The organism is Blautia sp. LMAG:36 (genome assembly GCF_008680535.1).
Lineage (GTDB): Bacteria > Bacillota > Clostridia > Lachnospirales > Lachnospiraceae > Blautia_A > Blautia_A fusiformis.
Genome location: NZ_NALB01000010.1, coordinates 115,344 through 230,686 on the forward strand (window position 1 = coordinate 115,344; position 115,343 = coordinate 230,686).

112 protein-coding genes and 2 pseudogenes (2 of these 114 cut by a window edge) are annotated in these 115,343 nt (G+C 45.2%); 103 read left to right on the top strand and 11 right to left on the bottom strand.

All coding sequences use genetic code 11. The features are described from left to right. Nucleotides 1-215, bottom strand: the 5' portion of a protein-coding gene (locus tag CCC17_RS15120) for a DUF6783 domain-containing protein (RefSeq protein WP_334296242.1). It extends 55 nt beyond the left edge of the window; 215 of the gene's 270 nt are visible here — the first part of the coding sequence; the start codon lies at nt 213-215; its stop codon lies off the left edge, out of view. Here CCC17_RS15120 and CCC17_RS15125 point away from each other — a divergent pair. Continuing rightward, nucleotides 114-383 carry a DUF6783 domain-containing protein gene (locus CCC17_RS15125; RefSeq protein ID WP_334296241.1) on the top strand — a complete coding sequence of 90 codons (270 nt, stop codon included), beginning with the start codon at nt 114-116 and terminating at the stop codon, nt 381-383. The two genes, CCC17_RS15120 and CCC17_RS15125, sit on opposite strands and share 102 nt — an antisense overlap. A 76-nt stretch (nt 384-459) precedes the next feature. On the opposite strand, the gene CCC17_RS12985 is transcribed toward CCC17_RS15125, so the two are convergent. Beyond that, nucleotides 460-750 (bottom strand): BMC domain-containing protein, encoded by a 291-nt coding sequence (locus CCC17_RS12985; RefSeq protein WP_015524765.1) that lies wholly within the window; start codon nt 748-750, stop codon nt 460-462. A 16-nt stretch (nt 751-766) separates the two neighbouring features. Further along, the gene (locus CCC17_RS12990; protein WP_138277430.1) at nt 767-1,066 is read right to left on the bottom strand and encodes a BMC domain-containing protein; all 300 of its coding nucleotides are present in this window, start codon (nt 1,064-1,066) and stop codon (nt 767-769) included. A 253-nt stretch (nt 1,067-1,319) separates the two neighbouring features. On the opposite strand from CCC17_RS12990, the gene CCC17_RS12995 reads away from it, so the two are divergent. From CCC17_RS12995 to CCC17_RS13035, 9 genes are all read left to right on the top strand, one after another. Beyond that, nucleotides 1,320-2,681, top strand: coding sequence for an MATE family efflux transporter (locus CCC17_RS12995; RefSeq protein WP_287083233.1), 1,362 nt, complete (start codon nt 1,320-1,322; stop codon nt 2,679-2,681). Nucleotides 2,682-2,811: 130 nt separating this feature from the next. Further along, nucleotides 2,812-4,059 (top strand): DUF1015 domain-containing protein, encoded by a 1,248-nt coding sequence (locus tag CCC17_RS13000; protein WP_287083234.1) that lies wholly within the window; start codon nt 2,812-2,814, stop codon nt 4,057-4,059. Nucleotides 4,060-4,182: 123 nt separating this feature from the next. Next, nucleotides 4,183-4,827, top strand: coding sequence for a GTP pyrophosphokinase (locus CCC17_RS13005; protein WP_118368364.1), 645 nt, complete (start codon nt 4,183-4,185; stop codon nt 4,825-4,827). 2 nt (nt 4,828-4,829) lie between these two features. After that, nucleotides 4,830-5,021 (top strand): hypothetical protein, encoded by a 192-nt coding sequence (locus tag CCC17_RS13010; RefSeq protein ID WP_118368363.1) that lies wholly within the window; start codon nt 4,830-4,832, stop codon nt 5,019-5,021. A 100-nt stretch (nt 5,022-5,121) separates the two neighbouring features. Further along, nucleotides 5,122-5,733, top strand: coding sequence for a sulfurtransferase-like selenium metabolism protein YedF (gene yedF, locus CCC17_RS13015; RefSeq protein WP_118368362.1), 612 nt, complete (start codon nt 5,122-5,124; stop codon nt 5,731-5,733). A 143-nt stretch (nt 5,734-5,876) separates the two neighbouring features. Then, entirely contained in the window at nt 5,877-6,509 is a 633-nt protein-coding gene (locus tag CCC17_RS13020; RefSeq protein WP_118368361.1) for a GyrI-like domain-containing protein, read from the top strand. A gap of 93 nt (nt 6,510-6,602) precedes the next feature. Next, nucleotides 6,603-7,040 carry a radical SAM mobile pair system MarR family transcriptional regulator gene (locus CCC17_RS13025; RefSeq protein ID WP_117613248.1) on the top strand — a complete coding sequence of 146 codons (438 nt, stop codon included), beginning with the start codon at nt 6,603-6,605 and terminating at the stop codon, nt 7,038-7,040. Continuing rightward, complete coding sequence (locus tag CCC17_RS13030) at nt 7,037-7,726, top strand: radical SAM mobile pair protein A (RefSeq protein ID WP_287083235.1); 690 nt, start codon at nt 7,037-7,039, stop codon at nt 7,724-7,726. The genes CCC17_RS13025 and CCC17_RS13030 overlap by 4 nt, the downstream gene beginning before the upstream one ends. After that, nucleotides 7,714-8,622 carry a radical SAM mobile pair protein B gene (locus CCC17_RS13035; protein WP_287083236.1) on the top strand — a complete coding sequence of 303 codons (909 nt, stop codon included), beginning with the start codon at nt 7,714-7,716 and terminating at the stop codon, nt 8,620-8,622. Before CCC17_RS13030 ends, CCC17_RS13035 begins: the two co-directional genes overlap by 13 nt. Nucleotides 8,623-8,788: 166 nt before the next feature. On the opposite strand, the gene CCC17_RS13040 is transcribed toward CCC17_RS13035, so the two are convergent. Further along, a complete protein-coding gene (locus CCC17_RS13040; protein WP_117495883.1) occupies nt 8,789-9,142 on the bottom strand; it encodes a cupin domain-containing protein in 354 nt (117 codons plus the stop codon). A gap of 142 nt (nt 9,143-9,284) precedes the next feature. Here CCC17_RS13040 and CCC17_RS13045 point away from each other — a divergent pair, with 142 nt between their 5' ends. From CCC17_RS13045 to CCC17_RS13060, 5 genes and pseudogenes are all read left to right on the top strand, one after another. Further along, nucleotides 9,285-9,617, top strand: coding sequence for a winged helix-turn-helix transcriptional regulator (locus CCC17_RS13045; RefSeq protein ID WP_117497750.1), 333 nt, complete (start codon nt 9,285-9,287; stop codon nt 9,615-9,617). 47 nt (nt 9,618-9,664) lie between these two features. Further along, entirely contained in the window at nt 9,665-10,069 is a 405-nt protein-coding gene (locus CCC17_RS13050; protein ID WP_207724845.1) for a hypothetical protein, read from the top strand. A gap of 493 nt (nt 10,070-10,562) precedes the next feature. Further along, the gene (gene ltrA, locus CCC17_RS13055; protein ID WP_155177828.1) at nt 10,563-11,858 is read left to right on the top strand and encodes a group II intron reverse transcriptase/maturase; all 1,296 of its coding nucleotides are present in this window, start codon (nt 10,563-10,565) and stop codon (nt 11,856-11,858) included. Between the two features lie 121 nt (nt 11,859-11,979). Beyond that, a pseudogene (locus tag CCC17_RS15250) lies at nt 11,980-12,075 on the top strand (DUF3791 domain-containing protein); the annotation flags it as partial. 20 nt (nt 12,076-12,095) lie between these two features. Further along, complete coding sequence (locus tag CCC17_RS13060) at nt 12,096-12,368, top strand: hypothetical protein (protein WP_243164975.1); 273 nt, start codon at nt 12,096-12,098, stop codon at nt 12,366-12,368. Nucleotides 12,369-12,564: 196 nt separating this feature from the next. Here the strand turns inward: CCC17_RS13060 and CCC17_RS13065 are convergent, their stop codons facing one another. Next, nucleotides 12,565-13,785 carry a dicarboxylate/amino acid:cation symporter gene (locus CCC17_RS13065; protein ID WP_287083237.1) on the bottom strand — a complete coding sequence of 407 codons (1,221 nt, stop codon included), beginning with the start codon at nt 13,783-13,785 and terminating at the stop codon, nt 12,565-12,567. Between the two features lie 80 nt (nt 13,786-13,865). Between CCC17_RS13065 and CCC17_RS13070 the strand changes: the two genes are divergently transcribed. The 3 genes from CCC17_RS13070 (at nt 13,866) to CCC17_RS13080 (ending at nt 16,680) form a co-directional block, all read left to right on the top strand. Beyond that, nucleotides 13,866-15,011, top strand: coding sequence for an aminotransferase class V-fold PLP-dependent enzyme (locus tag CCC17_RS13070; protein WP_287083238.1), 1,146 nt, complete (start codon nt 13,866-13,868; stop codon nt 15,009-15,011). A gap of 32 nt (nt 15,012-15,043) precedes the next feature. Then, nucleotides 15,044-16,048, top strand: a complete 1,005-nt coding sequence (locus tag CCC17_RS13075) for an XdhC family protein (protein ID WP_270485469.1) — start codon at nt 15,044-15,046, stop codon at nt 16,046-16,048. 89 nt (nt 16,049-16,137) lie between these two features. Beyond that, a complete protein-coding gene (locus tag CCC17_RS13080) occupies nt 16,138-16,680 on the top strand; it encodes an SH3 domain-containing protein (RefSeq protein WP_195655978.1) in 543 nt (180 codons plus the stop codon). 198 nt (nt 16,681-16,878) lie between these two features. On the opposite strand, the gene CCC17_RS13085 is transcribed toward CCC17_RS13080, so the two are convergent. Then, complete coding sequence (locus tag CCC17_RS13085) at nt 16,879-17,358, bottom strand: S-ribosylhomocysteine lyase (RefSeq protein WP_015524777.1); 480 nt, start codon at nt 17,356-17,358, stop codon at nt 16,879-16,881. Nucleotides 17,359-17,994: 636 nt separating this feature from the next. Between CCC17_RS13085 and CCC17_RS15255 the strand changes: the two are divergent. From CCC17_RS15255 to CCC17_RS13105, 4 genes and pseudogenes are all read left to right on the top strand, one after another. After that, a pseudogene (locus CCC17_RS15255) lies at nt 17,995-18,498 on the top strand (peptidylprolyl isomerase); the annotation flags it as partial. A gap of 14 nt (nt 18,499-18,512) precedes the next feature. Next, nucleotides 18,513-19,718, top strand: coding sequence for a bifunctional phosphopantothenoylcysteine decarboxylase/phosphopantothenate--cysteine ligase CoaBC (gene coaBC / locus CCC17_RS13095; RefSeq protein ID WP_287083239.1), 1,206 nt, complete (start codon nt 18,513-18,515; stop codon nt 19,716-19,718). A gap of 154 nt (nt 19,719-19,872) precedes the next feature. Next, on the top strand, nt 19,873-20,511 hold the full coding sequence (locus CCC17_RS13100) for an ECF transporter S component (RefSeq protein WP_059085617.1): 639 nt from the start codon (nt 19,873-19,875) through the stop codon (nt 20,509-20,511). Nucleotides 20,512-20,530: 19 nt separating this feature from the next. Beyond that, the gene (locus CCC17_RS13105; RefSeq protein WP_021651710.1) at nt 20,531-21,295 is read left to right on the top strand and encodes a type III pantothenate kinase; all 765 of its coding nucleotides are present in this window, start codon (nt 20,531-20,533) and stop codon (nt 21,293-21,295) included. Nucleotides 21,296-21,349: 54 nt separating this feature from the next. On the opposite strand, the gene CCC17_RS13110 is transcribed toward CCC17_RS13105, so the two are convergent. After that, nucleotides 21,350-22,246: an RluA family pseudouridine synthase gene (locus CCC17_RS13110; RefSeq protein ID WP_287083240.1), complete on the bottom strand. Its 897-nt coding sequence runs from the start codon at nt 22,244-22,246 to the stop codon at nt 21,350-21,352. 603 nt (nt 22,247-22,849) lie between these two features. Here CCC17_RS13110 and CCC17_RS13115 point away from each other — a divergent pair. The 31 genes from CCC17_RS13115 (at nt 22,850) to CCC17_RS13265 (ending at nt 57,983) form a co-directional block, all read left to right on the top strand. After that, nucleotides 22,850-23,971: a transposase gene (locus tag CCC17_RS13115; protein ID WP_287083241.1), complete on the top strand. Its 1,122-nt coding sequence runs from the start codon at nt 22,850-22,852 to the stop codon at nt 23,969-23,971. A 356-nt stretch (nt 23,972-24,327) separates the two neighbouring features. Then, a complete protein-coding gene (gene pssD, locus CCC17_RS13120) occupies nt 24,328-24,777 on the top strand; it encodes a PssD/Cps14F family polysaccharide biosynthesis glycosyltransferase (protein WP_118753112.1) in 450 nt (149 codons plus the stop codon). A gap of 16 nt (nt 24,778-24,793) precedes the next feature. Next, nucleotides 24,794-25,294, top strand: coding sequence for a glycosyltransferase (locus CCC17_RS13125; RefSeq protein WP_227573980.1), 501 nt, complete (start codon nt 24,794-24,796; stop codon nt 25,292-25,294). Next, the gene (locus CCC17_RS13130; protein WP_227573981.1) at nt 25,284-26,198 is read left to right on the top strand and encodes a glycosyltransferase; all 915 of its coding nucleotides are present in this window, start codon (nt 25,284-25,286) and stop codon (nt 26,196-26,198) included. The genes CCC17_RS13125 and CCC17_RS13130 overlap by 11 nt, the downstream gene beginning before the upstream one ends. Nucleotides 26,199-26,206: 8 nt before the next feature. After that, the gene (locus CCC17_RS13135) at nt 26,207-27,232 is read left to right on the top strand and encodes a glycosyltransferase family 2 protein (protein WP_227573982.1); all 1,026 of its coding nucleotides are present in this window, start codon (nt 26,207-26,209) and stop codon (nt 27,230-27,232) included. Between the two features lie 19 nt (nt 27,233-27,251). Next, nucleotides 27,252-28,256, top strand: a complete 1,005-nt coding sequence (locus tag CCC17_RS13140) for a glycosyltransferase (RefSeq protein WP_227573983.1) — start codon at nt 27,252-27,254, stop codon at nt 28,254-28,256. Nucleotides 28,257-28,309: 53 nt separating this feature from the next. Continuing rightward, nucleotides 28,310-29,506 (top strand): hypothetical protein, encoded by a 1,197-nt coding sequence (locus CCC17_RS13145; RefSeq protein ID WP_227573984.1) that lies wholly within the window; start codon nt 28,310-28,312, stop codon nt 29,504-29,506. 99 nt (nt 29,507-29,605) lie between these two features. Then, nucleotides 29,606-31,060, top strand: a complete 1,455-nt coding sequence (locus tag CCC17_RS13150; protein ID WP_227573985.1) for a flippase — start codon at nt 29,606-29,608, stop codon at nt 31,058-31,060. Nucleotides 31,061-31,121: 61 nt separating this feature from the next. Further along, nucleotides 31,122-32,039 (top strand): LicD family protein, encoded by a 918-nt coding sequence (locus CCC17_RS13155; protein WP_227573986.1) that lies wholly within the window; start codon nt 31,122-31,124, stop codon nt 32,037-32,039. A 19-nt stretch (nt 32,040-32,058) separates the two neighbouring features. Further along, nucleotides 32,059-32,946 carry a sugar phosphate nucleotidyltransferase gene (locus CCC17_RS13160; RefSeq protein ID WP_227573987.1) on the top strand — a complete coding sequence of 296 codons (888 nt, stop codon included), beginning with the start codon at nt 32,059-32,061 and terminating at the stop codon, nt 32,944-32,946. A gap of 11 nt (nt 32,947-32,957) precedes the next feature. Further along, the gene (locus tag CCC17_RS13165) at nt 32,958-34,034 is read left to right on the top strand and encodes an NAD/NADP-dependent octopine/nopaline dehydrogenase family protein (protein WP_227573988.1); all 1,077 of its coding nucleotides are present in this window, start codon (nt 32,958-32,960) and stop codon (nt 34,032-34,034) included. A 293-nt stretch (nt 34,035-34,327) separates the two neighbouring features. After that, nucleotides 34,328-36,097, top strand: coding sequence for a phosphotransferase (locus tag CCC17_RS13170; protein ID WP_227573989.1), 1,770 nt, complete (start codon nt 34,328-34,330; stop codon nt 36,095-36,097). A 3-nt stretch (nt 36,098-36,100) separates the two neighbouring features. Beyond that, a complete protein-coding gene (locus CCC17_RS13175; RefSeq protein ID WP_227573990.1) occupies nt 36,101-37,573 on the top strand; it encodes an APC family permease in 1,473 nt (490 codons plus the stop codon). A gap of 175 nt (nt 37,574-37,748) precedes the next feature. Beyond that, nucleotides 37,749-38,864: a UDP-galactopyranose mutase gene (glf, locus tag CCC17_RS13180; protein ID WP_330577343.1), complete on the top strand. Its 1,116-nt coding sequence runs from the start codon at nt 37,749-37,751 to the stop codon at nt 38,862-38,864. Nucleotides 38,865-38,996: 132 nt separating this feature from the next. After that, nucleotides 38,997-40,865: a glutamine--fructose-6-phosphate transaminase (isomerizing) gene (gene glmS / locus CCC17_RS13185; protein WP_227573992.1), complete on the top strand. Its 1,869-nt coding sequence runs from the start codon at nt 38,997-38,999 to the stop codon at nt 40,863-40,865. A gap of 190 nt (nt 40,866-41,055) precedes the next feature. Then, a complete protein-coding gene (gene gloA2 / locus CCC17_RS13190) occupies nt 41,056-41,439 on the top strand; it encodes an SMU1112c/YaeR family gloxylase I-like metalloprotein (protein ID WP_227573993.1) in 384 nt (127 codons plus the stop codon). A 15-nt stretch (nt 41,440-41,454) separates the two neighbouring features. After that, nucleotides 41,455-41,970 carry a GNAT family N-acetyltransferase gene (locus tag CCC17_RS13195; RefSeq protein ID WP_227573994.1) on the top strand — a complete coding sequence of 172 codons (516 nt, stop codon included), beginning with the start codon at nt 41,455-41,457 and terminating at the stop codon, nt 41,968-41,970. A 3-nt stretch (nt 41,971-41,973) separates the two neighbouring features. Further along, nucleotides 41,974-42,471, top strand: coding sequence for a hypothetical protein (locus CCC17_RS13200; protein WP_227573995.1), 498 nt, complete (start codon nt 41,974-41,976; stop codon nt 42,469-42,471). A 177-nt stretch (nt 42,472-42,648) separates the two neighbouring features. After that, on the top strand, nt 42,649-44,238 hold the full coding sequence (locus tag CCC17_RS13205; RefSeq protein ID WP_287083242.1) for an AAA family ATPase: 1,590 nt from the start codon (nt 42,649-42,651) through the stop codon (nt 44,236-44,238). A gap of 216 nt (nt 44,239-44,454) precedes the next feature. Next, on the top strand, nt 44,455-45,795 hold the full coding sequence (locus tag CCC17_RS13210; RefSeq protein ID WP_287083243.1) for an MATE family efflux transporter: 1,341 nt from the start codon (nt 44,455-44,457) through the stop codon (nt 45,793-45,795). A 19-nt stretch (nt 45,796-45,814) separates the two neighbouring features. Beyond that, nucleotides 45,815-47,032 carry a cobalt-precorrin-5B (C(1))-methyltransferase CbiD gene (gene cbiD / locus CCC17_RS13215; protein WP_287083244.1) on the top strand — a complete coding sequence of 406 codons (1,218 nt, stop codon included), beginning with the start codon at nt 45,815-45,817 and terminating at the stop codon, nt 47,030-47,032. Between the two features lie 108 nt (nt 47,033-47,140). Further along, the gene (cobI, locus tag CCC17_RS13220) at nt 47,141-47,842 is read left to right on the top strand and encodes a precorrin-2 C(20)-methyltransferase (protein ID WP_092069119.1); all 702 of its coding nucleotides are present in this window, start codon (nt 47,141-47,143) and stop codon (nt 47,840-47,842) included. Between the two features lie 3 nt (nt 47,843-47,845). Beyond that, complete coding sequence (gene cobM / locus CCC17_RS13225; RefSeq protein WP_015524810.1) at nt 47,846-48,604, top strand: precorrin-4 C(11)-methyltransferase; 759 nt, start codon at nt 47,846-47,848, stop codon at nt 48,602-48,604. Between the two features lie 3 nt (nt 48,605-48,607). After that, nucleotides 48,608-49,696, top strand: coding sequence for a cobalt-precorrin 5A hydrolase (locus tag CCC17_RS13230; protein WP_287083245.1), 1,089 nt, complete (start codon nt 48,608-48,610; stop codon nt 49,694-49,696). Next, nucleotides 49,689-50,420: a precorrin-3B C(17)-methyltransferase gene (gene cobJ / locus CCC17_RS13235; protein ID WP_021650567.1), complete on the top strand. Its 732-nt coding sequence runs from the start codon at nt 49,689-49,691 to the stop codon at nt 50,418-50,420. Before CCC17_RS13230 ends, cobJ begins: the two co-directional genes overlap by 8 nt. Then, a complete protein-coding gene (gene cobK / locus CCC17_RS13240; RefSeq protein ID WP_287083246.1) occupies nt 50,413-52,386 on the top strand; it encodes a precorrin-6A reductase in 1,974 nt (657 codons plus the stop codon). Before cobJ ends, cobK begins: the two co-directional genes overlap by 8 nt. Continuing rightward, nucleotides 52,387-53,790 (top strand): cobyrinate a,c-diamide synthase, encoded by a 1,404-nt coding sequence (locus CCC17_RS13245; RefSeq protein WP_287083247.1) that lies wholly within the window; start codon nt 52,387-52,389, stop codon nt 53,788-53,790. After that, entirely contained in the window at nt 53,777-54,754 is a 978-nt protein-coding gene (gene cbiB / locus CCC17_RS13250) for an adenosylcobinamide-phosphate synthase CbiB (RefSeq protein WP_287083248.1), read from the top strand. Before CCC17_RS13245 ends, cbiB begins: the two co-directional genes overlap by 14 nt. A gap of 27 nt (nt 54,755-54,781) precedes the next feature. Continuing rightward, nucleotides 54,782-55,834, top strand: coding sequence for a threonine-phosphate decarboxylase CobD (cobD, locus tag CCC17_RS13255; RefSeq protein ID WP_118623876.1), 1,053 nt, complete (start codon nt 54,782-54,784; stop codon nt 55,832-55,834). After that, on the top strand, nt 55,819-57,339 hold the full coding sequence (locus CCC17_RS13260) for a cobyric acid synthase (RefSeq protein ID WP_021650563.1): 1,521 nt from the start codon (nt 55,819-55,821) through the stop codon (nt 57,337-57,339). The genes cobD and CCC17_RS13260 overlap by 16 nt, the downstream gene beginning before the upstream one ends. A gap of 2 nt (nt 57,340-57,341) precedes the next feature. Continuing rightward, entirely contained in the window at nt 57,342-57,983 is a 642-nt protein-coding gene (locus tag CCC17_RS13265) for a precorrin-8X methylmutase (protein ID WP_015524817.1), read from the top strand. On the opposite strand, the gene pdxR is transcribed toward CCC17_RS13265, so the two are convergent. Next, nucleotides 57,980-59,296, bottom strand: coding sequence for a MocR-like pyridoxine biosynthesis transcription factor PdxR (gene pdxR, locus CCC17_RS13270; protein WP_173739636.1), 1,317 nt, complete (start codon nt 59,294-59,296; stop codon nt 57,980-57,982). The genes CCC17_RS13265 and pdxR overlap by 4 nt on opposite strands. Nucleotides 59,297-59,388: 92 nt before the next feature. Here pdxR and CCC17_RS13275 point away from each other — a divergent pair, with 92 nt between their 5' ends. Next, nucleotides 59,389-60,255 carry a pyridoxamine kinase gene (locus CCC17_RS13275; protein ID WP_021650560.1) on the top strand — a complete coding sequence of 289 codons (867 nt, stop codon included), beginning with the start codon at nt 59,389-59,391 and terminating at the stop codon, nt 60,253-60,255. A gap of 30 nt (nt 60,256-60,285) precedes the next feature. Here CCC17_RS13275 and CCC17_RS13280 read toward each other — a convergent pair whose 3' ends face one another. Beyond that, complete coding sequence (locus tag CCC17_RS13280; protein ID WP_092069135.1) at nt 60,286-62,202, bottom strand: ABC-F family ATP-binding cassette domain-containing protein; 1,917 nt, start codon at nt 62,200-62,202, stop codon at nt 60,286-60,288. A gap of 214 nt (nt 62,203-62,416) precedes the next feature. On the opposite strand from CCC17_RS13280, the gene CCC17_RS13285 reads away from it, so the two are divergent. The 33 genes from CCC17_RS13285 to CCC17_RS13440 all read left to right on the top strand — a co-directional run bounded on the left by CCC17_RS13285 (nt 62,417) and on the right by CCC17_RS13440 (nt 95,469). Continuing rightward, nucleotides 62,417-63,064: a redox-sensing transcriptional repressor Rex gene (locus CCC17_RS13285; RefSeq protein ID WP_021650558.1), complete on the top strand. Its 648-nt coding sequence runs from the start codon at nt 62,417-62,419 to the stop codon at nt 63,062-63,064. 61 nt (nt 63,065-63,125) lie between these two features. Beyond that, entirely contained in the window at nt 63,126-64,643 is a 1,518-nt protein-coding gene (locus CCC17_RS13290; protein ID WP_114002417.1) for an NAD(P)H-hydrate dehydratase, read from the top strand. Continuing rightward, nucleotides 64,640-65,809: an alanine racemase gene (gene alr / locus CCC17_RS13295; protein ID WP_015524822.1), complete on the top strand. Its 1,170-nt coding sequence runs from the start codon at nt 64,640-64,642 to the stop codon at nt 65,807-65,809. Before CCC17_RS13290 ends, alr begins: the two co-directional genes overlap by 4 nt. Nucleotides 65,810-65,965: 156 nt before the next feature. Then, on the top strand, nt 65,966-66,313 hold the full coding sequence (locus CCC17_RS13300) for a type II toxin-antitoxin system PemK/MazF family toxin (RefSeq protein WP_021650556.1): 348 nt from the start codon (nt 65,966-65,968) through the stop codon (nt 66,311-66,313). 153 nt (nt 66,314-66,466) lie between these two features. Beyond that, nucleotides 66,467-67,210 carry a YebC/PmpR family DNA-binding transcriptional regulator gene (locus tag CCC17_RS13305; protein ID WP_015524823.1) on the top strand — a complete coding sequence of 248 codons (744 nt, stop codon included), beginning with the start codon at nt 66,467-66,469 and terminating at the stop codon, nt 67,208-67,210. Between the two features lie 68 nt (nt 67,211-67,278). After that, nucleotides 67,279-67,992 carry a ClpP family protease gene (locus tag CCC17_RS13310; protein WP_015524824.1) on the top strand — a complete coding sequence of 238 codons (714 nt, stop codon included), beginning with the start codon at nt 67,279-67,281 and terminating at the stop codon, nt 67,990-67,992. Between the two features lie 165 nt (nt 67,993-68,157). Then, nucleotides 68,158-69,045: a sulfide/dihydroorotate dehydrogenase-like FAD/NAD-binding protein gene (locus CCC17_RS13315; protein WP_015524825.1), complete on the top strand. Its 888-nt coding sequence runs from the start codon at nt 68,158-68,160 to the stop codon at nt 69,043-69,045. Beyond that, on the top strand, nt 69,045-70,439 hold the full coding sequence (gene gltA, locus CCC17_RS13320) for an NADPH-dependent glutamate synthase (protein ID WP_021650554.1): 1,395 nt from the start codon (nt 69,045-69,047) through the stop codon (nt 70,437-70,439). Before CCC17_RS13315 ends, gltA begins: the two co-directional genes overlap by 1 nt. 180 nt (nt 70,440-70,619) lie before the next feature. Next, on the top strand, nt 70,620-71,495 hold the full coding sequence (locus CCC17_RS13325; RefSeq protein WP_015524826.1) for an undecaprenyl-diphosphate phosphatase: 876 nt from the start codon (nt 70,620-70,622) through the stop codon (nt 71,493-71,495). A 23-nt stretch (nt 71,496-71,518) separates the two neighbouring features. Continuing rightward, nucleotides 71,519-74,266, top strand: a complete 2,748-nt coding sequence (locus CCC17_RS13330) for an FtsK/SpoIIIE family DNA translocase (RefSeq protein ID WP_287083249.1) — start codon at nt 71,519-71,521, stop codon at nt 74,264-74,266. Then, nucleotides 74,263-74,742 (top strand): 23S rRNA (pseudouridine(1915)-N(3))-methyltransferase RlmH, encoded by a 480-nt coding sequence (gene rlmH / locus CCC17_RS13335; protein ID WP_021650552.1) that lies wholly within the window; start codon nt 74,263-74,265, stop codon nt 74,740-74,742. Before CCC17_RS13330 ends, rlmH begins: the two co-directional genes overlap by 4 nt. A gap of 115 nt (nt 74,743-74,857) precedes the next feature. Beyond that, on the top strand, nt 74,858-75,145 hold the full coding sequence (gene groES, locus CCC17_RS13340) for a co-chaperone GroES (RefSeq protein ID WP_015524829.1): 288 nt from the start codon (nt 74,858-74,860) through the stop codon (nt 75,143-75,145). Beyond that, nucleotides 75,145-75,639: an MATE family efflux transporter gene (locus CCC17_RS13345; RefSeq protein WP_015524830.1), complete on the top strand. Its 495-nt coding sequence runs from the start codon at nt 75,145-75,147 to the stop codon at nt 75,637-75,639. The genes groES and CCC17_RS13345 overlap by 1 nt, the downstream gene beginning before the upstream one ends. A 29-nt stretch (nt 75,640-75,668) precedes the next feature. Continuing rightward, the gene (locus CCC17_RS14925; protein WP_015524831.1) at nt 75,669-75,902 is read left to right on the top strand and encodes a hypothetical protein; all 234 of its coding nucleotides are present in this window, start codon (nt 75,669-75,671) and stop codon (nt 75,900-75,902) included. A gap of 222 nt (nt 75,903-76,124) precedes the next feature. Further along, nucleotides 76,125-77,696, top strand: a complete 1,572-nt coding sequence (locus tag CCC17_RS13350; RefSeq protein ID WP_015524832.1) for an ABC transporter substrate-binding protein — start codon at nt 76,125-76,127, stop codon at nt 77,694-77,696. A gap of 98 nt (nt 77,697-77,794) precedes the next feature. Beyond that, nucleotides 77,795-78,745 carry an ABC transporter permease gene (locus CCC17_RS13355; protein ID WP_021650547.1) on the top strand — a complete coding sequence of 317 codons (951 nt, stop codon included), beginning with the start codon at nt 77,795-77,797 and terminating at the stop codon, nt 78,743-78,745. Between the two features lie 13 nt (nt 78,746-78,758). Then, on the top strand, nt 78,759-79,592 hold the full coding sequence (locus CCC17_RS13360; protein WP_021650546.1) for an ABC transporter permease: 834 nt from the start codon (nt 78,759-78,761) through the stop codon (nt 79,590-79,592). A gap of 15 nt (nt 79,593-79,607) precedes the next feature. Next, entirely contained in the window at nt 79,608-80,567 is a 960-nt protein-coding gene (locus CCC17_RS13365) for an ABC transporter ATP-binding protein (protein WP_287083250.1), read from the top strand. Next, a complete protein-coding gene (locus tag CCC17_RS13370; RefSeq protein WP_287083251.1) occupies nt 80,564-81,541 on the top strand; it encodes an ABC transporter ATP-binding protein in 978 nt (325 codons plus the stop codon). Before CCC17_RS13365 ends, CCC17_RS13370 begins: the two co-directional genes overlap by 4 nt. Before the next feature lie 77 nt (nt 81,542-81,618). Then, entirely contained in the window at nt 81,619-82,839 is a 1,221-nt protein-coding gene (locus CCC17_RS13375; RefSeq protein WP_138277745.1) for an L-cysteine desulfidase family protein, read from the top strand. Nucleotides 82,840-82,883: 44 nt separating this feature from the next. Then, on the top strand, nt 82,884-83,675 hold the full coding sequence (locus tag CCC17_RS13380) for an NYN domain-containing protein (protein ID WP_022426781.1): 792 nt from the start codon (nt 82,884-82,886) through the stop codon (nt 83,673-83,675). Further along, nucleotides 83,672-84,634, top strand: coding sequence for a tRNA dihydrouridine synthase (locus CCC17_RS13385; protein WP_287083252.1), 963 nt, complete (start codon nt 83,672-83,674; stop codon nt 84,632-84,634). The genes CCC17_RS13380 and CCC17_RS13385 overlap by 4 nt, the downstream gene beginning before the upstream one ends. After that, nucleotides 84,631-85,176, top strand: a complete 546-nt coding sequence (locus CCC17_RS13390) for a DUF2284 domain-containing protein (protein WP_287083253.1) — start codon at nt 84,631-84,633, stop codon at nt 85,174-85,176. Before CCC17_RS13385 ends, CCC17_RS13390 begins: the two co-directional genes overlap by 4 nt. 84 nt (nt 85,177-85,260) lie before the next feature. Then, nucleotides 85,261-85,524 carry a YabP/YqfC family sporulation protein gene (locus tag CCC17_RS13395; RefSeq protein ID WP_021650540.1) on the top strand — a complete coding sequence of 88 codons (264 nt, stop codon included), beginning with the start codon at nt 85,261-85,263 and terminating at the stop codon, nt 85,522-85,524. Continuing rightward, nucleotides 85,524-86,729 (top strand): sporulation protein YqfD, encoded by a 1,206-nt coding sequence (locus CCC17_RS13400; RefSeq protein ID WP_287083254.1) that lies wholly within the window; start codon nt 85,524-85,526, stop codon nt 86,727-86,729. Before CCC17_RS13395 ends, CCC17_RS13400 begins: the two co-directional genes overlap by 1 nt. Further along, on the top strand, nt 86,722-87,747 hold the full coding sequence (locus CCC17_RS13405) for a PhoH family protein (RefSeq protein ID WP_022426778.1): 1,026 nt from the start codon (nt 86,722-86,724) through the stop codon (nt 87,745-87,747). The genes CCC17_RS13400 and CCC17_RS13405 overlap by 8 nt, the downstream gene beginning before the upstream one ends. Then, entirely contained in the window at nt 87,744-88,238 is a 495-nt protein-coding gene (ybeY, locus tag CCC17_RS13410; protein ID WP_186582480.1) for an rRNA maturation RNase YbeY, read from the top strand. Before CCC17_RS13405 ends, ybeY begins: the two co-directional genes overlap by 4 nt. 63 nt (nt 88,239-88,301) lie before the next feature. Further along, a complete protein-coding gene (locus tag CCC17_RS13415) occupies nt 88,302-89,351 on the top strand; it encodes a DUF3048 domain-containing protein (protein ID WP_021650536.1) in 1,050 nt (349 codons plus the stop codon). A 34-nt stretch (nt 89,352-89,385) separates the two neighbouring features. Next, complete coding sequence (gene proB / locus CCC17_RS13420) at nt 89,386-90,249, top strand: glutamate 5-kinase (protein ID WP_044960851.1); 864 nt, start codon at nt 89,386-89,388, stop codon at nt 90,247-90,249. Nucleotides 90,250-90,265: 16 nt separating this feature from the next. Beyond that, nucleotides 90,266-90,487: a DUF896 domain-containing protein gene (locus tag CCC17_RS13425; RefSeq protein WP_044960849.1), complete on the top strand. Its 222-nt coding sequence runs from the start codon at nt 90,266-90,268 to the stop codon at nt 90,485-90,487. Next, nucleotides 90,465-91,025 (top strand): 5-formyltetrahydrofolate cyclo-ligase, encoded by a 561-nt coding sequence (locus CCC17_RS13430; RefSeq protein ID WP_287083255.1) that lies wholly within the window; start codon nt 90,465-90,467, stop codon nt 91,023-91,025. Before CCC17_RS13425 ends, CCC17_RS13430 begins: the two co-directional genes overlap by 23 nt. 43 nt (nt 91,026-91,068) lie before the next feature. Beyond that, nucleotides 91,069-92,319, top strand: a complete 1,251-nt coding sequence (locus tag CCC17_RS13435) for a glutamate-5-semialdehyde dehydrogenase (RefSeq protein ID WP_287083256.1) — start codon at nt 91,069-91,071, stop codon at nt 92,317-92,319. A 111-nt stretch (nt 92,320-92,430) separates the two neighbouring features. Next, nucleotides 92,431-95,469 (top strand): hypothetical protein, encoded by a 3,039-nt coding sequence (locus CCC17_RS13440; protein ID WP_287083257.1) that lies wholly within the window; start codon nt 92,431-92,433, stop codon nt 95,467-95,469. A gap of 90 nt (nt 95,470-95,559) precedes the next feature. Here the strand turns inward: CCC17_RS13440 and CCC17_RS13445 are convergent, their stop codons facing one another. Together CCC17_RS13445 and CCC17_RS13450 are read right to left on the bottom strand one after the other, a co-directional pair. Beyond that, nucleotides 95,560-96,291 carry an ABC transporter permease gene (locus tag CCC17_RS13445; RefSeq protein WP_021650531.1) on the bottom strand — a complete coding sequence of 244 codons (732 nt, stop codon included), beginning with the start codon at nt 96,289-96,291 and terminating at the stop codon, nt 95,560-95,562. Between the two features lie 54 nt (nt 96,292-96,345). Next, nucleotides 96,346-97,188, bottom strand: a complete 843-nt coding sequence (locus CCC17_RS13450) for an ABC transporter ATP-binding protein (RefSeq protein WP_021650530.1) — start codon at nt 97,186-97,188, stop codon at nt 96,346-96,348. 149 nt (nt 97,189-97,337) lie between these two features. Here CCC17_RS13450 and CCC17_RS13455 point away from each other — a divergent pair, with 149 nt between their 5' ends. From CCC17_RS13455 to CCC17_RS13530, 16 genes are all read left to right on the top strand, one after another. Then, nucleotides 97,338-97,871 (top strand): hypothetical protein, encoded by a 534-nt coding sequence (locus CCC17_RS13455; RefSeq protein WP_235812344.1) that lies wholly within the window; start codon nt 97,338-97,340, stop codon nt 97,869-97,871. A 77-nt stretch (nt 97,872-97,948) separates the two neighbouring features. Beyond that, the gene (locus tag CCC17_RS13460) at nt 97,949-98,842 is read left to right on the top strand and encodes a M14 family zinc carboxypeptidase (protein ID WP_015524854.1); all 894 of its coding nucleotides are present in this window, start codon (nt 97,949-97,951) and stop codon (nt 98,840-98,842) included. Between the two features lie 481 nt (nt 98,843-99,323). Next, complete coding sequence (locus tag CCC17_RS13465; RefSeq protein WP_021650528.1) at nt 99,324-99,803, top strand: signal peptidase I; 480 nt, start codon at nt 99,324-99,326, stop codon at nt 99,801-99,803. Between the two features lie 2 nt (nt 99,804-99,805). After that, entirely contained in the window at nt 99,806-100,453 is a 648-nt protein-coding gene (locus CCC17_RS13470) for a TasA family protein (RefSeq protein WP_015524856.1), read from the top strand. Next, nucleotides 100,450-101,034 (top strand): hypothetical protein, encoded by a 585-nt coding sequence (locus CCC17_RS13475; RefSeq protein ID WP_287083258.1) that lies wholly within the window; start codon nt 100,450-100,452, stop codon nt 101,032-101,034. Before CCC17_RS13470 ends, CCC17_RS13475 begins: the two co-directional genes overlap by 4 nt. After that, on the top strand, nt 101,031-102,254 hold the full coding sequence (locus CCC17_RS13480) for a hypothetical protein (RefSeq protein WP_287083259.1): 1,224 nt from the start codon (nt 101,031-101,033) through the stop codon (nt 102,252-102,254). Before CCC17_RS13475 ends, CCC17_RS13480 begins: the two co-directional genes overlap by 4 nt. Continuing rightward, nucleotides 102,251-105,523 carry a SpaA isopeptide-forming pilin-related protein gene (locus CCC17_RS13485; RefSeq protein WP_287083260.1) on the top strand — a complete coding sequence of 1,091 codons (3,273 nt, stop codon included), beginning with the start codon at nt 102,251-102,253 and terminating at the stop codon, nt 105,521-105,523. The genes CCC17_RS13480 and CCC17_RS13485 overlap by 4 nt, the downstream gene beginning before the upstream one ends. A gap of 160 nt (nt 105,524-105,683) precedes the next feature. After that, the gene (locus tag CCC17_RS13490; RefSeq protein WP_287083261.1) at nt 105,684-107,705 is read left to right on the top strand and encodes a GGDEF domain-containing protein; all 2,022 of its coding nucleotides are present in this window, start codon (nt 105,684-105,686) and stop codon (nt 107,703-107,705) included. A gap of 108 nt (nt 107,706-107,813) precedes the next feature. Continuing rightward, entirely contained in the window at nt 107,814-109,001 is a 1,188-nt protein-coding gene (locus tag CCC17_RS13495; RefSeq protein ID WP_270390705.1) for a D-alanyl-D-alanine carboxypeptidase family protein, read from the top strand. A gap of 87 nt (nt 109,002-109,088) precedes the next feature. After that, nucleotides 109,089-110,123 carry a molybdopterin-binding protein gene (locus tag CCC17_RS13500; protein WP_110102308.1) on the top strand — a complete coding sequence of 345 codons (1,035 nt, stop codon included), beginning with the start codon at nt 109,089-109,091 and terminating at the stop codon, nt 110,121-110,123. Nucleotide 110,124: 1 nt separating this feature from the next. Then, nucleotides 110,125-110,931 (top strand): metallophosphoesterase, encoded by an 807-nt coding sequence (locus CCC17_RS13505; protein WP_186582489.1) that lies wholly within the window; start codon nt 110,125-110,127, stop codon nt 110,929-110,931. A gap of 9 nt (nt 110,932-110,940) precedes the next feature. Then, on the top strand, nt 110,941-111,726 hold the full coding sequence (locus CCC17_RS13510) for a segregation and condensation protein A (RefSeq protein WP_287083262.1): 786 nt from the start codon (nt 110,941-110,943) through the stop codon (nt 111,724-111,726). A gap of 23 nt (nt 111,727-111,749) precedes the next feature. Next, nucleotides 111,750-112,319, top strand: coding sequence for an SMC-Scp complex subunit ScpB (gene scpB, locus CCC17_RS13515; RefSeq protein ID WP_022426764.1), 570 nt, complete (start codon nt 111,750-111,752; stop codon nt 112,317-112,319). A gap of 72 nt (nt 112,320-112,391) precedes the next feature. Continuing rightward, a complete protein-coding gene (locus CCC17_RS13520) occupies nt 112,392-113,189 on the top strand; it encodes a zinc dependent phospholipase C family protein (protein WP_059085668.1) in 798 nt (265 codons plus the stop codon). Between the two features lie 112 nt (nt 113,190-113,301). Continuing rightward, the gene (locus CCC17_RS13525) at nt 113,302-114,525 is read left to right on the top strand and encodes a D-alanyl-D-alanine carboxypeptidase family protein (RefSeq protein ID WP_287083263.1); all 1,224 of its coding nucleotides are present in this window, start codon (nt 113,302-113,304) and stop codon (nt 114,523-114,525) included. A 141-nt stretch (nt 114,526-114,666) separates the two neighbouring features. Then, nucleotides 114,667-115,343: the beginning of an acyl-CoA carboxylase subunit beta gene (locus tag CCC17_RS13530; RefSeq protein ID WP_022426761.1), read on the top strand. It continues 760 nt past the right edge of the window; 677 of the gene's 1,437 nt are visible here — the first part of the coding sequence; the start codon lies at nt 114,667-114,669; the stop codon falls past the right edge of the window.

Consider the following 115,343-nt stretch of genomic DNA (forward strand, 5'->3'; position numbering starts at 1 on the left):
CAGAGGGAATGTGCTGGAGTGAAGGTGTGAGGTTGAAGAAGATGACAAAAAGAGCTGTTGACGTGTGGCATAGAGAGTGAGCTAGAGCGTGTCTGAAAAATGCTTTTCGCAAGATGGGCGTCACAATTTGTGGGAGATTTTGTCCGGACGAGGGTGTCGTAGCGGGCTACGGCAACCGAATTCGGGCAAAATTTCCCGCAAAGTGGGGCGTGCAGATTGTGAGAATGATTTTTCAAACACGCTCTAGGGTGAAAGCACCGTGTCTGAGGCAATTTTCACGCATACAAAAGCCAGCAGGGAACCGCCCTGGCGTGGCGGGATGTTCTGCAGGAGTCCTGCTGATTCTTAGGTGGTGTGGCAGCACCTTAGAAGTCAGCGGATGACGAAGCCCTTCCCGCTACGCCAGGGCGGTTCCCTGCGTACGTTCGTTATAATTTATAATTATAAGGTAGACAAATCTCAAATAAAATGATTCTTAGCCGCTTCTTCCTCAGCCAGACGAACCGTCTCACCGGAAGGATTGGAGATCACTGCTGAAGCTACGATCTCACAAGGCGGGTTCCCTTTTACACTGTCAACGGCAGCCGTAACAGCAGAAACATCACCAGTCAGAAAAACAGTGGCATGACCACCACACTTCGTCTGCCAGGTAAGAAAAGAAACATCAGAAGTCTTCAGCATCTGGTCGATCACCAGAATCGCATTACTGCTGCCAACAACCTCAACTAAACCAAAAGCACCATAATTCATAAATCCATCGCCCCCTTTATTTATTGATCGTCATCTTCAGTGCGATCTCAGTATCCTCAGAAGGAGAAGCGATCACAGTATGAGAAACAACCTTACCAAGAGGTTTGGCTGCCTCCAGCGCAACCTCCATAGCTGCATTAACGTCAGAAACAGAACCACGCATCTTGACACAGGCGCCACTCTTCAGACGGTTACGTTCAACACTCTGGATCTTGACATTGGCTGCTTTGGAAGCAGCATCAAGAGCAACAAAACAGGCAACCAGGTTATCCAGCTCAAAAACACCTACAGCCATGCCCTTATAATTATTATCCATAAAAATACCTCCATGCGGAACAGATTCCAGTAATGTGGTTTCTTGACCGGTTTTACGTGGAATCATTACCGTTTTTATGGATTTATTATAACTTTTTTAGACAAAAATAGCAAGAAATAAATACACAGATAACAAAGTATTACTGAGAACGGAGTGAACAGTAGTTCATGAAGAGAACAGCAACGCAAAGTTTACTTTGGACGCCGGATATAGTATATTAATTAAATAAGAAATAGCAGGAAGGTGTAAAGAAATGCAGATACATCAGACAGACTTTTCAACAGGAAATGTCTATCGTAACATTATGGAAGTGGCTGTGCCGATGATCATTGCACAGATCCTGAACCTCCTTTACAACATTGTAGACCGGATCTATATCGGAAGGATTCCTGAGATCGGAGCCACTGCACTGACAGGAGTGGGACTGTGTTTTCCTATTATCACCCTGATCACCGCATTTACCTATCTTTTTGGAAATGGAGGAGCACCGCTTTGCTCCATGGAACGGGGAAGAGGAAACCGGGAAGAAGCAGAAATGCTCATGGGAAACACCTTTGTGATGCTGATCGGCACAGGAGCGATCCTGACAGCCATTGGCCTTATCTTTTACAGACCGATCCTCTATGCCTTTGGCGCCAGTGATGTAACCTTTTCCTATGCGGCAGATTACATAAGGATCTATCTTCTGGGAACCCTGTTTGTGATGATCACTCTGGGAATGAACCCGTTTATCAACAGCCAGGGATTTGGAAACACAGGGATGCTCACGATACTGATCGGTGCTGTACTGAACATTCTTCTGGATCCCCTGTTTATCTTTGGGACGCACATGGGAGTCCGGGGAGCGGCTTTGGCGACTATCATTTCCCAGTTCTGTTCCGCCATCTGGGTCTTACGCTTCCTTACAGGAAAAAAGGCGATCCTGAACCTGAAAAAAAGCGCTATGAGGATCTCCTGGAAAAGAGTGGGCAGTATCGTAAGCCTGGGTATGTCTGGTTTTTTTATGGCATTTACAAACAGTCTTGTGCAGGTGGTATGCAATGCCACACTCCAGACCTGGGGTGGTGATATCTACGTTGGTGTCATGACAGTTTTAAATTCTGTCCGTGATATTTTCACTATGCCGGTCCATGGGCTTACCACAGGTGCCTCCCCGGTCATGAGCTTCAATTATGGAGAAAAAGCATACGACAGAGTCAAAAAAGCAATTAAATTTATTACAGTTGTCTGTGTGATCTATACCCTGGCAGGCTGGGGAATCCTGAAGCTGCTTCCGGAATTTTTTATCCGGATCTTTAACAGCGATTCCGGGCTTCTGGAAAAGGGAGTTCCCGCCCTTCATATTTACTTTTTTGGCTTCTGCTTTATGGCATTGCAGTTTACCGGACAAAGCGTGTTCGTAGCACTTGGAAAGGCAAAAAAGGCCACCTTTTTTTCTCTGTTCCGAAAGGTAGTGATCGTGGTACCGCTGACGCTTCTGCTACCTCATGTGAATGGTCTGGGAACAGATGGCGTGTTCTGGGCGGAACCGGTTTCCAACCTTGTAGGCGGCTGTGCATGCTTTTTTACCATGCTGGCGACAGTACTGCCGGAGCTGAATAAACGTAAGGCATAAGACGGGCCGGATAAAGGTTTGCGGGAAATTTTGATATGTGTTAGAATGGACGAGATGATTTTTTTGCAAACTAAGCAGAAATCTTAAGAAGGGCCGGCGTATAGCCGGACAGGAATGAGAGGAAAACATAATGGCTTTATTTCAGGCATTTCGGGCAGTAAGACCTGCTTCGGAAAAAGCAGAAAAGGTGGCTGCACTTCCCTATGACGTAGTCAGCAGAGAGGAAGCGCGAGAGATCGGGGAAAAAAATCCGGAATCTTTTCTCCATATAGATCGTGCAGAGATGGATCTGGATCCGGAAACTGATCTTTATGATCCGATGGTTTATCAGAAGGCAAGGGAAAATCTGGATCGTTTCCAGAAAGAAGGGATCCTGATCCAGGATGAGAAACCGAACTATTATCTGTATGAACTGATCCGTAAGGGAAGATCCCAGACCGGGATCGTAGGTGTCAGCTCCATTGATGATTACATGAATGGTGTGATCAAAAAGCATGAGCTTACAAGAGAGGATAAGGAGCAGGACCGCATCCGTCATGTGGATGTCTGTGATGCCAACACAGGCCCTATTTTTCTGGCGTGCAGATATCCGGCAGAGCTTCTTACTCTTATGGAAGAATGGAAAAATGCACATGCTCCTGTGTATGATTTTACTTTCGATGATGAGATCACACATCGTGTATGGGTCGTAGATGAGGAAGAAAAGATCCGGACTATACATAGTCTTTTTGGCGGGATTTCCTCTATCTATATTGCAGATGGCCACCACAGAGCAGCCTCCGCAGTAAAGGTTGGACAGAAGAGAAGAGCGGAGCATCCGGACTACACAGGAAAAGAAGAATTTAACTTTTTCCTGTCGGTGGTATTTCCGTATGACCAGCTGACCATCCTTCCGTATCACAGGATCGTAAAGGATATCAAGGGTATGGAACCCAAAGCCTTTATCGGAAGCATGAAGTTTAATTTTGAGCTGATGGCAATGCCGGGATTTCCATGTAAACCGGTGGAGAAACACTGCTTCGGGCTGTATGTAGACGGAGAATGGTTCCATCTGAAGGCATATCCGGATATCTATGCGGGAAAAGACAGCGTAGGTCAGCTGGATGTGTCTATTCTTCAGGATAAGGTCCTGGGTCCGGTTCTGGGGATCAGTGACCCGCGTACCGATGAAAGGATCCGCTTTATGGGAGGAAACCACCGGCTGAAGGATCTGGCAGCAGCTGCAGATGAGACAGGAGGAGCTGCCTTTGCCATGTATCCTACATCCATGGAGGAGCTGATGACGATCGCAGACGAGGGGAAGCTTATGCCGCCAAAGAGCACCTGGTTTGAGCCGAAGCTCCGCAGTGGCCTTTTTATCCATAAGCTTTCAGACTGATGCCGGAGACTTTATAGAATTTTAATAAAATCGTCAGGAAAATCTTAGGAAATTAATACAGATCGCTCACATTTGTCAGGTAATATACAGTATATGCTGAGCAAATGAGAAAGAGAGGTTTTCATGACAAACGAACAGTATTACGATTGCATCCAGCCATACCAGAATGCATGCCAGATCATGCGCGCCAAGCTTGAAGTGCTCAACGGAAGTCTGTATCAGAAGTCTGCCGTATCTCCGATTCACAATATCCAGGAACGGATCAAATCCAAGAGGAGCATCGAAAAAAAGCTGGAGAAGCTGGGACATTCGGACAGTGTGCAGAACGCCAAGGATCATCTCCGGGATATCGCCGGAATCCGTGTGATCTGCTACTTTATTGATGATATATATAATCTTGTAAATGCGCTGAAACGGCAGAGTGAGCTGATCTTTATCAGGGAGAAGGATTACATACAGAATCCAAAGCCCAACGGATACCGCAGCCTTCATGTGATCATCGCAGTTCCGGTATACTATCTGGATACCATGGAGTATTTTCCGGTGGAGATCCAGCTGAGGACGATGACTATGGATCTCTGGGCAAGCATGGAGCACCGTGTCTGCTACAAGAAGCTTCCGGAACACAGGGATGAGCTGGCAGAGGCTTTCTGTCAGTACGCAGATATCCTCGGAAAGATCGAGGAACAGTTTGAAGCCTACAATGAAACAGGAATGCTGGAGGAGATCACACCAGCCCAGATTGCTGAGAATCCGTCGGAGGGATAAAAATGGAGATTGAAGAGGAATTTGTATCCGGTTTCTGCCGTACCATGAACGGGGGCGAAACCGTCTGCTGTGAGTATACACGGCAGGAGGACGGCAGCAGGAAGCTGACTTTTATGGACTGCGCGCATGAGAGATGTGTAAATACAGGCGCCTGTGAGATCTTCAAACAGGCTCATGAACTGGAGCAGAAATAAAAGATCAAAGAAAAGAAAACGGCGAAAATGCATAATGATCAAAAATAATAATGATAAAAAAACAATTATAAAAAAATCACAGAAAACAGGAGGAGTAGGTATGAAGCACACAGTAGATGCGATGGGAAAGCAGTGTCCGATCCCGGTGGTGATGACCAAGAAGATTCTTGACAAGGCAGAGCAGGGAGACGAGATCTTAATACTGGTAGACAACGAAACGGCGGTAAACAACTTAAGCAGACTTGCCGGAAGTACCGGATGCAGCTTCGTATCCAGAAAAACAGAAGGTGGTTATGAGATCAATATGACAGTAAAATCAGATTCTGCTGCAAGAAGTCAGGCAGAGCCTGAGATCGTCTGCACACCGGCTGTTCCTAAGGGAGATTATACAGTTGCCATCACTTCTGATAAGATGGGAGACGGAGATCCGGAGCTTGGTGCGATCCTGATCAAGGGATTTGTGTATGCGCTGACACAGCTGGAGACACCGCCGTCAGTTATGCTGTTTTATAATGGCGGAGCCAGACTTACTGCACAGGATTCACCATGTATCGAAGACCTTAAGACCTTACAGGAACAGGGAACAGAGATCCTGACTTGCGGAACCTGTGTGAACTTCTATGGACTGAAGGAACCGGCAGTGGGAACCGTAACAAATATGTATACCATAGCGGAAAAGCTCACAAAAGCAGGAAAAGTGATCCGCCCGTAAACAGAGAAACATATAGAAACAACAAAAGTATATAGAAACTTACAGAAGCAGACAAAAACATATAGATTTTGGGAAATACAATATGTAGAAGGTGACAAATTTCGACTTGTGGACTTTAACAACTCGGTATTTTGGAGGTTATTATGGCTTTTGATTTTAAGAAAGAATTTAAAGAATTTTATATGCCTAAGAATAAACCAGAGATTGTAAATGTACCTAAGGCAAATTATATTGCAGTTAGAGGAAAAGGCAATCCAAATGAAGAAGGCGGGGCATATCAACAAGCAATCAGTATTCTATATGCTGTTGCATACACATTAAAAATGAGTTACAAGACCGATTATAAAATTAAAGGCTTTTTTGAATATGTTGTTCCGCCATTGGAAGGCTTTTGGTGGCAGGATGATGTTGTGGGTGTAGATTATACAAATAAATCTGCTTTTAACTGGATTTCTGTTATTCGTTTGCCTGATTTCATATCTAAAGCTGATTTTGACTGGGCGATAGAAACAGCAACGAAAAAGAAGAAAATTGATTGTTCGTCAGCAGAATATCTTACGATTGATGAAGGATTATGCGTTCAAATTATGCACATAGGTTCTTTTGATAACGAGCCAGCAACCGTTGCTCTTATGGATACTTATATAGAACAAAATGGGTATCTCAATGATATTAACAAAGATAGATTGCACCACGAGATTTATATGTCTGATGCAAGAAAGGTTGCTCCAGATAAATGGAAAACTGTAATTAGACATCCGATTAAGAAAGCGTAAAATCGGGATTTACTTCTACTTAGACATACAAACTGTTGACAGTAAAACTCCTATATAGTATTATTTGATAAAATACTATATAGGAGTTTTTGTATGAAAATGAATGGCGGATTTCTTGTTACCAAAATAAAACAACTTGGAGATCGAATCTTTGAGAAGATTCTCAGCGAAAAGAATATTGATGCGTTTAACGGAGCCCAGGGGCGTATTCTTTATGTACTGTGGCAGGAAGATGGAATCTCAATCAGGTCACTCTCGATTAAATGTGGATTAGCGATAACTTCTCTTACTACGATGCTGGAAAGAATGGAAAATCAAGGGCTGATAAGACGCGTTCAGTCTGAAACGGACAAAAGGAAAACACTCCTGTTTCTGACTGAAAAAGCACATGCCTTAAAGGACGAATACGATTCTGTATCTGATAAAATGGGCAGTATTTACTACAAAGGTTTTTCGGAGGAAGAAATTACCCAGTTTGAGGAATACCTCGACCGTATCAGAAAGAATCTTGAGGAGTGGCAGAAATCATGAGTATTTGTATCAAAGATCAGATTCAAAACATGAATATCGTCATTGGCTGCACAGTGGGGTGTACATATTGCTATGCCCGCAACAACGTGAAACGCTGGCATATGATTGATGACTTCGCTGACCCTGAATTCTTTCCGGGTAAGCTCAAGATGATGGAAAAGAAACGTCCGCAGAACTTTCTTCTTACCGGGATGAGCGATCTCTCCGGATGGAAGCCGGAATGGAGAGACGAGGTATTTGCAAAGATCCGTGAAAATCCACAGCATCAGTTCCTGTTCCTTACCAAGCGACCTGATTTGCTGGATTTTGATACCGATCTGGAAAACGCATGGTTTGGTGTTACGGTGACGAGAAAAGCAGAACTATGGCGTATTGACGCACTACGGGAAAATGTCAGAGCAAAACACTATCATGTTACCTTTGAGCCGCTATTCGACAATCCAGGTTCAGTTGATCTTTCCGGAATCAATTGGATCGTTGTCGGCACCATGACCGGAGCTCAGAGCAGGAAGATTCATACGGAGCCGGAATGGGCATGGTCTCTGGCGGACCAGGCACATAAGCTCGGCATTCCGGTGTTTATGAAGGAAGACCTTGTCCCTATCATAGGGGATGAAAATATGATTCAGGAAATGCCGGAAGAATTTAATAAAGTGTTAGAGGTACAGAAATCATGGAAGAAGTAATAAATGGAATCCTCATTCGTGAGGTGGAAACAAAGAACATCATGACTAAGTCTAGTCTGCCGGTAGGCGGTTACTCGGTCAATCCCTATGTGGGCTGTACACATGCCTGCAAGTATTGCTATGCTTCTTTTATGAAGCGCTTTACCGGGCACAAGGAGGAATGGGGCACTTTCCTTGATGTGAAGCATTGGACGGAAATTAAGAATCCGAAGAAATACGCCGGCCAGCGGGTGGTCATCGGTTCTGTGACAGATGGCTACAATCCACAGGAGGAGCAATTCGGGAATACCAGAAAACTTCTGGAGCAGCTGATCGGCAGTGACGCAGATATTCTGATCTGCACAAAGTCGGATCTTGTGGTACGAGATATTGATCTGCTGAAGAAGCTTGGACGAGTAACCGTTTCATGGTCGATCAACACACTAGATGAAAATTTCAAGAACGATATGGACTCTGCTTCTAGCATTGAGCGCCGTATCGCTGCTATGAAGCAGGTATATGAAGCAGGTATCCGTACAGTCTGTTTCGTATCTCCGGTATTCCCCGGTATCACGGATTTTGAAGCAATCTTTGAGCGGGTAAAGGATCAGTGCGATCTGTTCTGGCTCGAAAATCTCAATCTTCGAGGCGGTTTCAAAAAGACAATTATGGATTATATCGCCGGAAAATATCCTGATCTTGTACCACTTTACGACGAGATCTATAACAAGCATAACCGCAGCTACTTTGAAGCACTTGAAGTAAAAGCTGAGGAAATGGCTAAGAAGTATGATTGCCCATTTGTGGATAATGAAATGCCTTATGGCAGAGTCCCGCAGGGACATCCGGTGATCGTAGATTATTTCTATCATGAGGAAATCCGAGGGACAGAGAATACAGGAAAAAGAAATCGTTAATCTAAACGAAAATTAAACTGATGATGGTGGAGAGATTTATTTATCGCCATTTGAAATCGAGAAGTTCTTGTTTGAAAAATCGAGAAATTGTAAAATTGAAGAAAAAAGAAATGCACAGTTCTTAGCTTATCGAGAACTGTGCATTTTTGTAAATAAATACTTTTAATTAGCCGATTACGGCGTCCTCTGCTGTAAAATGTTCCAGAGAATTTTCTTTTACCTGAATGCAGATATAAGTAATTCCGGAAATATCGGATGCAAAAAACTGACGCTTTGCAGCAGGTGCGATTTTTAGCCAGTCTCCAGTTGAAAGGCTGATTTCTTCTCCATCAATTATGGCTTTGCCGTTACCTGAAAGAATTCCATAGATTTCCTCATTTTCTTTATGAGAATGAACAAATGGGACATTTGCTCCTGCAGGTAGTTCGTTTAAACTGATTTCTGCACCTGTTAAAGACAACTTTTCATGCAGCTCAATTCGGTTTTCCTTTCCAATAGTTGTTTTTGTGTAATTTGTCATAATAATACCTCCATAGTTGATTTGTAGTTTCTAATTACATGGCATTAGTATAGTGTGAGACACATACAAAAACAAGTACGCACCTTTTTGTAACTGTACACTCAAAATTGAATGTGTTACAATAGACTCGGAGGTGAGAATTATGCGAGCAAAAGAAGAATTACCGGAATGCCCAGTTGCAACAGCAGTATCTCTCATCGGAGGAAAATGGAAACTGCTGATTTTGCGTAACTTGAAAGAGCGCCCATGGAGATTCAATGAGCTACAACGAAGTATAGATGGTATTTCACAAAAGGTTTTGACAGATAGTTTAAGACAAATGATGAGTGATGGACTGGCATATCGCCACGATTACCATGAGCAGCCACCGAGAGTTGAATACGGATTAACGGAACTCGGAACAAAAATGCTTCCAATTGTTAATTCACTTGCTGACTTTGGTAACTACTATAAATCACTTATTGAACAGAAATAAGTACGTTAGTATTTGAAAAGCTCGAACAATCAGAATTTGAAAGTGAGATGTATTTTATAAAAAAGAAGATTATATTAACAATAGCATTTGTTATTAGTTTATTACCAATGTTATTAAACCAATATGGTGGAATGAAAGGTGTACAAGAGATTAGTGGTTTAATTAATTTGTATAATCCAATAGGCATTATATCTGTGTTATTTTTTATTATAGGTGTATGGATTCCATTTAAAAATAAAAAAATCAATAAAGTTTTTGGTGGATTAGGAGTAGTAGGAATTGTGATTTCTGAAATATACAATTTTTTTACTTGGCACATAATGAATATAACAGGGAAAATGAGTATTCATAATAGTATCGAATTTGCTTTTCCAGAGTTTTATGTTGGATTGGTAATATCTTTAATTATGATAGCTGTTTATTTCTGCATTGATAAAATCGTAAAAGAATAACCAATTCCAGTTGTGCGCCCAGCTAAGGGTGTGTAGTCAAGCCGGTGGGATTCCGGTTTATCCAAGGTTTAGCCAACCAGATAATAGCGAGTCTTGGGACGATGCCGGTAACGGCATCTGACAAGCGTAGACAGCAAGAAAGCAGGGTTGAATAGTGATTGAGCTTCGAAACGTTAACTTCAGTCGGTCGACGTCTTAACTGGTGCGGAAGACAATATCATATAATGCGATATGGCGAGTGTTATGTGGCACTGCGGAGTCAGAGAACCAATCATGTTTTACATTATGAATACACATCAACTGGGGAGAACCTGCCATTTCTCGAAGAAGAGTATGAAGTTGCAACTGAAAACGGAGGATTTCAAATGAATGGTAGGTGGTCGGACAATCCCATAGTACTGTGGAAATCGGGCAATGCCGATGGAGGGAAGGGGATTGCATAGTAAAGGTCTTACTGAGGACACATTATCCGTACTCAGGGACGGAGGAAATAATGGAAACGAAATTAGTGAGAATAGCTGAGATATCGGCAACATCAAAACATCCTATATTTACATCAGTGTACCACTTGATAAATGAAGATATGCTAAAGCAATGCCATAAGGAATTAGATGGGAACAAAGCAGTCGGAATTGACAAGGTAACTAAGGATGAGTATGGGAAGAACCTTGATAGAAATATCAAGGAACTGGTACAGAGGTTGAAAAACAAATCCTTTAAGCCACTTCCGTCACTGAGGGTATATATACCTAAAGGAAATGGAAAGAAACGACCATTAGGGATTGCTTCCTATGAAGATAAGATTGTACAAATGGCAGTGAAGAAAATACTGGGAGCTATTTATGAACCGAGATTCCTAAACTGCATGTATGGATTCAGACCGAATAGGGGGTGTCACGAAGCAATAAAAGAAGTATACCAACGGATAAGCTATGGAAAAATCAGCTATATCGTAGATGCCGATATCAAAGGTTTCTTTGACCATATCGACCATGATTGGATGATGAAGTTCCTTGAATGGAATATACAGGATAAGAACTTATTGTGGCTAATACGTAAATACCTTAAAGCAGGAATAATGGAGCAAGGAAAATTCGAGCCAACAGAGGAAGGTTCGGCACAAGGCTCAGTAATGAGTCCGATGCTTGCAAATATATACATGCATCATGTGCTGACGCTGTGGTTTAAGCTGGTGGTGCAAAGGGAAATGCAGGGAGAGTGTTTTCTCGTCAACTTTGCGGATGATTTTGTTGCAGGATTTCAATATAAGTCAGAAGCTGAAAGATACTATAAAGAGTTAAAGGAACGAATGGAAAAGTTTGGACTGGAGCTGGAAAGTAGTAAAAGCAGACTGATTGAATTTGGGAGATTTGCAGAGCAGAATCGTAGAGCAAGAGGAGAATGTAAGCCTGAAACATTTGATTTTCTAGGGTTTACCTTCTACTGTAGCAAAACTCGAAAGGGAGGTTTCGTGCCAAAGGTACAGACTTCAAGAAAGAAGTTTGAGCAAAAGGTTAGAGCATACAAGAACTGGATTTACGATAATCGAAATCGACCAATGCGAGAAATAATTAAAGAGTTGAACGTAAAACTAATTGGACACTATCGGTATTATGGTGTTACATGGAATTTTCGGAAGATAACAACATTCCTGCATAGAGTACAACAGTTTCTATTCAAAGCCATGAATCGGAGAGGTTGTAGACGGGCATACACATGGAATGGATTTGTGGAAATGCTCAAGTATTACCCGTTAGCAAAACCTAAAACGTACTATTGTTTATATTGAAGCAAATGTTACTATGAGGAGCCGTATGCGGGAAAGCCGCACGTACGGATCTGTGAGGGGCTAAGATTGAGAGGTCTTAGTCTACTCGACTTATTGACCAAGAAATTAAGGAGGATTCATAATGAGTGAGAAAACAGAGATTACTTTCATGCAAACCAGATTAATCCGGCTTGCTTCAGAAGAGTGGCATTTACCTGTTGAACAGATTATCCACTTGTAACAATTCCAAAAGAAAAAATGGATTATACAATCGACCTTCTTATCACTATGGTGACAGAAGAAATCGCAGAAGAGACGGGCAAGGACAGAAAAGAGGTATTGACAGATTTTCTATGTTCAAAGACAGGAAAAGCACTGTATGATGAGAACACAAAGCTGTGGTGCAATGGTCCGGCATATATAGCTGAATTGTATAGGGAAGAATTAAAAAAACAAGATATCATATTTGAAATGAATGCATATCCGGATGGTGTTGAATATTGGAACACAGAGAACGTTCCCACCGGCTGAACAGTAAAATCGTTATCTCAGAACCGCAGGAGAAAGACGGAACAGAAAATTACCGCCGTACTCCTGAAACGGTCACAATGGAAATTCATTTCGAGCCAGTATTTTCTCATAAAAGACATAAAACAGTTGATATCCGGTTATGAGCAAGCAACGAAGCGGATCGGATTGCAAATATCCGCCTGACTTAGCTCCGAACTTACAATTCCACATCAAGTTGCTGCTCCTCAATATGATGGCGCTTTGCATAGCCGGTGAGCATCAGTGTCAGCGCACCGTCGCCGGTCACGTTGCATGCAGTTCCGAAGCTGTCCTGCAGTGCAAAGATGGTAAGCATCAGTGCAGTGCCGGAGCTGTCGAATTTCAGTATTCCGGTGATGATGCCAAGGGATGCCATGACAGTTCCTCCGGGAACACCGGGAGCTCCGATGGCAAAGATACCCAGAAGAAGGCAGAACAGAACCATGGTACCCGGCGTTGGAACGGAACCGTACAGAATCTTCGAAATCGCCATACAGAAGAAAACCTCTGTCAGAACGGAGCCACAGAGATGGATGTTTGCAAACAGAGGGATCCCGAAGCTGACCAGATCCTTGCGGAGTGGTTTTGCCTTGGAGGCGCACTGCAGTGCAACGGCCAGTGTGGCTGCAGATGACATGGTCCCTACGGCAGTCAGGTAGGCAGGACCATAATGGCGGACAACCTCCAGAGGATTTTCTCCGGAATAGATTCCTGCAAGGATGTAAAGAAGAGCCATCCAGATAAAATGCCCGGCCAGGACCAGTACGATGATCTTCAGAAAAACAGGCAGCTGTCTGGTAATGGTTCCCTCGTAGGCAAGGCTGCAGAAGGTAGTGCCGATGAACAGCGGAAGAATGGGGATGATGATCCGCGCAACCAGAGAAAGAACGATCTTCTGAAATTCATCCAGAAGTCCTGTGATCAGCTTCGCTTTTGTCCAGGTAGCGGCAAGGCCCAGCATCATTGCAAAAACAAGAGCACTCATAACGGACATGATCTGCGGGATCTCCAGCTCAAAGATCACCTCCGGCAGCTGCTTCAGTCCTGCAGCATAGGAATGGATAGACAGATGTGGAATGATCAGAAAGCCGGAGGCCGTAGAAAAAAGCGCCGCGCCAACAGAGGAGCCGTAAGCGAGGACAACCGCAACCCCCAGCATCAGCGAAGCATTTTTGCCAAGCCGGGTAATGGACGGAGCGATAAAACCCAGCACGATCAGCGGTACGCAGAAGGTAATGATCTGGCCCAGAATGTACTTGATAGTAACTGCGATATTGAGAACTGCCATGGAGATTCCGTTGGTGCTGTACCGGTTCAGGATAAGCCCGGCTATGATCCCCAGGATCACAGCGACCAGCAGCTTAAATGGCAGACTGTTGAAAAAAGATGTTTTTTTCATTGGAAAACCTCCTCGGATAGTATAAAATAAAGCCAGAGTTTATTATAAAGGTATTTGATAAAAATCACAAGGAGAATGAAATGATTTATCTGGATAACGCGGCTACAAGCTTTCATAAGCCGGACTGTGTGCCTCGTGCTGTGGTGGAAGCCATGCAGCATGCAGGAAACAGCGGAAGAGGCAGCAGCGGAGAAGCAATGGCAGCCTCAAGGCTTATTTTTAATACAAGATGCCAGATTGCAGAGATGTTTGACATATGGGGACCGGAATGTGTGGCCTTTACATCCAATGACACGGAAGCGCTCAATATCGCCCTGCAGGGAACACTTCATCCGGAGGAAGAAACTATCCATGCGATCTGTACGGAGATGGATCACAACAGTGTGCTCCGTCCACTGTACCGCCTGGAAAAAAACGGCATGAAGCTTACGATCCTGCCGGCAGACCGCAAGGGACGGATCTCCCTTACGGAGCTTGAAGCAGCCATCCGTCCGGAGACGAAGGTGATCGTCTGTACCCACGCTTCCAATCTGACAGGAAATCTCAATGATATCTACGCCATCGGTGAGATCGCACAGAAGCACCAGAAGCTTTTTATTGTGGATGCTGCTCAGACAGCAGGAGTATTTCCGATTTCCATGAAAAAAGATCATATAGATATTCTTTGCTTTTCCGGACATAAGGGCCTTATGGGACCTCAGGGCACAGGAGCCATCTGTGTTCGGCCGGGGGTAGCTGTGGAGCCTCTGAAGGTAGGCGGAAGCGGCGTCCTCACCTTTCAGAGGGAGCATCCGCAGGATATGCCGGAGGCACTGGAGGCCGGAACCCTGAATAGCCACGGGATCGCAGGCCTTGGCGCAGCAATCAGCTGGATCAGGGAAACCGGGACAGAACAGATCCGAAAAAGAGAGCAGCAGCTGATGTGGCGTTTTTATGACCAGGTAAAGGAAATTCCGGGAGTCACCCTGTACGGAGATTTTTCCGGAGAAGAACGCTCCCCTGTGGTGACTCTGAATATTGCAGGGATGGACTCGGCAGAGGTGGCCATGATCCTTGATGAAGAGTACGGGATCAGTGTAAGAGCCGGCGGTCACTGTGCACCGCTGATGCACAAAGCACTGGGAACCGAAAAAACAGGAGCCGTCCGCTTCAGCTTTTCTTATTTTAATACGGAAGAAGAGGTGGACACTGCTGCCGGGGCGGTAAAGGAGCTTGCCGAGGAATAAACAGCGAAAGACGGACAGAAAGGACACAGAGAATGTATCAGACAATATATGATGTGGTAGAAAAAAGAGGGCGTGTAAAAACAGGAATCCTTCTGAACGGAAAGGATGCCGGGCTGAAATATCTTTCGGAAGAAGGAAGCTTTTTTTATCCGGAGGGAGCAGAAAGAAATAAAGAAGCAGAAGAATTCCTGAAGGCTTCCGTGGAAGCAGCCGTGGAAACCGGCGTTGTGAAAAACGGAGACCGGGAGATATTTGTGGAAACCTACGAGAAGAATCCCAGGCTGATCATACTGGGTGGCGGCCATGTTTCTCTTCCGGTAGCAGAGATCGGCAGGATGCTGGGCTTTCATGTAACAGTCATGGATGACCGGGAGGAATTTGTGACGGAGGAAAGATTTCCCATGGCAGATGAGAGGATCTTTGGAGAGTTTGATACCCTGTCTGACAGGATCCCTCCCTATGAAAATGCCTACTATGTAGTGGTGACACGAGGCCATCTGGGAGATTCCGCCTGTGCAAGAGCGATCCTTAAGAGACCTTTTGCATATTTCGGAATGATCGGAAGCAGGACAAAGGTGCGGATCACCAGGGAAAAGCTCCTGAAAGAGGGCTTTACGGAGGAACAGCTGGATCAGATCCATGCCCCCATCGGACTTCCTATCGGAGGACAGATGCCGGCTGAGATCGCCGTGAGCATCATGGCAGAGATCGTGCAGGAAAAGAACCGGCATTTCCGCACCTACTGTGATGAGGAGGTGGAGGCAGCAGTACGCCGCAGGACACCGGGCACCATGGTCACGATCATCGAGAAGAAGGGCTCTTCACCAAGAGGAACCGGGAGCAAGATGTTCGTATTCCGGGACGGAAGCACGGCAGGAAGCATCGGCGGCGGAAAAGTGGAGTTTGAAGCCGGAAAACACGCAGTAAATATCCGAAATACGGAAACAAAGGTTTACGAGCTGGGACAGGGGGCAGGAGATCTGGGAATGATCTGCGGCGGAACTGTCCGGGTGCTTTTTGAGCCGGTAAATATGTGAAAGAACCGGCCAGGACTTGCATAATATTGCAGAATCGTGTATATTGGACGCAGAGAATTTTTTACCGGCGTATAAGGAGGAATCGGATAATGAAGAAAAAATGTATTATGGCTTTGATAATAGGCGCGGCTTTCCTTGCACAGGGCTGTGGATATGAGGAAGGAACCGATGCAGTGGTAACAGTAGTAGATTCCACACCGACGCCGGAGCCCACAGAGAAGCCGAAGGCAACTGCAACACCTACACCGAAGGCAGCAGCAGATTCCACAGCAGACGGAGCAGCAGCGGCGGCAGACTCCACCACAGCCGGGGCAGCAGATCCCGCAGCACAGACAGCAGCTACGGAGCAGACCCCAAGCGGCATCAACGTACAGGCTCAGGATGCCACCTACTATGCAGTGGAGGGTGTGAATTTACGTTCTGACGCCAATGCAGAGGCAGAGTTTGTGGCAGGTGTCCTTTCCGGAGAATCCCTGAAGTGTACCGGTGTCTGTGACAATGGATGGATCCGTGTGGATTATAATGGACAGACCTGCTACGCATCCGGTGACTATGTCAGCACAACCCCGCCGGTAGGAGCAGTGGCGGCAGATACTACCGCAGAAGATACTACCGCAGAAGCAGCACAGTAGAGCACAGACTACAGGCTTTGACCAGATCAGGGAAATCCTGATCCTGCTTCAATTGCAGATATCTCCTTGATATAATAAAAAAACAGGCAGCTGTATCCGATGAAAGAACATCGATACAGGCAGCCTGTTTTTTTGTTTCGGCATATAGTCCAGTCCGTTCAGAACACAAGGATCATGCCAGCGGATCGTACCCGCAGATCATTCCGGATAAACAAGACGGTCCGGTTTGATATCGTAGAGAACCTCGTTCAGGAATTTCTTTGCCAGATATTTTGCCATGCCAAGGTTCATATCCAGATAATTTCCGCAGTCCTTGGGAGAAGCTCCCGGGATCTCACCCTCAAAATCGCGGATAAATTCAAACATCTCGATCATCAGCGGAACGATATCTCTGGATTCATAATCCCCGTTAAGAAGAAGATAATTTCCGGTACGGCAGCCCATAGGACCCCAGTAAATGACCTTCGGACCAAACTCCTTATGGTTCCGCAGGAAGGTAGCCGCCAGATGCTCCATGGCGTGAAGCTCGGCTGTGTTCATAACAGGCTCCTCATTGGGAGAAGTCATACGGATATCGAAGGTAGTGATCACCTGATCTCCAACCGGATCCTTACGTGAAACGTATACGCCAGGCTGAAGCTTGATATGGTCAATGGTAAAACTTGTGATCTTTTCCATGTTGATTCCTCACTTTCTTATATGTACGGAGCCCATAATAAGCTCCATACATGATTTTAGCAGAGAACCGGAAGAGATACAAGGCAAAACAAAGGGAATCCTGCACCTGGTTCCGTGCAAAGTTGACTTTATGAAAAGATGATGTTAAACTGAGAAAAGCTTACAGGGGGGAGAGTGAAAAGCTCACCTGAAAATGCCGGAACAGGCGTTTTCGGGATCTGATAAGGAGGACTTATAAATATGAAACGTAAGGTTTTAGCCGTATTATTTGCGACAGCTCTTACCGCAGGAATGCTTTCCGGATGCGGAAGCACAGACAGCACTTCTGACAAAGCAGACAAGAAGGAAGAATCTCTGGAGGAAGAAACCTCAGAAGGACAGACAGGCGTAGATGAAGAGACAGCAGCCAATGCAGTATCCGAGGAGGAGGCTGAGGCGGCAGGCTTTTCAGATCATGAAGAAAGCGCCGATGATCAGGAGGCTTCCGGTAATGCAGGGGACACTTCACATGAAACCGAAGCTTCTGCAGACAGCTCCGCAGACAGTACAGAGGATACAGACAGCGCAGACGGAGAATTTTCCGATGGTTCCGAGGATGCACAAATGGCAGGAACAACTGTGATTGATACCAGCCAGCAGCTGACAGGAACCCATCATGCTGCCATTACCGTAAAGGACTATGGTGAGATCGATGTAGAGCTGGATGCAGACACTGCACCCATTACAGTCACAAATTTTGTAAAGCTGGTACAGGACAATTTTTATGACGGTCTGACCTTCCACCGGATCATTGACGGATTTATGATCCAGGGCGGAGATCCAAACGGAGACGGAACCGGCGGAGCAGAGGACACCATCAAGGGCGAATTTTCCAGTAATGGAGTGAAGAACGATATTTCTCATGTAAGAGGAACCATTTCCATGGCACGCAGCACAGATCCAGACAGCGCAAGCTCTCAGTTCTTTATCGTACAGTCTGATTCCACACATCTGGATGGCGACTATGCTGCATTCGGACACGTGACCTCCGGGATGGACATTGTAGATCAGATCTGCAAGGATGCCAAGCCGACAGACGGCAACGGAACCATTGCAAAGGACCAGCAGCCGGTGATCGAGAGTATCCGTATGGTTGACTGACAGGAGGGACAGGGATGCTGAAAGGGAAAACAGTGCTTCTTGGCATCACAGGAAGTATTGCTGCGTACAAGATCGCATATCTGGCAAGTGCATTACATAAGCTTCATGCAGATGTTCATGTACTGATGACAGAGAATGCAACGAACTTTATCAATCCGATCACATTTGAAACACTGACCGGGAATAAATGCCTGGTGGATACCTTTGACCGGAACTTTCAGTTCCAGGTAGAGCACGTATCCATTGCCAAGAAGGCAGATGTTGTGATGATCGCACCAGCCAGTGCAAACGTGATCGGAAAGCTGGCCAATGGCCTTGCGGATGATATGCTCACCACTACGGTAATGGCCTGCAGATGTCAGAAAATTCTTTCACCGGCCATGAATACCGCCATGTATGAGAATCCCGTGGTACAGGACAATATCCGGAAGCTGAAAAACTACGGATATGAGGTGATTACACCGGCCAGCGGCTACCTGGCATGCGGAGACACCGGAGCCGGAAAAATGCCGGAACCGGAAACCCTTCTGGAATATATCCTGAAGGAAGCTGCCTTCCAGAAAGACCTTGCCGGCAAAAAGCTCCTGGTAACGGCCGGACCTACCCAGGAGGCCATCGACCCGGTCCGCTGTCTCACCAACCATTCATCCGGAAAGATGGGATACGCCATTGCAAAAATGGCCATGCTCAGAGGAGCGGAGGTTACGCTGGTAAGCGGACCTACTGCTATTGAGCCGCCCCTTTTTGTGAAGGTGGTACCTGTGACATCCGCCAGAGATATGTTTGAAGCAGTCACCGGCTTAAGCAATGAACAGGACATCATCATCAAGGCTGCCGCAGTGGCAGACTACCGTCCGAAGCAGGTCAGCGAAGACAAGGTTAAGAAAAAAGACGATCAGGCTTCCATAGAGCTGGAGAGGACAGACGACATTCTGAAATATCTGGGCCAGCACAAAAAGCAGGGCCAGTTTCTCTGCGGATTTTCCATGGAGACCAGAGACATGCTCCGCAATTCCAGAGCTAAGCTTGAGAAGAAAAACCTGGATATGGTGGCAGCCAACAACCTGAAGGTAGAGGGCGCCGGATTCCAGGGAGATACCAATGTCCTGACTCTGATCACACAGGACGAAGAAGTGTCACTCCCGCTTATGAGCAAGGAGGATGCAGCGTTAAAGATCCTGGATAAGATCCTTCTGCTTACCACAAAGGCAGAAGCATAGCTACAGAGCCGGTCAGGGAACCGGTTTTAACAACGAAAAGCGGAACAAAAAGATCACCGCTTTCCATCACCGTATTGTATCCGCAGAAAACGCCGGGAAATGCTGTATTTCCGGAAATATTCACAGAGCGGAACGGTAACAAGGAGGAGAAGAAATGAAAAACAACAGATTTACAACAGCGCAGCTTACGTTACTGGGCCTGATGGCAGCGATCCTTCTGCTGATGGCCTACACACCACTGGGATATCTGAACATCGGGCCACTGGCCATTTCCTTTAACGTGATCCCGGTAGCCATCAGTGCAGTCGTCCTCGGACCTGTAGGAGGAGCCGTGGCAGGTGCGATCTTCGGCCTGACCAGCTTTCTCCAGTGCATAGGAGTAGGCGGCTCCAGTGCAATGGGAGTTGTGCTTTTCGGTATCAATCCGGTATTTGCCTTTATCCAGCGCTTCATCCCACGTCTTCTGGACGGTATCTGCCTCGGATATATTTTTAAAGGCATGCGAAAGGTCAGCAATACCTATGTGGCATGTGCAGTAACCGGATTCTTTTCCGCATTCCTGAATACACTGTTCTTCATGGCGGCACTTGTAGGACTGTTCGGAAATACCGATTATGTAAAAAATCTGATGGGCGGTCATAACATCATCATCGGCTGCTGTCTCATGGTAGGGATCAACGCAGTATGCGAAATGATTTCCTCCACAGTGATCACAGGAGCAGTGGGAGCTGCACTTTCCAAGGCACATCTGATCCCATCCGCACAGATCAGCCGTGAGAAGACAAAAGCATAAAGACAGGGAAAATAAAATTATGATATTAGCAATTGATATTGGAAATACCAACATAGTCGTGGGTTGCATCGATGATCAGAAAACATACTTCATCGAGAGACTTGCTACCGTAAGAACAAAAACAGAACTGGAATATGCCGTAGACCTGAAAACTTTACTGGAGATCTACCACATCAAAAAGGCAGACATAGAAGGCTGTATCATTTCATCTGTAGTCCCGCAGATCACCAACATTGCCAAGCTGGCAGCAGAAAAGATCCTCAAAAAAGAAGTCATGGTCCTGGGACCAGGAGTAAAAACAGGTCTGAACATCATGATGGACAACCCCGGACAGCTGGGCGCGGATCTTGTGGCAGACGCTGTGGCAGGATTAAATGAATATCCGGTTCCGTTTATTGTGATCGATATGGGAACCGCTACTACAGTTTCGGTTGTCAACAGCAAAAAGCAATACATTGGCGGAATGATCCTTCCTGGCATCGGAATATCCCTGGATGCACTGACAGCCAGAGCATCCCAGCTCAGCGGGATCAGCATCGATGCCCCGAAGCATGTGATCGGGCGCAATACCATCGAATGCATGAAAAGCGGCGTGCTCTACAGCAACGCAGCAGCCATCGACGGGATCATAGACCGGGTGGAAGAAGAGCTTGGTGAGAAAACAACCGTGATCGCAACAGGCGGTCTTGCAAAAAAGATCATTTCTCACTGTAAGAAAGAAATCATTCTGGATGAGGACCTTCTGCTCAAGGGACTCCTTGTGATCTACAAAAAAAATAAATAAAAACAAAAAAATCAGCTGCCGGTGCAGGAAACACGTACCGGACAGCTGATTTTTTTACTGTAGAAATGCTCTGCGGAAATCCTCAGGCACAGGTGCCAGGAAACACATAGGCTCCCCGGTGATGGGGTGAACAAATTCCAGCTGGAAGGAATGCAGGGCCTGGCGTCCGATCCGGTCAAAAACCGGATGATACAGAAAATCCCCCGGCAGCGGACAGCCGATATATTTCATATGCACCCGGATCTGATGAGTCCGCCCCGTATCCAGATGCAGCTCCACAAGAGCATATCCGTTGCTGACTGCAAGACGCTCATAATGAGTCACGGCAGCCTCCCCACGCTCAAAATTAACCTCCCTTGTGATCACAGAAGCATCCATTCTCGCAACAGGAGCGGAGATCGTCCCCCTTTCCGGCGGGATCCCGTCAGTAAGTGCAAGATACGTACGTCGGATCTGACGCTGCTTCATCTGGGCAGAGAGAAGAGCCCCGCTCAGAGGGTTCTTGGCCAGCACCAGCACCCCGGTGGTATCCCTGTCCAGTCGGTTGATGCAGCGGTAGACAAAAGCCTTTCCCTGCTGCTTATAATACCAGGCAACACCGTTGGCAAGCGTATTCTCGTAGTTCCCGGCAGAGGGATGCACAGGCATATCAGCAGGCTTGTTCAGCACAAGGATATCCTCATCCTCATACAGGATATCCAGAGGCAGCGGCACCGGAATAATGGAAGACTCTGATCCCTCCCCGGTCTCCTCCGGAACAAGGATCCGGAGAACATCCCCCTCTTTTAGAACTGTCCTGCCAAAAGTCGGCTCCCCGTTCAGCAGGATCGCATGCTCCGCCCGCTTCATAGTCGTCAATATATGTTTGGAAAAACCCTTCTTCCGAAGAAACCCAAGAACATTTACCCCGGACTCCCCGGTTGAGATCGTATAGGTAATAATTCTCTCCATAGAAAAAAATCCTTTTCTGAAATTTAGCAGGCCAAAAGCCAAAACGCGCGGCCTGCGAGTATAGTATAGCATTTGTGCATGGAAATGTCGATTAGACATAAAAAAAGAGCTGGTACAAGAGGAAATATCCTTGGACAGCTCGTGGATTATGGGATTTGTGTCGCTTATTATCTTCATTAGCCGAAAAAAAGCCTGAAACACTGTTAAATGCTGGCTTTTCCGGCAAGCTGACCACGATTTTGACCACTAATAATTGGAAAGAAAGAGGAAAATGCCTGAAAAGTATTGATTTTACGCGGATTTGCGCAAGAAAAAAGTGACCACTTTTAGTGACCACTAATGTTAGATTTCGATGATTATCAGACTGTTTATTTACTTTTTGATAGAAAACTGCTACATATGATGCTTAAAAAACACATTATTAGCATGCTTCATGTCTTTGGCACGCCTTGACAGGAAAATCATGGTATTTAACATGGTGTTATATCTTTTTTTCTGGCTAATGAAGATATTAAGCGATACCTGACAGCAGAAAGAGATGCCATGAAAACAGGATACAGTATCAAAACATGGAAAATGCGGCTCTTTTGTCCGGAAAAGCAGATGATCGAAACAACCGAAGCCCTGTATCGGGAAGCCGTAGCCTTTTACTACGAGCTACTGAAAGAAAGAGAAGAACTCTGGGCCGAAAATCTGCTGACCATCCAGGGACATCTGGAAAAACTCACTGTTCCCGGAAGAGACGGAAGAGAACCAAAGTACATCCCGCCAGGCGGAAAGCTCCCCGTTTACTTTCGGAGATCTGCCATGAACAAAGCTGCAATGGCAGTAAAGACCGCAGCAAGCGCAGAAAGCTTCCCCGAAAAGATCGATGCCAACATCACCTTTTTCAAGGGAATGTACAAAGACCTGACAGACACCTCCGTAGTGCTGAAGCTCTGGAACGGAAAGAAATGGATTTGGGTACTATGCGGACTTACAGGACGCCCCTTCCCCAAGGAAGCAGCGATTCTTTCCCCAACACTGGTCCATGAGGAAAAATGGCTCATGTTCCATGTCCCTGTCAAGCAGGAAAACTCCGATGCCCGGACAGCAAAGGAACGAATGCAGGAAGGCGCCAGAGTATGTAGCGTCCGCTTTACCAATACGGACAGCTTTGCAGTATGCACAGTTCTGGATGAGGGATCCAGGCAGCTGGCTGTAAAAAACTGCAGAGGTGGAAATGCATACCGACATCATTGCAAAGCTTTGCTGAAAAAAGTAGAAGCATCCAGGGCATTTACCGATAAAGACAACGTCAGTCAGCCAAACAGGAAATATTACATGCATCTCAAGCACCTGAATGAACATTATGCACATCAGGTCAGTAAGGAGATCATGGATTTCTGTAAAGAAAATCACACCGGGATACTGGTACTGCCGGAGTATGATGAAGATTTTTCTAGGATATCCATGTACAGGAGTGGCAATTATTCGCCCCTTCACTTAAGTATCCGCATCCGGAATTATCTGAAATACAAAGCCTGGGCAGAAGGAATCCTGGTACTTGAGCTACGCGCCGACGGAACAGAAAAGCAATGTTCCATCTGCGGAGCCACCGGAAAAAAACAGGGCAGCATATTCATCTGCCAGAACGGCCATCAGGTCAACCGCTTCCTGAACGGCGCCCGAAACCTGGGCCGCAAATGCCAGGAAAGCTTCCGGAAAAACAACAAACCAAGTTAATAAGCGGCAGGAATGCCTCTTATATATAAATGCTGAGTGATCAGCAAGAGAGGAAGCGCCAGTGACGCCTTCTTTCCGGTTGAATACCGCCAGGCGGCCCAACGCAGGCGTCGTCGAAGAACTGTGCCCTTTGGGTGTGGGGTGTATTCGAAGTTATAAGAATGAAGAGTAGTTAAAAATATATTTATGCGTATAACATACGGGTTTGTTGAACTTATATATCTAAAAAGCCTGCAAATGAGAGATATATTTCTTATATAAATGCTGAGAAGAGAGTTATGAAAAAAGGTAATACTAAAAAATTCTCATTCCGATGTATACATAAATATTTTTGGGAGATAAAGGAGCTAGAGAACATGAAAGTATGTTTAGTAGGTTCATCAGGTGGTCATTTAACCCATCTTTATATGTTAAAACCTTTTTGGAAAGATAAAGAGCATTTTTGGGTAACATTTGATAAAGAAGATGCGAGAAGTCTCTTAGAAGGAGAAAAAATGTATCCTTGCTATTATCCAACCAATCGTAGTCTAAGAGCACTTATTAAAAATACGAAAATTGCATGGAAAGTACTTCATAAAGAAAAACCAGATCTAATCATTTCGTGTGGCGCAGCTGTGGCTGTTCCTTTCTTTTATCTTGGAAAGAAGATGGGCGCAAAACTGGTTTACATTGAGGTGTTTGATCGTATTGATAAGCCGACAATGACCGGCAAGATGGTTTATCCCATTGTAGATAAGTTTATTGTGCAGTGGGAAGAACAGAAAAAGGTTTATCCGAAAGCAATTAACCTGGGCAGCATATTTTAGGTAGGGGACGAAAACGATGATTTTTGTGACGGTAGGAACACATGAACAACCATTTAATCGGTTGCTCAAAAAAATAGACGAATTGAAAAAAAATGGAACAATTCAGGATGATGTGATTATTCAAACGGGATTTAGTACATACAGGCCCCAATGTTGCCAGTGGAGTAAATTACTCCCTTATCAGCAGATGGTCAAAAATGTGGCAGATGCTCGTATTGTGATTACCCACGGAGGACCAGCGAGTTTTATTATGCCACTGCAGATTGGAAAGACGCCGATTGTCGTGCCACGGCAGCATCAGTTCAATGAGCATGTCAATGATCACCAAGTGGAGTTTGCGCGTAATGTGTCAAAACGTATGGGTACGATTATTGATGTAGAAGATATTGAAACGCTAGGAGATATTATAACAAACTATGACAAGATTGTTGCTGGGATGGGTCATGGCATGATCAGCAATAACGAGAAGTTCAACGAGGAACTGGAAAAGCTGGTAGGTGAAATGTATGGAAGATGAGATGATAGCTAAAGTATTAGTAATAATGGCAACATATAATGGAGAAAAGTATTTACAGGAGCAACTAGATAGCATTTTACGGCAGAAAAATATTCAAGTCGATATTCTTGTAAGGGATGATGGTTCGAACGATAAAACAAAAGAAATTCTTGAGTGCTATTCAAAAAACAATAAGTTGAATTGGTATACAGGAGAGCATTTAAATGTTCAAAAAGGTTATTTTGATTTGATGAAAAAATCTGCAAAATTCGAGTGGGATTATATTGCTTTTTCTGATCAAGATGATGTTTGGGATACGGATAAATTATATATTGCAGTGCAATCGTTGAAATCAGTAAATAGAGGAATTCCGGCATTATATTATTGTGGGCAACGATTGGTTGATAGAAACCTAAATTTCTTATCAAATCATGAATTGAATGATAAAAGAACATTGATAACCAGATTTATTCTATCTGATTTTGCAGGATGTACAGGTGTTTTTAATAGAGAATTATTGAATGCAGTAATTCAGTATGAGCCACAGTATATGCTAATGCATGATACATGGATTCTTAAAGTGTGTCTTTGCTTGAATGGAAAAGTATTTGTTGATACGAAACCGCATATGAGCTACCGACAGCATGGAGGAAATACAGTTGGTTTGGGAAGAAGTTTACCTGCGTATTTTAAACAGGTGAATCAATATTTGAACGAATACAATGTTGAAGCACAGATGCAAGAACTTCTAAAAGGCTATGGAAATATAATGGTACCTGAATATGCGACATTGGCAAAGCAAGTATGTGGATACAAAAAATCATTCAAAGCTAAGAAAAGTTTGTTGAATAAGAGATATATAAATTTTTATAATAAAGGGTTGAATCTGACATACGATATCAAGGTTCTCCTTAATAAATTGTGAGGGAAATTATGTTGTTTAGTATTGTTGTACCAGTATATAACGTTGAAAAATATATTGAAGATTGCCTGGAATCGATAATTTATCAAATCGATGATGAAAAAAACTATGAAATAATTTTGGTGGATGATGGGTCTACAGATAGAAGCGGATCGCTTTGTGATGAATATCAGAGAAGACATCCAAACTTAATAATGGTATATCACAACACAAATCATGGCCTTTTATGGACACGACGTTTTGGATTTAAGCAGGCGAAAGGTGATTATGTTATAAATTGTGATTCAGATGATTTGCTTGAGGATGAAGCACTTGTAAAGTTGAAGAAGATTGTAAAAAAATATAAATATCCTGATATCGTCATTTATAATCACAATATTTATGATGGAAAAAATAAAACAATTGCATTTAAAGATATTTTTACTAGTAATAAGGAGTGTATTGTAGAGAGAAAAGACGTTTTAAAAGAATTTCTCTGCTACCACAGTATTGTGAGTGTGTGTGGAAAAATGATTAAACGAGACTGCATTGATGTGGAGAAAAAATATCAGCAATTTGGACGAATCAGCACAGGAGAAGACACATTGCAGTCAATTGAATTTTTTAGTAATGCAAAAACCTTTGTATATCTAAATGAGACTATCTATAATTATCGTTGTGGGTCAGGAATGACGGGTAAGTTTGATGGAAATTATTATTTTACATTTAAAAAAATCTTTGAAGAAATCGAAAAACAGAGTGGAAAGTGGGAAGTTCCAAACTTTGATGAATTGTTTGCTATAAAAGTATTGCAAACGGCTGGGCGGGCAATTACACAGTCGCGCTATAATCACTGGAAATCCATGAGAGAACAGGTAGAATACTTGAAAAAAATTCGTAAAGATGGAATGTTCCAGGAAAACACAAAGTACTTAGATGTAGTGAGAAAAAAATTGCAGAAGGATCACTATATTTTGCTAAAATTATTGAAGAATAATTTAAATATAATAATTGTTTTGCTTTTAAATATAAAAAATGTGACGGATAAAAATAATTAATAAATATAGGAGTTACAACATGGAAAAAGTATTATCTTTAAGTATTGCTGCATATAATGCGGAAAAAGATATTGCAAATTGTTTGGATTCATTAATTCGCTCCAATGTACTTGAACAGTTGGATATTATTGTAGTAAATGATGGCTCAAAAGATCATACAGCAGAGATTGTCCAGAAATATGTAGAAAAATATGGAAATTCCATTCGATTGATAAATAAAAAAAATGGAGGACATGGTTCAACAATTAATACCAGTATTAAATATGCTTGCGGAAAGTATTATAAAATTTTAGATTCTGATGATTGGGTAAATAGTGAAAATTTAAATAGACTTGTAGCATTTTTAGAGAAAACAGATACAGACATGGTATTAAATCCTTATGATGAGATTGAATATAATACCAGAACAAAAACAAGGCAGATGAATCCTTGGGACAATGAGGTTAGTTATGAAGAAGTTCATGGATTGGAGGAATTGGACAAAGTTGTATTATACATGCATTCGCTTACATTTCGTAGAGAAGTAATCCAGAAAATGGGGGCAATTATTGATGAAAATTGTTTTTATGTAGATATGGAATATTGTATATTTCCACTTTTGCATATAAATTCTTTTGTATGTTTAGATTATCCTGTTTATCAGTATTTACTTGGTTCTCAGACACAGAGTATGAATATGGAAAATATGATTAAACGCCGAGATCAGCATCTAAAAGTAACTGAACGACTGGTTTCATTTTATAAAAAACATGAGGATGATTTGAATATCAAGGTGAAAGAAATTGTTATATTGAGAATTAAATATGCGATTTATAATCAATATGTAATTTATCTACATATGTCTCCTAAAGAAGCTATAAATGAAATTAAAAGATTTGACGAATGGTTAAAAAAACGGAATAAAGAGTTGTATAACGGACCTAAAGGCAAAATTATGGAATTTATTAAAATTAACAGAAAAACTAACTATAGTTTTTTTATACCAACTACAATTTTGTTTAAGAAGATTGGAATGCTTAAGTAGTCGATTTTTTTTAATCAGAGTTATTGGAAAAAGGTAAATCAGAGTAGGATGATATGAAAAAATTAATAAAGATTAATAAAGAAACTTTATATTTAGTAGGATATTTTCTCATGGGATTATCAGCAGTGGTAATTGGAAATTCATATCTGTTTGGAGCTAATAGATTTCAAATATGTGAAGTGGTACAGTACTTATCAGCTGTGATATTTTTATGGTCTTTCTGCATCGATAAATATAAAATCTTTGATTTTGTGAGTGCTTTTCTATTTGGAGTTGTAATACTTATATCAGCAATTATCATGCATGATATTACTTTTGCGTTATATGGAATATCCATTGTTACATCTCTTCATATTGATGTACGTAAAATTGTGAAGAGTAGTGTGATAAATAATGCTATCTTTTTATGCATAGTTATTATACCAGCTTTGTTGGGGTTCATACCGGATGATATTTATTATCATGAAAATATGAAAGCACATTGTTTGGGATTTGCATATTATTCAAATGTTCCATGTATTATTTTAATGGAAACGTTTGCAATTTATTGGCTTATTCGGTCTAAAAAGATGGAACGATTGTTCTTGATTTTAAGTTTACCTGTACATATCTTGGTATATAAAGTATGTACAGTACGTTTGGAATTCTATGTATATATTATTTTCATGTTGTTTGTTTTGATATTAGCAAGCATAAACGTTAATAAGCAGCATAAATTTATGACCTGTATTGCTACGTTTATGTATCCGCTTGCGGCAGCATCAGTAATTTTAGCATCTTTAAAATATAAGAGTTCTGCAATTATATCTGCGTTCAATGTAATGGTTAATTACAGGTTGAAATTTAATCTGCAAGGTTTTGAGCAATATGGAGTAAATTTGTTAGGACAGAGAATAAAGTCTAACCAAGAATATATAGATCAAAATTTTGTTAATCATTATTTTTATATAGATTGTGGATATGTTTATATGCTCATAGGATATGGATTGATTTTATTTGCAATAATAATGTTTTTGTATACTTATCTTTCTCATTATGCTATGAAAACGAACAATATTAAATTAATTAGTTGGTGTTTTGCTATATGTGTTTTTTCAGTAATTAATAATATTATGTTTAATACAGCATTGAATCCATTATTAATTTTAGGAATAAAATTATTGTTATCCAATAAGATTACGGATGAGAAAAGAGAAGGGATGCCAAATAGAGTGGTTACAAAACAAAGACGGATCAAGATAAAACTTTGATAACACTGAGAATATTTAGAGATTAGTTTTTATAAAACACAGATTGAAAGCTAAACTTTAATTTTTTAGAAATTGAAATTTATGAAGGAATCATAACATATGGCAAGTCATAAGAAAATGATGCAAACCAGCATAAAAAAAAATTATATATATAATACGATATATCAAGTGCTCTCTTTAATCACTCCATTGATCACTGCACCATATATTTCCAGAGTGTTAGGTTCTAGCGGAGTTGGAATTTATAGTTACACAAATTCAATAGTGACGTATTTTACACTATTTGCAGCTTTAGGAACAGCTTCTTATGGACAGCGAGAAATAGCAATGCATCGTGATGATCCGGAAACATCTTCTAAATTGTTTTGGGAAATTGAAATTCTTTCACTTACGACTACAGCAGTATCATTAATAGTTTGGATAGCATGGATTTTTATTTCAACACAGTATACAGCAATTTATAGTGTACTGACTTTATCAGTTTTGGCGGTTGCGTTTGATATATCCTGGTATTTTGGAGGATTTGAAAAATTTAAATATATTGTTATTCGAAATACTTTGGTCAAAATCACAGGAATTATATTACTGTTTCTTTTTGTAAAAAAAGAAACCGACATATTCCTGTATGTAGGCATTATGGCTGCCACAGGATTGATCGGTAATATTTCTATGTGGACTTATCTTCCTAAATTATTAACGAAAGTAGAGTTTAAAACGCTTCATCCATTCAAAATCCATTTAAAGCAGACGTTCGCATACTTCATACCTACAGTTGCAACATCTGTTTATACTGTGTTAGATAAAACAATGATTGGCGCAATTACTAAGTCTGAAGAATTAAACGGTTATTATGAGCAGGCGACAAAAATTATCCGTATGATAGAAAGTCTGCTTTTTTCTTTGAATACGGTAATGGTTTCCAGACAATCGTATCTTTTTGCCGAAGGTCGGACAGAAGAAATTAAGGATAAAATTAATAAAAGCTTCGAATTTATTTTTGCGCTTGCGGTTCCAATTATGTTTGGAATTTGGGGAGCTGCAAGGAATTTTGTTCCATGGTTTTTTGGAAATGGTTATGAACCGGTAGTTACGCTTCTGTATTTAATGAGTCCATTACCGTTGGTGATCTGTATTAGCAATATTATGGGGTCGCAATATTTAACCCCTTCAGGTCAGCGTGCTAGAAGCTCCAAAGGAATTATTGCGGGAGCAGTAACCAATTTTTTGCTGAATCTGGCATTGATTTATAAATATGGTGCAAATGGTGCTACGCTTGCAAGCGTTGTGGCAGAGTGTGTCATCAGTGCTATTTATGTTCACATGAGCAAGGGATTTATAAATTGGAAAAAAATTTTGAATGTTCTTTGGAAGAAACTGATTGCTGGTTTTGTGATGTTTTGGGCAGTATTGTTTATAGGTGGAAACTATCAGGGAAGTATAAGCATTTCTGCATGTCAGGTCATATTTGGCATGGCATTATATGGAATTATGTTAATTGTGTTAAAAGATAATGTTATTTATGATGCTTTGAAAATCATAAGAAGAAGGAAATAATACTTGAAGATATTTCTATAGCATATTTTATGCCCGGAAGAGTGGAGGAATAAATACTAAAATGGTTGATTTAAATATAGAGTTGCCAGATGGATTTTTAGATGAGGAAGTCAGATGTGGATATACGGTAGCATCAAAGATGAAAGAGGTCTGGGCGGTTGAATTAGATATTACTGCGAAAATCATAGAAGTCTGTGAAAAATATAATATAAAGATTTTTAGTGATGGCGGAACAACCCTTGGAGCTGTCCGGCACAAAGGATTTATCCCATGGGATGATGATATTGATTTTGAAATGGACCGTGAAAATTATAATAAACTGTGTGAGGTTGGAATGAAAGAATTTAAATATCCGTATTTTTTTCAGACCGAATATACAGATCCAGGTTCTTTGCGCGGACATGTTCAGATCAGAAGAACTGATACGGCAGCTATATTGGCAAATGATACCAGGAAAAATATAAAGTTTAATCAAGGTATATTTGTAGATATATTTCCATTTGATAATATCCCGGATGATGCAGAAGAAGAAAAAGCACTTCGGAAAAAAGTTGCCATGTTGAAGGAAAAAGCTTATAAAACCAGCCTGGTCTGGAGTGATTTTGCATCATCAGATAGCAAAATAAAACAGTTGATAAAGACATTATATTATCCACTTTATAAACTAAAAAGCAAGAGTTCTCTGTATTATTATAAAAAAATGGAAGAGGCGGCAGTAAGCTATGATTCGATAATCTGTGAAAAAAAAGGTCCCTTATCATTATCTCCATTGAATACAAAGTTTTACAGATATAAAGATGATTTTGATAAATGTGAAATGATGGATTTTGAATTCTTAAAAATACCAGTACCAGTTAATTATCATGCTATTTTATCGCGGACATATGGTGATTATATGAAATTTGTTATAGGTACTTCGCTACATGGAAACGTTTTCTTTGATACAGATAAATCATATACAGAATATACAAATAGATAGAAAGAGAAAAGGTGAGATAGTGAACAGATATTTGTTTGAAGTTTTATGTTTCATTGAGAAAAATGGAAAAAAGGAATATGGAATCAGAGAAATATCTGATGCGATTCAGATTTCGGGGAATACTGTATCTAAAAGTTTGCAGGAAGCCAAAATTTCTGGGTATATTGAGGGAAAACAGATGCTTTCTATAACTTCAAAAGGTATAGAAGCACTTGAACCCTATAGAGTTAAAAAGGCGGTTATTATGGCAGCGGGGTTTGGAGCAAGAATGATGCCTGCTACCGCTGACAGACCGAAGCCCATGGTAACGGTTAATGGCAAACGAATTATAGATACGTTGCTTGATGCGCTGGTGAAGGTTGGTATTAAAGATATTGTAATAATAAGGGGATATAAAAAGGAACGGTTTAATGAAATTCTTGAAAAATATCCATTTGTGCGTTTTATAGATAATGACCGGTATGATAAAGAAAATAATATATCTTCAGTGATCTTAGCTTCGAAAGAGATTAATAACGGTTATCTTTGTGAAGCGGATCTATATATTACAAATCCAGAGGTGCTTAGAAAATATCAATATGTATCTAATATTTTAGGTTCCTATTCACTGGAGACAGATGATTGGTCATTCAGACTTAAAGATGGTTATATTTCGGAATATCAAAAGGGTAATACCTATTGCTATAATTATTATGGTATTTCCTACTGGACAAAGGAAGATTGTCAGAAACTAAGATCAGACTGGGCTGAAATATATAAAGACAATAAAGGCGTTTTCTGGGAGGAAGTTCCTTTAATTCTCAAAAAAGAAAATTATAAAGTAGAGATAAGACAATGCAATAAACAGGATATTATGGAGATAGATAATTATTATGAACTTGCTCAATTGGATGAAACATATAGATAAGGATGATTGATATGAATATAACGATAGTAGGAGCAGGGAATATAGGGACTCAATTTGCTGCTCATTGTGCAGAAAATGGGCACAAGGTTGTAGTTTACGGCTCAAAACCGGAAAAAATAAACAAACTTTTAACAGTTGTAAATGAAGAGAATGAAATTATTCATCGTGGAATCATTGAGAAAGCAACAGATGATGAGAAGGAAGCATTTTCCAATGCTGATCTGGTCTTTGTGACCATGCCTGCTACACTGATGCGGCTGAATGCACAGAAAATAGAGCCTTTTGTTAAACCAGGGCTGAAAATATGTATTGTTCCGGGCACTGGTGGTGGAGAGTGTGCATTTTATGGATGTATTAAAAAAGGTGCTACAGTTTTCGGGGTACAAAGAGTGCCAAGTGTTGCCCGCCTTACTGAATATGGAAATACTGTAAAGGCAATTGGATATAGAGATGAAATGTTTGTGGCTGCGATACCACATAAAGAGACGGGAGAATGCTGTAAGATAATTGAAAATATTATTGGTATTAAAACAACGCCACTTCCTAATTATTTAAATATTACACTTACTCCTTCGAACCCTATTCTCCATACCACGCGGCTCAGAAATTTGTACGGAGATTGGAAAAAAGGGGTTGTCTACAAGAAAGTTCCCCTTTTTTATGAAAACTGGAATAACGAAACGTCAGAGCTTCTTATCGCCTGTGATACAGAGGTTCAGCAGTTATGCAAGACGTTGCCGTTTAACTTATCCTATGTAAAATCATTGTGTGTTCATTATGAAAGCCCGACTGCAGAAGCGATGACAAAGAAGATATCGGGAATTACCGGATTTAAGGGACTGACAAGTCCAACGATAAAAGTAGAAGGGGGATATATCCCTGATTTTAATTCAAGATATTTTACCGCTGATTTTTCATACGGGCTGGTGATTTTAATACAGATCGCGGAGTATGTAAATCTTGATGTGCCTAATATGAAGGAAACCCTTCAGTGGTATCATGATCTTGTAGGTGAGAGAGAGGAATATAATTTCAAAGATTACGGAATTAATACATATCAGGATTTTGTGGATTTTTATTCACTTTAATAGTTGCGAAAATGTAAATAAAAGTGATGCTGCAGTTTCATACCTTGTTGAGAAGAGCATATAACTGCGGAAATGATTAAATTGGGTGAAGATATATTACTTCTTGATTTTGTAAACATATCATCAGCAAACTGATTCTTTTCTGACTTTTATACAAGACTTAATGTAAAAAATGAAGGCAGCAATGAAAATCCATATTTGTGCAAAGAGCATTAAAGCGGCAGAGAAAATATACTCAAATCAGTTATGAGATGGATATTTTGCAAAATAACGCATGAGAGGAAGAAGAGTTAATGAAAAAAGATGAATTCAATATATTAAATAGTTTTTATAATGGTAGCGTTGGACGAATTAATTGTTCTTCTGATTTAGACGTTAAAAAGTCATTACAAAAACAAGAAGTTTTTAATTATTTAATACAAGCGGGACTGATAGCGAAAAATGGATCTAAAATCACTGCTACTGGGCTTGAAGCTTTGGAACCATATCGTGTAAATAATGCTGTGATTTTAGCAGCTGGTGCATCTACTCGTTTTATTCCTTTATCTTTGGAACAACCTAAGGGCTTATTTGAAGTAAAAGGAGAAAAGCTGATTGAAAGACAGATTCAGCAGCTTCAAGATGCCGGAATAAAGAACATCACGATTGTGCTTGGATACAAAAAAGAAATGTTTTATTATTTGGAGGACAAATATGGAGTTAATTTTATAATAAATGAGTCTTTTAATATAAAGAATAACATAGAAAGTTTGTACCTGGCAAAAGAAAAACTGAGAAACACGTATATATGTGTAAGTGATAGCTATTTTGTTGAAAGTCCTTTTAATCAGTATGAGTATCAGACATTTAACGCAGGGATAAGTATTAAGAAAAAAACGAATGAGATGTATGTTGATACTGATGAAAATGGAAAAATCATTATGATGGAAAAAAACAGGAATTCAGGAAAAGTATTATTTGGACATTCGTTTTGGAATGAGGATTTCTCGAACGCTTTTATTAAACTTATGGAAGCAGACAGGACTGTCGGAAAGTATAATCGGAGTTTTTGGGAATGGATGGTTAAAGATAATCTGAATAATCTGCCATCATTCTATTTTAAAGAATATGAAGAAGGAAATATTTATGAATTTGACTATTTCGAGGATTTGAGAAGGTTTGACAGCCAGTATCAGGGACATACACATAGTGAAATTATCCGTAATATTAAACTTATTTTCAGATGCGATGAAGAAGATATCGTGAATTTTCGCAATGTAAGTGAGGGAATGACAAATACATCATTTATTTTTGAAATTAATGGTGTGGATTACATATACCGTCATCCCGGGGATGGGACGGACAGCATTATTAGTCGTAAAAATGAAAAAAATTCTCTGATTAAAGCAAAAGAAATAGGGATTGATCCTACTTACATTTATGCTGACATTAATGAAGGATGGAAAATATCAGTATTCGTATCAGAATTCAGAGAACCGGATTATAATTCGTTTAAGGATTCAAAAAGAATTATAAGTGTACTCAGAAAACTTCACGGTTCGGGTATTAAAGTTGATTATGGGATGGAACCATGGAAAGATTCATTGGAGATTGAAAAACTACTTCGAAAAAAAGCCCCGGAATGTTTTGAAAAAAATGAGAAATTAAAAAGGAAGATCGAATTACTTTATAAAAAGACTGTTGGTGATGGGGTCGAAAAATGTTTTTGTCATGGTGATACCTATAAACCTAACTGGATGATTAAGCCAGACGGTAATGTAATACTTATTGACTGGGAATATTCAGGGTATTCTGATCCAGGAATCGATGTTGGATATTATATTGTTGACGCAATGTATGATTTCGATGAAGCGGAACGCTTCATAAAAGAATATTTACAAGATAGTTATACTGAGAAGAGGTATTATCATTTTTGGGCATATACGGCTATTATTGCTTATTATTGGTACGTATGGGCATTGTATCGGGAATCCTGTGGAGCAGTTATGGGAGACGCTCTTATTAATTGGCGAGATATGGCAGAAAAGTATGCAGATCATATTTTAGACTGTGAAGGAGAATGATATATGAAAGAGAATAAATTGGTTCGAGTACTTGGATTAAAAGAATCTATCAGCATGACGATAGGAACTGTAGTAGGGGTAGGATTGTTTACTTGTGGCTCAGCACAAATTGGCTTAGTGGGATCGTGGATTATAGGATTTACATTTATAGCATTGCTGATTTCAATTTGGCCATGCCTTATTTATGGAGAGATGTCCGCTGCGTTGCCCTGTGCAGGAGGAACATATAATTACGCAAAACGAGGATTAAACAGGGTTTGGGCCAATATGGCAGGATGGCATTATATCATTTCAGTTGTAGCAATTGGTGCAGGAGAGACACTTGCATTTGCTAATTATTTTAAAATTCTATTGGAACAATTTAATCTTAACATTGCATGGCTGGATTCTCGCGTAATTGCGATTGCTCTTGTAGCTGTTTTTTTAATATTAAATTATCGAGGAATTGAACAATCCGGGAAGGCGCAGATAGCATTTATGTTTTTTTTCTGGGGCTGTTCTGTTTGTTGGTTTTTGTACATGATTCCCAAAATACATATAGAATATTTTGGCGGTATTGCAATGAATAGTCTACCACCTTTTAATGAGATGATGTATATCTTTGGACTTGTATGGTGGTGCTATACAGGATTTGAAACTTGCGTATCTATGGGAGCAGAGACGAAATATCCGCAGTATACGTTACCCAGAGCTCTTAAGATCTCTGTATTTTTAGTATTTGCGTTAAATGCATTATTCCAGTGGTTTCTTGTTGGACTTGTTCCTAAGAAATTTTATGGTGTTTTGGCAGTGGCAGATGCGCCTTACGCTGAGGGATTAAAGGCTGTTGGATTAGTCGGATTTCCAATTATACTTTTATGTATTGGTATCGCATTTGGCGGAGATTTATCTACAATTAATCCAGGTATCGCGGCACCAGCTAGATATATTTATACAATGGCAGAAGATGGAGCCCTTCCGTCGTTTCTTAGCAAGATTCACCCTAAGTTTAAAACGCCGTATGTGGCTATAATAGGCGTTGGGCTTATTAACTTTATTTTGATCGCAACAGGATCTATAAATTATATTGCTTCCGTTTCATTGATTTCATTAGCTATATGTTATATGATTGGCTGCTTATCCTATATAGGACTTCGTAAAAGTTATCCGGATATGAAAAGGCCATATAAAGCTCCTTTAGGCGTATTAGGCTGTTTGGTTACTATTGTAATATATTGCTTTATGTTACTCTTTGCTGATAAAGTTGCCTTACTTACAGCAGGAATTATTACAATAGTATGTATTGTATTTTATTATGTATATACACATAATAAGGGACATCAGATGCTTTCAATTGAGGAAGAAATTGGTGATATTGAAGAACCAGATGTTTTAACTAAAGAAAAAATGGATAGAGAATATAATATTTGGAAGATTATTACTATAATAGTAACGATAGTTGCCTTGGGAATATACATTATTCCGATGTTGTTTTGATTATTGTGATTTTATCAAGTTCTGTCTTTTTTAATTAATATGATTCCAGATGTTATTTTTAAGAAACAGCAAAATTCAGGTATTGAGAATCAAAAATGATTATTATTATAGTTGTCAATGGTGAGATCGTGATGATTTTAGCTTTAAAATTACAAAATATGAGGAGTGAATGATAATGTATGATTATTTGGTAGTGGGCTCCGGCTTATACGGTGCGATTTTCGCTCACGAAGCAAAAAGATTAGGAAAGACAGTTCTTGTAGTGGACAAACGGCCTAATATTGCAGGAAATGTCTATACAGAAAAAATTGAGGGAATCAATGTGCATAAATACGGTGCGCATATTTTCCATACAAATAATAAAAAAATATGGAACTATGTCACACAGTTTGCGGAGTTCAACCGTTTTACAAACAGTCCGGTTGCAAACTATAAAGGAGAGTTATACAGTCTTCCTTTTAATATGTATACCTTTAATAAAATGTGGGGTGTTGTGACTCCGGAAGAAGCTGCTGAGAAGATTGAAGAACAGAGGAAAGAATCGGGGATTACAAAGCCTGAGAATCTGGAGGAGCAGGCAATTTCGTTGGTTGGACGTGACATTTATGAGAAACTGATCAAAGGTTATACGGAGAAACAGTGGGGACGTGACTGTAAGGATCTTCCTTCGTTCATTATCAAGCGCCTTCCAGTGCGCCTGACTTTTGATAATAATTATTTTAATGCACTGTATCAGGGAATTCCGGTAGGCGGCTATACAAAACTGGTAGCAAATCTTCTGGAAGGAATTGAAGTTCGCCTGAATACAGATTATCTGGAGGACAAAAAAGAACTGGATGCCATTGCAGATAAGGTGGTTTATACGGGCCCTATTGATGCGTATTTTGGTTATACACTGGGAACTCTGGAATATCGTTCTGTTCGTTTTGAAATAGAGACTTTGGACAAGCCGAATTTCCAGGGAAATGCAGCTGTGAATTATACAGACCGTGAAACTCCGTGGACCAGGATCATCGAACATAAATGGTTTGAGTTTGGAAAGGATGAGGAGGGTAATGACCTTCCGAAGACTGTGATCAGCCGTGAGTTCAGTTCTGAGTGGAAGCCAGGAGATGAACCTTATTATCCTGTAAATGATGAGAGGAATAGTGCTCTTTATGGAAAATATAAGGAACTGGCAGAAAAGGAAGAGAAGGTGATTTTTGGCGGCCGTCTGGGTGAGTATAAGTATTATGATATGGATCAAGTGATTGCGGCAGCATTGCAGTGCTGTGACCAGGAATTACATTAATTGATATTCCGTAAGTGCCTCAAACAATGATGCAGATATCATAACAGAAAATCTGTTATTTTACCCTGCGCCATGTTTTGAGGCACTTACGTATATTAGACGAGAGATTTAAATAACGGGAGGGATAAACCTATGTGTGGAATCGTTGGTTTTACAGGAAAACGGCCGGCAGCACCGATCCTGCTGGATGGTCTGTCGAAACTGGAATATAGAGGATATGACTCAGCTGGACTGGCTGTCCGTGATGGAGAGGCTTTGGCAGAGGTCGTGAAGGCAAGGGGCCGTCTGACGAATCTGGTCGAGAAAACAGATGCAGGCAAAGCGTTAAAAGGAGCCTGTGGTATTGGACATACACGCTGGGCTACCCATGGTGAGCCCAGCCAGATCAATGCACATCCTCATGTTTCCGGTAACTGCAGTAAATCAGGTTCCGGTGCAGTGGAGTCTGAGGTTGTTGGTGTACATAACGGCATCATTGAGAATTACACAGAATTGAAAGAGAAGTTGCTGAAGCACGGCTACACTTTTTACAGTCAGACAGATACAGAGGTGGTTATTAAGCTAGTTGATTACTATTATAAAAAGTACAACCTTGGTCCTATTGATGCCATTGCGAAGACAATGGTCCGTGTCCGCGGTTCTTATGCTCTTGAGCTGATGTTCCGTGATTATCCGGGCGAGATCTGGGTGGCGCGTAAGGATAGTCCGATGATCATTGGTATTGCAGATGGCGAGACCTATGTGGCTTCCGATGTCCCGGCAATCCTGAAATATACGAGAAATGTATATTATATCGGTAATCTTGAGTTTGCAAAGCTGACACCGGGCGAGGCTCATTTTTATGATCTGAACGGTGACGAGATTGAGAAGCAGACTACAGAAATCAAGTGGGATGCTGAGGCTGCTGAAAAGGGCGGCTTTGAACATTTCATGATGAAAGAAATCCACGAGCAGCCGAAGGCTGTCCAGGATACCCTTAATTCCGTGATCAGGAATGGTGCCATTGATCTGTCCAGCGTGGAGATCAATGAGGACGAGATTAAGAACTTTGAGCAGATTTATATTGTTGCCTGCGGTTCTGCATGGCATGTTGGTATGGCTGCTCAATATGTACTGGAAGATATGGCAGATATCCCGGTACGTGTGGAACTTGCGTCTGAGTTTCGCTATCGCAAAATGCCAGTTAATCAGAAAGCCCTGGTGATCGTTGTCAGCCAGTCTGGTGAAACAGCAGATACACTGGCAGCATTGCGGCTTGCAAAGGAAAAGGGTATCGCCACGATGGCGATCGTCAATGTGGTTGGCAGCAGTATTGCCCGTGAAGCAGATAAGGTGTTCTACACACTTGCTGGTCCGGAGATCTCTGTTGCTACGACCAAGGCATACAGCGCACAGCTTGTGGCTATGTACTGTCTGTCTGTTCAGTTTGCAAAAGTCAGAGGAAAGATCACAGATGAGCAGTATGGTTACTATATCTCTGAGCTGCAGACTATTCCGGAAAAGATGCAGAAGGTCCTGGAAGATAAAGAACGTATCCAGTGGTTTGCTGCAAAGTATGCCAATGCCCATGATGTATTCTTTGTAGGCCGTGGTATTGACTATGCAGTTTGTCTGGAGGGCAGTTTGAAGTTGAAGGAAATCAGCTATATCCATTCTGAAGCATACGCAGCAGGTGAGCTGAAACATGGTACGATCAGTCTGATCGAGCAGGGAACGTTGGTCATTGGTGTATTGACTCAGAGCGGACTGTATGAGAAGACTGTAAGCAATATGTTAGAGTGCAAGAGCCGCGGATCCTACCTGATGGGGCTGACTACATATGGTAAATACGAGATTGAGGATCAGGTGAACTTCACTGTGTATGTACCGAAGGTAGATGAGCACTTTGTGGGCAGTCTGGCAGTGATTCCTCTGCAGCTTCTGGGTTATTATGTTTCTGTTGCTAAGGGTCTGGATGTCGATAAGCCGAGAAATCTTGCAAAGAGTGTTACAGTGGAGTAAAAAATACGTGTACAAGGCTGGTTTATTTGCAGATTTATGATATACTAAAACATGTGTGAAAAACTGAAATAAAAATAATGCCGTGTGTGAAACACATGCTCCTTCAGAGCCAAAGCACACACGGTATATTTTAAATACCGCTATATAGTTTATAACGAAAATAAGACAAACTAAAAAGGAGTACAAAAAAATGAACCTATCAAAAATACACCACATCGCCATCATCGTATCCAACTACGAATCCGCAAAGGATTTCTACGTAAACAAGCTTGGCTTCTCCGTTATCAGAGAAAACTACCGTGCGGAGCGCAGGGACTGGAAGTTGGATCTGCGTGTGGATGAGCACACGGAGCTGGAGATTTTTGCAGAACCAAACCCACCGAAGCGGGTGAGCCGTCCGGAGGCTTGTGGCCTGCGTCATCTTGCTTTCTGCGTGGAGAGTGTGGAGCAGACGGTGAAAGAGCTGGCGGAGGTCGGGATCGAATGTGAGCCGATCCGTGTGGATGATTTTACCGGCAAGAAGATGACGTTTTTTCATGACCCGGACGGACTGCCGCTGGAGCTGCATGAGTAAGAGGAGATGGAGCAAATGATATTTCGTAAGGCAGTAAAAGATGATTTTGACAACATAAAATCTCTGTACTGGGAGCTGATCGATCAGGAGCAGGGTGATCCATCGTTTCCACATTGGAAGAAGGGTATCCATCCTTCTGATGAAATGCTGCGTAACAGTATTGGTAAGGAGGAACTGTATGTGCTGGCAGATGGCAGCGAGATTGCGGCCTGTGCGATAGTTAATGATGAAAAGGTGGATGGCTACGCAGATGTGCCGTGGCAGATCGATTCGGATGAGGTTATAATCGTTCATGTTCTGGCAGTGCATCCGGAGCAGCGTGGTAAGGGTCTGGCCCGGAATTTGATGGAGCACATTGTGGAATCGGAAAGAAAAGCCGGAAAGAAAGCGCTGAGGCTTGATGTGATCGAGAACAATACAGCAGCGGAAGGTCTGTATCAGAAACTGGGTTTTCGGTACATCCAGACAAAGACACTTTTTTATAAGGTGGTTGGTGAGATGACCTTCAAAATGTATGAGCTGGTTTTGTGATCTATGGGTGAGAAAAGAGCGTATAAACCAAGAAGGCCCGGAGGTGGCCGCAGGAAATCTAAGCCGGAGTATGATGCCGGGAAGATCCTTAAGGAACTGATGAATCCGTCTGTTGTGCTTTATGAAGAGGGGATGTCTTTGCAGGCCATTGCAGATGAGCTGGGGCTGAATCCAATCAAGATTCGGAAGCTGCTTATCACGGCCGGTGTGTATGTATCGGATATGGCGGAGAAGGTGCAGGTGACCTTTGATGATTTCAGAAAAACACAGGATCATAAAGCTGCTGTCCTTTCAACTGCAAATGCTCTTGGCCTGTCCAGGTCCTCTGTTACTTCATATCTTCCGTACAAAAAGGGTGTGTATTTTCCAGGTACAGCACCGGCAGATAAGATCAGTGTTGGAGCCGAGCGGCAGCGGAGGTACAGAGCGATGAAGCGGTGGAGGAATGCCACAACAGAAGAAGGATCAGCAGATGTTCGTATAACAGCGAGATCAAAATGAAATAATGGTTGACAGAACCGGGAAAGAGCGTACTGTTCGAGTGGGATTTGCATATGTTGCACAAAGTAAAACAGCCATCAACTTGTTATTTGCTCTATGAAATGATAAAATCAAAATAAAACAGGTGAGTTGTAACCTCGTGCTTGAGGAACAGCTTCAGAAAGGAGTCTGAATAGCATGGGAAGATTTGTGAACCCGGACAACAGTGCATTTCAGGTTGCTCTTAACTCCAGAATATATGTGGATAAGACTGGCCTGATCGAGTACACAAACAGTGTTCTTGATACAACAAATGCTTATATCTGCAATAGTCGGCCGCGCCGGTTCGGAAAATCTTATGCAGCTAATATGTTGGCTGCGTATTATAGCAAAGGCGCAGATTCTGAGCAGATGTTTTCTGGATTGCAGATAAGCAGGGAGGCCGACTTCAAAAAGCATCTTAACAAGTATGATGTGATCCATATCGATATTCAGTGGTTTCTGGCAAACTGTGATGATGCGGATAATATAGTGAAGCATGTCACGGAGGCGGTTCTGGATGAATTGCGGGAAGTTTATCCGGATGTTCTGCCACTTGAAGTATCTGGCTTGCCGGATGCACTTTCAAGAATCAAAGATAAGGTGGGACAGAAGTTTGTTGTTATCATTGATGAATGGGATGTACTGATTCGTGATGAGGCGGCCAATAAAAAAGCACAGGAAGATTATATAAATTTCCTGCGAGGAATGTTCAAAGGAATAGAACCTACAAAGTATATTCAACTGGCGTACCTTACAGGTATTCTTCCCATAAAGAAGGAAAAAACACAGTCAGCTCTGAATAATTTTGATGAGTTTTCTATGCTGAGCCCAGGCAGTCTCGCGCCGTATGTTGGTTTTACTGAGAATGAAGTGCGGAAACTGGCAGAAGAATATCATCAGGATTTCGATGAGGTAAAGCGTTGGTATGATGGATATCTGCTGAATGGTCATCAGGTTTATAATCCACGAGCAGTTGTCGGCGTGATGCTTCGAGGTGAATTTAAGAGCTATTGGTCAGAAACAGCTTCTTATGATGCCATTGTTCCGCTGATCAACATGAATTATGGTGGTTTGAAAACAGCTATTATTGAAATGATCTCTGGTGCAGAGGTTAAAGTAAACACAGCAACCTTTAAGAACGATACGGTAAGCATCAAAAGTAAGGATGATGTGTTAACCTACATGATTCACCTGGGCTATTTTGGATATAACCCTAAATTAAAGACTGCCTTTGTGCCGAACGAAGAGATTCGACAAGAACTTACAGCTGCTGTTGGAAGTAAGCAGTGGAATGAGATGTTGGAATTCCAGAAAAATTCAGAACATTTACTTGATGCTACGTTGGACATGGATGAAGTAGAAGTTGCTGCTCAGATTGAAAAAATCCACAACGAGTATGCGTCTTCCATTCAATATAACAATGAGAACTCGTTGAGCAGTGTTTTGGCAATTGCATATTTAAGTGCAATGCAGTACTATTTTAAACCTGTCCGGGAATTGCCGACAGGCCGTGGATTTGCTGATTTCGTGTTTATCCCGAAGATAGAGTACTGTTCTTCTTATCCGGCGTTGATCGTAGAGCTGAAGTGGAATCAAAATGCCCAGACTGCCGTGAGGCAGATTAAAGATAAAAAATATCCTTCTTCAATTCTGGATTACACAGGTGAAATCCTGCTTGTTGGGATTAACTATGATAAAACCAGCAAGGAACATCAATGTTTAATTGAAAAATATGAAAAAGAGTGACTTTGGAACATAATTGTATAATAAAAAAACACAAAATACAAAGACTGCCGCAGGTTTCGCGCCTGCGGCATTTTGCAGTTTGTACAAAAAACACAGAAAATATATTGGAAAAAGAGCGGGAAAAGGGTATAATGTCAGAGAAAGTGTGATTGATAAAATACAGACGTTTTTTTCTGCTTTGTCAGGTCATAAATAAGTGAGGCGGAGGATGTAACAATGGAACAGCAGCATATGTTTACCAACCGGATGATCCGTAATCTTCTGGTGCCGGTAGTGCTGGAACAGATTTTGAATTCGATAATGGGAACCGCAGATACCATGATGGTCAGCAATGTGGGATCTGCGGCTCTTTCTGCGGTATCGCTGGTGGATTCCATCAATGTGCTTCTGATCCAGGCTTTTTCGGCGCTGGCAGCGGGAGGCGCCATTGTCTGCGCCCAGTATATCGGACAGAGGAATTATGAGAAGGCGAACATGTCTGCCAGGCAGGTGCTTTTTATCATCACAGCGATCTCTGTAGTGGTATCTGCAGTCTGTCTGATCTTTCAGAAACCGCTTTTGAGGCTGATCTTCGGTGCGGTGGATGCGGATGTTATGCGTGCATCGGAAATTTATTTCTTTTTCACGGCACTGTCATTCCCCTTTATTGCGGCTTATGATTCTGCGGCTTCGATCTTTCGTGCCCAGGAGAATACCAAGGGGCCTATGACCATCTCCATGATCTCCAATATCATGAACATTGGCGGAAATGCGGTTCTGATCTGGGTTTTCCACCTTGGTGTTGCAGGAGCGGCGATTTCCACACTGGTTTCCCGTATTTTCTGTGCAGTGGTTGTTCTCTGGCAGCTGCGTAAGGATCGTCAGCCTGTCGTTGTGAAGGATTATCTGAAGATCCGACCGGACTGGAGCATGATCGGACGGATCCTGGGACTTGGGATCCCTTCGGGAATTGAGAACAGTATGTTTCAGCTTGGAAAGCTTGCCATCCAGTCTACGGTTTCCACACTGGGAACAGCAGCCATCGCAGCGCAGGCAATGACTAATATCCTTGAGAACCTGAATGGTATCGCGGCCATCGGAGTAGGTGTGGGCCTGATGACCATCGTAGGCCAGTGTCTTGGTGCCGGCCGCAAGGATGAGGCGGTCTATTACATAAAAAAACTCTGCGTCATTGCAGAGACAATTATTATCGTAAGCTGTCTGATCGTGTATATTTTGGTCAGACCGGTGACGATCCTTGGCGGAATGGAGCGTACCAGTGCGGAAATGTGCATCCACATGATCACATGGATCACCATCGTAAAGCCTGTGGTATGGACAATGGCGTTCGTGCCGGGGTATGGTCTTCGTGCAGCCGGTGATGTGAAGTTTTCCATGATCACCTCCTGCTGTACCATGTGGGCATGCAGGTTCTGTCTCTGTGTTTTCCTGATCCGTGTCCTGGGCTTCGGGCCTATGGGTGTCTGGATTGGAATGTTTGCAGACTGGACTGTTCGTGGGATTATTTTTACCTGGCGTTTCCACAGCCGCAAATGGCTGGAGCACAAGGTAATCTGAAAAGGAGGGCATCGTATATATGAAGAATGGACTGGAAGACCAGTATGTCATAAAAAACAACAAGCGCCTCCGTTATGGCTACACAACAGGCTCCTGTGCAGCCGGGGCAGCCAGGGGGGCAGTCCGGATGCTGCTCTCGGGAGAGACTCTTTCTGAGGTAGAGCTTGATACCCCAAAGGGGATCACTCTCACGTTACAGCTTCACGATATTACCCGGGGCGAAACGTATGTCTCCTGTGCGGTACAGAAGGATGCAGGGGATGATCCGGATACCACCAACGGGATCCTGGTCTATGTAAAAGCGGAGAAGTTTTCTATTTCAGCAGCAGAACAGGCCGGGCAGCAGCAGAAAACAGAGAGATCCCGGCCTCAGATCATCCTGGACGGTGGGATCGGGGTGGGGCGTGTCACCAAGCCGGGACTTTCCCAGAACGTGGGGGAAGCGGCGATCAATCCGGTTCCCAGAGCCATGATCCTGCGGGAAGCCGAAGAGGCGGCACAGGAATATGACTACGAGGGCGGTCTGAAGCTTACCGTATCCGTCCCTCAGGGGGAAGAGATCGCGAAGAAAACCTTTAATCCCCGTCTTGGCATTCTTGGCGGGATCTCCATACTTGGAACCAGCGGGATCGTAGAGCCCATGAGTGAGAAGGCTCTGATCGAAAGCATCCATGTGGAGATGAAGCAGCATTTCTGCCAGGGAGAAGATTTTATCCTGGTGACACCGGGGAATTACGGTGCGGATTATCTCAGGGAGCATATGTCCATTCCCTTTGAGAATAATATCAAGTGCAGCAATTATGTAGGAGAGACCATTGACATGGCCATTGATATGGGCGTAAAGGGCATTCTTTTTGTGGCTCATATCGGTAAGTTTGTAAAGGTTGCCGCCGGGATCATGAATACCCATTCGCACTGTGCTGACGGAAGGATGGAGGTTCTCTGTGCAAGTGCCATCCGTGCAGGGGGCTCTCTGGAATGTGCCAGAGAGATCCTGGAGGCGGGGACTACCGATGAGGCGCTGGCTGTTCTTGACAGCTATGGTATCCTGAAAGAGACTATGGCTGTGGTCATGGAGAAGATCCAGTTTTATCTGGACCACAGATCCTATGAGCAGATCCTTTTGGGCGCTGTGGTGTTTTCCAATGTATACGGACTGCTGGGGCAGACCCGGGATGCAGAGGAGCTGATCCATAAGATACAGGAGCAGGCAGTCGGGGTGGATGATATTTCATGACAGGAAACCCCAGTCCGGATGGAATTTTTTTAATTTCAGGACAAAATTTGATATAAATAACAGACAGGTTTTATCCTGTCTGGAAAATATAGTTAGGAGGAAAGAAATATGGCAGGTAAATTATATGGTGTAGGTGTAGGACCGGGAGATCCGGAGCTTCTTACCTTAAAAGCACTTCGTCTTGTAAAGGAGGCAGAGGTGATCGCGCTTCCGGGACAGGTTCCGGAGGATACGGTAGCATTTAAGATCGTGGAGGGCGCTTATCCGGAGCTTGGAAAGAAGGAGCTTCTTGCAGTTCCTTTTCCAATGTCCAAGGATCCTGAAGTGCTGAAAAGCTATCACGATGCAGGAGCAGAAAAAGTCAAGGCTGTCCTGGACCAGGGTAAAGACGTGGTATTTCTCACACTGGGAGATCCTACCGTGTATTCCACATATCTCTATATTCATCACAGACTTGTGGCTCAGGGCTATGAGACGGAGATCGTCTGTGGAATCACATCCTTCTGTGCAGTTTCCGCACGTCTGAATACCGGACTTGTGGAGAAGGCAGAGCCTCTTCACGTGATCCCGGCTTCCTATCAGATTGAGGATGCGCTGAAGCTTTCCGGTACCAAGGTCCTTATGAAGGCCGGAAAGAAAATGAAGGATGTGAAGGCGGAGCTTCTTTCCCAGGGGGCAGAGGCCATGATGATCGAAAACTGCGGAATGCCGGACGAAAAGATCTACCGGACCGTGGAGGAGATCCCTGAGGATGCAGGATATTATTCCCTGATCATTATCAAAGAAAACAAAGACAGAAGAGAGGAATAGATTATGGTACATTTTGTAGGAGCAGGTCCGGGAGCACCGGATCTTATTACAGTAAGAGGTAAACAGTATCTGGAAGAGGCAGATGTGATCATCTATGCGGGATCTCTTGTAAATCCCCAGCTTCTGGAGTATTCCAAGGATGTGTGCACCATCCATAACAGTGCAAAGATGACCCTTGAGGAAGTGATCTCTGTTATGGAGAGAGCAGAAGCTGAGGGTAAGATGACCGTTCGTCTCCACACCGGCGATCCTTGTATCTACGGTGCGATCCGTGAGCAGATGGATATCCTGGATGAAAAGGGGATTCCCTACGATTCCTGCCCGGGTGTCAGTGCCTTCTGCGGAGCTGCATCTGCACTGAACCTGGAGTATACACTTCCGGATATTTCCCAGAGTGTGATCATCACAAGAATGGAAGGAAGGACACCGGTGCCGGCAAAAGAGAGCATTCAGTCCTTTGCCGCTCATAATGCGACTATGGTTATTTTCCTCAGTACAGGTATGCTGGAGGAGCTGAGCCGCAGACTGGTGGAGGGCGGATACCGTGAGGACACACCGGCTGCTATCGTCTACAAGGCAACCTGGCCTGATGAGAAGAAGTTTATCTGTACAGTGGGTACTCTGGCTCAGACAGCAAAAGAGAACAAGATCACAAAAACAGCTCTTATGCTGGTAGGTGATGCGGTCAATGCTGCAAGCTATGACAGATCCAAGCTGTATGATCCGGGCTTTACCACAGAGTTCCGTGAGGCTACGAAATAAAATATGAACATTTCCATTATTTGCTTCAGTATGACAGGGCTGGAGACAGGGGAAAGGCTTCAGAGGGCTCTGGAAAAAGAGGGTGAGAGTGTCACCCTTGCAAAAAAGAGCCGTTACCTTCCGGATCCGATCTCTGTTTCCACCTCTCAGTGGGCAGGGGAACAGTTCCGGGCAGGAAAAGAGGGCGTGATCTTTATTGGCGCCTGCGGGATCGCAGTGCGCAGTATCGCACCTTACATTGTCGGAAAAAAGACGGATCCGGCTGTGCTGGTGATCGATGAGTGCGGAAAATTTGTCATTGCTCTTCTTTCCGGACATCTTGGCGGAGCCAATGAGCTGGCACTTCGCTGTGCCGGATATCTTAAGGCAGTGCCGGTTGTGACAACAGCCACAGATCTTCACAGTCGTTTTGCAGTGGATGTTTTTGCAAAAAAGAATGGCTGTGCTATTTTTCATATGAAGGCTGCGAAGGAGGCTTCTGCGGCCCTTCTTGCAGGAGAGAGCGTTGGCTTTTACAGTGAGTTTCCATGGGACGGAGAGCTGCCGGAGGGTCTGGTGCTTTGCGGAAAAGACGGAAGGCCCTCAGCTGCAGTGGATCCGGAGAATGGTGAGAAAGCCGGTGAGGCACCGGAAACAGGTATTGCGGTGACGATCCACAGAGGCTGTCTGCCCTTTAAAAATACAGTCCATGTGGTGCCGCCCGCTGCAGTTCTGGGAATGGGCTGCCGCAGGGGAAAGGATGCAGTCTCCATACAGAAGGCGGCAGAGGAATGCCTGAAGGAATCAGATGTTTACAGAGAAGCACTGGGAGCTGTTGCCAGTATTGATCTGAAGAAAGAAGAGGTGGGACTTCTTTCTCTGGCAGAAGCCTGGCAGCTTCCGTTTCTGACCTTTACAGAGGAAGAGCTGAAGGCAGTGCAGGGTGAATTTACCCCGTCACAATTTGTAAAAAAGATAACAGGTGTAGAGAATGTCTGTGAGAGAAGCGCGGTTCTGGGTTGCGGACAGGGTACACTGATCAGAAAAAAAACAGGCCGGGACGGTGTGACCACCGCCCTTGCAGCCGGAAATCGGAGGATACGTTTTGAGTAAGATTTATGTTGTAGGAATTGGCCCGGGTGCGTATGACCAGATGACTGGAAGAGCGATCCGTGCATTAAATGAAAGTGATGTGATCATCGGTTACACGGTGTATGTGGATCTTGTAAAGGAGTATTTTGCAGGCAAAGAGTTCATGACCACACCGATGAAAAAAGAGGTAGACCGCTGTGTACTTGCTTTTGACGAGGCAAAAAAAGGAAAAACCGTTTCCATGATCTGCAGTGGTGACGCCGGTGTTTACGGTATGGCAGGTCTGATGTATGAGGTGGGAGAAAACTATCCGGATGTGGAGCTGACCATTATCCCGGGTGTGACAGCAGCCACAGGCGGCGCCGCAGTGCTGGGTGCACCGCTGATCCATGATTTCTGTCTGATCAGCTTAAGTGATCTTCTGACTCCGTGGGAGAAGATCGAGGCAAGGCTTCTGGCAGCAGCACAGGCGGATTTTGTGGTATGCCTTTACAATCCGTCCAGCAGAAAACGTAAGGATTATCTTCAGAAGGCCTGTGATCTGATGATGAAATACAAGTCTCCGGATACTGTCTGCGGCACGGTTGCCCAGATCGCACGTGACGGCGAGACTGCACAGGTCATGACACTGAAGGAGCTCCGTGATACAGAAGTGGATATGTTTACTACCGTTTTTGTGGGAAATTCACAGACTAAGAATGTAAACGGCAAGATGGTAACACCAAGGGGATATAAGAATGTATAAAGCCATTGTTTTTGCAGGGACCACCGAGGGCTATGCACTTTGTGAGTTCCTTGCGGAAAATCATGTTCCGGTCTATGCCTGTGCAGCTACGGAATATGGCGGATCCCTTCTGAAGGAAAATGAATTTCTCCATGTCAGCGCCGGAAGGCTGAAAACCGAAGATATGGAGGAACTTTTCCGGAGGGAAGCACCGGAGATCGTTCTGGACGCCACTCATCCCTATGCAGCAGAGGTGACAAAAAATATCCGGACTGCCTGTGAGAACGGAAGCATCCGCTATCAGCGTGTCCTTCGCCCGGAGGGGGAGAAGAACAGGGAAGCTATCTATGTGGAAAGCACGGAGAAGGCGGCAGAGCTTCTTTCCGGTACAGAGGGGAACATTTTTCTTACCACAGGAAGCAAGGAGCTGTCTAAATTTACAGTGATCCCGGATTACCAGGAGAGGCTTTTTGCCCGGGTGCTTTCCATCCCTTCCGTGATCAGCTCCTGTGCGGAGCTGGGGATCGAAGGAAAGCATCTCATCGGTATGCAGGGGCCATTTTCTACAGAGATCAACGAAGCCATGCTTCGACAGTTTCAGTGCAGCTATCTGGTCACCAAGGATACCGGTCTGGCTGGTGGATTCCCGGAAAAGATGGAGGCTTGTCAGCGCTGCGGCGTCACACCTGTGATCATCGGAAGACCATTGCAGGAGGAGGGGCTGTCCCTGCCGGAAGCAAGGGTATTTCTGGCAAAGCTGTTCGGCCTTACCCTGTCACAGAGGGTTTCTCTTGTAGGCATCGGCATGGGTGCGGAAAAAAACCTGACTTTGGAAGGAAAGAAGGCCTTTGATGAGGCGGAGCTTCTGATCGGTGCAAAGCGTATGACAGATGCCGTACAGAGGCCGGGGCAGATGGTTCTCCATGAGTACCGCAGTGATAAGATCGTGGAGTATATCAAGACACATCCACAGTACCGTACCGTAGCCATTGCCCTTTCCGGCGATGTGGGCTTCTACAGCGGTGCAAGGAAGCTGATCGATCTTCTGGATGGCGATGTCCAGGTGATCTGCGGGATTTCTTCCGTTGTTTATTTTATGGCGAAGATCGGTCTTTCCTGGGATGATGCCAGGATTGTCAGTGCCCATGGAAGAGACTGCAATCTGATCTCACTGATCCGGCATAACCCCAAGGTTTTTTCCATTCTGGGAACAGAGGATGGGGTAGCTCGTCTGGCTTCTCGTCTGGTTGCGTATGGAATGGGTGATGTGACCCTCTATGTGGGCGAAAATCTTTCCTACGAAAATGAAAAGATCTTTCATGCCAGTGCGGCAGAGCTTACAGAATACCGGGGAGATGCGTTAAGCGTGGTAACTGCGTGCAATGAAAAGGCAGTACCTTTGCCCGCAGTTCACGGGATCTGTGATGAGGAATTTCTCCGTGGGAAGGCGCCTATGACAAAGGAAGAGGTGCGTACGGTTTCTCTGTCCAAGCTTCGGCTTCAGGAGGATTCTGTCTGCTATGATGTGGGAGCGGGCACAGGCTCTGTTTCCGTTGAGATGGCGCTTCGTGCCTGGAAGGGTCAGGTCTATGCCATCGAGAAAAAGGAAGATGCCCTTGCTCTTCTGAAGGAGAACAGGCGGAAATTTGCCACAGACAATCTGGAGATCGTGCCTGGTACTGCACCGGAAGCGATGGTGGAACTGCCTGTTCCGACACATGCCTTTATCGGCGGGTCTTCCGGAAACATGAACGAGATCATCCGGCTTCTTCTGGATAAAAATCCGGGAGTACGGATCGTGATCAATTGCATCACTCTGGAGACGGTGACGGAAGCCATGAATGCCATACGAGATTTCAGCCTGACGGATGTGGATATCGTACAGCTGTCTGCGGCAAGATCCAAATCTATCGGAAGGTATCATATGATGATGGGTGAGAATCCGATCTATATCATTTCCTGCAGCGGAAGAGGGGAGGAGATTTAGGTGAAGATCCCGAGAATACTTCTTGCGGCAGGTGCCAGCGGAAGCGGAAAAACCCTGATCACCTGCGGGCTGCTTCAGGCGCTGGTGAACCGTGGCCTTAAGGTGGCTTCTTTTAAATGCGGCCCGGATTACATAGATCCTATGTTCCACAGCCGTGTGATCGGTACAAGATCCCGAAACCTGGATACGTTTTTTACAGATGGAGACAGAACCCGGTATCTTCTGGCAAAGAACGCATCGGACTGTGAGATCGCAGTGATGGAGGGAGTCATGGGGTATTATGACGGTGTAGGAGGGATTACCTCCAGAGCCAGCGCCTATGATCTGGCCTCCACCACAGATACACCGGTGATCCTGATCGTAAACAGCCGTGGCATGAGTGTTTCCCTGGCTGCCTATGTAAAGGGCTTTCTGGAATACAAAAAGGACAGTCATATCTGCGGCGTGATCTTTAACCAGATGTCTCCCATGCTGTATCCCAGGATGAAGAAGCTTCTGGAAGAGGAGCTTTCCGTAAAGGTACTGGGATATGTTCCGAAGGTGGAGGACTGTGTGATTGAAAGCCGTCATCTGGGACTGGTGCTTCCGGAGGAGATCCCGGAACTGAAAAGCCGTCTGCAGAAGCTTTCCGAGGTGCTGGAGAAAACGTTGGATATCAATGGGATCCTGGAGCTTGCAGGGGGAGCACCGGAGCTTGCGGCGCCGGAGCCGGAAATGCTTATACAGAAGGATACAGCCTTCGGATACCGGACAGAGGAAAAGGTGCGGATCGGTGTGGCGGATGATGAAGCCTTCTGCTTTTTCTATGCGGATAATTTAAATCTTTTGGAGCAGATGGGAGCGGAGCTGGTACGTTTTTCCCCCATTCATGACAGAGAGCTTCCGGAGGATCTGGACGGGCTTCTTTTAAGCGGCGGTTACCCGGAATTAAACGGGGAGGCGCTGGAAGAAAATCAGGAAATGTGCACCCGGATCCGGGAAGTTATCCTGGACGGAATGCCTTGTCTGGCAGAATGTGGCGGATTCATGTATCTTCATCAGGAGATGGAGGATATGGAAGGAAAGCAGCGCAGAGTCTGCGGGGTGATCCCTGGAAGGGCTTACCGCACACCGAAGCTGAACCGGTTCGGCTATATCACCCTTACGGAAAAACAGGATACCGGACTTGGTGAGATCCCGGCTCATGAATTCCATTACTTTGATTCTACAGATTGCGGAGAGGATTTTCATGCGGCAAAGCCGGCATCTAAAAGAGGATGGGATTGTATCCATGACCAGGGCAGGCTGATGGCAGGATTTCCGCATCTTTATTATTACGGAAATCCCAGGGTTCCGGCACGCTTTCTGAAGAACGCACTGGAATATAAGAAAGAACGGAGGCAGAAAAAAGATGCTGAAATATAGTCTTCCTGCACTGGTCATAGGATTTGTGCTGGATCTTCTGATCGGAGATCCCAGATGGCTTTATCATCCGATCTGTGTCATCGGCAATCTGATTGCAGTGCTGGAAAAGGTGATCCGGAAGATTTTTCCGAAAAATCACGGCGGTGAGCTGACAGGAGGCTTTCTGATCGTAGTGCTTGTCTGTCTGTTCAGCGGCGGGGTGCCGCTTCTGGTGCTTTATTATCTTTACCGGTATCTGCCGGTGGCCGGATTTGTGCTGGAGGTTTTCTGGTGCTATCAGCTTCTTGCCACCCGTTCCCTGAAGGATGAGAGTATGAAGGTTTATGACCGGCTGAAAAACGGAACTCTGGACGAGGCACGCTATGCGGTGTCCATGATCGTAGGCCGTGATACCAGAGAACTTACGGAAACTGGCGTGACAAAGGCTGCCGTGGAAACTGTTGCGGAAAATGCATCCGACGGCGTGATCGCCCCCATGCTATATATGGCTATCGGTGGGGTGCCGCTGATGTTTTTGTACAAGGGTATCAATACCATGGATTCCATGCTTGGATATAAAAATGACAAATATCTTTATTTCGGCCGTATTGCGGCAAAGCTGGATGATGTGGCCAATTATATCCCTGCCAGGATCTCCGGATGGCTGATGGTGGCAGGAACTGTTTTTACAGGAATGGATACAAAAAATGCGGCAAAGATCTACAAACGTGACCGGAGGAATCATGCAAGCCCCAATTCAGCCCAGACAGAGGCTGCCATGGCCGGAGCGCTGGATGTACAGCTTGCGGGAAATGCATATTATTTCGGGAAATTATATGAAAAACCCACGATCGGGGATCCGATCCGCCCGGTGGAGCCGGAGGATATCAAAAGAGCTAACCGGCTGATGTACGCGGCATCCATACTGGGGGTGGTTGTATTTGGACTGTTCAGTGCGGGGATCCGGTTCGGGTTATTAAGGTAACAATAAATACAGACAGGAGAATGACCAATGACAAAACACATACATGGAGGAGACGTATATAAACATAAAGACTGCCTGGATTTTTCGGCAAATCTGAATCCTTTGGGAACACCGGAAAGTGTGAAGCAGGCCATTATCCACAGTCTGGATCATATTGCACAGTATCCTCAGGTGGGATGCGGCGTTCTCAGGGAAAGGATCGCAGAATCGGAAGGGGTAAAAGCGGAAGAGGTAATATGCGGTAACGGAGCGGCAGAAGTGATCTTTACGCTTTGTCATGCAGTAAAGCCAAAGCGGGCTCTGATCCCGGCGCCTACTTTTGCGGAATACGGACAGGCTCTGGCCAGCACTGGCTGTGAGCTGGAATATTACATGCTGACGGAAAATGACGGTTTTGTGCTCAGTGAAGCATATCTGGATATCCTCCATAAGGGACTGGATATGGCTTTCTTATGTAACCCCAACAATCCTACCGGCATGCTGATCCCCCACAGGCTTCTGAAAAGGATCCTGGAAAAATGCAGAAAGCTGGATATCCTGCTGGTGGTAGATGAATGTTTCCTTGATTTTGTAAAGGAGCCGGAAGAGTATTCTCTGAAGCGTTCTCTTTCCGGGTTCAATAATCTTTTTATCCTGAAAGCATTTACAAAAAGATATGCCATGGCCGGGGTGCGGCTGGGCTATGGCCTTTGTTCTGACAGAAAGCTGATAGAAAGGATGGAGCTCTGCGTTCAGCCATGGAATGTTTCCACCATGGCCCAGGCAGCCGGGCTCCAGGCACTTACAGAGACGGAATATGTAGAGGAGGGAAGACAGCTTGTTTTTCGGGAGGCACAGTGGCTGAAGGATGAGCTGGTCCGCATTGGGTATAAAGTATTTCCGTCGGAAGCAAATTATATTTTCTTTAAAGGACCGGAGGAGCTCTTTGACTTCTGTCTGCGCAAGCGGATCCTGATCCGTGACTGCAGCAATTATCCGGGTCTTACAAAGGGGTATTACCGGATCGCGGTAAAGCGCCATGAAGAAAATGTAAAACTGATCGAAGTACTTGAGGGAGGTATATTATGGCAAAAGCAATAATGGTACAGGGAACCATGTCCAATGCCGGAAAAAGCCTGCTGGCTGCGGGACTTTGCAGGATCTTTAAGCAGGATGGGTATCGTGTGGCTCCTTTTAAATCACAAAATATGGCACTGAATTCCTTTATCACAGAGGATGGTCTTGAGATGGGACGGGCCCAGGTCATGCAGGCAGAGGCAGCCGGGATCCGACCGTCTGTCCTGATGAATCCCATCCTTCTGAAGCCTACCAATGATGTAGGCTCCCAGGTGATCGTTAACGGAGAAGTTCTTGGAACCATGAGTGCCAGGGATTATTTCAAATATAAGAAGACCCTGGTTCCGGATGTGATGAAGGCGTACAACGCTCTTGCAGCGGAAAACGATATCATTGTCATCGAAGGTGCGGGAAGTCCTGCCGAGATCAATCTCAAGGATGAGGATATTGTAAATATGGGTATGGCAAAGATGGCCAAGGCACCGGTCCTTCTTGTGGGAGATATTGACCGTGGAGGTGTTTTTGCCCAGCTGATCGGTACGGTAGAGCTTCTGGAGGACGATGAGAAGGCTATGGTAAAGGGGCTGATCATCAACAAATTCCGCGGAGATAAGACTATTCTGGACCCTGGTGTTGTCATGCTTGAGGAAAGAAGCGGGATCCCGGTGGTGGGTGTGGCGCCTTATCTGGATATCCAGGTGGAGGATGAGGACAGCCTGACGGAACGTTTTGACCGGAAGCAGGAAGCCGGTGTCATTGATATCGCAGTGGTCCGTACACCAAGGATCTCTAACTTTACGGATTTTAATCCTTTTGAGAGCATTCCCGGAGTTTCTCTCCGCTATGTAAAACACCCGAGAGATCTTCACTCTCCGGACATGATCATCCTTCCTGGAACCAAGAACACCATGGGTGATCTGATCTGGATGCGGGAAAGCGGAATGGAAGCAGCAGTTCTCAAGGAAGCCTCCAGAGGCAAGCTGATCTTTGGTGTCTGCGGTGGCTATCAGATGCTGGGTGAAACCTTAAGCGACCCTCATGGAGTTGAAAATGGCGGTTCCATGAAAGGAATGGGACTTCTTCCCATGGAAACGGTATTTGCCGAAAAGAAAACCAGGACCAGGGTGCAGGGGCATTTCGGTCAGCTGTCCGGTGTGTTTGCTCCTCTTTCCGGTGCGGAGATCGAGGGCTATGAGATCCATATGGGCGAAAGCATCCTGAAGGACAATGCAGGAACAGCCACGAAGATCACAGACAGCGTCAGCGGTAAGAAAAAAGAAGAGGGTGCTTTTGCGGGAAATGTGTGCGGAACCTATATCCACGGCGTTTTCGATAAGGAAGCATCTGCAGAGGCGATCATCCGCGTGATCGGCGAGAAAAAAGGTATTGATGTGGAAAATATGACAGGCGTGGATTTTGCGGCATTTAAGGAACAGCAGTATGATATTCTGGCTGCAGAGTTGCGGAAGCATCTGGATATGAAAAAAATCTATGAGATACTGGAAAACGGGATTACGGAGGAAGAATAGAAATGAAAGTTGAGCTTGAAAATGTAAAACCCATGGAGATTGAAAAAAGAAGCTTTGAGATCATCACAGAAGAGCTGGGGGATACTCCCCTGATCCCGGGAACAGAGCTGATCGTAAAACGCTGCATCCACACAAGCGCAGATTTTGATTATGCAAAAAATCTCTGCTTCTCGGAGGGTGCAGTGGAGATGGCCATGGACGCCATCCGCAACGGTGCCTGCATCGTCACAGATACCCAGATGGCAAAGGCCGGGATCAACAAGCGTGCACTTGCCCGCTACGGCGGTGAGGCTTACTGTTTCATGTCCGATGAGGATGTGGCTGCCCTTGCAAAAAAGAACGGGACTACCAGAGCCACAGCCAGCATGGACAAGGCCGCAGAGATGGATAAAAAGCTGATCTTTGCCATTGGAAACGCACCTACCGCACTGGTACGTCTTTATGAGCTTATTGAGAACGGAAAGCTTTCTCCTGAGCTGATCATCGGTGTGCCGGTAGGCTTTGTGAATGTTGTGCAGTCCAAGGAGCTGATCATGCACGCAGATGTGCCTTATATTGTGGCAAAAGGACGCAAGGGTGGAAGCAACATCGCTGCGTGCATTGTAAATGCCCTGCTCTACATGATCGATAACCGGAGAGATTAGGAGCCGGTAACCTCCTTCAGAAGCTGACAGGCAGGCAGAAAATCCTTGGATGGAATGGAGGAGCAGGAGAGGACCAAGGTGACCTCGGCTCCGTTTTCTCTGAGAACCTCCAGTCCCAGACCATGGTTCCGGGCTCTGTCTGTCAGTTCACTGCCTGTGAGAGAACAGGGGAGAGTAAGGGCAAGGCTGGTTCCTGCGGCTCCTGTTTGGATCTGGCAGTCCTGGCCGAAGGTTTCCCGGACAGCCTGGGAAAGAGCCTTCAGCTTCTGGGAATAAAGGCGGCGGAGCTTTCTTGTCTGGGAAGCCAGATGCCCGTCGCGGATAAACTGGCAGAGTGCGATCTGTTCTGCCTTGGAAGCAGTCTGATTATAAAAGGCTGCTTTTTTTGTATATTTTTCCCGGAGAGAGCGTGGCAATACCATGAAGCTGACACGGATGGAGGGCAGCAGTAGCCTGGAAAAGGAACCGATATAGACAACGTTTTCACCACCTGCAAGACCGAAAAGTGAAGGCGTCGGTTTCTGGAAATAAACAAATTCGTTTTCGAAATCATCCTCAATGATCAGATGGTCATCGATCTCCGCATGACGGATCAGCTCCAGGCGTCGTTTTACCGGCATGATCTCGCCCCATTTCGTCATGTGAGCAGGAGAAACATAGATCACATCGCAGCTTTTGTCCCGGTAATGGACATCAAAGCCGTAATCCTGAAAGATGGTGCTGCATGTGGTGAAGGACGGTGTGGGGAACGAAACGGTTTTCCGTTCATGGATCAGAGGGCAGAGGATCTGGAGAAGGGGCTGGAGACCGGCCCCTACTACAATGTCATCCGGGGAGCAGATCACATTTCTGCGTTCCCGGATATAGTCTGCGAGAACCTCCCGGAAATCGCTTTCACCCTGGGGTTCGCCATAAGAAAGCATACGGTCGCCCTGGCGGAGGGCACTTTTGATGTAACGCTGCCACAGATCAAAACGGAAGCTTTCCCGGTCAACACCGGAAGAGGCAAAATCATAAAGGCAGGGCGTGATATCCTTATCCTGTTTTTCGGGGGTAAGCAGATGCTGCTTGGAAGCAATGCCGGTGACATAATAGCCGCTCTGTGCCCTGGCGATGATATAGCCGTCTGCTGCCAGCAGAAGATAGGCATTTTCGATGGTGGTACGGCTCAGCTTCAGCTCCTGGGCGCATTTGCGGAGGGAGGGCATTTTGCTTCCGGGAAGGAGACGGCCTTCCAGGATCAGCTTCCGATAATAGTGGTAAACCTCCAGATAAAGGTGTTCTTTTTTGTGTTCTGCAGATATATTTAACATAAGTATGATGATTTCCTTCCAAAAATGATTGCGTAAACCTGACAGTTCATTCTATAATATTACAGAAAAAAACTCAAGACTGGAGAATTACCATGAAAAAAATAGCAGTGATCAATGATCTTTCCGGGCTGGGGAAATGTTCACTGACAGCAGCGATCCCGGTGATCTCGGTGATGGGAGTCCAGGCGTGTCCACTTCCCACCGCTGTTTTAAGCAACCAGACCGGTTATGAAAGTTATTTCTGTGAGGATTTCACAGAGCATATGGAACCATATATGGAGCAGTGGAAAAAAAGAGGATTTTTCCCGGATGGGATCTATACAGGATTTCTTTCTGATGATAAGCAGGCAGACAGGATCCTGAAATTTATGGATGCGTTTGCAGGAAAGGATACTTTGATCCTTACAGATCCGGTGATGGGGGATGACGGCGCGGTTTATCCGATCTATACAGAAGAACTCCGCAGCCGGTTCTGCGAACTGACACGTCGTTCCTATGTGATCACACCGAACCTTACGGAAGCCCTCCTTCTTCTCTACGGAAAAGAAAAAATGGAGGAGATCTGGAATAAACTGCAAAAGGTATCAGAGGCCCGGCGGATGGAAGAAATCCGGGAGATCGGGTGCGGACTTGCCCGGAAATTTTCACTTCCTGCCGTTGTGATCACTGGAGTGGATCACAGGGAGGAGGGGCAGCCTCTGAAAATGGGGAATCTTGTCCTGGAAAACGGAAACAGCTCCTGGGTATTTGCAGAGAAATCCGGCGGAAGCTATTCCGGGACAGGAGATCTTTTTGCATCCGTGCTCAGTGCAGGGCTGGTAAAAAGATATTCCATGAAAACCTGTGCAGAGCTGGCCGTGGACTTTATCTCGGCATCGATCCGGGATGCGGTGGAGGAAGGAACAGACCGTAACGATGGTGTATGCTTTGAACAGCATCTCGGCATGCTGCTTCCATAAAAACATAAGGGGATAAAAAAGAGCTGACCGTCAGGCCAGCTCTTCCCATTTTTCATAAAGCTCTTCCAGTTCTTCAGCGATGGCTGCTTTTTCGCGGCTCAGCTTTGTACATTCCGCTACATTGGTGCAGACATCCGGAAGGACCATAGTCTCGTCGATCTCGCTGTCTCTTGTTTCCAGCTCTTCGATACGGGCTTCGACTTTTTTCAGCTCGGCTTCCCGTTTTCGTTTCTTTGCCTGTTCTTCCTTCATCTGCTGCCAGGAAAGCTTGTTCTCGGAAACCGCTTTTTCTTCGGCAGGTGCCTCCGGAGAAGTGCTTCCCGGTGCATAGGTACTGGTCAGCTCCTCCTTCTTTTCCAGATAGTAATCATAATCACCGATGTAATTTACCACTGCCTGGTTTGTCAGCTCCATGATCCTGGTCGCAGTCTGATTGATAAAGTAACGGTCATGGGATACATAAAGGACTGTACCGGTGTAGCTGACCAGTGCTTCCTCCAGGATCTCCTTGGAGGCAATATCCAGATGGTTGGTAGGCTCGTCAAGGATCAGGAAGTTGGCTTCGGAAAGCATCAGCTTTGCAAGGGAAACACGGCCTCTTTCTCCACCGGAAAGTGCGGAGATCTCCTTGAAAACATCATCTCCGGTAAAGAGAAATGCGGCAAGCATATTTCGGATCTCGGTCTCTGTGAGAGTCGGATAAGTATCGGAGATCTCCTGGAAAATCGTCTTGTCCATATGCAGAACATGATGTTCCTGATCGTAATAACCGATCTGAACCTTGGAACCAAGGGAAAATTTGCCGGCATCTGCCTCAATAAGACCGTTGATGATCTTTAGCATGGTGGTCTTTCCGGTTCCGTTGTTTCCGATCAGTGCCACACGCTCGCCGCGTTTGATATCAAAGGAGATATCGGAGAACAGGGTCTGTCCCGGAAAGGCCTTGGAAAGCGCTTCCACGTGGAGCACATCGTTTCCGCTTAACACCCGTGGTTCCAGCGAGATACGCATCCGGTCCTGGAGCTCAAGAGGCTTTTCGATCCTCTGTACACGGTCCAGCATTTTTTCACGGCTTTCCGCACGCTTGATGGATTTTTCACGGTTAAAGGATTTCAGCTTGGCGATAACGGCTTCCTGATGCTTGATATCCCGCTGCTGATTTAAGTATGCCTTGTACTGTGCGTCGCGAAGCTGAGCCTTCTTGAGAGCATAGGCAGAGTAGTTGCCGCTGTATACGCGGGTCTGTCCGGCTTCGATCTCAATGACCTTGGTGACTACCTTATCCAGAAAATAACGGTCATGGGAGACGATAAAAACAGCTCCCGGATAATTCAGAAGATAAGTTTCCAGCCAGGAGATGCTTTCCATATCCAGGTGATTGGTTGGCTCATCCAGAAGCAGGATATCCGGCTTGGAAAGAAGCATCTTGCCCAGCGCCACGCGGGTTTTCTGACCGCCGGAAAGAGTTTCGATCTGCTTGTCATAATCTTCCTCCGTGAAGCCGAGACCCTTTAAGACACCGGTCAGCTCACTTTTGTAAGCGTATCCGTTCTCCAGCTCAAACTGATGGGTCAGGCGGGTATAGGTTTCCATCAGACGGTTCAGCTCATCACCGGTCACCGTGTTCATTTCCTGTTCCATATTGCGGATACGGCGTTCCATATCGATGATGTGCTGCTTGGTGGTAAGAAGCTCCTCGTAGATGGTATGATGTCCGTGGATATCCTGGTACTGGGCAAGATAGCCGATATTTTTATCCCGGGCAAGCACCACGGTACCGGAATCAGCAGAAAGCTCCTGCATGATGATCCGCAGCAGTGTGGTCTTTCCTGCACCGTTGCATCCGATCAGAGCAGCCTTTTCACGGTCTTCAATGTGAAAGGATGCATCATTTAAAATTACTTTTTCGCCAAAGGCCTTGCATATATTCTGACATGATAAAATCATAAAAACTGTCCTCCTGTATAAAGAATCACCCCTGTTTATGCCTGAACAGGGAAAAATCCTCCACCTATTATAACGGAAACTGCCGGGATTTCAAAGAAAAAATCAATTATTAGAAAAATTATAAAGAAATTTGTACAGAATAGACAACTTTAATTGACAGGAAAATGTCAATTCGTTATAATTAACCTAGTGTAAGGTAAGGAGGAAAACTATCGTGGAGACAAAACAAATCTCGAAAGCGGTGATTAAGCGTCTGCCACGCTATTACCGCTACTTAGGAGAGCTGATGGAAGATAATGTAGAACGTATTTCTTCCAATGAGTTAAGTAAGAAGATGCATACCACAGCTTCTCAGATCCGTCAGGATCTTAATAATTTCGGCGGTTTTGGGCAGCAGGGGTATGGCTATAATGTACACTATCTTTATACAGAGATCGGTAAGATCCTGGGACTGGATACCGTTCATCCGATGATCATCCTGGGTGCCGGTAATCTGGGACAGGCACTTGCCAATTATGTGGATTTTGAGAAGCGCGGGTTCAGGCTGGTTGGTATCTTTGACGTAAATCCTGTGCTTGAGGGCATCGCAGTCCGTGGACTTGAGATCCAGATGCTCAGTGAGCTTCCGTTTTTCCTGAGAGAGAATAACGTGGAGATCGCGATCCTGACACTTCCCAAGAATAAAGCCAAGGAAATGGCAGATATTCTGGTGGAGAACGGGATCAAGGCAATCTGGAATTTTGCACATCTTGATCTTGAGACACCGGATGATGTGATCGTAGAGAACGTTCATCTTTCCGAGAGTCTGATGACACTGTCTTATAATCTCAGCAAATACAGGCAGGAACATGTGGATAAGTAAGAATTGTTAAGCTGCCGGAAACGGCAGCTTTCTCTATGACAGAGGGGAGGCAGAAGACAGAATGAAGAAGCTTGTTACCTGCAAAGAAATGAAGGATCTGGACTCCACAACGATCCGTGAGATCGGAGTTCCCTCCGAGGTTCTGATGGAGCGGGCGGCACTGAAGGTGGTAGAGGAAACAGAAAAGTATCTCCAGAAGGACGAAAGGATCCTGGTAGTCTGCGGAAGCGGAAACAATGGCGGTGACGGTATCGCAGTTGCCAGATTGTTCCATCTGAAGGGAATCCGGGTAGAGTTTTATATGGTCGGAAACAAAGATAAAATGACCAGAGAGACAGCTCTTCAGTATAAGATCGCTTCCGGTTATCGTGTCCCGGAGGTGAATAACCCGCAGTGGAGTGAATATACTACTATAGTAGATGCCGTGTTTGGGGTAGGCCTGACGCGTCCGATCGAGGGGCATTATGCTGATATCATCCATGAGATGAACAGTGCGAGGGCCAAAAAGATCGCAGTTGACATCCCGTCAGGAGTGAACGGAGATACTGGCCTGGAAATGGGAATTGCCTTCAGCGCCGATCTGACTGTCACATTTGCCTACCGGAAAAGAGGTCTTTGCTTTTATCCGGGAAGACTGTATGCAGGAAGGATCGTTACCGCCGATATCGGGATCTATGAGCAGGAAGCTGTGACTGCATCTGCCGCCTGTCTGGAAAATAAAGATCTGAAGCTGTTTCCGGAACGTGATCCCGGCGGAAACAAGGGTACCTTCGGAAAAGTGCTCTTTGTGACCGGAAGTGAGGGAATGTGCGGAGCCGCTTATTTAAGCGCCAGTGCAGCACTTCGTGCCGGTGCGGGAATGGTAAAGATCCAGACTGTGGAAGCCAACAGGATCCCACTGCAGATACTCCTTCCAGAGGCTATGGTCTGCAGCCGCTTTGATCAGGAATCCAATGAACAGCTTCTATCCTGGTGTGATGTGATCGTGATCGGACCGGGACTTGGAACATCAGTGGCCAGCCGTGAGAGAGAACAGTGGTTTCTCACGGCGGCTGCCCGGGAGAAAAAGCCGCTGATCCTGGATGCGGACGGCCTGAACCTTCTGGCTGCACATCCACAGTGGTATCAGTATCTGGGAGAGCATGTAGTCCTGACACCGCATATCGGAGAAATGAGCCGGCTCAGTGGCAGAACGATCCAGGAGATCCAGCATGAGATCGCAGATACTGCACTGAAATGTGCTGCGGAAACAGGCTCTGTGTGCGTATTGAAGGATGCATGTACGGTGATCGCAGATGAGAAAGGACAGATGTATCTGAATCTTTCCGGTAATTCCGGAATGGCAACTGCAGGAAGCGGAGATGTGCTTTCCGGGATTCTGGCAGCAGTGTTATGTATGTATCTGAAAACGGAGGAACAGCCTCCCATGGTTTTAAAGGCCGCGTTAGGTGTTTATCTTCACGGACTTTGCGGTGATCTTGCAGCCGCTGAAAAAGGAAAGCGCAGTATGCTGGCAGGAGATATCATAGAATATCTGCCCAAGGCATTAGCTATAGGTGAAGAGGAGTCGGGATTATGAAAAAATACGAGAGAGTAAAAGCACTGGTATCACTGGATGCCATTGCCCACAATTTTGAGGAAATGCATAAAAATGTCAAAGAAGGGACAAAGATCATCGCTGTGATCAAGGCAGACGGTTATGGCCATGGTGCCAGAGCTATTGCCCGTCTGATCCAGGACTATGACTATATCTGGGGATTTGCAACAGCTACTGCAGAGGAGGCACTGGAGCTTCGGCATGCAGGGATCACCAAGCCTGTCCTGATCCTTGGCCTTGTATTTGAGGAATATTATGAGGAGCTTGCAGCCAATGATATTCGGATCACCATATCGGATCTTAATACAGCGGCAGAATATGCAAAAGCAGGTGCACGCATTGGAAAAAATGTACATATTCATCTGGCTCTGGATACGGGAATGACAAGGATCGGATATGCGGATATTCCGGAAAATGCAGTAAAGATCGAAAAAATCTCAAAAATCCCGAATCTGGTGATCGAGGGAATGTTTACCCATTTTGCCAGGGCGGATGAGACCGACCGTTCTCCTGCACTGGTGCAGCTGGACCGTTATCTCCGTTTTGCAGAGCTTCTGGAAAAAAGAGGCGTTCATATTCCGGTACGTCACTGCTCCAACAGTGCAGGTATCATCCGTGTTCCGGAAGCAAATCTCAATGTCGTTCGTGCCGGCATCACCATTTACGGTATTTATCCGTCAGAGGAGGTAGAACGTGATATTGTGAAGCTGACACCTGCAATGGAGCTGAAAAGTCATGTATCCTATGTGAAAAATGTGGAACGTGGAACAGCGGTAAGCTATGGAGGAACGTTTGTTACAGAACGCTTTACCAGAATGGCAACGATCCCCGTAGGTTATGCAGATGGCTATCCGAGACAGCTTTCCAATAAGGGCTGGGTCCTGATCCGGGGCAAAAAAGCTCCGATCCTCGGACGGGTCTGCATGGATCAGTTTATGGTTGATGTCACAGATATCCCGGAGGTGAAGGCCGGGGACGAGGTCACCCTGATGGGAAGAGATGGAGAGGAATTTATCAGTGTGGAGACACTGGGAGATCTTTCCGGAAGATTTTCCTATGAATTTGTCTGCGGGATCAGTAAACGTGTTCCGCGGGTTTATATCAAAGACGGTAAGGAATGCGGAGAAGAGGAGAGCTTTTTCCAGTAGATCCGTAAATACCCGGATCCGGAAAACGCCGGGTCAGACATAAGGCCGGTAAAAAAGTACCACGCATGGTATACACAAAGAAATTGTGGAAATACTTATCTGTAAAAAGGAATACGGCTTGCAAATAAGCCGGACCAGAATCGGAGTGTGAATTGTGTGGTTATAAAAAGAGGGGATATTTTTTACGCGGACTTAAGACCTGTGGTGGGCAGTGAACAGGGCGGCATCCGTCCGGTGCTGATCATCCAGAACGATGTGGGCAACCGTCACAGTCCCACAGTGATCTGTGCGGCAATTACATCAAAAATGAATAAGGCAAAGCTGCCGACACATATTGAGATCGATGCATCCGCCTACGGGATCGAAAAGGATTCCGTGATCCTTCTGGAACAGCTCCGCACCATCGACAAGCGGCGTCTGAAGGATAAGGTGTGTCATCTGGACAGTGCTATGCTTGATAAGGTGAATCATGCGCTTGAGATCAGTCTGGAACTGACTTTTTAGGGAAACATGAGGAATTTTGACCGGTTTGTTTTCTGATTCTTGACGAAATCTTTCATAAGTGCTATATTAAACCGAGTTGCAATTATGTAAAACGGTACCCAAAATGAGCAGGGCACGAAAGAAAATATACGGTAACAAGGAGAGGAAGATACCATGTCAGGACATTCAAAATTTGCCAACATCAAACATAAGAAAGAGAAAAATGATGCCAAGAAGGGTAAGATCTTCACAGTCATCGGCCGTGAGATCGTTATGGCAGTAAAGGCCGGCGGCCCGGATCCTGCAAACAACAGCAAGCTTCGTGATGTCATCGCAAAAGCAAAAGCGAACAACATGCCGAACGATACGATCGATCGTGGAATCAAGAAGGCAGCAGGTGCGGATTCTGCAGACAGCTACGAGAAGGCTGTATATGAGGGATATGGTCCGAACGGTGTTGCTATTATCGTAGAGACTCTTACAGATAACAAGAACCGTACTGCAGGTAATGTACGTAACGCGTTTACCAAGGGTAACGGAAGCATCGGAACACAGGGATGCGTATCCTTTATGTTCGACCAGAAGGGCCAGATCATCATCGATAAGGAAGAGCTTGAGGATGAGTGCGGCGAGATGGATGCGGACGAGCTGATGATGACAGCTCTGGATGCAGGTGCTGAGGACTTCAACGAGGAAGAGGACAGCTTTGAGATCATCACAGCACCGGACGATTTCAGTGCTGTACGTGAGGCTCTTGAGAAAGCCGGAATCCCGCTTGTAGAAGCACAGATCGCCATGATCCCGCAGACCTATGTGGAGCTGACGGATGATCAGGCTATCAAAGATCTTCACAGAACACTGGATCTTCTTGATGATGACGACGACGTTACTGACGTATGGACAAACTGGGACGAATGATCTCTGAATAGAAAGTAATATTTTGCATATAATACCTCCAGAATTTCAGATTCCGGAGGTATTTTTTTATGGAAAAACAGAGCGAAGAGAGAAAACAGAAGGAACTGGACCGGGAAGCGAGCCAGAACGAACAGATCCGGGAAACCGGGCAGGCAGTGCTCGATGGAAATTCCCGGAAGCATAAAGTGGAGCTTCTGACGGTGATCGGGGAAATCGAAGGTCATGAATCCGCGCCGTCTCACAGCAAAACAACCAAGTATGAGCATGTACTGCCAAAGCTGGCTCTCATTGAGGATGATGAGGAGATCGAGGGACTTCTGATCCTTTTAAATACGGTAGGAGGAGATGTGGAGGCAGGGCTTGCCATTGCGGAGATGATCGCGTCTCTGAGTATCCCTACGGTTTCCCTGGTGCTGGGCGGGGGACATTCCATAGGTGTACCCATGGCGGTATCAGCAGATTATTCCTTTATCGTGCCAAGTGCTACCATGGTGGTCCATCCGGTGCGCCAGAACGGAATGTTCATCGGCGTAGCGCAGTCCTACCGCAATATGGAAAAAATCCAGGACCGGATCATTGCCTTTGTATCCGGACATTCACATATCACGGCAGAACGGATGGAGGAGCTGATGCTAGATACCTCCCAGCTTGTAAAAGATGTGGGGACTATGCTGGAGGGTGAGGAAGCGGTAAAGGAAGGACTCATCGATGAAGTAGGAGGGATCCGGGAGGCACTGGACCGATTGTATACCCTTATCGAAAGGAAAAAAACACAGAAATAACCAGTTTTGTATGTGGCTTTTGATGATATTAGTTGCATAAGACTAACATGGTTGCGCTGTGCTGTGGTAAAGAATTTTGACAGAAATTGTAAATCTACTCTTGTCATATGCTGATTTTTAGCGTATTATTAATAAAGGTTTATAATTTGCGCGAGGAGGAAGACCATGTATAAGGTTTTAAAAGCTGAAACGCTGGCAGCTAAGATCCATCTTATGGTTGTGCATGCACCACGTGTTGCAAGCCACTGTCTGCCAGGACAATTTATCATTGTGAAACTTGACGAAAAGGGAGAAAGGATCCCGCTTACCATCTGCGATTACGATCGCGAGGCCGGTACAGTTACCATCGTATTCCAGGAGATCGGAGCATCTACCATTAAGATGTCCGCACTGAAGGCGGGAGATTCATTCCGTGATTTCGTAGGACCTCTGGGATGTCCGTCTGAGTTCGTCCATGAGGATATCGAAGAACTTAAGAAGAAAAAAATGGTATTCGTAGCCGGTGGTGTCGGTACCGCACCTGTTTATCCGCAGGTTAAATGGCTCCATGAGCACGGCATCACAGCGGATGTTATCCTTGGTTCCAAGACTAAGGATATGGTTATCCTTGAGAAAGAGCTTGGCGCTGTTTCCAATCTTTATGTTACAACAGATGACGGTTCCTATGGCCGTTCCGGTATGGTAACAAAGACTCTTGAGGATCTTGTGACAAACGAGGGCAAGCATTATGACGTCTGTGTAGCGATCGGACCGATGATCATGATGAAATTTGTCTGTCTTCTTACCAAGAAGCTTGGTATCCACACAATTGTCAGCATGAACCCGATCATGGTTGACGGAACCGGTATGTGCGGCGCTTGTCGTCTCCAGGTCGGTGATGAGATCAAATTTGCCTGCGTAGACGGACCGGAGTTCGACGGACATCTCGTTGATTTCGATCAGGCTATGAAGAGAAGCCAGATGTATAAGACCCAGGAGGGCCGTGCATTACTGAAGCTTCAGGAAGGCGATACCCACCACGGTGGATGCGGACATTGCGGAGGTGACAACTAATGGCAGATGCAAAAATGTTAAAAAAAGTTCCTGTAAGAGAGCAGGATCCGAAGGTACGTGCGACAAACTTCGAGGAAGTATGTCTTGGATATAATCAGGAAGAAGCAATGGAAGAGGCACAGAGATGCCTTGGCTGTAAGAAACCGAAATGTGTAGAGGGATGTCCGGTATCCATCAATATTCCGGGATTTATCGAGCACATCAAAGAAGGCAACATGGAAGAGGCTTACAAGGTGATCGGTTTATCTTCCGCACTTCCAGCTATCTGTGGTCGTGTATGTCCGCAGGAATCCCAGTGTGAGGGACAGTGTATCCGCGGTAAGAAGGGCGAGGCTGTTTCTATCGGTAAGCTGGAGAGATTCGTTGCAGACTATGCTCTGGAGCATGATATCAAACCTGCAGGAGCAGAGGTTAAGAACGGACATAAGGTTGCAGTGATCGGTTCCGGTCCATCCGGACTTACCTGTGCAGGTGACCTTGCAAAGGCAGGATACGATGTAACTGTATTCGAGGCTCTTCATGAGCTTGGCGGTGTTCTTGTTTACGGTATTCCAGAGTTCCGTCTTCCGAAGCAGAAGGTTGTTAAGAAAGAGATCGAGAAGGTCAAAGAGCTTGGCGTTAAATTCGAGACAAACGTTGTCATCGGTAAATCCACTACCATCGATCAGCTGATCGAGGATGAGGGCTTTGAGGCTGTATTCATCGGTTCCGGTGCAGGACTTCCGATGTTCATGGGTATCCCGGGTGAGAATGCAAGCGGTGTATTCTCTGCAAACGAGTACCTGACAAGAAGCAACCTCATGAAAGCATTCGATGATTCCTATGATACACCGATCGCAGCAGGCAAAAAGGTTGCAGTTGTCGGCGGTGGTAACGTTGCCATGGATGCTGCAAGAACAGCGCTGAGACTTGGTGCTGAGGTACATATCGTATACAGAAGAAGTGAGGCAGAGCTTCCTGCACGAGCAGAGGAAGTTCATCACGCTAAGGAAGAGGGCATCATCTTTGATCTTCTTACAAATCCGAAGGAGATCCTCGTTGATGAGAACGGCCACGTAAACGGTATGAAGGTTGTCAAGATGGAGCTTGGTGAGCCGGATGCATCCGGAAGAAGACGTCCGGTAGAGATTCCTGGTTCCGAGTATGATATGGATGTAGATACTGTCATCATGTCTCTTGGTACTTCACCGAACCCTCTGATCTCTTCCACAACCAAGGGCCTTGACATCAACAAGAGAAGATGTATCGTTGCCGAGGAAGAAACCGGTAAGACATCCAAGGACGGCGTATATGCCGGTGGTGATGCCGTTACAGGTGCAGCTACCGTAATCCTTGCCATGGGTGCAGGTAAAGCTGGTGCAAAAGGTATCGACGAATATCTGAAAAATAAATAAGCAGAAAGTCTGTTTATAAACAGATCCTCCGACTGTGTTTTCTGATGCAGCCGGAGGATTTTTTTTCTTGCAGATCAAAAAAAGAACATTTGTTTGAAACTTTTGCCAAGTGAAGATTGTAAGTTTTACTCAGTTATGCTATAATGTGTTGGAAAAAATTTAAGAAAAGGAAATATCATTATGTCAGTGATACATGCGATTATATTGGGAATCATTCAGGGAATCACCGAATTTCTGCCGGTGAGCAGTTTCGGACATCTCTGTGGAGTGCAGGATCTTTTGGGCGGTACCAGAGGCTCCGGTGTGCTTTTTGAAGTGATGCTCCATCTGGGAACTATGATAGCTCTGATCCTTGTTTTTCTGAAGGACATCAAGAAGATCGGGATCGAGCTGATCGGAATGATACTGGATCTGATCGGAAATGCCAATATTTTTCTCTATAACCGTAGGACTGGGAAAGAGCTTACCTACGCAAAGATCATAAGCGGAACTTACCGGAAGCTTACTGCCCTGATCATGGTATCCACCATTCCTACAGTCCTGATCGGATATCAGTGCAAACGACTTGTTGTGCGAAGCGCATCCTCACACATGTTTTCCGGGATCGGAATCCTTCTTACAGGTGTGATCCTCCTTGTTGTGGACTACAGTAATGTCAATGGCAGCAAGGGAACAAAAGAAACCAGCTTCGGAGATGCTATGTGGATGGGTATCTGTCAGGGCCTTTCTGTGTTTCCGGGACTTTCCAGGCTTGGACTTACCATGAGCGCAGGACTTTTCTGCGGCCTCGGACGGAAGTTTGCAGTGAAATATTCGCTGCTGATGAGCATTCCGGCTGTGGTGGGAGCTTTTTTTGTGGAGATGGGAGAGTTCACTTCTGTTCATATGACTGTTGGCCAGGGATTTACTTATGTTCTTGGAATGATCGTGGCCGGGATCACAGGCTATCTGGTGATCCGTTTTATGCTTAAGCTTTCGAATCAGGTCAGACTGCGTTATTTTGCATTTTATTCTTTTGCAGCCGGAATCCTTATTCTGGCAGCGAATTATATTTGATATCAACTGGGAGGAGTCTGACAATGGCAGCTTCAAAAACGACAAAAAAAAGAAAAAGAAAACCTGCGGCGAAGCAGCAGCCTGTCGGTAACCGCTTTCAGACAGAGATCTTGATCCTTGTGATGTTTGCGGCCTGCCTGATCCTGATGATCAGTGCATTTGGTATGGGAGGGATCGTAGGAAATGCCATCAGTGCCGTATGCTTTGGCATCATGGGACTTTGTGCATATATTTTCCCGATCCTGCTTTTTGCCGGAGTTACGTTCCTGATCGTGAACAATACCAACCGCCTTGCCTACAAAAAGGTACTGGCGGGCGTGGTATTTTTTGTGTTCCTCTGCGGCTTTCTTCAGCTGATCACAGAGGGCTATACGCCAAGTACCACGTTTTCGGATTATTATTCACTGAGTTCGGAATACCGTACCGGCGGTGGAGTATTCGGTGGTGCAGTATGTATTTCCACAGCATCCGCTTTTGGCGTTGTGGGCGGAACTGTGATCATCGTTCTGGTGCTTCTTGTGTCTCTCATCATCATAACACAGAGATCCTTCTTCGGATTTATGAATAAGATCTTGGACTTTTTTACAGATGCAGCAAGAGAGGGCAGAGAAGCTTATCTTGAGGGACAGCCGGACAGAGAAAAGCAGAAGGAGCTTCGCAGAAAGATCCGTGCGGAAAAAAGAGCGGAGAAGATCCGCCGGCTGGAAGAAGAGCTGGAGGAAGAAGAACTTGCCCTTACAGAGAAAGATCCGGAAAATATCTCAAAAAAACAAAAGAAAAAAACAAGAAGATCGCAGAAAGAAAGACAGGCTGCGGTGAAGGCGAACCGGGAAGGAGAATTTAATCTTCCTTCTTTCCTTGATGAACAAAAGGCTGTACTTCCGGCAGATACAGATCTGACAGAAGAGGATCCAGGGCTTGATGAGAAACCGGAGGAGCATGCTCAGCCGCTGGAATTCCAGATCCACCGTTCACAGTCCCAGCCGGCCCGGGAAGAGTCGGAGGAGCCGGATTTCGAAAGAGAAATGCAGGAAGCCGAAGAGGAGGATGCTTATTCCGGCTACGAGGATGTAGATATTCCCGAGATGCAGCAGATCCTGCCGGCAAAGACAGCTGTAGCAGCAAAAGCTTCCCGGGAAACAGGAAAGGCAGCTGCTCCCGCTGAGATAAAGGAGGATCCTCAGCCGGAAGCTGAACAGAAAGCATCCCATCAGCCCTCCAGAAACCCGAAGTCATCTCAGACAGAGATCGAGCATGGGATCAGAAATATCCAGCATGAGATCAGCCAGGGAGAAGCTCCGGAGAAGAAACCATATCAGTATCCGCCGCTGAAGCTTCTGAAGCGCGGAGATGGCAGATCTCAGGGAGATTCCGATGCACATCTGCGCAAAACAGCGCAGAAGCTTCAGGAAACCCTGCATAATTTCGGTGTCAATGTAACCGTTACCAATGTGAGCTGCGGACCTACCGTTACTCGCTATGAGCTGCAGCCGGAAATGGGTGTGAAGGTCAGCAAGATCGTTGGTCTTTCCGATGATATCAAGCTGAATCTTGCTACACCGGATATCCGCATCGAAGCACCGATACCGGGAAAGGCAGCCGTGGGGATCGAGGTCCCGAACAAGGAGAACAGCCCGGTCATGCTGAGGGATCTTCTTCAGTCAGAGGAGTTTAAAAATGCAAAATCCAAGCTGTCCTTTGCAGCAGGTAAGGATATTGCCGGAAAACCGGTAGTGGCAGATATTGCCAAGATGCCGCATCTTCTTATCGCCGGAGCAACCGGCTCCGGAAAATCCGTCTGCATCAATACGCTGATCATCAGCATCCTTTATAAGGCTACACCGGATGAGGTGCGTCTGATCATGATCGATCCGAAGGTGGTGGAGCTCAGTGTATATAATGGGATCCCGCACCTGTTCATTCCGGTGGTCACAGATCCGAAGAAAGCGGCCGGTGCGCTGAACTGGGCTGTTTCCGAGATGACCAGTCGTTACAATGCCTTTGCGGAATATGGGGTACGTAATCTTGGAGAATATAACAAAAAGGTTGCCAATATGCGGGTCCCGGAGGGAGAAAAGGCACCTGAGAAGATGCCGCAGATCGTGATCATCGTGGACGAGCTTGCGGATCTTATGATGGTTGCGCCGGGAGAAGTTGAGGATGCGATCTGCCGTCTGGCCCAGCTGGCACGTGCAGCAGGTATCCATTTGATCATTGCTACCCAGAGGCCATCGGTCAATGTCATCACAGGTCTGATCAAGGCCAATATGCCGTCCAGGATCGCATTTTCCGTATCTTCCGGTGTGGATTCCAGAACGATCCTGGATATGAACGGTGCCGAGAAGCTTCTTGGCAAGGGCGATATGCTGTTTTATCCTCAGGGGTATCAGAAGCCGGCCAGACTGCAGGGTGCTTTTGTTTCAGATGAGGAGGTCAGTGCAGTCGTAGAATATGTTTCTGACAAAAACCAGGGTGCTGTTTATGATACCTCCATCGAGAAGCAGGTCAATACAGCCGGTGTCCCGGGAGGAGCCGGCGGCGGTGACAGAGATGTCTATTTTACAGAAGCCGGTAAATTTATCATTGAGAAGGAAAAGGCCTCCATCGGTATGCTCCAGCGTATGTTCAAGATCGGATTTAACCGTGCGGCAAGGATCATGGATCAGCTTTGTGACGCAGGAGTGGTAGGTCCGGAGGAAGGAACCAAGCCAAGGAAGGTTTTGATGTCAGCAGAAGAATTTGAGAATTATCTGGAGGAGAACGGCGGATGAAAATAAGTATCCTGACAGTAGGGAAGATCAAGGAAAAATATCTGCGGGATGCCATTGCGGAGTATTCCAAGCGCCTCGGGCGTTACTGCAAGCTGGAGATCATAGAAGTGTCCGACGAAAAAACACCGGATAATGCCAGCGAAACAGTAGAAGATGCCATTCGGAACAAGGAAGGGGAGCGTCTTCTTAAATATATCCGGGATGATGCGTTTGTGATCACTCTGGAGATCGGAGGCGAACAGCTGACCTCTGAGAACTTCGCACGGAAGATCAACGAGCTGGGAATACGTGGGACCAGCCATATCCAGTTTGTGATCGGCGGCTCTATCGGTCTTGGAAAAGAAGTACTGAAGAGATCAGACTATGCTTTAAGCTTTTCGAAGATGACATTTCCTCATCAGCTGATGCGTGTGATCCTTCTGGAACAGATCTACCGTAGCTATCGTATCATCAGCGGAGAGCCCTATCATAAATAATATCATACTACATATCTGCAAATATCTTGACAATTTTCGGATATGTAGTATGATAAAAAAAGAGTAGCACTCGGAGCTTAAGAGTGCTAATAATCACAGAAAGAAGGAAATGAATATGGCATTAAAACCAGTTGCAGACAGAGTTATCGTAAAATATTTTGAGACAGAAGACAAAACCGCATCCGGCATCGTACTTCCGGAAAGCTCCAAGGAGAAAACCCAGCAGGCAGAGGTTATCGCAGTAGGTGGCGGTAAGGTCGTAGACGGTAAAGAAGTACCGGTACAGGTAAAGCCGGGCGACCGTGTGATCTACGGAAAATACACAGGAACCGAGATCAAATATGAGGGTGAGAAATATCTGGTGATCAACGCTGATGATATTATTGCCATCGTAAAAGACTGATGAAGAATTTTTATCGTAATTTTCTGAAATTATGCTCCATGCTGGTGCTGCAGAATGTAGTGACCTTAAGTGTCAATCTTGCGGACAACATTATGCTTGGAGCCTTCAGCGAAACTGCATTATCCGGTGTGACCACCGTAAATCAGGTACAGTTCGTCTTTCAGCAGCTACTTATGGCGCTGGGAGACGGACTTGTCATATTCGGAAGTCAGTACTGGGGAAAGAAAGAGACAGAGCCGGTAAGGAAGATCGGTGCCTGGGCCATGCGCACAGGCTTTTTTATTGCCCTTATGCTGTTTATCCTGGCCAGCCTTTTTCTAACACAGCTGCTGGGGCTTTTTACAACAGACCAGACGATTATCGAAGGCGGTCTTTCCTATCTGGCGATCATCCGGTTTACTTACTTTTTCTTTGCGGTGACGCAGATCCTGCTTGCTACACTGCGCTGTGTGGAAATTGCAGGGGTTGCCTTCGGGCTTTCGGTAATGACTTAAGTGTAGTAATGGTAGGAATGTCCTATCAGATGCCGACAAACGGTGGTATCATCCGGGGAAGCGGAAGCATTGCCTATTCCATGAAGGTGGACCTGATCAGTACCTGGGGGATCGTGATCCCTCTGTCCATGTTTATGGCATTTGTGGTTAAGGCATCTCCGGCAGTGGTGGTATGCTGCCTGAATGCAGATCAGATCTTTAAATGTGTGCCTGCATTTTTGAAGTGCAATTACGGACACTGGATCAAAAATATGACGAATTAAGGAAATATATATAGATCAGAGGCAAGATACAGAAAATTTATCTTGACGCCTGTGTGATCTGTATGTAGAATAAATACAAGCTTTAACGAAATGCAGTAAAAAAATCTCTGAAGAGCCAGGGACAGCTTGACAAAGGTAATATGGTATAGTATTATTTTACCTATATCATATTAAACTGGTGGGAAAAGAGGAATACTCACTGAAACACAGGAGGAACAGGAAATGAGAAAAAAAGTACTGGCAGCGCTTCTGGTAGCTGCAGTGGCAGGAACAACTGTTATGTCAGGAATGACTGCTTTTGCAGCAGAAACAGAAGGAACCAAGGCGGAAGGCGGAAATATTACCATTGCAGAAACAGCAGATCCGCAGAACATCAATCCGCTTTATGTTGTGGATCAGACAAGCTTCGATATGATGCAGGCACTGTACAGCCCGTTTTTTGAGATCGTGAACGGAGAGATGTATTACGGAAACGGACTTTGCGAAAGTGTAACAGCCAATGATGATGCCAGCGAATTCACACTGAAGCTCAAAGACGGACTGAAATGGCATGACGGTCAGCCGATTACAGCCGATGATGTGGTATTCACCATGCAGGTGCTGGTAGATGAGAAGCAGAATGTTCCGTATTCTTCTTACGGATACGTTAATGACAAGGCAGTAGAGGCAGAGAAGGTTGATGACCTTACAGTCAAGATTTCCCTTGGATCATCTTCCGCAGGATTTCTTGGTGGACTGAGCCAGGTTTACTGTATTCCGAAGCATATTTATGACGGCGTGGAGAATATCGGAGAAAGTGATCTCAACAATGAACCGGTGGGAAGTGGTCCTTTTAAGTTCGAGGAATACAAATCCGGAGAGTATTATAAAGTAACAAAATTCGATGACTATTTTGATGATGTAAATCTGGATTCCATCACCTTCAAGATCGTAAAGGATTCCAGCTCCGCCAATGCGGCACTTGCAAGCGGAGATCTGGATGCACGTCTGATCAGCGCAGATGATTACGATACCGTCAGTGCTTACGATAACGTAAACATCAATACCTATAATTCCGGACGTGTCAACGCCATGTTCATGAATGAGCTGAACGAAGATCTTCAGGATGTAAAGGTACGTCAGGCGATCGCATACGCACTGAATAAAGAGGAGTTCTGTCAGTTTGCTTTCCTTTCCGAGGATTATGCAGAGCCTGCAGATTCTATTTTTACACCGGATACACTCTACTATACAAAACCGGACAATACCTACGACAATGATCCGGCTAAAGCACAGGAGCTCCTTTCCGAAGCAGGAAAGACAAGTCTTTCTCTGAACCTGATGTATATCTCCACAGATAAGACAATGGAGAGTGAGGCTCTGTATGTACAGTCTGCCCTTGCCAATGTAGGAATCACCATCAATCTTCTTCCTACAGATGAGTCTACCTTCAAGAATAAGACAAAGGATACGGAGTGTACAGATTATGATCTGGTACTGAGCTTCTACACTCTGGGAGAAGAGCCGAGCCTTTATGCAGACATGAGTTCTTCCGTCAGCCGTTCCAACTATTCCAGGATCAAGGATACAGATCTGGATGCATTGTGGGAAGAGGGCAACAGTACTGCAGATGAGACAAAACGTGGCGAGATTTATAAGGAGATCCAGAATACGATCAATGATAACATGTATATCTATCCGATCGCTTATTCCAATGGTTTCTATGCGGTAAGTAAAGATTTCGGAGGCTTTGATGAATGTCTGTTAAAAACTATTTATTATGATTATTCCAAGATCTACACATTGGAGAAATAAATAATTTTATAGCGGATGAATACCGGAAACAGAAAGAGGCTGACGCGTTTTTGCGCCAGCCGATTTCCTGTTTTCGGGGAAAATAAAGGAGGTACATTTTGAAGAAGATCGTAAACCGTCTGATACAGTGTATTCTGACACTGTTTATTGTCTCTGTTCTCTGCTTTGCACTGACAAAAGCAGCGCCCGGAGATCCTGTCCTGACTTATGTGGAACCAAATATGAGTGAAGAATATATCCAGAACCTGAGAGAAAGCCTGGGACTTACAAAGCCTGTCTATGAGCAGTACTTTCTGTGGCTGGGAAGGATCCTTCACGGGAATTTCGGAAATTCCCTGATGAATAACCGACCGGTCCTGACACAGATGCTGGAGAGGCTTCCCGCAACCGTGATCCTAATGGGAACCAGCATGCTGCTTGGTTTTCTCATTGCCATTGTACTGGGCCTGTATTCCGGAAAGAATAAAAATGGTGTTCTGGATAAGATCACCAGCATGTTCTGTTATGTAGGTATCTCCATTCCTACGTTCTGGTTCGGTATCATGCTGATCTATCTCTTCAGTGTGCATCTCCATATCCTGCCAAGTATCGGTATGCATTCAGACGGCAACCGTTCCTTAGGAGATCTGATCCTGCATATGGTCATGCCCTGCGCAGTTCTGACCTTTGCAAATGCGTCACAGTACATCCGGTATTTAAGAAGCAGTACCATTACGGAAATGTCCTCCGATTATGTTATGGTGCAGAAGGCTTACGGAATGAAAGAGTCTGGAATCCTTTTCCGGCATGTACTGAAAAATGCCATGCTTCCTATGATCACAGTTCTCGGAATGAGCTTGCAGTCTCTGGTTTCCGGTGCCATTATCACCGAGCAGGTTTTTGCATGGCCGGGAATCGGTCAGCTGGCAGTGACCGCTGTTATGCAGTATGATTATCCCCTGATCATGGGAATCACCATGTTTACCGCGCTTCTCGTGGTGCTCGGAAATCTTCTGGCAGATATCCTGTATGCTGTCTTTGATCCGAGGATCCGCAAAGCAGGATGTTAGGAGGTAAAGGGACATGAGAGAAAATATCTGGAAAAATATCAAACTTGGTTTTAAGACAAATAAACTTGCAGTGGTAGGTGCAGCAGCGATCATCCTGCTGGCACTGATCTCCATTTTTGCCTTTTTGTATCCGGTAGATCCCAATGCCATCAGCGCCACAGAGCGACTGAATGCTCCATCCATGGCTCACCTTTTCGGTACGGATGATATGGGACGGGATTATCTGGCTCGCTGTATTTACGGAGGAAGAGCATCCCTTCTGGTGGGCTTCCTTTCCATGGTGCTTTCTACAGCCCTTGGTGTGATCATCGGTTCCATCAGCGGTTTTGTGGGAGGAACGGTGGATGCAGTGCTGATGCGTCTGGTGGATGCACTGATGAGCCTTCCGACATTCCTGATCATGATCGTTATGAATGCCTTCCTGAAACCGGGACTTCAGAACATTGTCCTGATTATCGGCTTTCTGACCTGGATGAACATTGCCAGGATCGTCCGTGGCGAGACCATTTCCCTGAACGAGAGAGAGTATGTCATCTATGCAAAGATCTCCGGACAGAAGAAATTCTCCACCATTGTACATCATATCCTGCCTAACATCATGCCTACCATTATCGTGGCTGCAACCATGAACATTGCCAATGCCATCCTGATGGAATCTGCACTGAGCTTTTTCGGCCTGGGTATCCAGCCGCCTACGGCTTCCTGGGGAAGTATGCTGAGCAATGCACAGCGCTATATCCAGCAGGCACCGTATCTGGCTATTTTCCCCGGAATCCTGATCCTGATCACGGTCGTCAGCTTCAATTATCTGGGAGAAGTATTAAGAAAAGTATTCGAGCCCAAGTAAGGAGGACATTTACATATGGAAAAATTACTGGAAGTAAAAGATCTGAAGGTGTCTTTCTTTACAGACCTTGGAGAGACACAGGCAGTAAAAGGTGCAGGCTTTGCCATCGGTGAGGGGGATTTTTTCGGGATTGTAGGAGAGTCCGGAAGTGGAAAAAGCGTGACCACCAAATCCATTCTCCGTCTCGGACCATCCAACTGTAAGATCATGGGTGGTGAGATCCTGTTCCGGGGAGAAGATATCCTGAAGAAAAATGAAGCAGAGCTCCGTGAGATCCGCGGTGGTGAGATCGCCATGATCTTTCAGGATTCTCTTTCCGCACTGAATCCGGTTTACACTGTTGGCAATAAGATGGTAGAGCTGATCCGGCGCCATACCAATATGAACAAAAAAGAAGCAAAGGCCCGGGTGCTGGAGCTTCTCACAGCCGTTGGCATCACAGACCCGGAAAAGGCTATGAACAGCTATCCCCACGAGCTTTCCGGCGGTATGCGCCAGCGTGTGATGATCGCCATGGCCATGAGCAGTGATCCGAAGGTTCTGATCGCAGATGAGCCCACCACAGCCCTGGATGTTACGATCCAGGCGCAGATCCTTCATCTGCTTCTGGAACTTCAGAAAAAAAACAATATGAGCATCATCCTGATCACCCATGATCTGGGCGTTGTAGCGCAGACCTGTAAACGGGTAGCTGTCATGTGTGGTGGCTACGTGGTGGAAGAGGGAACTGTAGAAGAGATCTTTCTTCATCCGGGACATCCCTATACACAGGCACTGATCGCAAGCATGCCGCGGGTGGGAGGTACCTTTGAACAGTTTCTGGAGAGAGATCTTTCGGACGGAAACGGTAATCTGTGTCCCTTCCTGAATCGCTGTAAATATGCGGACAAAACCTGTGAAGCCTGTCTTCCGAAATATTATGAGGCTTCAGAGGGACACAGGATATTCTGTCACAGAAGGGAGGAGAAGAGATGAGCAAGCCCTTAATTGAAGTAAAAGATCTGAAAGTATATTTTAAACAGAAATCTCCGAAGCTTCTGTCCTTTAAGCCGGGCATACTGAAGGCTGTGGATCAGGTAAGCTTTTCGATTGAAAAGGGGAAAACCTTCGGTCTGGTAGGAGAATCCGGAAGCGGAAAATCTACCATCGGAAAGGCAATCCTACGTTATCATAAACCCACAGGCGGTGAGATTTTTTATGAAGGAACAGAGATCGGAGCCATGGGTGAAAAAGAACTGCTTCCATACCGCAAAAAAATGCAGTCCGTTTTTCAGGATCCCTATTCCTCTCTGGACCCAAGCCATACAGTGCAGGATATCATCTGTGAGCCTATGGAGATCCATAAAATGTACACGCAGAAAGAACGTAAGGAGCGTGCAAAAGAACTGATCCGCGTGGTTGGCCTCAAAGAGCAGGATCTTCTGAAGTATCCTCATGAGTTCTCCGGCGGACAGCGTCAGAGGATTTCCATTGCAAGAGCACTTTCCGTACAGCCGGAATTTGTAGTCTGCGATGAGCCCATTTCTGCGCTGGATGTTTCCCTGCAGGCCCAGATTGTCCAGATGCTTCAGGATCTTCAGGAAAAATACGGGCTGACCTATCTGTTCATCAGCCATCAGCTGCAGGTGGTCCAGAAGATCTGTGATGAGATCGGGGTGCTTTATCTTGGAAATCTCATGGAGATCGCAGATGCAGATAAGCTCTATTCCAATCCGCTGCATCCTTATACAAAAATGCTGATCTCCTCGATTCCGATTCCTGACCCGAGAGTCAAAACTCTGGATCAGATCGTTACGGATACCGGAGTACAGTCCAGATCTATCGGGGGCTGCCGCTTCCATAACCGCTGTCCGTGGTGTGAGGAACGCTGCAGACAGGAAACCCCGGCACTTCGTCAGGTGGAGCCGGGGCATATGGTAGCATGTCATAAATATCAGGAAAAGAAATAATCATAAAATACGGGAAGGTAAATAAAAAAGTGGACAAAAATATATATAAAAACTATCTGGCGATCCTCCGTGAGGAGATGATCCCGGCTATGGGATGTACAGAACCGATCGCTCTGGCCTATGGTGCGGCAAGAGCAAGAGAGATCCTTGGGAAAGAGCCGGAGCGTATCGTAGCAAAATGTTCCGGAAATATCATCAAAAATGTGCGTTGTGTGATCATTCCCAATTCCGGGGGATTAAAGGGAATTCCTGCAGGTGTGATCCTTGGGGCGGTAGCAGGAGATGCTTCTCTGGATATGGAGGTTCTTTCCAAAGTCGATGAAAAGGGCAGGGCACGCTGCCGGGAACTTCTGGAGGCAGATATCTGTAAGGTAGAGCTTCTGGATACGCCGGTGGTCCTTCACATTATCATCGAAATGTATGCCGGTGAAGATACCGTCAGCCTGGAGATCAAATACGACCATATCAACGTGACCAGGATCAGCAAAAACGGGGAAATCCTCCTTGATGCAGACAAAGCTGTGGAAGAAAAGGAAGAGACGGACCGCGGCCTGTTAAATCTGGAGGATATTCGGGAATTTGCGGATACCGTAGAGCTTTCCGATGTAAAGGAACTTCTGGATGCGCAGATCAGAAGCAATATGGCCATTGCTCATGAGGGAATGACCGGAAAATACGGCCTGGGTATCGGGCGCGTGATCCGTGAAAATTATTCTCATGATATGCTCACCAGAATGAGAAGTCTTACTGCAGCAGCTTCCGAGGCACGTATGGGTGGCTGTGATATGCCGGTTGTCATCAATTCCGGAAGCGGAAATCAGGGAATTGCATGCTCTGTTCCGCTGATCGTCTATGCAAGAGAGATGGAGCTGCCGGATTACAGCCTCTACAGGGCCCTGGTGTTTTCCAATCTCCTCACAGTCTATCAGAAGCAATATATAGGGAAGCTGTCTGCCTTCTGCGGGGCGGTATCGGCCTCCTGTGCAGCCGGAGCCGCCATTACCTATATGGTAGGCGGAGATATTTCCCTGATCAAAAAAACGATCGAGAATACCCTTGCCAATATTCCGGGAATCATCTGTGATGGGGCCAAGATCTCCTGTGCTGCCAAGATCGCAGCCTGTCTTGACGCAGCATTCCTGGCGCATCATCTTGCCATGAACGGGCAGTCTTATGCACCTTATACAGGAATTCTCCAGGAAGAAACCGCAGAGACCATCAGCTGTGTGGGACAGATCGGAAAAGACGGCATGAAGGAAACAGACAGAGAGATCCTCAAGATCATGCTGGAGCATTGATCCACATCGGAAACGGCACAGATTAAACAGAAAAGGTTGGATTTATGGACAACGAATTAAGAATTGCAATACTGATCGATGCAGATAATGTATCAGACAAATACATCAAGATCATCGTGGATGAAGTGGCAAACATCGGCATAGCCACCTACAAACGGATCTATGGAGACTGGACCAGTGCACGGCTTTCCTCCTGGAAAAAGGTTCTTCTGGAGGATTCCATCATTCCTATCCAGCAGTACAGCTATACCACCGGAAAAAACGCCACCGATTCGGCGATGATCATTGATGCCATGGATATTCTGTATTCCGGAAATGTGGATGGATATTGTATTGTTTCTTCGGACAGTGATTTCACCCGTCTGGCAGCAAGACTCCGGGAATCCGGAATGCTGGTCCTGGGTATGGGAGAGGAGAAGACGCCGAAGCCGTTTATTTCCGCATGCAACCAGTTTAAATATCTGGATCTTCTCTATCGCAACCAACAGGAGGAAGAGAAGAAGGAAGATCTGGCTACTGCAGCAGAAGCTAAAAAATCCGGAAACAGCAGTAAACAGAGCAGCTCCGGCTCCAGGAAGAACAAAGATCTCAAGCGGGTGCGCAAGGCCATTAATGCCATCATCGAGAAATTTTCTGACGAAGAGGGATGGCTTTCCTCCGGACAGCTGGGCGATCAGCTTGGGAAACGACTTCCGGATTTTGATGTGCGTAATTACGGATATTCCAAGCTGACCCCCTTTATCAAATCTCTGGGAAATTATGAGACAGGCAGGATCCCCACAGGAAGCGGAGGGAGAAAGCAGATCTATTTCCGGATGAAGGAGGATAAACAATGAAGAATTATCTGGCACCTATGGAGGGCGTAACCAACTGGGTTTACCGGAATGCATATCATGACTGTTTTTATCCCATGGATAAATACTTTACTCCCTTCATCACTGCCAAGCCCAATAAACGTCTCAGCAGCAAGGAGATCAAAGAGGTATCACCGGAAACCAACGGAGATCTTCCGGTGATTCCCCAGATCCTGACCAACAATGCGGAGGATTTTGTGAAAACAGCGCATATCTTTCGGGATGAATACGGACACAGGGAAGTAAATCTCAATCTGGGATGCCCCTCGGGAACTGTCACAGCCAAGGGAAAGGGGGCCGGTTTCCTGGGCGAGCCGGATAAGCTGGAACGTTTTCTGGATGAGATCTTCGAAAAGACCGGGATGGAGATCTCCATAAAAACGAGAGTGGGAACGGATTATGAGGAAGACTGGGAACGGCTTCTTGAGATCTACGGCAGATATCCGCTGAAGGAGCTGATCATCCATCCACGCCTCCTGAAGGATCATTATAAGGGGATTCCCAGATATGGACTGTATGAGGAGGCAAGGGAAAAGCTGAAGGTTCCTCTGGGATATAACGGGGATATTTTTTCAGTGGAGGCTTATCAGGAAATCCGGGAGAAATTTCCGGATGCAGACAGCGTCATGTACGGAAGAGGCCTGATCGCAAGGCCCTATCTTCTGGATGCTATTATGCAAAAAGAAGACAGAGAGGATCACCGGGAAGAATACCGGAAAAAGCTGCGGCAGTTTCATGACCGTCTTTACCGGGATTATCAGGAACATCTTTCAGGAGAACGAAATGTACTTTTCCGCATGAAGGAATTGTGGAGTTATATGGCACCGGGCTTTACCAATTATGCCAGATATCTGAAAAAGATCAAAAAATCCCAGCATTTTGGTGACTATGAGGCGGCAGTTATGAGCCTTTTTGGAGAACAGGAGATCTTAAAGGTATGAACAGTATAAAAGAAAAATTTGATGAATTTATTTCCCAGTATCCCATTTTTGAGTATCGTGTGCTGGATACAGGGGATATTAAAGTACAGTCACGTGTGCGTACGATCTGTAAACAGGAATGTGAACGTTATGGGAGCACATGGGCCTGTCCTCCGGCAGTGGGAGAGCTGTCAGAATGCGAAAAGAAGATCCGGAGCTATCCGAAAGCAGTTTTCTTTTCCAGCGTTGCGGAGGTATCGGATATCATGAACATGAAGGAGATGCTTTCCACAAGAATGGAACACGAAGCGCTTACAGAGAAGGTACGTGATTTTCTGGAGGGAGAGGGCTACGAGACCTTTACACTTTCCACGGAATCCTGTGACTTCTGTGAACGCTGTGCCTATCTGGACGGAAAACCATGCCGTTTTCCGAAGCATATGCATCCATGCCTGGAAAGCTATGGCGTGGTAGTCAGTGAGATCGTAGAAAAGGAAGCTATGGAATACAATCTGGGTGGAAATACCATTCTCTGGTTTTCCATGGTGCTGATCCGCAGATAAAAGACAAAAAGCAGATACAGCGAAAGATACATAAGAAGAAATCCTCCGGCATAGATTAATGATAAAAGCCGGAGGATTTTTTTAATGAGAAAAATGTCAGCTTTTCTGGAACTTCCCGGGGAACCGGCATTTCGGGAGGTGCAGGTGATACTTACGGGAAAACGCCGGGCAGTGATCGAAAATTACCGGAATATCCAGAGCTATACAAGGGAGGAGATCCTGATACTGACACCTTCCGGCAGACTTGTGATCCGTGGGAAAAACCTTGTGATCCCCTGCTACACAACCCTTGAACTATGTATCCGCGGGCAGATCGAAAGCATTACGCTGGAGGAGGGAAATAAGTAATGGTCCCAGGTTTTGTACGGGTTTCTGTCAAGGGACAGCAGTGTCAGCGGTTCGTGAACCTTTGCAGAGGCAGGGAAATGGATCTGAAAAGGATCATCCGCACCGGTGAGACGGAGCTTCAGCTCACCATGAAGGTAGCGGATTTTCTGCAGCTCTCGCCACTGCGGAGAAAAACAGGGGTACATATCCACATCCTGAAAAAAAGAGGACCTTTGTTTTTTCTGCTTTTCTGTAAAAGAAGAAAAATGATCCCCGCGGGGTTTTTGGCAGTTTTCTGCCTCCTTTTTTTTCTGTCAGGCAGAGTATGGAACGTTGAGATCCGGGGAAATATTTTAAATCCCACACCCCAGCTGATGAGCTTTCTGAAAGAGCAGGGGGTCTGTTTCGGAGTATCCAGAAAGAAGATCAGCTGCAGTGCACTTGCAGCTTCCCTGCGAAGAGAATTTCCGGAGATCACCTGGGTGTCTGCCGGATTTTCGGGAACGGGCTTGCGTTTTGAGATCCGGGAGGGAACTGCCGGAGAAAAAGCAGAGCCGGAAGAAAAATCCTGCAGTCTGTTTTCAACTCTGGACGGTGTGATCGATTCCATGGTCACACGGCAGGGAACTCCTCTTGTCAGGGCCGGGGATGAAATAAAAAAAGGCCAGGAACTGGTTTCCGGGATCGTGGACATCACCGATGACAGTCAGGAGGTTATCCGCTATGCATATGTTCAGGCAGATGCAGATATTTACATCCGACATACCATTGCCTATTACGATACCTTTCCGTTGGACATAGAGAAAAAGGTATGGTCCGGTAAAAAGAAAACAAGGCTTTTTTTTCAGCTGGGAAGCTGGTTTCTGGACTTTTCCTCTCCTCTGAAACAAAATGAGGAACGCCTCGTCAGCCGGGAACCTCTTTTCAGTATCGGGATTTTTCGTTCTCCTGTTACCCTGGGGATCGCTGCGATCAGGAAGTACGAAGTACAGAAAGAGCAGCTGACAGAGGATGCCGCAAAAAAACAGGCCATACAAAGGCTTTATGCCTATGAAGAAAAATTAATAGAAAAAGGGGTTCAAATATCTGAAAATAATGTTAAAATAGAAATAAATCACCAGGACTGCGTCAGCAGAGGCACTCTTACCGTCATTGAACGGACCGGAAGAGAAGCCCCCACAGAAAAAAAGACGCAGCCAAAAGAAAGGACACCAGAGGATGGCTAGCAGCATTATCGAATTATATGTGGATGTGCCGGCAGACCGCCAGGCGAATATTTTTGGACAGTTTGACGAGCATCTGAAGCTGATCGAACGTACTCTGAACGTAACCATGATCTTCCGTGACGGTTCTCTTAAGATCCTGGGAAGCCAGGAGGGAGCCACACAGGCCAGGGCGATCGTGGAGGAACTGAACACACTTGCGGGCAGAGGCAATACCATCACACAGCAGAATGTGAATTACGCACTTTCCCTTGCCATGGAGAAGATCGGCTCCGTGATGGAGGAGATCGACAAGGATTTTATCTGTAATACCATACAGGGCAGACCCATCAAGCCCAAGACTCTCGGACAGAAGGATTATGTGGAACAGATCCGTAAGAAGATGATCGTGTTCGGCGTGGGACCTGCCGGAACCGGCAAAACCTATCTTGCCATGGCTATGGCAGTAACTGCTTTTCGCAATGAGGAGGTTTCCAGGATCATTCTTACCAGACCGGCCATTGAGGCAGGCGAGAAGCTGGGATTCCTTCCTGGCGATCTCCAGAGCAAGGTCGATCCCTATCTGCGTCCTCTTTATGATGCATTGTATCAGATCATGGGCGCAGACAGCTTTGCCAAAAACATGGAGAAGGGGCTCATCGAGGTTGCCCCTCTTGCCTATATGAGAGGACGTACACTGGATAATGCCTTCATCATCCTGGATGAGGCGCAGAATACCACACCTGCCCAGATGAAGATGTTTCTGACCAGGATCGGCTTCGGTTCCAAGGTGATCATCACAGGAGATGCATCCCAGAAGGACCTTCCCAGGGATGCCACGTCTGGTCTGGATGTGGCGATGAAGGTGCTGAAGAAGATCGATGACATCGGATTCTGTCAGCTGACCAGCAAGGATGTTGTACGTCATCCACTTGTACAGCAGATCGTACAGGCCTATGACGATTATGAAAAAAAACAGAAGCCTGCCAAATCCAGGAAGGATGACAGGTATGCTGTGAAAAATAAGGAGTACAGAAGATGACCATAAATATCGAATATGAGACAGATCAGGAGTTAGGCATTGACTATGCTGCCCTTGCATCCCAGGTTGCGGACAAGGTTCTTGAAATGGAAAAATGTCCCTATGACGGACAGGTCAATCTTGTCCTGACAGACAACGAGGAGATCAAGAGGGTAAATACGGAATTCCGGAATATCCAGGCTCCTACGGATGTGCTGTCATTTCCTATGATCCCCTTTGAGACACCGGCGGATTATTCCATTGTGGAAGAGGATGAGTCCTATTTTGATCTGGACAGTGATGAACTCCTTCTTGGAGATATCATGATCTCTGTACCTAAGGTTTTTGCCCAGGCAGAGGAATACGGACATAGTGTGACAAGGGAATTCTGTTTCCTGGTGGCACACAGTATGCTGCATCTTCTGGGCTATGATCATATGACAGAGGATGAGGCAAAGGTCATGGAAGCCAAGCAGGCAGCGGCACTGAAGGAGCTGGGGATCAACCGCTAGACGGGCTGTCCCACGGAAAAGCTAAGCGGAAAACTCTTCCGCTTTAAGAAAAGGAGGTAATATATGAGAATGAAAAAGACAGGTATCCTGGCAGGTATCACAGCTGCATGCATCTGCATTGCCCAGACTGTTCCCGCTTTTGGGGCAGGGCAGGATCTGGTAGGCTTTGTCCCCAATGAGGAAAAGCAGGAAGAAACCCAGGTAAAGAGCTATCTTACCGGCGAAAATGTTCCGGAGAGCATTGGACGGAGAAGACCGGTTGCCGTGATGATGGGCAACAACAGTGTCGGAGCTCCCCAGAGTGGGATCGGACATGCCGGTGTTGTCTACGAAGCGCCGGTGGAAGGTAATATTACCCGTCTTATGGGCATTCTCGAAGATTACGATGAGCTGGAACGGATCGGTTCCGTTCGCAGCTGCCGTGACTATTATCTCTTTTATGCCAACGAATTTAATGCGATCTATGCTCACTACGGACAGGCTGCCTATGCACTGCCTTATCTGGAGCAGCATGTGATCGATAACCTTAACGGGATCCAGATCGGCAAGCTGGCTTTTTTCCGCACAACAGACAGGAAGGCACCTCACAATGCCTATACAGATGCCAGCCATCTTCAGGCAGGCATAGATGCTATGGGATACAGCCAGGAATATAAAGAAGAATATACCGGACATTATCTTTTTGCAGAAGATGGTACAGAGACTGTACCGGATGGGATCACAGCCAGCCTTGTGAAGCTGGATAATTTTACTGACAATCATCCCTGGTATGAATACGATGAGGAGACAAAGGAATATAAGAGATTCCAGTTTGGCAAGGAACATGTGGATCAGCTGGATAATGAACCGCTTACCTGCGACAATATCATCCTTCAGTATTCATCCTGCCCGGCCTACGATGGAAACGGCTATCTGAATATTGATGCCATTTCCGGCGGCGAGGGCAAGTTTATTACCAGAGGCAAAGCTATTGATATCCGCTGGGAGAAGGATTCTCCATGGGGGATTACGCATTATTACGACGGAAATGAACAGGAGATCCGCCTGAATCCGGGTACTACCTGGGTGGAGATTGTACAAAATGACAGGATTGATTCCGTTACTTATCAGTAAGACTAATATACAGGTATCAGGAGAAACAAAAAACATGAACGCAAATTACAGGGAACGACTGAAAGACAAGAAACGCATCGTTATCAAGATCGGATCATCATCACTGATCCACGCAGAAACAGGAAGACTGGATTTCCGTAAGCTGGAGATCCTGGCCAGAGAGCTCAGTGACCTTCATAACCAGGGGAAAGACGTAGTGCTGGTATCCTCCGGAGCCATTGCGGTAGGTGCAGCTGCACTGGGTATGAAGGGAAAGCCGGCAGAGCTTGAGAAAAAGCAGGCATGTGCAGCTGTGGGACAGGCCAGACTGATGACCATTTATCAGAAGCTTTTCGGGGAATATAATCAGATGGTGGCACAGATCCTGATGACCAAGAATACCATGGTCAACAATACCAACCGCAGGAATGCCCAGAATACCTTCCAGCAGCTTCTGGCAGAAAAGGTGATCCCCATTGTAAATGAGAACGACTCGGTATCCTCCTACGAATTCCAGAACCTGGTAAAATTCGGAGACAACGATACCCTTTCATCCGTGGTTGCTGCACTGATCGATGCGGATCTTCTGATCCTCATGTCCGATATTGACGGTCTTTTTACAGACGATCCCAATTCCAATCCGGATGCACAGTTTATCGACATTGTAGAAAACATGGATGACAATATGCGTAAGCTTGGCAAATCCTCCACAGGAAGCAATGTTGGTACCGGCGGAATGGCGACCAAGCTTACCGCTGCGATCATCGCCACTGCGGCAGGGGCGGACATGGTCATTGCCAACGGAAACGACTTCCACAACATCCACAGGATCGTGGAAGGCAGGAGCTGCGGAACATTATTTGTAGGAAACAAGAAGGAAGAATTCTTCCTCATTGATTATATCGAAAAACTGCTTTAAGGAGAGTATCATTATGATGGACAATATCAAGATCGACAGGATCAACGCGCTGGCACATAAACAGAAAAGTGTAGGTCTTACCGAGGAAGAAAAGGTGGAACAGGCGAAGCTTCGGAGAGAATATCTGGATGCAGTGAAGGGGAACCTCCGTGCGCATCTGAATAATATCGATATCAAAGAAAAGGATGGCAGCATTACCAATCTTGGAGAAAAATATGGAAGAAAAAAAGGAAATTAGAAAAAAGATTTTCAAAACCAGAAAAGAACATACCGATGCCTGGATCCTGGAAAACAGTCTCCGGATCACAGAGGCCCTGACACAGCTTCCGGAATACCGGAATGCAGAACGGATCATGGCATACGCAGATTATAACCATGAAGTGATCACACGCTATATCATCGAGCAGGCCTGGAAAGACGGCAAGGAAGTGGCAGTGCCAAAGGTTTTCGGAAAGGATATGGTATTTTACAGACTGACCGATTTCAGTCAGCTGGAATCCGGCTACTTCGGGATCCCGGAGCCAAAGGAAGACGGAGAAACGGTTTCCTGGGAAGAAGCCATGATGGTCATGCCCGGGGTGGCTTTTGACGTGAATTGCAACCGGGTAGGCTATGGCGGCGGTTTTTATGATCGCTTTCTGGAAAAACATCCGGAGGTCTGCCGCGTTGCAGTAGGATTTTCCTTCCAGATCCTTCCGGAGGTTCCCACAGAGCCTACGGATATCCGTCCGCAGGTCATTGTGACGGAAGAGAATATATACCGCGATGCACAGTAAGATATTGCTGTAAAGACAGAAAGAAAGGCAGGAATATTTGGAAATGAATGAAATGCTTGAAAAACTGGGACAGAATGCGAAAGATGCGGAGACAGTCCTTCGAAATCTTTCCACAAATGACAAAAATAAAACCCTGGAAGCTGTGGCAAAGGCTCTTGTCGCTCATACCGATGAGATTCTGAAGGCCAATGCCCTGGATGTGGAAAACGGCAAAAAGAATCAGATGCCGGAAGGACTGATCGACCGTCTGATGCTGACACCGGAGAGGATCGAAGGAATGGCAGACGGACTTCGTCAGCTTACCGGTCTTGAAGATCCCATCGGGGAAGTTACCGGTATGAAAAAACGTCCCAACGGACTTCTGATCGGGCAGAAACGTGTTCCCTTAGGTGTGATCGGCATTATTTACGAAGCACGTCCCAATGTTACCTCAGATGCATTCGGTCTTTGCTTCAAAACCGGAAATGTCGTGATCCTGAAGGGTGGAAGCGACGCGATTCATTCCAATACTGCCATTGTTAACTGTATCCGTGAGGCATTAAAAGCCTGCAGCATTACCGAGGATGCTATCCAGCTGATCCAGGATACCTCCAGAGAAACGGCTGCGGAATTTATGAAGCTGAACCGGTATGTGGATGTACTGATCCCACGTGGCGGAAGAGGACTGATCAAAGCAGTGGTAAACCAGAGTACGATCCCTGTCATCGAGACCGGAACCGGAAACTGTCATATCTATGTGGACGAGACTGCAGATCTTCAGATGGCAGCGGATATTGTGATCAATGCAAAGACCCAGCGTGTGGGTGTATGCAATGCATGCGAGTCCCTTCTTGTAAACCGTAAGGTGAAGGATGATTTTCTGCCGGTATTGGCCGGACGCCTTAAGGAGAAGCATGTGGAGGTCCGTGCAGATGAAGTGGCAAAGGCTCTGATGCCGGGAGCAGTTCCTGCAACAGAAGAGGACTGGGGAACGGAATATCTTGACTATATCCTTTCTGTAAAGGTAGTGGATTCCGTGGAGGAAGCCATTGCACATATCAATAAATATAATACAAAGCATTCGGAGGCCATCATTACCAATGATTATACCCATGCCCAGAAATTCCTGGATGAGGTAGATGCAGCGGCAGTTTATGTGAACGCTTCTACCAGATTCACCGATGGAAACGAATTTGGATTCGGTGCGGAGATCGGAATCAGCACCCAGAAGCTCCATGCAAGAGGCCCAATGGGACTCCTTGCACTGACCACCACCAAGTATATCATTTATGGTAATGGACAGGTACGTCCGTAACACAATAAAGTAAAGCGGGTTTTTCGGTCCGCTTTACTTTTTTGAAGTGTTGTGCTATACTTTTTGGTAATTGGATTTAAAAAGACTAACTCATAACAGGAGGACTTATAAATGAAAAAAAAGCAGCTTTTTGCAGTCCTGCTTGCAGGTTCCATGACTGTTGGAATGGCACCTGCCGCAGCGTTTGCCGCTGAAGATACCGGAGCGGTAACAGAGGCAGAAGCACCGACTGCAGACGAGAATACAGAAACACCAGATGACGGAGCGGCTGTGGATGACCAGTCACAGAGTGAAGCCGACGCCCAGGCAGAGGCCGAAGCGCAGGCAGCGGCTCAGGCTCAGGCAGAGGCCGAAGCCCAGGCAGCAGCCCAGGCCCAGGCAGAGGCCGAAGCGCAGGCAGCAGCCCAGGCTCAGGCGGAAGCAGAGGCACAGGCAGCAGCTCAGGCTCAGGCGGAAGAGGCGCAGCAGGAGCAGACGGAAACTGTAACAGGAACAACAGTAACCGATGAAGCTGGATTAGCAGCAGCTATTGCGGCAGCTCCTGGCATTGACATTAATAATGTTAATAAAGACAATCTTACGACGATCGTTATCAGTGGAACAGTTCAGATTACGACACCAGTAACGATTCCGAAAGATAGAGGTATTTTGATCGTTGGAAAAGATGATACATCCATGATACAGCGTGCAGCCGGCTTTACTGGTAATCTGTTTGACGTAAGCGGTGCACTTTATATGCTTGATAATAGCGATAGCACACTTGTTGTTGATGGTGGCTCTGTTAATGGTGTACAGGCAGCAGGATCTTTGATTCATGTAGCCAGTGGCGCAAAATTTTCAATGTCAACAGGCATCACGCTGACTAATAATAAGGTCGTAGCAGATGCAACAACAGCAGATACAACAGCGGCAGCTATTTTTAATGAAGGTGGAATCGTTCATATTTCAGGTGGTACGATTGAGAATAACAGTTCAGACAAAGGTGCTGTCTATAGTACAGGAAAAGTTTTTATTGAGAAAATTGAAAAGACAGCAGAAACAGAACCGATTATCTCTAAAAACACAAAAGCTGATGGAACAACACCTGCCAATATCATTCTTGCTGGAGAAGGCCAGCTTGCTGTAAACAGTGCTATAACAAATCCTCAGATTGGATTTTATGTAGAAAATGCTGAAGAGAGGCTGCAGAATTCATCTGCGGTAATTGTAAAGGGTGATGACTGTTCTGATAGCGATTATCTACAGGCACTTAGTGTACTGGCTGGAAAATATGAAGATGTTAATTATAAAGTTAATCCAGAGAATGGTCAGCTTGTTTCTAACAAACCAACAGTTAATATTGATATCCCTACAAGTGAAGAAGCAAATACTGTTTCTGTAACCTTCACATCTGATAAAGCAGGTACATATTACTATAAATATGTTGCAAAAGGTGCGGAAGCTCCGACTATCGAGAAAGCTACAGAAGGTGGAACGGTTAAGGCAGGAGAAACCACTTCCCTGAAACTTACCAAGGTCACAGACAAGACTATTGACCTTTATATATGGGTAAAAGAAAGTGAAAGTGGTAACGACATTGTTGGTGAAGGTGTAAAGAAGGATATTGCAGTAACCCAGGCACAGAATCCAGACAATCCGAAACCGGCAGCACCAAAGGTTACTAAAATCAGCGCAGAAAGTAAAACTGCAACAACTGCAGAAGTAGTTCTCCAGTCTGATAAGAGCGGTAAATGCTATTATAAATGTGTGGCAAAGGGAGCGGATAAACCTTCCATTACAGCTAAAGATAATTATGTCGCGATCACTGAAAAAAAAGATTTTAAGATTGATCTGAAAAACCTGAAAGGTGATGCGATTGATCTCTATGTGCAGGTAGTAGCGAAAGATGGATCAAAGACAGCAGTGACCAAGATTGCAACTGTTACTTTGAAAAAAGAAACAGCTAAAACACCTGCGAAGATTTCCAACATAAGTTATAAATGGAAGAGCCATACATCTGCTACCGTAACTATGCGTTCTGATAAAGCTGGTGTATACTATTATAAATGGGTAAAACGTGGTTCCAAAGCTCCGACAGTTGATAAAATGAGCAAGGGAAAAAATGTTTCTGCAAATAAGGATTTCACGATCAGTTTGAAAGATTTGGATGCAAATAATGCAATTGATGTTTATGTGTGCATCAAAGGAACTGATGGAACTGTAAGTACACCAAAGAAGATTGCATTGGATGAAGCTATGCGTCCGGCAAATGTTAAATGGATTGCATTTGAATGGACCAGTCATACATCTGCAGTTGCTAAATTTGTAACTACTAAATCAGGTAAACTGTATTATGCATGGGTAACTCGGGATGAAGCTGGGAATTCAAAGATACCAGATATCTATAATTCCGGGAATTCTATAGAAACCGGAGCAGATAGAGAAATTTCAATTTATCTTAATGATCTTGATCCGGATAATGCCATTGACCTTTATGTTCGTTTTAAAGATAATAATGGAATAGAGACAGTTCCGTTAAAGCTAAATCTTAAAGAAGAGAACCGTCCTGCAGAAGGACATAATCCTAAATCTTATAAAGTTTCTGATAGTAGGGTATATGGCTTAGATGATCCACTAGAGTTTTATCCAAATACATTTTATGAATTTAGGGTAGTTGGTGCAGGAACAGATAATGATAATCCGGGAGAACAGGATGTTAAATGGGTTCCTCTCTATTGGAGTACATCTGCTAATCCTAGTGATAGTCAGAAACATAGTGCATGGAAGATTGGTTCCGCCAAGGGAATCAACAAAGACGCTACATACAACCTGTATGTATTCTTCCAGAAATACGTCTACACCGGTGGTCAGTGGCAGCAGACAGATACTATTGAATCTGCGGTATATCAGTTTAAATCTGCAAAACTGACACCTACCGGAACTCCGGGAGCAGATGGTTCATATGGCGGCGGTCAGACAGGCTCTGATCCGAACGCAACCATAACAGGAGAGGCATCCGCAACATCCTCCAATGGAGGCAACGGAACCAGATCTAAGAATGCAGTATCAACAGCCGATAACTCACCGATCGGAACCATGTCCGCACTGGCAGTGGCATCACTTCTTGCAGGTGGATATGTGATCGTGAGAAGAAGAAAAAAAGATATTTAAACGCACAATAGCCAAAGTAGCATAAGAAATAAAAAAATCACCGGTTTTCCGAAAGAACAGGAGAGCCGGTGATTTTTTGTAAGGATAAATTTACAGATTTTTTTTCTTATAGATAAACCAGGAAGCTGCAATGCTGAATGCAATTAGATAGACTGTCAGGATCAGGACACTGAGGTAATTGACTCCACCGCCGGAAGCAATGGTACGGATCAGATGACTGGTCTGTGACAGTGGAAGAGCAGCTACAAAATTCCCAAGAAAGCCCGGAATCTTCTCTGTAGAGAAGAAGGTGTTGCACAAAAAAGCCATTGGCATAATGATATAATTGGAAAAACGAGGTACATCCGCATGGTTTTTGGCAAGGAAAGAAACCACAACACCGATGGCTGAAAATACAGCACCGTTGAGGAACATCACCAGCAATGACCATCCGTTGAACACAAGACCGGTTCCGATCGGCATGGTCAGAAGAAGGATGATTCCTCCTGCATAAAGCCCGCGGAGACTGCCTCCGATGATCTGTCCGGCAATAAACTGCCACAGAGGTGTCGGAGATATCATAACCTGGTCAAAGGCTTTCTCATAAAGACGCTGCACATTCAGATTCTGTGCGATAGCATTAAAGCTTCCGTTCATTGTAGTCAGTGAAACTACACCAGGGATCAGGAAATTCAGATAAGGCTCTCCATGTGAGGAGGTCTGGATCCCCATTCCAAAAACGATCAGATACATCAGCGGCGCGATCATGGCCGCCAGCGTGATCTTATAGAAATCCCTTCGGAACTCCACCCATTTTTCCCATAAAATAGTAAGTATTCCCATGATAATTCATCGTCCATTCTGTTAAATTATAAGATAACTGTGGCTGACGCCGGCTTATCGCTGCATCAGATGCCTGCCTGCGCGCTCCACAAAAACATCCTCCAGAGTTGTCTCACGAAGGGTGCACTGTCCGTCCAGAGAGGACAGAAAAGAGATGGCCTCTTCCCGACTGTGGAAGTAGTGGCTTTTTGCCCCTTCCGGTGTTTCCTGATCTACGGTGTATTTTCCCAGGCCGTCGATCAGGCCCGATGGAGTATTGATCTCCTCCAGCTTTCCGTGATCCATAAGTGCTACCCGGTTGCAGAGAGACTGTGCCTCTTCCATATAGTGGGTTGTCAGAAGAATGGTCAGATTTTTTCCGTTCAGCTGACGGAGAAGATTCCACATCTGTCGTCTGGATAGCGCGTCCATACCTGCAGTGGGCTCGTCCAGAAGAAGGATCTCCGGACTTGTGAGAAGTGCCCGGCATACCATAAGCTTTCGTTTCATACCACCGGAAAGCTTCCTTACAGTCCGCTTGCGGAAGGGAAGAAGTCCACAGAAATCCAGAAGCTCTTCAGTTTTCCGTTTGATCTCTTTTCGTGGCATGAAATAAAGACGGCCCTGATATTCCATGATCTCGTCCATGTTCATATCCTGGCGCATGGAATATTCCTGCGTGATCACGCTGATCTTGCGCTTCAGATCCGGTCGGTTGCGTCCAAGTGTCTGCCCGTCAATGAGGATTTCGCCCTCTGTGGGCAGGAGCAGAGTGGAAAGCAGACTGATCGTGGTGGTCTTTCCGGCACCGTTGGGTCCCAGCAGACCGAAAAATTCGCCGGTTTCTATGCGAAGATCCAGAGAATCCACAGCCGTAAAACTGTCGAATTTTTTTGTGAGATTTTTTGTTTCGATCATCTCTGTTCATTTCCTTTCGTTTGTATGCAAATTTCACTCTATTATACTGGAAAAGAAGAGACATTTCAACAACTCTGAGATGTTCTTTACAGAAAAGGGGCGTTGTGTTATAGTGATACGAAGGAAAAACAGAAAACGGAGAGAAAACCATGAAACACAGGATGAGAACAATAATGCTGCTTCTTCTGACTATGCTGCTGCTATGCCCGATACAGGTTCTGGCTGCAGGTGGAGAGAACGCAGTGAAGACAGATCTGGAGGACGGAGAATATTCCATACAGGTGGAGCTGGAAGGCGGAAGCGGAAAGGCCAGCGTTTCTTCCCCCACATTGATGCTGGTAAAAGAGGGGAAGATGTATGCACGGCTCCAGTGGAGCAGCTCCAACTATGATTATATGATCGTAGATGGGGAAAAATATCTCAATGAGAGCGAGGAAGGCAGAAATTCTGTTTTTACTGTCCCGGTAACTGCCCTGGATGATAAGATGGAAGTGATCGCAGATACACTGGCCATGGGCGCCCCGCATGAGATCGATTATACGCTGACCTTTTATGAGGCTTCCATTGGCTCCAAGGGCCAGCTTCCTCAGGAGGCAGCGAAAAGAGTGGTTGCAGTTGCGCTGGTGATCATCATCGGCGGCGGTATCCTAAATTATTTTGTAAACAAAAGGAATCGGTGTTAAACCGGTTCTTTTTTTATGCCCTTTCGCATAATATACATAATAATGAACATGTATAAAGACGGAAGGAAGGGAACATCATGGATACAGTACAGGATAAAACCTACGAAGCAATTTATTATTCACTGTGGGAGGCAGCCAGGCGTTACAGCAGCTTTACGCAGTTTCGAGTGATCGGAAAAAGCCACGATGACCGGATGATCCCTATGCTGGAGATCGGACAGGGAGATGCCTGTATTTTCTGTGTGGCCGGTTTTTCCGGAACGGATGGACAGATGACGGACAGGCTTACCAGGATGGCACTGGAGCTTTGCAGAATATATGAATGCAACTGGACCGTGGACGAGCTTTATGAGGTAAAAAAGCTCCTGGATCAGACCAGGCTTTGTATCATACCGGTGGTCAATCCGGATGGATATGAGATCTGCCGGAAGGGCTACAATACTGTGCGAAATCCCATTTTCCGTCAAATGCTGAAAATGCAGGATGTTCCCTGCGATGAATTCGAGGGGAATGCAAGAGGAATGGATACTGCAAGGAATTTTCCTACTACCTTCTGCAGCAGAAAAAAGATCCATCAGCAGCCTGCCAGTGAAAATGAGACACGTGCATTGATCCGGATCTTTCAGGAATACGGAGGACGTGGCCTGCTGGTTTTCTGCGGATATGGAAAAAAGGTGGTTTATTATCGGCGGGATCAGAATTTTTCCACAGGTCAGAGATGCTACCGTCTTGCACGCCACTTAAAAAAATGTACCAGGGGAAAGCTGGAGCAGCTGGCAATAGAACGAGAAGCGCAGAACGGGCGAAGGAGCACAGGCAGGCCGGAACAGTATTACGGAGAAATGATCCGCCAGCCGGCTTTCCGGATCGAATTGCCGGTAAATTCCGGAAATAAAGAAGAGGAAGAACGGGAAATCCGTGATCTGATGCTGCTTCCATTAGAATATATTTACTCTCTGGTACAGCTGTAAGAAAATTTGTGTTGTGAGGATGCAGGGTCTGTCAGCTTATGAAAAATAGGGTGACAGACATACCCGCTGAGAAACCAGTGTCGAATCCTGTCGGACGAATTTGATTGACTTCCGGATTTGTGGACCCTATAATAATATCATCTGAAACAAATCTTTTTTAACAAATGTCGCAGGAATCCTTCACCTCTGTAAGTAATGAGAGGAACTGCACATCTGAGCATATCTGCTCGAATAATTTCCATTCAGTATTTTTGCTGTATTATTATTTTGCTTATGCTTGTCCTCACTTCAAAATCTGTGCGTTTAAGTGATGGGAGCATGTTGTGAATTGCCATATTAACTGCTATACAGGGAGGACTTTTTTATGGCTCAATTTATGTGGGGCAGGTCTCCGCCGGAATTTTCCTGATATCCGAACAATGTTTCTTTCCCTGCAGAGGGAAGTGATCATCAAATATCGTATGTAGAACAGAATACAGGAATGAAAATATTTTTTCGATGTATCGGCAACACAGTTCTGGGACTGATGCTGGTGATGGCATTGGTGCTTCTTATTCCTGGACTTTTCGGGATCCGGCCCTATGTGGTCTATTCCGGATCCATGGAACCTGAGATCCCAACCGGAGCTGTGGTTTTTACAAAGGAAGGAGAGTTTTCTCCGAAAAAGGGAGATATCATTACTTTTCATAACGGAGATACCGTTGTCACCCATAGAGTGGTTAAAAAAGAAAAGGATATCTTTATCACAAAAGGTGACGCCAACAAGACAGAAGATCCTGTTCCCGCAGAGGCGTCACAGATCATCGGGCGGGTAGTCTTTCACCTGCCTTATCTGGGCTACGTGATCCATTTTCTGAAAGCCCGGATCCCTTTTGCCGCAGTTTGCATAGCGGCATGTCTGTCAGTACTCTTTGATCTGGCATATACCCCAAAAAAGAAAAAAATACAGGGAGGAATTTAATCATGATGAAAAACAGAAAACTGGTAAAAGGAATCGCACTTGCTGCTGTGATCACTGCACTGGCAGCCGGAGGAACAGCTGCATATCTCACGGATTTTGAAACGGCAACCAACAGCTTTACCGTAGGAAAAGTGGATATCGACCTGGATGAGCCTAACTGGAAACCGGAGGACAATACAGATCTGGTTCCTACTCAGGTGATCCGGAAGGACCCCTATGTAGCAAATAAAGGAGTAAATGAAGCATTTGTCTATCTGGAAGTTTCTGTTCCGGTCCGAAATGTGATCACGGTAGCCAAGGATGGTACCAGGAATGCGCTTGCAAAAACAGAGCTGTTCAGTTTCACCAAAAACAAGGACTGGACACAGCTGGAGCGGACTGAAGTGGGGCAGAATATGGTCTACACCTATGCATATAACCACATCCTGAAGCCGGGAACAAAGACTACAACTCTTTTTGATACAGTAACCTTTGCCAATATCATCGAAGGTCAGCTGGATACACAGCAGATCGATATGCCGGTACGGGCTTATGCGATCCAGGCTACCAATACTGGGGATGACAAGACTACGGTTCTGGAGCAGGCAACTGCTGCTTACCAGAAATATGTAAATCAGAATAAAGGACAGGCCGGTGGTGTCACGAAATGAATAAATTAAAAAGACCCGTTTTCCTTCTCCTGACAACAGGGATCCTGTGCGCAACAGGGACTGCGGCGTATTTTTCAGATTTCGAAAAAAAGATAAATTCTGCTGCAGTGGGGTATGTGACAACGGAGATCGAGGAAGATTTTCCGGATCCTACACCTACGCCTATGGAGAATGGTCCGTCCTACAGAAAAGAGATCCGGATCGGAAATTTTTCCGGCAGTGTGAAAGGGTTCCAGGCAGACTGCTATGTGAGGATGTCCCTTTCCTACTCCAATGACGATATCGGCAGAGGCGTGAAATTAACAGGTCTGGATACGGCAAATTGGGTGTATAACAGTCAGGACGGCTATTATTACTACCGGAAAAAAATATCTGAGGGTGAAAAAACAACTCCTCTGTGTACCGGATTTCAGATCGATTCCCAAAAGATCGATGATACTTACAAGGACAGCATTAAAGATTTTGAAATCAATGTTTATGAGGAAGCTGTACAGGCAGAAGGATTTTCAGATTATGAAAGTGCGTGGAGGTATTTTTCAGATCCGGTTTCTGCTCAGGCAGAAAGGAGGGGGAATGCTTGAAAAAACACCTTAAAGCCCTGCTGGCAGGTGCTGCTGTGGCAGGCAGTATCTTGGCGTGCACGGCTGCTTATGCCAGATTTTCAGATTCCGTGACAGTGACCAATCACATATCAGTGGGAGATATCAATATTTCTCTTCGGGAACTGGAAAAAAAGGACGGCCGAGAAATGAAATATCAGGATCGCCGGATTGTTCTTCCGGGAGATGAGATATCCAAGATTCCCAGGATCACCAATCACTCAGAGCCATGCTGGGTAAGGGTGAAGATCTCTTATACAGATGATCTGGAAGGTTTGGATGGTCTGGATGACAGGAATCTTACAGGAATGTCACCGAGATGGATCCGGAAGGGAGAGTATTTTTATTATACCAGGAAGCTGGAACAGGGAGACAGCGTGGATATTTTTACCGGTGTGACTGTACCATCCCAATGGGATGAATCCTACCAGGATAAGAAGCTGGGGATCACCATCGTGGCGGATGCTGTCCAGGCGGCAAATTTTGCACCGGATTTCCGTGCCATGTCACCCTGGGGAAATCAGAAGATCTTAAGATGTATCCACGATACCGATGGTCTTGTGGTTCAGAAAAAAAGTCCGGTGGATCTGAAGGTGGAGTTTGAAGGAAATGCGCACAAACTGATCGCGGCTCCGGAAGACTTTTTTTCCGGATTTTCCACGGCAATGCCGGGAGATGTTTTTCATGATTCTGTAGAGATCCGTAATACAACGGAGCATGCAGCAGAGATCTTCTTCCGCACATCACCGGAATGTAAATCGGTAAAGGATCAGGAATTTCTGAAAAAGCTGAAGCTGGTGATCACCATGAATGATAAAAAGCTGTATTCCGGGGATCTTCTGGCTGCATCTCTCAATAAGGCCGTGTCCCTGGGGGAATTTTCCAGCGGAGAAAAAGGAAACATGAGATTTGAGGTTACGGTTCCGGCAGAGTTGGATAATTTATATGCTCTTCGGGCAGCAGACGTGAAATGGATCTTTTCTGTGGAGGAGGATCAGGAGACGGCAGATACCAGCCCTGTTCCACGCCGGAATGGCAGGAAAGAAGCCACAGAAAGAGCTTCCGGAAATAACAGTTCTTCGGTAAGGACAACACCAGTGAAGACCGGAGATGAATCTCCTGTGATCCTGTTTGCACTGATAGCTGGTATGGCGCTGCTTACCTGCAGTCTGACGCTATGGAAAGGAGGACGAAAAAATTGAAAAGAAGAATGATCGGTGCATGGATGGCATTGATGATCACAGCTTCTTCTCTTGTGGTTTCGGCCAGTCCTGCAGCAGATATGAGTTCGGTATCAGCAGATCCGCAGCAGGAACAGACAGAACCGGAGGAAGAAGAGGAGGCCCCGGATATTCCGGTAACAGATCAGCCTGGGGAGGCTGAGATGCCGGTTCCGACAGCCTTGCCTGAACCGGAAACGGTGGAGGAAGCTTTTGAAGAAGGTAAAGATAATACTGAAAATGCGGACAGTGATGAGCTGATCGAACCGGAAGCTGTTTCAAAAGAAGGAGAAAATATAGCTCTGACAGAGATACCGGAGAAGACAGAGGATCCGGGATTTACTGTATTCACGGAAGAAAACGCGGAAATCCTTACAGGAGAAAGTGAAGAGGATCAGGAACTGATCCAGGATATCGAAAACGGAGAGATCATTGCTCTTTCTGCAGCACTTCCCGGGGAGTTCCGGGAAGCTGGCAGTGCGGAAGTAATCTCAGAAGGAGAGGATGCTATCGTAGCTACAGCACTTTCCCCGTCCCAGTATTATCTGGACAGCTGGACCAGGGTTTACTGCGATGAGATCTGGACAGCTGCCAATGATTTTCTTGGTTCCGGAAATAAAACTCGTATGGGATGTACGTATCGTTCTGTACATTATATTGATGATACAGGAAAGGAAAAGGTTTCACCTCTCTATTGCCTGAAAGCAACTCAGGATGGGTTGGACAGTATGACGCTGAAGAATGAGGCAGTAAAAGCACTGACTAATTCTGTGATCCAGAAGCTTTTGTACTTTGGTTACGGAGGACCGGGGGATCTGGGGACCGGATATGACCCTTCCTGCAGTCACATAGACTGGTCAAAATGGCAGAACCGTTATGTATTTACTCATATTGCGCTGTCAAAGGTATATTTTAATGACTGTGGATATGCCACAGCAGCAGAAGTAGAACATACAGGGATAAACCGCCTGATCGATAAGATCCAGACATTGACGATCCCTACAAGAAACAAAGCTGCCGTTTATGTTTCCGAAGACGGTTCCTGGGCAGCAGCATCCGGAAAGACGATCCCGTTAAGTGTATTTCGAAGCAGACCTGCAGGTTTTCCCTTTGTTCCGGACAGTATGAAGGACGGATTTCAGATGAGTACTCTTATGAAAGTAACAGATGGAGCAAAAGCAGGGAATGGGATCACCATAACAAGAGGAGCCGCAGAAAAATGGCAGCTGGCCTACTGGACGAGCGCAGCGGATTATAATTCACAGAAAACCAATCCCCAAATGATGTCGGGGACAAGCCTGAGCCTTAAGGATGGGGCATATTTTTTTCTGATCTTTCCGTTAAATGCATCTGCGACAAAGAAGTTTTCCTGTAAAATGCTGCTTCAGCCGGTTTCCTATATCCTGGTTGACGGAAGTGCCCAGGCAGGAAAAGATGGAGTACAGGATTTTGGCGCTTACGTATACCAGGGAACAAGAGGAAGCCTTTCGTTTTCAGTAAAGCCATCAGTTTATGGCAATGCAAAGCTGGTCAAGAAGGAACCCAACACGGGAAAACTGATCCAGGGAGCGCAGTACGGACTGTTTGCAGCAGAAGCTCTGACCTCCGGATACCGGACTATGTACAGTAAGGATCAGAAGGTTTCAACCGGAACAACAAACGCCGGTGGAGAGATCCTTTTTTCAAAACTGGTTCCGGGAAAATACTATGTGAAAGAAACGAAAGCCGCTGCAGGCTATAAACTGAACACCGCTATCAAAAATGTTACAGTAACCGGCGGAAAGACGACAACCGTCAGCGTAACGGATATCATGGATATCAGCGGAACAGTATCCATCAGAAAGAAAGACGGAAATACCGGCGATCCACTGGCAGGAGCTGAATTCACCCTGTATCAGTGGAGTAAAAAAAGCAAAGCCTACGTAACCTTAAAAAAACTGACTTATGATGGACAGAAACGTATCTATTATTCCGGGAAATTTAATTATACCGAAGACAATCAGGGAAAATTCCGTGTGCGTGAGACAAAATCTCCTCCCAATTACACCGGAAACTGGCAGAAGAATTTTACGCTGGATAAGCCGGGAGAAAAGCAGGAATTTCTGTTTGAAGCAGTGAACTACCAGACTGAAAAACGAAGGATTGAAGTTCGTAAGATCGATGCGAAAACCGGTGAGATCCTGAAAGGTGCGGAATTTACACTTTATGAATACAGTGCAGCAAAAAAAGCCTATAAAGAAAAAGGAACACTTCTGGATTATGACAGCTCCAGCGAACTTTATGTAAGCGGAGAACTTTTAAAGACATCGGATAATGAGGGAAAATATAAGATCGTAGAAACAAAGACTCCGCCCGGATATACAGGAAGCTGGGAAGAAGAGGTGGATATCTCAGATAAGGATGCACGCCTTTCCTTTGAAGTTGTCAATGAACAGGAAAAGGAATATACAGGGGTGATCCGTCTGAGAAAAACAGATATCTATACCGGGGAAGTTCTGGAAGATGCGGAATTTACCGTGCTTCAGTGGAATAGAGGGAAGCAGACTTACCAGAATAACCTGGGCGGGCAGAGCATCCTGAAGTTTGACGGAGAAACCGGATGGTACTCTACCGAAGAGCTGGTGCTCACAGATGACAATCAGGGAAGGTTCAAAGTAGTGGAAACAAAAAATCCGGAAAACTATACAGGCAAATATGAAAAGGAGGTAATCTTCCGGAAAAAAGAAAATACAGATACGGATACTGTGGATCTGAAAGCAGAGAATACTCCGGTAACACTTCCGCTGGGAAATATCACCATCATAAAAAAGATCAAAGAGGAGGATATTACCTGGGCTCATGGAAATCCAACCTTTTCCTTTGTGGCAGAAGGTACGGATCTATCCGGAAATCCTCACAGATATGAGGATTATGTGACCTTTACCAGAGGAAGCTATGAAACCGATAAAAATGGCTATGCAACATTATCGGTCACTCTCAGGAATATCCCGCTGGGGCAGTATACGGTCTGGGAAAAACCGGTACTACGCTACTATCTGAAAGATGTACGGGCAAATACAGAGAATGTCCGCATCATAAAAGGCGCTGCACCTGCATATGGTACAGATCCCCGGAAGATTGCTTCCGGTACGGCTGCTCTGACAATGCAAAACAAAAATGCATCGCTGACTTTTGTAAATGAGAAATCCAGATATGATCGATATTCCCATAATGACAGCATAAAAAATACCATACCCGTATCATTTTCCTGAAAAAATACAGAGGGGCAGGAGTAATCCTGCCCTTAGCTGCGTATTTTATATAGTAAAAAACAAACTGTAAAAAGAAATAAAAAAACTACATATATACCCAAAGATATGGTATACTTTTTTACAAATACTGTGAACTCAAGAACTCTCTGGGAGGTCGATGATGAAAACAGACGAAAAAAATCCCGTTTTTGATATTCGGGATACATTGGAAAAATACGCTTGCATTTATCGAAATACTACACTGAAGATTTTTCAGTACTGTCAGGAGACGGACACATATGAACGTCTGGATGAATACCTGAGACCTGTAAAAAATATTATGGATTTTAAGAACAGTGGACAGAAATACAGCAATGTTTATAAAGACGACTGGAAGTCTCTGACGGATTTTCTGACATCCCGGGAAGGCGGGACGATAGAAGTGCGGTGTATCAATAAAGACGGTAATGCGGGTCTTATGACAGTACGGGGATTTATAGCACAGGACAAAAATACCGGATATCATTATCTTATAGGAAGCTCCAGAGATATCACCAGGGAGAAGCTACAGGAAGAATTTCTTGAGGAACGTGCCCAAAAAGATCCTCTGACCGGACTGTATAACCGCTTTTTCGGAAAAGAACTGATCGATGAATATCTTGCATCCAGAAATCCCTATGCAGGATGCGGGATGATGGTGCTTGATGTAGATTATTTTAAAAATGTAAATGATACTTACGGACATATGTTCGGTGATGAAGTCCTGAAACGTTTTGCAGAGCTGTTTGTGGCTTTGTTCGACATCAATGATGTGATCATGCGTCTGGGTGGCGATGAATTTGTGATTTTTTTGAAGGACATCGGACATGCCACTATCATGAAAAAGGCAGGAAAGTTGATCCGGGAAGTGCAGAAACTCAAATTTCCCGGAACCACGTATCTGGCAACCTGCAGTGTAGGGATCTGCTTTCTTCCGGAAAATGTTTCCGGATATACATATCAGCAGCTCTTTGAAAATGCAGACTGGGCACTTTACCGGGCAAAGAAAAATGGAAAGAACCGCTATGCTTTCTGTGATAATCTGAGACATTTTGAGGATAAGACAGAGGAAAAGCAGGAATTATATGAAGGTGTTGAGATAGATGCCAGATATCTTCATAATGATATTGTTTCTACTGCATTTGAAATATTTGAAAAAATGAGCAGCTTTCAGGCTGCTATTGAACTTCTGATGAAAGTGATCGGTCTGAAATTCCGACTTAACCGGATCACAATCCTGCGTACTGAAGTGGCAGAGCAGAAAACAGACCGGATTTTTCAATGGGTTTCGGAAGAGGACTACAGACTTTTGATAGATGAGATCCATTTTTTTAAAAGTGATTTTATCACATTATTTCGCTATAACGATGAATATGGTACTGTGGTCCTTCAGGAGAACGATCTGGCTGATTATTCGGAACAGGGAAGAAAGAATGTGTTACAAGGTGGAGCAAAAACCGTAGTCTGTGCTGCCATGTACTGTGAAGGAAGCTATACAGGAACTATTGTATATGTGACCTGCCAGGAAAAAAGGCTCTGGTCCAGAGAAGATCGTAAGCTGCTGGGAGAAGTGACCAAGATCATTTCCGCGCATTATGCCAAGAGCCAGGCATTTAACAGTGCTTATCGTAGCATTGCTGCAGAATCCGGACGGGATCAGCTTACCGGATTGTCTTCTTTTTCAAGATTTCGCGAAAACGTGGAGAAAATGCTGATCGGAGGTTACGGGCCGGGACATGCAGTGATATATACCGATTTTGAAAAATTTAAACGTATCAATGCAAAATACGGATATCGTGTGGGAGATCAGATCCTGCGGCAGTTTTCCGAGTATGTGATAAGCACTCTTAAAACAGATATGGATGTATATTTTACCAGGGCGATCTCTGATCATTTTATCCTTTTCACTCCATGTGATATGGATGTTGATCCGGAAACAGCTGTTTTAAAGACCAATCAGGAGTTCTTACGGCAGATGAAAGAGAAATATCCGGATATGGAGCTCTGTGTCCGCACAGGGATCTATCTGATCACCAAAGAATGTGACAATGCATCTGAGGCGATCGATGCAGCGAATTATGCAAGAAAATATGCTGCTGGAAATTGTGAAACAGGTGTTAAGCTGTATGACGAAGAACTGAAAAAGCAAAGCGATGCAGAGTGAAAGATACAGGAATACGGACTGGAATCTATACTTTTTCAGAATTTCAGGAATAATCTTTCAGGAAAGCTTTTACAATAGAACAGAGATGTTTGCGGCAGGAGTGAGCTTATGAACAGAAGTGTTCCGGAAAGTCTTTTAATCTGTATTTTAGTCTTATGCCTGGCTCTGACACCCGTTGGTGTCAGGGGAGAAACGGAAGATAGTGGAAAAGCACAGAAGCTGATCGAAGCGCCGGGTGCAGTCCTTATGGAAAAAGAAACCGGTACAGTGATCTATTCCAGGGATCCTGACACCCGAAGAAGCCCGGCCAGTATTACAAAGATCATGACGCTGATCCTGATCTTTGATGCTATCCGTGAGGGAACCCTGCATCTGGAGGATAGCATTACCACCAGTGCTTATGCCAGATCCATGGGAGGGTCTCAGGTATTTCTGGAAGAAGGAGAAAAGCAGACTGCAGAAACCATGATCAAATGTATTGTGATCGCTTCCGGAAATGATGCCAGCGTAGCTATGGCGGAGCATGTTGCGGGAACAGAACAAGCCTTTGTGGAGAAGATGAACGAGAGGGCGAAGGATCTTGGAATGAAAAACACTCATTTTGTGGATTGCTGTGGGCTGACGGAATCACAGGAGCATTATACAACTCCCTATGACATTGCACTTATGAGCAGGGAGCTCATCAGCAGATATCCGGAAGTTCTTACATATTCATCTGTCTGGATGGAGGATATCACACACGTTACCAGAAAAGGATCCTCGAAATTTACACTGACCAACACCAATAAACTGCTGCGTAGCTATGAGGGGTGTATGGGACTTAAAACAGGCAGCACCAGTATTGCAAAATACTGTCTCAGTGCTGTGGCAGAACGAAATGGGATCACACTGATCGCCTCAGTGATGGCCGCACCGGACCCGAAAACAAGATTCCGGGATGCAGCAGCTCTTTTAAATTACGGCTTTTCTAAATGCACATTGTATCTGGATGATGCTCTGGAGCCACTGAAACCTCTGAAGCTCCGCAAAGGAGTCAAAGAGCAGGTTTCGCTTGTATATAGAGGGAAATTCCGATATATCAGCACAGATGGAACGAAACCTGACAATGTTAAGAAAAAGTTGATCCTCCCCAAAGAACAAAGTGCGCCGGTGAAAAAAGGGCAGAAAGCAGGGGCACAGGAATACTATCAGGATGGGAAAAAGATCGGTAGTCTGGATATCCTGTACGGGGAAACAATAAAAAAGGCCGGATACCATGACTGGCTGGAAAGAACCTGTCAGGCATTTCTTTTGTGATGCCTGCAACATATTTTGACAAAAAGGGCAGACTGGATGTATAATACAACGGATTGAAGAAATAGCAGAACAGGGAAGGGATTTTGGATGAAAGAGATCAGAACAGAAGATGCAGTGGGACACATTCTGTGCCATGATATCACGCAGATCATAAAAGATGAGAAAAAAGGCGTTCTTTTCAAAAAGGGGCATGTAGTGAAAGAAGAGGATATACCACTGCTGCTCTCTGTAGGAAAAGAACACCTTTTTGTGTGGGAGAAAAAACCGGGGATTCTTCACGAAAATGAAGCTGCAGAGATCCTTTACAAAATCTGTGCCGGAAACTCTTCCAAAGTACATGGAACTGAGATCAAAGAAGGTAAGATCGAGGTGGTATCAAAGATCGATGGTATTCTGAAAATACGTCGAGATGCACTTGTGGCTGTGAATTCTCTGGGAGAAATGATGATCGCTTCCAGACATGGCGATTTTCCGGTAAAGAAAGGTGATAAGGTCGCAGGAACCAGGATCATTCCGCTTGTGATCGAGAAAGAGAAAATGGATGCAGCAGAAAAGGCAGCAGGAAGTTTTCCGATCTTTGACATTCTCCCTTACCAGCATAAAAAAGTAGGGATCGTCACAACCGGAAGTGAGATCAAAAAAGGACTGATCCGGGATACCTTCACACCGGTACTCCGGGAAAAGCTTTCCGGGTTTCCGACAGAAGTGACAGGCCAGGTGATGCCGGGAGATGATAAGGAAGAGATCACAAAGGCTATTCTTTCTTTTGCAGATGCAGGGGCAGATCTGATCTTCTGTACCGGTGGAATGAGCGTGGATCCTGATGACCGTACTCCAGGTGGGATCCGGGATACCGGAGCAAAGATCATAACCTATGGAGCACCTGTACTTCCAGGAGCTATGCTGCTTGTGGCATATCTTGAGCGGAACGGAAGATCCATACCGGTACTTGGACTTCCGGGCTGCGTCATGTACGCAAAAAGAACAGTATTTGATCTGATCCTGCCCAGAGTGATGGCAGATGATGAGATCAAGGCAGAGGAGATTGCCGCGCTGGGAGAAGGCGGACTATGTCTAAACTGTCCGGTTTGTACTTTCCCGAACTGCGGATTTGGAAAATAATATGAAAAAATTCAGAATCAAACAATATGAGATCCATATGGACAAGATCCATGCTCCACAGGGCGTGCGGATGATCCTTCTTGCGGATCTTCACGGGATATCCTACGGAAAAGACAATATACGGCTGACAGAGACGATCCGAAAACTTGCCCCGGACGTGATACTTTCTGCCGGCGACATGGCTGTACGCACAGAAACGAATACTCTGGTAACTGCATGTAAGCTGCTGACAGAGCTTGCCGGAGATTTTCCCGTGTATTATGCACTTGGCAATCATGAATATAAAATGTTCCTTTCCGAAGAATACCGGCCATATTATGCAAAATACGAAAGAGCACTGAAAAAAGCCGGTGTGCATATTTTAAGGAACGGACGTGAAGATATGGTCCTGCAGGGAGAACACTTCTGTTTCTGGGGATTGGAGCTTCCCATCGAATATTATCACAAACCAAGATCACCGAAGCTGAAAAAAGAAGTGATGGAAGAACTGATCGGAAAACCTGAAGATAAAGGGATGCAGATCCTGCTGGCACATAATCCGAAATACGGAAAAACCTATTTTGAATGGGGCGCGGATCTGATCCTGTCCGGACATTATCACGGAGGCGTTGTCCGTCTCAGCGAACATTACGGCCTTTCATCTCCTCAATATCTGTTTCTCCCGCCGTTTTGCTGTGGAGACTTTCACAAAGGGGATCAGCATATGATCGTCAGTGCTGGACTTGGAGAACATACCATCCCCCTTCGGATCCATAATCCAAGGGAACTGCTGGTAATCGATATAAAACCTCCCGAAAAAATGAAATGAGGAAACCCTATGGCATTATCTGTTAAGCTGAATGTATTTGAAGGCCCTCTGGATCTTCTGCTTCACCTGATCGACAAAAACAAGATCGATATCTATGATATTCCCATTGTGGAGATCACAGATCAGTATATGGAATATCTGCATTCCATGGAAAAAGAAGATCTGGGAATCATGAGCGAATTTCTTGTCATGGCAGCTACTCTTCTGGATATCAAATGCAAAATGCTTCTTCCGAAAGAAGTAAATGAGGAAGGCGAAGAGGAGGACCCCAGAGCAGAACTTGTGCAGAAGCTGCTGGAATATAAGATGTACAAATATATGTCCTATGAATTACGGGACAGGCTTGGAGATGCGGCAGGGGTTTATTACCGAAAACAGGATCTTCCGGAAGAAGTGCTGCAGTATACTCCACCGTCTGATCCCCAGGAACTTCTCCGGGGTCTGACACTGGAGCGGATGAGTGCGATCTATCAGGCATTGATCCGCAGACAGGAAGATAAGATCGATCCGATCCGAAGTAAATTCGGAAGGATCGAAAAAGAGGAAATATCACTTTCTGATAAATTGCTGGAAATGAAGGAATATGCAAAAACTCACCGGAAATTCAGCTTTCGCAGGCTGATGGAAAACCAGCATTCCAAAATACAGCTGATCGTGACATTTCTGGCAATTCTGGAACTGATGAAAATGGGACATGTTCATGCAGAACAGGAAGATCTTTTTGATGATATTCATGTGGAAGTTATCACGGATCCGGACACATGGAAGAATCTGACAGAGTTTGCAGATGAATAATATAGTAGGAATGAGGACAATAAGTGGAAATCAAACGAATTGAAGGAGAAATCGAAGCCATCCTGTTTGCAATGGGAGAAGCTGTGGAATTACCCCGTATTGCCAGAGCGATCCGCCAGGATCCGACAACAACGGAAAATATCATTCGAAATATGATGATCCGTTATCAGGAAGAAGAGCGGGGGATCCAGATCATAGAGCTCGAAAACTCCTTTCAGCTTTGTACAAAAAAAGAATACTATGATTCTCTTATCCGGATCGCAGCGCAGCCAAAGAAACCCACGCTGACAGATGTTATGCTTGAGACCCTTTCAATCATTGCCTACAAACAGCCTGTTACAAAAGCAGAGATTGAAAAGATCCGAGGGGTAAAATGTGATCATGCCATCAATAAGCTGATGGATTATGATCTGGTGAGAGAACTTGGACGTCTGGATGCTCCAGGTCGCCCGATCCTCCTGGGAACCACCGAAGAATTTCTGCGCTGCTTTGGTGTCCAGGGGCTGGAAGACCTTCCGGAAATGGATCCGGTTCAGCTGGAGGATTTCAAGGCGGAAGCAGAGGAAGAGATCCAGCTGAAGCTGGACGTATAACAAATAACACGGACAGATGCCGGTTTACGGGACCTGCCGGACAGATCAGGAAACAGAAGAGGAGTGACAAAAATGCCCACAACATACGCACATGATCTTTTTGGAAAAAGGGTTTACCGGAAACTTTCCGCAAAATTACAGCATTTGATCCGAAGCAACGGAAATCTGTACCGGATCGGACAGCATGGTCCGGATATCCTGTTTTATTATTTTATATCCAAAAATCCGGTGACACAGTACGGAGTGCAGATGCATGGACGGAAAGCAAGAGAATTCTTTGAAAAGGGCATGGCGAAGGTCCGGGAGGAAAAAAATCCTGCACTGATGGCTTACCTGTTGGGGTTCGGATGTCATTATATCCTGGATTCTACCTGTCATCCTTACGTCAATCAGGTAGCTGCCGAGGGGAAAGTCTCACATACGCTCTTTGAGAAGGAATTTGATCGTATGCTGATGTATGAAACCGGCAAAGATCCATTGCGTTTTTATCCGTCTCATGGGATCCGTGCCAGTTTTCTCAGTGCATGGACGATCCACCAGGTACTACCGGCGATCCGTACCTGGAACATTTATCTGTCATTGAAAATGATGAAGATATTCACCTGTATTTTGGTATGTGATGATGGAGGAAGGAAGAGACGCCTTTCGGAACATGCCCTTTCCCCCGCAGGAAAAAAGATATCTGCGTTTATTACCGAATTTTTTATGAGCCCGGAGCCGGAGATCGACTGTAAGGAGGAGCTTCTTAAGCTGGACAGTCTGATGGAAGAGGCACTTGCCAAGGCACCGGATATGCTGGAAGAGCTTGCTGCACTGGCAGTCAGGCCAGGGCATCTTTCTGACAGATGGGACCTGACCTTTAACGGATGATCGATCCCGGCAGACAACAGATACAAGTGATATCCGGATGCTATCCCCGCATAAAATTAAATATAACAGTTACTGTAAACAGTTATATGAACCGTGTACGGGGTGATGCATTATGAGCAAACGGTGTACGGCCGCTGTCGTGCTGATGACAGCGGTCCTTATTATTTGTCAGATCTTTCCGGTAAAGGCGGCAGATGACGAAAATCTATATGCACTTTCTGCAGTTCTCATGGATGGGGAGACCGGCCGTGTGCTGTACGGAAAAGAAGCATACAAAGGACGGCCGAATGCCAGCACCACAAAGGTAATGACCTGTATTCTTGCTCTGGAGCTGGCAAAGGGAGATGATTACGTACAGGTTTCCGGGAATGCGGCATCTCAGCCACAGACACGTCTTGGCATGCGGGAAGGCCAGCAGTTTTATTTGGAGGATCTTCTCTATTCCCTGATGCTGAAAAGCCATAATGATTCCGCAGTGGCCATCGCGGAACATATCGGCGGCTCCGTAGAAGGTTTTGCAGAGAAGATGAATGAAAAAGCAAAAGAGCTGGGATGTAAGGACACACATTTTGTTACACCCAATGGTCTGGATGGAGAAGATGAAGGCGGTATCCATCATACAACAGCCCGGGATCTTGCCTTGATCATGGCGTATGCAATAAAAAATGCAACATTTGTCCATATTACCCAGACCAGAGATTATACTTTCACGGATATCTCAGGAAAAAAGCATTATTCGGTACATAATACCAATGCTTTCCTGGATATGGAAACAGGAGTGATCTCAGGAAAAACAGGATTTACAGGAAATGCCGGATATTGTTATGTCTGCGCAGTCCGACAGGACGAGCGATTATTTATCGTGGCTCTTCTGGGATGCGGATGGCCCGGAAATAAAAATTATAAATGGAGCGATACTAAGAAGCTTCTTTCCTATGGCAGGGAAAATTATCAGTATGTGATGCTGCCGGAGCTTCCGCAGCTGCCTGAGATCCCGGTAACAGAAGCAGCACCGGGAAAAGAAGATCCATATCCGCAAAAGTCCGATCATTCCGGATATCCTCCCAAACAGGTTATGCTGAAAATACACGCAGTACTTTCTGAAAAAGACCGTGGGAAAAGATATCTTCTGAAAAAAACAGAAACGATCACATGGGAAACGGAGCTTCCGGATAAGCTCCCGGCACCAATACAGAAAAACCAGAAGATCGGTACACTCCATGCAAAGCTCAACGGAAAAGAACTCCTTTCCTGTCTTGTAACCGCCGATGACAAAATCGACAGAATTACCTATAAATGGTATGTGGATAAAGTATTTAAGGATTATTTCCATTAATTTAGCGACCCCTGGCATAAGTCAGGGGTTAATTTTTTAACGTTCGTGACGAAAAGTATTGAATTTTCTGCAAAAAAAAGGTACAATTATACTCGGCTGAATTTTTGGTTATATTAATAAAAAAATGGAGGGCATAGTATAATGAGTAATGCGACACAAAGCGTAGCGGCTGCAAGGATCGATTCCCTGCTTGACGCCAACAGTTTTGTTGAGATCGGACAGGCTGTCACAGCCAGAGCTACGGATTTCAACATGACTGAAAAAAAAGCACCTTCAGACGGTGTGATCACCGGATATGGTGTGATTGACGGCAGTCTGGTGTATGTATACAGCCAGGATGCATCTGTACTGAACGGAACAGTTGGTGAGATGCATGCCAAAAAGATCGCCAAAATTTATGATCTCGCTCTGAAAGTTGGAGCACCTGTTATCGGTCTTGTAGACTGTGCGGGACTTCGTCTTCAGGAGGCTACCGATGCACTTGAGGCATTTGGTGAGATCTATCTGAAACAGACACTGGCATCCGGTGTTATTCCACAGATCACTGCTGTTTTCGGAACATGCGGCGGTGGAATGGCAGTTGTACCGGCTCTTACAGACTTTACATTTGTAGAGGAGAAGAAGGGCAGACTGTTTGTAAACACTCCAAATGCACTGGAAGGAAACAGAGTGGAAAAATGCGATTCAGCTTCCGCACAGTTCCAGAGTGAGGAGACAGGACTTGTTGACGGCATCGGAACAGAAGAGGAGATCCTTGGACAGATCCGTACACTGGTCAGCATGCTTCCGGAGAATAATGAAGACAATGACAGCTTCAA

What these genes read in the sequence shown, in the direction of transcription:
- CCC17_RS13060 (WP_243164975.1), top strand. Translation starts at nt 12,096, where the DNA reads ATGGATTATACAATCGACCTTCTTATCACTATGGTGACAGAAGAAATC.
- proB (WP_044960851.1), top strand. Translation starts at nt 89,386, where the DNA reads ATGAACGCAAATTACAGGGAACGACTGAAAGACAAGAAACGCATCGTT.
- CCC17_RS13210 (WP_287083243.1), top strand. Translation starts at nt 44,455, where the DNA reads ATGGAACAGCAGCATATGTTTACCAACCGGATGATCCGTAATCTTCTG.
- CCC17_RS13200 (WP_227573995.1), top strand. Translation starts at nt 41,974, where the DNA reads ATGGGTGAGAAAAGAGCGTATAAACCAAGAAGGCCCGGAGGTGGCCGC.
- CCC17_RS13205 (WP_287083242.1), top strand. Translation starts at nt 42,649, where the DNA reads ATGGGAAGATTTGTGAACCCGGACAACAGTGCATTTCAGGTTGCTCTT.
- CCC17_RS13505 (WP_186582489.1), top strand. Translation starts at nt 110,125, where the DNA reads ATGAAAAAATTCAGAATCAAACAATATGAGATCCATATGGACAAGATC.
- CCC17_RS13260 (WP_021650563.1), top strand. Translation starts at nt 55,819, where the DNA reads ATGGCAAAAGCAATAATGGTACAGGGAACCATGTCCAATGCCGGAAAA.
- glmS (WP_227573992.1), top strand. Translation starts at nt 38,997, where the DNA reads ATGTGTGGAATCGTTGGTTTTACAGGAAAACGGCCGGCAGCACCGATC.
- CCC17_RS13070 (WP_287083238.1), top strand. Translation starts at nt 13,866, where the DNA reads ATGATTTATCTGGATAACGCGGCTACAAGCTTTCATAAGCCGGACTGT.
- CCC17_RS12990 (WP_138277430.1), bottom strand. Translation starts at nt 1,066, where the DNA reads ATGGATAATAATTATAAGGGCATGGCTGTAGGTGTTTTTGAGCTGGAT.
- groES (WP_015524829.1), top strand. Translation starts at nt 74,858, where the DNA reads ATGGCATTAAAACCAGTTGCAGACAGAGTTATCGTAAAATATTTTGAG.
- coaBC (WP_287083239.1), top strand. Translation starts at nt 18,513, where the DNA reads ATGCTGAAAGGGAAAACAGTGCTTCTTGGCATCACAGGAAGTATTGCT.
- CCC17_RS13375 (WP_138277745.1), top strand. Translation starts at nt 81,619, where the DNA reads ATGATCCCGGCTATGGGATGTACAGAACCGATCGCTCTGGCCTATGGT.
- CCC17_RS13425 (WP_044960849.1), top strand. Translation starts at nt 90,266, where the DNA reads ATGGACAATATCAAGATCGACAGGATCAACGCGCTGGCACATAAACAG.
- CCC17_RS13150 (WP_227573985.1), top strand. Translation starts at nt 29,606, where the DNA reads ATGGCAAGTCATAAGAAAATGATGCAAACCAGCATAAAAAAAAATTAT.
- CCC17_RS13360 (WP_021650546.1), top strand. Translation starts at nt 78,759, where the DNA reads ATGAGAGAAAATATCTGGAAAAATATCAAACTTGGTTTTAAGACAAAT.
- ltrA (WP_155177828.1), top strand. Translation starts at nt 10,563, where the DNA reads ATGGAAACGAAATTAGTGAGAATAGCTGAGATATCGGCAACATCAAAA.
- CCC17_RS13390 (WP_287083253.1), top strand. Translation starts at nt 84,631, where the DNA reads ATGAACAGTATAAAAGAAAAATTTGATGAATTTATTTCCCAGTATCCC.
- CCC17_RS13105 (WP_021651710.1), top strand. Translation starts at nt 20,531, where the DNA reads ATGATATTAGCAATTGATATTGGAAATACCAACATAGTCGTGGGTTGC.
- glf (WP_330577343.1), top strand. Translation starts at nt 37,749, where the DNA reads ATGTATGATTATTTGGTAGTGGGCTCCGGCTTATACGGTGCGATTTTC.
- CCC17_RS13370 (WP_287083251.1), top strand. Translation starts at nt 80,564, where the DNA reads ATGAGCAAGCCCTTAATTGAAGTAAAAGATCTGAAAGTATATTTTAAA.
- CCC17_RS13020 (WP_118368361.1), top strand. Translation starts at nt 5,877, where the DNA reads ATGGCTTTTGATTTTAAGAAAGAATTTAAAGAATTTTATATGCCTAAG.
- CCC17_RS13265 (WP_015524817.1), top strand. Translation starts at nt 57,342, where the DNA reads ATGAAAGTTGAGCTTGAAAATGTAAAACCCATGGAGATTGAAAAAAGA.
- CCC17_RS13315 (WP_015524825.1), top strand. Translation starts at nt 68,158, where the DNA reads ATGTATAAGGTTTTAAAAGCTGAAACGCTGGCAGCTAAGATCCATCTT.
- CCC17_RS13490 (WP_287083261.1), top strand. Translation starts at nt 105,684, where the DNA reads ATGAAAACAGACGAAAAAAATCCCGTTTTTGATATTCGGGATACATTG.
- CCC17_RS13280 (WP_092069135.1), bottom strand. Translation starts at nt 62,202, where the DNA reads ATGATTTTATCATGTCAGAATATATGCAAGGCCTTTGGCGAAAAAGTA.
- CCC17_RS13525 (WP_287083263.1), top strand. Translation starts at nt 113,302, where the DNA reads ATGAGCAAACGGTGTACGGCCGCTGTCGTGCTGATGACAGCGGTCCTT.
- CCC17_RS14925 (WP_015524831.1), top strand. Translation starts at nt 75,669, where the DNA reads ATGCCGACAAACGGTGGTATCATCCGGGGAAGCGGAAGCATTGCCTAT.
- CCC17_RS13010 (WP_118368363.1), top strand. Translation starts at nt 4,830, where the DNA reads ATGGAGATTGAAGAGGAATTTGTATCCGGTTTCTGCCGTACCATGAAC.
- CCC17_RS13495 (WP_270390705.1), top strand. Translation starts at nt 107,814, where the DNA reads ATGAACAGAAGTGTTCCGGAAAGTCTTTTAATCTGTATTTTAGTCTTA.
- gloA2 (WP_227573993.1), top strand. Translation starts at nt 41,056, where the DNA reads ATGAACCTATCAAAAATACACCACATCGCCATCATCGTATCCAACTAC.
- CCC17_RS13350 (WP_015524832.1), top strand. Translation starts at nt 76,125, where the DNA reads ATGAGAAAAAAAGTACTGGCAGCGCTTCTGGTAGCTGCAGTGGCAGGA.
- CCC17_RS13460 (WP_015524854.1), top strand. Translation starts at nt 97,949, where the DNA reads ATGGATACAGTACAGGATAAAACCTACGAAGCAATTTATTATTCACTG.
- CCC17_RS13365 (WP_287083250.1), top strand. Translation starts at nt 79,608, where the DNA reads ATGGAAAAATTACTGGAAGTAAAAGATCTGAAGGTGTCTTTCTTTACA.
- CCC17_RS13155 (WP_227573986.1), top strand. Translation starts at nt 31,122, where the DNA reads ATGGTTGATTTAAATATAGAGTTGCCAGATGGATTTTTAGATGAGGAA.
- ybeY (WP_186582480.1), top strand. Translation starts at nt 87,744, where the DNA reads ATGACCATAAATATCGAATATGAGACAGATCAGGAGTTAGGCATTGAC.
- cobK (WP_287083246.1), top strand. Translation starts at nt 50,413, where the DNA reads ATGTATAAAGCCATTGTTTTTGCAGGGACCACCGAGGGCTATGCACTT.
- pssD (WP_118753112.1), top strand. Translation starts at nt 24,328, where the DNA reads ATGAAAGTATGTTTAGTAGGTTCATCAGGTGGTCATTTAACCCATCTT.
- yedF (WP_118368362.1), top strand. Translation starts at nt 5,122, where the DNA reads ATGAAGCACACAGTAGATGCGATGGGAAAGCAGTGTCCGATCCCGGTG.
- CCC17_RS13435 (WP_287083256.1), top strand. Translation starts at nt 91,069, where the DNA reads ATGAATGAAATGCTTGAAAAACTGGGACAGAATGCGAAAGATGCGGAG.
- CCC17_RS13305 (WP_015524823.1), top strand. Translation starts at nt 66,467, where the DNA reads ATGTCAGGACATTCAAAATTTGCCAACATCAAACATAAGAAAGAGAAA.
- pdxR (WP_173739636.1), bottom strand. Translation starts at nt 59,296, where the DNA reads ATGTTAAATATATCTGCAGAACACAAAAAAGAACACCTTTATCTGGAG.
- rlmH (WP_021650552.1), top strand. Translation starts at nt 74,263, where the DNA reads ATGAAAATAAGTATCCTGACAGTAGGGAAGATCAAGGAAAAATATCTG.
- CCC17_RS13085 (WP_015524777.1), bottom strand. Translation starts at nt 17,358, where the DNA reads ATGGAAAAGATCACAAGTTTTACCATTGACCATATCAAGCTTCAGCCT.
- CCC17_RS13065 (WP_287083237.1), bottom strand. Translation starts at nt 13,785, where the DNA reads ATGAAAAAAACATCTTTTTTCAACAGTCTGCCATTTAAGCTGCTGGTC.
- CCC17_RS13110 (WP_287083240.1), bottom strand. Translation starts at nt 22,246, where the DNA reads ATGGAGAGAATTATTACCTATACGATCTCAACCGGGGAGTCCGGGGTA.
- CCC17_RS12985 (WP_015524765.1), bottom strand. Translation starts at nt 750, where the DNA reads ATGAATTATGGTGCTTTTGGTTTAGTTGAGGTTGTTGGCAGCAGTAAT.
- CCC17_RS13075 (WP_270485469.1), top strand. Translation starts at nt 15,044, where the DNA reads ATGTATCAGACAATATATGATGTGGTAGAAAAAAGAGGGCGTGTAAAA.
- CCC17_RS13395 (WP_021650540.1), top strand. Translation starts at nt 85,261, where the DNA reads ATGAGAAAAATGTCAGCTTTTCTGGAACTTCCCGGGGAACCGGCATTT.
- CCC17_RS13325 (WP_015524826.1), top strand. Translation starts at nt 70,620, where the DNA reads ATGTCAGTGATACATGCGATTATATTGGGAATCATTCAGGGAATCACC.
- CCC17_RS13140 (WP_227573983.1), top strand. Translation starts at nt 27,252, where the DNA reads ATGGAAAAAGTATTATCTTTAAGTATTGCTGCATATAATGCGGAAAAA.
- CCC17_RS13040 (WP_117495883.1), bottom strand. Translation starts at nt 9,142, where the DNA reads ATGACAAATTACACAAAAACAACTATTGGAAAGGAAAACCGAATTGAG.
- CCC17_RS13230 (WP_287083245.1), top strand. Translation starts at nt 48,608, where the DNA reads ATGAACATTTCCATTATTTGCTTCAGTATGACAGGGCTGGAGACAGGG.
- CCC17_RS13445 (WP_021650531.1), bottom strand. Translation starts at nt 96,291, where the DNA reads ATGGGAATACTTACTATTTTATGGGAAAAATGGGTGGAGTTCCGAAGG.
- CCC17_RS13115 (WP_287083241.1), top strand. Translation starts at nt 22,850, where the DNA reads ATGATCGAAACAACCGAAGCCCTGTATCGGGAAGCCGTAGCCTTTTAC.
- CCC17_RS12995 (WP_287083233.1), top strand. Translation starts at nt 1,320, where the DNA reads ATGCAGATACATCAGACAGACTTTTCAACAGGAAATGTCTATCGTAAC.
- CCC17_RS13000 (WP_287083234.1), top strand. Translation starts at nt 2,812, where the DNA reads ATGGCTTTATTTCAGGCATTTCGGGCAGTAAGACCTGCTTCGGAAAAA.
- CCC17_RS13440 (WP_287083257.1), top strand. Translation starts at nt 92,431, where the DNA reads ATGAAAAAAAAGCAGCTTTTTGCAGTCCTGCTTGCAGGTTCCATGACT.
- CCC17_RS13380 (WP_022426781.1), top strand. Translation starts at nt 82,884, where the DNA reads ATGGACAACGAATTAAGAATTGCAATACTGATCGATGCAGATAATGTA.
- CCC17_RS13310 (WP_015524824.1), top strand. Translation starts at nt 67,279, where the DNA reads ATGGAAAAACAGAGCGAAGAGAGAAAACAGAAGGAACTGGACCGGGAA.
- gltA (WP_021650554.1), top strand. Translation starts at nt 69,045, where the DNA reads ATGGCAGATGCAAAAATGTTAAAAAAAGTTCCTGTAAGAGAGCAGGAT.
- CCC17_RS13385 (WP_287083252.1), top strand. Translation starts at nt 83,672, where the DNA reads ATGAAGAATTATCTGGCACCTATGGAGGGCGTAACCAACTGGGTTTAC.
- cobM (WP_015524810.1), top strand. Translation starts at nt 47,846, where the DNA reads ATGGTACATTTTGTAGGAGCAGGTCCGGGAGCACCGGATCTTATTACA.
- CCC17_RS13475 (WP_287083258.1), top strand. Translation starts at nt 100,450, where the DNA reads ATGAATAAATTAAAAAGACCCGTTTTCCTTCTCCTGACAACAGGGATC.
- CCC17_RS13025 (WP_117613248.1), top strand. Translation starts at nt 6,603, where the DNA reads ATGAAAATGAATGGCGGATTTCTTGTTACCAAAATAAAACAACTTGGA.
- CCC17_RS13175 (WP_227573990.1), top strand. Translation starts at nt 36,101, where the DNA reads ATGAAAGAGAATAAATTGGTTCGAGTACTTGGATTAAAAGAATCTATC.
- CCC17_RS13415 (WP_021650536.1), top strand. Translation starts at nt 88,302, where the DNA reads ATGAGAATGAAAAAGACAGGTATCCTGGCAGGTATCACAGCTGCATGC.
- CCC17_RS13345 (WP_015524830.1), top strand. Translation starts at nt 75,145, where the DNA reads ATGAAGAATTTTTATCGTAATTTTCTGAAATTATGCTCCATGCTGGTG.
- CCC17_RS13400 (WP_287083254.1), top strand. Translation starts at nt 85,524, where the DNA reads ATGGTCCCAGGTTTTGTACGGGTTTCTGTCAAGGGACAGCAGTGTCAG.
- CCC17_RS13330 (WP_287083249.1), top strand. Translation starts at nt 71,519, where the DNA reads ATGGCAGCTTCAAAAACGACAAAAAAAAGAAAAAGAAAACCTGCGGCG.
- CCC17_RS13430 (WP_287083255.1), top strand. Translation starts at nt 90,465, where the DNA reads ATGGAAGAAAAAAAGGAAATTAGAAAAAAGATTTTCAAAACCAGAAAA.
- CCC17_RS13035 (WP_287083236.1), top strand. Translation starts at nt 7,714, where the DNA reads ATGGAAGAAGTAATAAATGGAATCCTCATTCGTGAGGTGGAAACAAAG.
- CCC17_RS13005 (WP_118368364.1), top strand. Translation starts at nt 4,183, where the DNA reads ATGACAAACGAACAGTATTACGATTGCATCCAGCCATACCAGAATGCA.
- cobD (WP_118623876.1), top strand. Translation starts at nt 54,782, where the DNA reads ATGACAAAACACATACATGGAGGAGACGTATATAAACATAAAGACTGC.
- CCC17_RS13290 (WP_114002417.1), top strand. Translation starts at nt 63,126, where the DNA reads ATGAAGAAGCTTGTTACCTGCAAAGAAATGAAGGATCTGGACTCCACA.
- cbiB (WP_287083248.1), top strand. Translation starts at nt 53,777, where the DNA reads ATGCTGAAATATAGTCTTCCTGCACTGGTCATAGGATTTGTGCTGGAT.
- CCC17_RS13195 (WP_227573994.1), top strand. Translation starts at nt 41,455, where the DNA reads ATGATATTTCGTAAGGCAGTAAAAGATGATTTTGACAACATAAAATCT.
- CCC17_RS13500 (WP_110102308.1), top strand. Translation starts at nt 109,089, where the DNA reads ATGAAAGAGATCAGAACAGAAGATGCAGTGGGACACATTCTGTGCCAT.
- CCC17_RS13520 (WP_059085668.1), top strand. Translation starts at nt 112,392, where the DNA reads ATGCCCACAACATACGCACATGATCTTTTTGGAAAAAGGGTTTACCGG.
- CCC17_RS13045 (WP_117497750.1), top strand. Translation starts at nt 9,285, where the DNA reads ATGCGAGCAAAAGAAGAATTACCGGAATGCCCAGTTGCAACAGCAGTA.
- CCC17_RS13030 (WP_287083235.1), top strand. Translation starts at nt 7,037, where the DNA reads ATGAGTATTTGTATCAAAGATCAGATTCAAAACATGAATATCGTCATT.
- CCC17_RS13165 (WP_227573988.1), top strand. Translation starts at nt 32,958, where the DNA reads ATGAATATAACGATAGTAGGAGCAGGGAATATAGGGACTCAATTTGCT.
- CCC17_RS13125 (WP_227573980.1), top strand. Translation starts at nt 24,794, where the DNA reads ATGATTTTTGTGACGGTAGGAACACATGAACAACCATTTAATCGGTTG.
- CCC17_RS13510 (WP_287083262.1), top strand. Translation starts at nt 110,941, where the DNA reads ATGGCATTATCTGTTAAGCTGAATGTATTTGAAGGCCCTCTGGATCTT.
- CCC17_RS13470 (WP_015524856.1), top strand. Translation starts at nt 99,806, where the DNA reads ATGATGAAAAACAGAAAACTGGTAAAAGGAATCGCACTTGCTGCTGTG.
- CCC17_RS13275 (WP_021650560.1), top strand. Translation starts at nt 59,389, where the DNA reads ATGAAAAAAATAGCAGTGATCAATGATCTTTCCGGGCTGGGGAAATGT.
- CCC17_RS13100 (WP_059085617.1), top strand. Translation starts at nt 19,873, where the DNA reads ATGAAAAACAACAGATTTACAACAGCGCAGCTTACGTTACTGGGCCTG.
- cbiD (WP_287083244.1), top strand. Translation starts at nt 45,815, where the DNA reads ATGAAGAATGGACTGGAAGACCAGTATGTCATAAAAAACAACAAGCGC.
- CCC17_RS13130 (WP_227573981.1), top strand. Translation starts at nt 25,284, where the DNA reads ATGGAAGATGAGATGATAGCTAAAGTATTAGTAATAATGGCAACATAT.
- CCC17_RS15125 (WP_334296241.1), top strand. Translation starts at nt 114, where the DNA reads ATGGGCGTCACAATTTGTGGGAGATTTTGTCCGGACGAGGGTGTCGTA.
- CCC17_RS13405 (WP_022426778.1), top strand. Translation starts at nt 86,722, where the DNA reads ATGGCTAGCAGCATTATCGAATTATATGTGGATGTGCCGGCAGACCGC.
- CCC17_RS13455 (WP_235812344.1), top strand. Translation starts at nt 97,338, where the DNA reads ATGAAACACAGGATGAGAACAATAATGCTGCTTCTTCTGACTATGCTG.
- CCC17_RS13145 (WP_227573984.1), top strand. Translation starts at nt 28,310, where the DNA reads ATGAAAAAATTAATAAAGATTAATAAAGAAACTTTATATTTAGTAGGA.
- CCC17_RS13050 (WP_207724845.1), top strand. Translation starts at nt 9,665, where the DNA reads ATGTATTTTATAAAAAAGAAGATTATATTAACAATAGCATTTGTTATT.
- CCC17_RS13135 (WP_227573982.1), top strand. Translation starts at nt 26,207, where the DNA reads ATGTTGTTTAGTATTGTTGTACCAGTATATAACGTTGAAAAATATATT.
- CCC17_RS13450 (WP_021650530.1), bottom strand. Translation starts at nt 97,188, where the DNA reads ATGATCGAAACAAAAAATCTCACAAAAAAATTCGACAGTTTTACGGCT.
- CCC17_RS13080 (WP_195655978.1), top strand. Translation starts at nt 16,138, where the DNA reads ATGAAGAAAAAATGTATTATGGCTTTGATAATAGGCGCGGCTTTCCTT.
- CCC17_RS13465 (WP_021650528.1), top strand. Translation starts at nt 99,324, where the DNA reads ATGAAAATATTTTTTCGATGTATCGGCAACACAGTTCTGGGACTGATG.
- alr (WP_015524822.1), top strand. Translation starts at nt 64,640, where the DNA reads ATGAAAAAATACGAGAGAGTAAAAGCACTGGTATCACTGGATGCCATT.
- CCC17_RS13170 (WP_227573989.1), top strand. Translation starts at nt 34,328, where the DNA reads ATGAAAAAAGATGAATTCAATATATTAAATAGTTTTTATAATGGTAGC.
- cobI (WP_092069119.1), top strand. Translation starts at nt 47,141, where the DNA reads ATGGCAGGTAAATTATATGGTGTAGGTGTAGGACCGGGAGATCCGGAG.